Consider the following 106,717-nt stretch of genomic DNA (forward strand, 5'->3'; position numbering starts at 1 on the left):
ACAGCCGCTCGTGCGGCAGCGTCTCCCAGGACGGGAAGTCGACGACGGCGCCTTCGCCGAGGAACGACTTCAGCGAGGCTGTCAGCTCGTCGGCCTCGCGGCCGGTGGCGGTCACCGCGAGCACGGGGCGGCCGGCGCCCTCGTCCGCGGCGAGGGCGCCCGCGACCAGCTGGCGGGTGGCGATCGCGCCCTGGAGCTCGAGCACCGGGGCACCGGCCCGCTCGACGACCCCGCGAAGGGCCGGATCGGGAAGGATGGAGTGAAGGAGTCCGGACAATGGAGCGTTTGTCACCGTCCCAGCCTACGTGGGGGCACCGACAGTCCGCCGCGCGATTACCTGGGCAGGGCGTCGACCACCTTCGGGAGCTGCTCGTCGAACTCGACCGGTTCCTGCGTCGCGATCCGGATCAGCACGTGTTCGGCACCCGCGTCCCCGTATTCGCGAAGCCGCTCCGCGACCTGATCCCGGCTGCCCGCGATCTGCACCTGGATCTTCTCGACGAAGTCCAGCGGAACGCCGTAGTTGCGCTGCGCGTAGTCCTCCAGCCGCTCGCGTGCCCGGACCGGGTCGTCTTCGATGAGCACCGTCGCGAACAGCGCGGGTGTCACGGGGCGTACGGCTGCTTCGCGGATCTTCGCGAGGCCTTCGGCATAGTCCGCGACGTCGGGCGGATACGGCAGCCAGCCGTCGTATGACCGGCCCACTCGCTTCAACGCCCCGGGAGTGAAGGCGGCCAGCCACACCGGCGGGCCACCGGGACGGTGCGGCTCCGGGTACTCCGGAAGGGTGTCGTAGTGCAGCACTTCGCCGTGGAACGGGCCGCTCTTCCCGCTCCAGACGTGCCGCCACAGCGCGACGATGTCGTCGAGCCGGGCGCGGCGGCGCTCCCAGGGGACGCCGGTGAAGGCGAATTCGGGTTCGCTGCGGCCCGCGAACCCCGCGCCGACGCCGAGCGTGATCCGACCCTGACTGAGCAGGTCGAGCGAGAGGATCGCGTTCGCGGAAAGGAGCGGATCCCGCAAGGCCGGGAGCAGCGCGGCGGTGCCGAGGGTGACCCGCTCGGTTCTGGCGGCGAACGCGCCGAGCAACGTCAACGGATCGACGGGCGCCTTCGCGAGGGTGTCGCCGACCCAGACCGAATCGAGGCCGAGGCGTTCGGCTTCGACCGCGACGGCGACCATTTCCGGCGCGGTGCGGCCGGCGTCGAGGATGGACCGATAAGTGGGAACGACGAGACCGAATTTCATGCCGGAAGCATCTCCGCGGCGGGGAATCGGCTCAATTCCCTCGAAGGAATAGCGGCGCCGCGCGTGACTCGGCCAAGATGAAGAACATGGTTTCCGGATTCGGCCCCGCGCTCAAGGGCTGGCGCGAGCGGCGGCGGCTGTCCCAGCTGGAACTGGCGATCCGGGCCGGAACCACCCAACGGCACGTGAGTTTCCTGGAAGGCGGCCGGTCGATCCCCGGCCGCGGCCTGGTGCTGCGGGTCGCCGAATCGCTCGAATTGCCGCTTCGGGAACGCAACGGCCTCCTGCTCGCGGCCGGATTCGCGCCCGGTTTCCCCGAAACGTCCCTGGACGACCCCAGGCTGCGGCCGGTCCTCGACGGCATGCGGCGCCTGCTCGACGGGCACCGGCCGTACCCGGCCATCGTGGTCGACCGCTACGGCGTGCTCGTCGCCCGCAACGACGCGCTCGACCTGCTCTTCGAGGACGTGGCACCGGAGCTGCTGGAGGAACCGGTCAACACCTTGCGGCTCGCGCTGCATCCGAACGGGATGGCGCCGCGGGTGCGGAACCTCGCGGACTGGGCACGGCACATCCTGGAACGGCTCACGCAGGAGATCGCGCACGCCCCCGACGAGCGGCTCACCGCGCTGCTGACCGAACTCGAAAGTTACGTTCCGGAGCCCGGTCCGCCCGGGCCGGACCACCTCGGGTTCGCCGTCCCGATGCGCCTGTCCACTTCGGCGGGTGAACTGCGGCTGATCACGGCCATAACGACGTTCGCGACCGCCGCCGACGTCACGGTGTCGGAACTGAAACTGGAGACGTTCCTTCCCGCCGACGCCGAAACTGCCGAGATCCTGACGCGCTGACCGGCAGTGCCGCGCGGTGCGCGAACGCGGGCGGCAGGTTCGGCCAGACCAGCGGCGTCCGCCCGGTCACCGAGAACCGGTCCCGCAGCGCTGCGGCGAACCGCCGGGCCGGCGGTGTCCAGGCGGCGTGCGCGTAGGCGAACGTCGTGAACCGCCCGTTCGGGGTCAAGATCTCCACCACCCGGTCGAGGATCCGCTCCTGACGTTCGGCGGGCATGACCGTCCACGGCAGACCGGAGACCACGACGTCGGCCGTTTCGCGGACATATTCGTCCAGGTTCTCGGCGGAACCTTCGACGATCTCGACGTCCGGATGCCGCGCCCGCAATTCCCTGGCGAGCCGGGGATTGATCTCGACCGCGACAAGCCGCGCGCCCGGCGGCAATCGGCGGACGACGGCGTCGGTGAACACGCCTGTGCCCGGTCCCAGCTCGACGACGAGCCCGGCGGTCTCCAGTCCGAGTCCGGTCGTCATGACCTCGGCGAGTCGCGGCGAACTGGCCGCGATGGCTCCGGTCAACATCGGATGGCGAAGGAATTCCCTGGTGATCGACATGATCCCGACGTTAGGAACGGATTCCGTGGCCCCGCGTCGGCCGCGGCGGCCGGTTCCGTCCTCCCGTGGGAGGACCCCGGGAGTACTCCAGGACGACGCGCTCTCGTACCCGCCAGCGCTACGTTCGGATCGTGCCCAGGCTGTTCGACCGGCTCCGCGCCCATCCGTGGATGACCGACCTGCCCCTGTACGCGTGGTTCGTGATCCTCGCTCCGACAGGGTCCTCAGCGGTCCCCAAAGCGATCTTGCTCGTGCCGTACCTCTTCCTCGTCCCGCTGCTGTGGCGGCGGCGTCATCCCGAGATCGCCGCGGTGCTGATCGTCGCCGGGGTGATCACGCAGAACCTCGTGGAGATCTGGGCCTACGACCGAGGTCGCGGTGAACTGGCGATGGCCATCGCGCTCTACACGCTGGTCCGCGCGGGAAACCGCCGGTTCGCCGCGCTGATCGCCGTCGCCGTCCTCGCCCTCGACATCACGTGGGGTCTCACCTGGGGGGCGACCACCGAGCAGGGGCCACAGGTGGCGATCTTCGCGACGATCCCGCTGCATGTCGCCGCCTGGGCGCTCGGCGAGTTCTTCCGCGCGAGGCAACGGCTTTCGGACGAGGAAGCGGTGAAAGCCGAACTCGCGGCATCCGAACAGGAAGCCCGCGCGCGAGCCGCCGTCGCCGAGGAGCGCACCCGCATCGCCCGGGAACTGCACGATGTCCTCGCGCACAACGTGAGCGTCATCGTGATCAACGCCGAGGGCGCGAAACTCATGCGGCACAAGGATCCTGACTCCGTCGACCGCACGCTCGACACGATCGGCAAGGCGGGTCGCGACGCCCTCGCCGAACTACGCCGCCTCCTGGAAGTGCTCCACGCCGGCGAAGCGGCACGAAGCCCGCAACCCACCGTCGCGGAGCTTCGCGACCTGGTGGCGCAAGTGAGCGCGAACGGTCGCGATGTCGGCCTCCAGGTGACCGGCGACGCCGACGGGCTGCCGCCCAGTGCCGCGCTCCAGGCGTACCGGATCGTCCAGGAAGCCCTCACGAACATGATCAAACACGCGCCCGGCGACGCGAGCGGAACCGTCGAGATCGATTTCGGCCGGGACAGCCACCGCCGCGACGTCCGGATAGAGGTGACGAACACCGGCGGCTCCGGCCCGCTCGCGCCGCGACTGCCTTCGTCGGGCCGGGGACTCGCGGGAATGGCCCAGCGCGTCGAGATGTTCCACGGCACACTCGAAACCGGGCCCACTCGCGACGGCGGCTACCGGGTCGCGGCGAACCTGGTGGTGGAGGCGGGATGACGGCGACGCCGGTGAAGGTGCTGATCTGCGACGACCAGGAACTGGTCCGTGTCGGGATGGGCATGATCGTCGCGAGCCAGGAAGATCTGATCGTCGCGGGCGAAGCCGCCAACGGCGCCGAAGCCGTCGAGACCGCCCTGAGGCTGCGGCCGGATCTGGTCCTGATGGATGTCCGGATGCCGGTCCTCGACGGTGTCGTGGCGACAGAGCGGATCTGCGCGTCCTTGCCGGAAACGCGCGTTCTCATGATCACCACCTTCGACCTCGACGAGTACGCCTACGCCGCGTTGCGCGCGGGTGCCAGCGGGTTCCTGGTCAAGGACGCCCCCGCCGACGAAATCCTCGTCGCGATCCGAGGCGTCCTTCGCGGCGATTCGATGGTCTCCCCCTCGGTCACGAAACGCCTGCTCGACCGCTATCTGGCCGCTGACCGGGACGTCGTCGACAGCACCCGGCTGGAGAAGTTGACCGAACGCGAACGGGACGTCCTCACGCTCATCGCGCGCGGTCTGGGAAACGGCGAAATCGCCGCGAAGCTCTACATCGGGGAAACGACGGTGAAGACCCATGTCAGCCGGATCCTCGCGAAACTGTCACTACGCGACCGCGTCCACGCCGTCGTGTTCGCCTACGAAAGCGGTTTGGTTCGCGCGGGCGGTTGAGCGCGATGGCATGCTGATGCCATGCGCACTACCGCCGTCGTCGCGATCGCATCCCTGTCTTTGCTGGTCACAGCCTGTTCCGGGGCATCGAGCGAAACGGTGCAGAGCGCCCCGCCGGTCACCTCGAAACCCGCCGTGACGAAGCTGAAGGTCGAGCAGGTGACGGCCGGGCTCGAACACGGCTGGGACATCGGCTTCCTGCCGGACGGGAAGATCCTCGTCACCCAGCGCCCCGGGAAGCTGGCCCTGGTCGACGGCGGCACGAAGCGCGACGTCACCGCCGACTTCTCCGACGTCCTCGTACGCGGCGAAGGCGGCCTGATGGGGATGGTGATCAGCAAGGACTTCGCGACGTCACGCGAGTTCATCACCTGCCAGACCCACAAAGAGGGTGACAACGCCGTCGACATCCGGCTGGTCACCTGGCGGCTGTCCGACGACGGCGCGAGCGCCACGAAGGTCAAGGACCTGCTGACCGGGCTGCCGGTGAACCCCAGCGGCAGGCATTCGGGCTGCCGTCCCGCGTTCGGCGCGGACGGCGCGCTGCTCGTCGGCACCGGCGACACCGCCCGGCCTCAGCACCCACAAGACCGCACGAGCCTCGGCGGCAAGGTGCTCCGTATCGACGCGAAGACCGGGAACCCCTTGCCGGACAACCCGTTCATCACGTCCGCGAACCCGGACGAACAGCGCGTGTTCACCTACGGGCACCGCAACGTCCAGGGCGTCACGGTCCGGCCGGGCACCGGGCAGGTGTTCACCGCCGAGCACGGGCCGACCATCGACGACGAAGTCAACATGGAACGCGCCGGCGCGAACTACGGCTGGGACCCGTCGAAGGGCGGCACCGAGACGAGTTACGACGAAGACGTCCCGATGACCGACACGAAGCGCTTCCCGGACGCGGTCAGTCCTTTATGGACGACCGGCGAGATCACCGAAGCGATCTGCGGCGCCGAGTTTCTCACCGGATCGCAGTGGGGAACGCTCGAAGGATCGCTCGCGGTGACAGCTTTGAAGGGGCAGAAACTCCTGCTGTTCCGCCTCGACGAAACCGGCAAGGTCACCGAAGTGACGCTGCCGCCGGAGTTCGACGACAAGTTCGGCAGGCTGCGCGCCGTCCGGAGCGGACCGGACGGCGCCCTCTACATCACGACTTCGGAAGGCAAGGACGACAAACTGCTGCGCGTCACCCCGGGCGCCTAACGGCCGAGGTACGCGCCGCCGTTGACGTGGACGACCTGGCCGGTGACGTGCCGCGCGGCCGGACTCGCCAGGAAAGCCACCACTTCGGCGACATCGGCGGGCTCGCCGGCGCGTTTGGTCAGCGTGTTCCCGATGAGCCACTCCCGACGCTCGTCGGACAGCTTGCCGTTGAAGAACTCGGTGTCCCCGACCAGTCCGGGCGCGACGATGTTCGCGGTGATCCCCCGCGGCCCGAATTCCCTTGCCACGTCGACGTTCCACGCTTCCAGCGCGGCCTTGGCTGCGCCATAGGAACCGGCACCGGTGTGCGCGGCGATGGACCCGACGGTGACGATCCGCGCGCCGTCGGCGAACCTTTCCCGCAAGGCGCGGGTGACCAGGACGGCACTGAACACGTTCGCGTCCAGATTGGCCTGCCAGTTCGCGGCGAACGCCTTCAGGTCTTCGGCGGGCCCGTTCCGGAAATCGGTGTTCCCGCCCGCGTTGTTGACCAGGACGTCGACGCGCTCCGGCAGTTCGGCCAGCGCCCGCTCCACCGCGGCCGGATCGGCCGCGTCGAACGGGACCGGATTCGCGCCGAGCAACGTGGCCGCCTCGGTGAGGACCCGTTCGCGGCGGCCGGTGATCGTCACCCGATCGCCTCGCGCGGCGAACGCCGCCGCGACCGCGTACCCGATTCCCGTTCCGCCGCCGGTGATCACGACTTCCCTGTGCTGCACCATCGGGTCAGCTTAGGCACACTAGGCTCCCGCCATGACGAAGATCGACCCGGCGACGACAGCACTCGTCCTGATCGACCTGCAGACGCGGATCGTCGCGCTGGAGACCACGCCGATCGAAGGCACCGAAGTCGTCGCGAACGCGGCCCTGTTGCGAGACGCCTTCAGCGCGGCCGGCTCGCCGATCGTCCACGTGCGGGCGCACCGGCCGGACGTCGAGGAGCAGCCGCCCGGCAGCGAACTGGTCGCCGAACTGACACCCCGCGAAGGCGAACACCTGATCACCAAGCACACCATGGGCGCGTTCTACGGCACCGGACTCGACGAACTCCTGCGCGGGCTCGGCGTGAAGACGCTGGTGCTCGGCGGGATCGCCACGGAATACGGCGTCGAGTCGACGCTGCGGGCCGCGATCGACCACGGCTACGACACCCTCGCCGTTTCGGACGCGATGGCCGGCATCGCCGCGATCTCCCACGAATCGGCGATCACGAAGGTCTTCCCGCGGCTGGGTGAAGTGCACACGACCGCCGAAACCGCCGCGGCGCTGGGCTGAACCATGATCGACAAGATCGCCTGGCTCCACCTGGTGGACGGCCGGATCCTGAGCACCCGCTCGCGCGGCAAGTCCGTGTTCTACCTGCCCGGCGGCAAACGCGAACCCGGCGAAAGCGACACCGAGACGCTGGTCCGGGAGATCCGCGAGGAACTGACCGTGGAGATCGCCCCGGCGAGCATCACGCCCGCCGAGGTCTTCGAAGCGCAGGCCGACGGGCACGCTTCGGGGCTCGTGGTCCGCATGACCTGCTACACCGCCGAGTTCAGCGGAGCACTCGCGGCCAGCAGCGAAATCGAAGAAGTCGCCTGGCTCGGCTACGAGGACAGGGACCGGGTCTCCGCGGTGGACAAGATCATCTTCGACCACCTGCGGGAGACCGGCCTCCTGCGCTGACGCCTACTTCTTGAGATCGTCCAGGCACAGCACCCGCGACTGCGGAAGCGTGCCACCCGACCTCTGCCACTGGATCTTCTCGTCGGTCGACGGCACCTGGGTGCACACCGTGCTGCCGTCCACGAGGAACGTCGAACTCTTTTCGATGGCGAGGACCTTGTACCGCGCTGTCGCGCAGTCCTCCTTCGTGAGCTTCTTCGCGTCGACTACGCCGTCGGGAAGGCAATCGCCGACGACCGGCGCCCGCTCGCCCGGATTCTTCAGGTCTTCCAGGCACAGCAGGGTGCCGTCACTGGCTCCCTTCCGCCCCTGGAAGAAGTACGCGTCGGTCGTCGGGTAGTCGTCGCATTCGGATCCACCCGAGAGCTTGAGTCCGATTTCCGACTTTTTCTCCTGTTTTCCGACGACCTTGAAGTTCGCGTCGGGCGTTCCGCATTCGGTGCTCTTGACGCTGTCCGCGTTGTCGACGTTGCCCTTGAGGCAGGCGCCGACCTCGGTGCTCGACGCCGTGAACGGATTCGCGACGAAGAACGCGATCACGGCGATGACGACGAAGATGCCCAGGCGGATGACGGGCTTCAGCCACGTTTTCTTCTTCTGCGGCAACATCTGTTCCACAGCGGGCGCGGGATAGTTTTCCACGGTGCTTCCCCCAGCTTGATGATCTCTTTGGGGGCCTAGCGCTCATCGGCCGGAAAACGTTACTGCCGCGCGACGCAGATCTCAGTACAGCCGCAGCTTGGGCTTGTGCTCCAAATTGGACAGACCGTTCCAGGCGAGGTTCACCAGATGCGCGGCGACCTCGTCCCGCTTCGGTTTGCGGGCGTCGAGCCACCATTGCCCGGTCAGCGCGACCATCCCGACGAGCGCCTGCGCGTACAGCGCGGCCAGCTTCTCGTCGTAGCCCCGCGCGGCGAACTGCTGCGCGAGGATGTGCTCGACCTGGCTGGCGATATCGTTCAGCACCGTGGAGAACGTGCCCGTCGAACTCGCGACCGGCGAATCCCGCACCAGGATGCGGAAGCCGTCATGCGAGTCCTCGACGTAGGAGAGCAGCGCGATCGCCGCCTGCTCCAGCATCACCCTCGGGTGTCCACCGTGGAGGGTGGAGACCATCCTGTCGAGCAGGAGCTGCGTCTCGCGGTCCACGACGACGGCGTAGATGCCTTCCTTGCCGCCGAAGTGTTCGTACACGACCGGTTTGGAGACGTTCGCGCGGTGCGCGATCTCCTCGATGGAGGTGCCCTCGAAACCCTTCTCCGCGAAAAGGGCTCTGGCGACGTTGAGCAGTTGCTGCCTGCGCTCGCTCCCCGTCATCCGCACCCGGGCCACCGGAGCGACCGGACGCGCCCCGGTGACCGCTTCACGTTTGGTTCGCCGTCTCCCCGCCATTGCAGAAGACTAACGTGACCTCGCTATTTGCTTTCGGTGGCGATGCGCGCGAGGCGCTGCGGGGTCGGCCAGCGCACGTCGTAGGCCCAGCCGAACTTCTCGAAGATCCAAATGAGCCGCGCGGAAATGTCGATCTGGCCGCGCTGCACACCGTGCCGCGCCGAGGTCGGGTCGGCGTGGTGCAGGTTGTGCCACGACTCGCCGAAGGAGAAGATCGCCAGCGGCCAGAAGTTGGCCGACTTGTCGCGGGCGGCGAACGGGCGCTCACCGATCATGTGGCAGACCGAGTTGACCGACCAGGTCACGTGGTGCAGCACGCAGACACGCACCAGCCCGGCCCAGAAGAACGCGGTCACCGCGCCCCAGAACGACCAGGTGATCAGCCCGCCCAGGATCGCGGGCAGCACCAGGGTGAGCAGGCTCCACAGCCAGAACAGGTCGTCGACCTTCTTGATGGCGCGGTCCTTCATCAGGTCCGGCGCGAACCGCTCGGCGTTGCTCTGGTCGCGCTCGAACAGCCAGCCCATGTGCGCGTGCCAGAAACCCTTGGCGATGGCGAGCGGCGTGGTCCCGAACAGCCACGGCGAATGCGGGTCGCCATCGCGGTCGGAGAAGGCGTGGTGGCGCCGGTGATCGGCGACCCAGGTGATCACCGGGCCCTGGACGGCCATGCTGCCGGCGATCGCCATCACGACGCGCAGCCACGGCTTGGCCTTGAACGAGCCGTGCGTGAAGTAACGGTGGTACGAGACGGTGATACCGAGTCCGCTGATCGCGTAGAAGACCACGAAGATGCCGACGTCGACCCAGGTCAGTCCCCAGCCCCAGGCGAACGGGACGGCCGCGAGCAGCGCGGCGAGCGGGAAGATGACCCCGAGGTAGACCGACAGCTGCACGGCGCTCGATCGCTGTCCGTCGGTTACCGGCTTGGGGCCCTTCGCGGGCTTCTGAGAACGGTCGAGGGTAGCCGTCATGCAGTCACTTCTTTTCTACGCGCAACCCTTGAGGGTTTCCCTAAGGGTGACCTTACCTACGATGCCGTAAGTTACGGTACAGGAGGTTTCGTCCCCTGTGGAGTGCCCGCGACCGTGAGGCAACCCCCGGGCGCACGTGGACGTCTCCGGCATGGCTATTCTGACCAGGATCGATCCGCCGTAGTGTAATCGGCAGCACTTCAGATTTTGGTTCTGACAGTTCAGGTTCGAATCCTGGCGGCGGAGCAGACGAACAGATGACCAGCGGCGTTTTCAACGGTGGGGGTGTGTGCGGCTGACCGAGGACGCGACGACCAGTGGCAGGCGGCCGGCGCTTGCGGAGATGTCCGACGCCTGGCTCCACGGTCGCGCGCGCGAACTCGGTGCGGCCATCCAGCGCGTCACCTTCGCCGAGCAGCTGGACATCGTCACCAGTCTCGACGAACTCCTCGACGAGACGCAGCGCCGCGGCGAACCGCTGCTGGTCGCCCAGCTGCTGCGGTACTCCGCGATGGCGAGGCTGGTCACCCGCGGTCTCGCCGCCGAAGCCGAACCCAGGCTCGACGAGATGCTCGCGCACACCAGGCGGCACGGTCTCGCGCTGATGCGGGCCGACGCGCACGCCATGCGCGGCCGTCGCCTGGTGATCGCCAAACAGGAGGACGCCGCCCTCACCGAGATCGCCAGGGCACTGGCCATCCTCGACGACTCCGCGGTCCCCGACCGCCAGGTCGGCAGGCGCAACTGGGACAGGATGCTGTCCACGACCCTGGTCGACTGCTGGCTGGTGCTGAACCAGCTGGGGGTCTACGAGGCGGCCGAGGAGGCCATCGCCCGCGCCGCGCAGGCGATCCGCGACAGCGCGAGCCCACACGAGATCGCGCTCCAGCTGATCAACCGGGTCAAGATGCTGCTGGGCTGGGGCCTGCGGCTCGAACGGATCGAACGGTACGACGAGGGAGCGGACAAGTTCCGCACCGCGGCGTCGATGGCGCAGGCCGCCGAAGGCCCGTTCACCGAGTCGCTGTTCCCGCGCAAGGCCAACCTGCCCGCGATCGACCAGGTCGGCGTGCTCGCCGCGGCGGCCGCGCTGGCGTCGCCCGATTCGTCGCATATCGAGCGGCTGAACTCGCTGCTGCATCCGGAGCTGGTGTTCCCGCACGAACGCGAGATCATCGCCATCGCGCTGGCCCGCTGCCTGGACAACGAAGGCCGCCGTGAGGACGCGCTGCAGGTGCTCAAAGAGGTCCGCGAGGACAACGAGGAAGGTTCACTGCCGTCGATGCGGTTGAACCTCGCCCGTGAGCTGGCCAGGCTCGACACCACCCCGGACTACGCGTCCGGGGCGAGCCAGTCGCTGATCGACTACGCGACCATCCTGGAAACGGAGATGTGGTCGCTGCGGGAATCGCAGATCGCCACGCTCAACGCGCGCCGGGAGCACGAACGCCTGTCCGCCGAGCACGGCGCGATCACCCAGCAGGCCCTGCAGGACCCGCTCACCGGGTTGCCGAACCGGCGCGCGCTCGACGAAAAGCTGCGTTCGCTGGCGTCGTCCGCGGACGCCCAGCCGCTCGCGGTCGCGCTGGTCGACCTCGACGGTTTCAAGGATGTCAACGACAAGCAGTCGCACGCCGAGGGCGACAACGTTCTCCGTGTCATCGCGAGCACGCTGCGCGACGCCCTGCGCGGCGACGACGTCGTCGCCCGATACGGCGGAGACGAGTTCATCGTGCTTCTACCTGGGGCTCCGGCCTCGGCGGCGAAGCAGGCGCTGGGTCGTTCTGTGAATGCCGTCGCATCTCTGCCACACCACCTTTCGCACGGCGTCACCCTCTCCGTCGGCCTTGTCTCGCTCCGCCCGCAGGAGCGGGCCGAACAGGTCTTGGCACGCGCCGATGCGGCCATGTACCAGGCGAAACGTGGTGGCGGGAACCAGGTCTCGTCGGTGAACTCGATGGCCATCGATCCGGTGACCGGATGGCCCGGTGAGGATGCTCCGACCGACCCCGCGTGGGACGCCGAGCAGCCCACGTAGGATCAATGCCCGACAACCACCGTTGGTGAAATGTTGGGAGTGCCGTGACCGGCCCGCTGAGCACGTTGATCCTCGCCGCGGGTGAGGGCACCCGTATGCGCTCGTCCATCCCGAAGGTGCTGCACCCGATCGCCGGCCGTCCGCTGGTCGAGCACGCGGTGCGGGCCGCCGCGGGACTGAGCCCGGAACATCTGGTCGTGGTCATCGGCCACGGTCGCGACTCGGTCGGCGCGAGGCTGGCGAAGGTCGGCGAGGCGCTCGGCCGCGAGGTCGTCACGGCTGTCCAGGAGGAGCAGAAGGGCACCGGGCACGCCGTCTCGTGCGCCCTCTCGGCGCTGCCCGCCGGGCTGACCGGCACCGTCGTCGTCAGCTACGGCGACGTCCCGCTGCTCGACACCGAAACGCTCGCTTCCCTGGCCGCCGAGCACACCTCGACCGGCAACGCGGTCACCGTGCTGACGGCGGTCGTCGAGAACCCGGCAGGCTACGGCCGGATCATCCGGGACGAAAACGGCGTCGTCACCTCGATCGTCGAGCAGAAGGACGCCACCCCCGAACAGCACGAAATCGCCGAAATCAACTCCGGCGTCTACGCCTTCGACGCTTCCGTTCTGGTCGACGGGCTTTCGAAGCTTTCGACCGACAACGCGCAGGGCGAGCTCTACCTCACCGACGTCCTCGGCATCGCGCGCGGCGACGGCAAGGGCGTCGGCGCGCTGGTCATCGACGACCCGTGGGTGACCGAAGGCGTCAACGACCGCGTTCAGCTCTCCGTCCTCGGCGCCGAACTGAACCGCCGGATCGTCCGCGGCTGGCAGCGGGCGGGCGTCACCGTCGTCGACCCGGCGAGCACCTGGATCGACGCGGGCGTGACCTTGTCGCGCGACGTCGTCATCGAACCCGGCGTGCAGCTGAAGGGTTCGACCTCGGTCGGGGAAGGCTCGCAGATCGGCCCCGACAGCACCCTGGAGAACGTCTCCGTCGGCGCGGGCGCGTCGGTGGTGCGGACGCACGGCTCGGATTCGGAACTGGGCGACGGCGTGAAGGTCGGCCCGTTCACCTACCTGCGTCCCGGCTCCAAGCTGGGGACAAAGGGCAAACTCGGCGCTTTCGTCGAGACGAAGAACGCGGACATCGGCGCCGGGACGAAGGTTCCGCACCTGACCTACGTCGGCGACGCGACCATCGGTGAAAACAGCAACATCGGGTGTTCCAGCGTTTTCGTCAATTACGACGGCGTGAACAAGCACCACACCACGATCGGCTCCCATGTGCGGCTCGGCGCGGACAACACGTTCGTCGCCCCGGTGACCATCGGCGACGGCGCCTACAGTGGGGCAGGCACCGTGATCAGGCAAGACGTGCCCCCGGGCGCGCTCGCCGTGTCCACCGGGCCGCAGCGCAACATCGAAGACTGGGTGACCCGGCGCAGGCCGGGCACACCCGCGGCGGAAGCAGCTTCCGCCGCGAAGCAGGACACCACCGCCGTGTCCGATTCAGCTAAGGGAAACGACGGGGAGTCGCCAGCATGAGCTCGAAGTCCGGAACACCGAAGAAGAACCTGATGCTCTTTTCCGGGCGCGCCCACCCGGAACTCGCCGAAGAGGTGGCCAAGCACCTCAACGTGTCGGTCGTCCCGCAGACCGCGCACAACTTCGCCAACGGGGAGATCTTCGTCCGGTTCAACGAATCGGTGCGCGGGACCGACGCGTTCGTGATCCAGAGCCACCCGGCGCCCATCAACGAGTGGGTGATGGAGCAGCTGATCATGGTGGACGCCCTCAAGCGCGCGAGCGCCAAGCGGATCACCGTGATCATGCCGTTCTACCCGTACGCGCGGCAGGACAAGAAGCACAAGGGCCGCGAGCCGATCTCCGCGCGCCTGATCGCGGACCTGTTCAAGACCGCCGGCGCCGACCGGATCATGACGGTCGACCTGCACACCGCGCAGATCCAGGGCTTCTTCGACGGCCCCGTCGACCACCTGCTCGCGCAGAACGTGCTGGCCGCGCACATCAACAAGACCTACCAGGACGAGAACATCACCGTCGTCTCGCCGGACTCGGGCCGCGTGCGGCTGGCCGAGAAGTGGGCGGCGCAGCTGGGTGACCGGCCGATCGCCTTCATCCACAAGACCCGCGACCCCGACAAGCCGAACCAGGCCGTCGCCAACCGCGTCGTCGGCAAGGTCCGCGGTCAGCTGTGCGTGCTGATCGACGACATGATCGACACCGGCGGCACGATCGTGAAGGCCACCGAGGCCCTGCTCGACGAAGGCGCGTCCGACGTCGTCATCGCCTCGACCCACGGCATCCTGTCCGACCCCGCCACCGAGCGGCTGTCGAACTGCAAGGCGCGCGAGGTGATCGTCACCAACACGCTGCCGATCCCCGAGGAGAAGCGGTTCCCGGGCCTGACCGTGCTGTCCATCGCGCCGCTGCTGGCGCAGGCCATCCAGCAGGTCTTCGAGGACGGGTCGGTCACGTCCCTCTTCGACGGCAACGCCTGATCTCAGCGGAGCAGGGGACCTTTGCTCTCACTCTCTTCCGGAGAGTGAGAGCAAAGGTCCCCTGCTCCGTTTTCGGCTCCTCGCGAAACGGCGCGCGCCGGGCAGCCGGGGTGGCTAGGTTTCCGTTCATGGGGAAATTCAAGTTCGGCGTGAACCTGTGGGGCGCCGAGAACCGCGAAGACTGGGTCGCGAAGTGCCTCCGCGTCGAGGCCCTCGGCTACGACGTCATCTCCGTGCCCGATCACCTCGGCCCGGGCCGGAACGCACCCTTCCCGGCACTGACCATGGCCGCCGCGGTGACCCAGCGGCCGCGCGTAGGCACTCTCGTCTCCAACGTGCCCTTCTACAACTTCGCGCTCTTCGCACGCGAAGTCGCCACGACGGTGAAGATGACGGGCGGCCGACTGGACCTCGGTCTCGGCTCCGGTCACATGAAATCGGAATTCGACGATGCCGGCCTGCCGTGGACCCCGGCCAAAGAACGCATCGAGTACCTCACCAAGAGCCTTGACCATCTGCCCGAACACTTCGAGCGCGAAGGGATCACACCTCCGCCGTTGCTCCTCGCGGGCAACAGCGACGGCGTGCTCTCCCTCGCCGCCCGCCAAGCCGATATCGCCGGTTTCGCGGGCCTCCGCCAAGCACCGGGGAAGCCGCCGGGCACTTTCCAGCTCGACGACGCCGAGCGCCTGGACGAACGGATCGCCTTCTTCCGTTCACACACGAACGGCCGGGATCCCGAACTGAACATGCTCGTCCAGCGGGTCGTCGTCACGGACGACCGGCGCGCGGCCGCCGGGTCCTGGTATGAAGAGGACCCGGACGGCCTCGATGTGGACAAGCTGCTCGAAACGCCGCAGTTGCTTTTCGGAACGGTCGACGAGATCGTCCGGCAACTCCGGGAACGCCGCGAGCGGTACGGCTTCTCCTACATCACGGTGTTCGAACCGATGCTGGAAACATTCGCGCCGGTCGTGAAGGAACTGTCCGGTCAGTAAGCGACGCAGAAACGCTGACGGCGGCGCTCCGGCTTGTCGATCTCGTCGACGAACGCGATCGCGTAGTCGGCGCCGCTGACCTTCGACCGGCCGTTCTCGTCGGTCAAAAGCACGTCGCCGCCGAGCCGGAAGTCGCCGGTCCGCTCACCCTCGGCCCACGCGCCGAACTCGGCGGCCGGGCTGAGGTAGAACCAGTCGACGTCCTCGGGAAGCTTCCGGAACGCTTCCAGCACTTCGGCGTGCGCTCCCGCTTCGCCCTTGTACTCGTCCGGGAACTCGGGGGTGTCGATCAGCCGCGGCCCGTCCTCTGCCACACGCAGGCTGCCGGCGCCGCCGACCACGCCGATCCGCGCGCCGTTGTCCTTCGCGACCTGAGCGATCGAGGGCACCGCGTCGAGCAGACCGCTCTGCCCGTGAACCGCGATCACCAGGACGTCGGCGCCCTTGGCGGCCTCGGCGAGGAAGGCCTCGTCGTAGAGCGACCCCGCCTTGGTCCCCTCGCCTTCGGCGTTCCTCGACACCGCCAGGACCTCGTGGCCGCGACCGCGCGCTTCCGAGGCGATCTTCCCGCCCGCGTACCCGGTTCCTCCGAACACAACCAACTTCGCCATCACGTTTCTCCCTTTTCATCGGCGACTACGCCGATGCTATGAAGGGGAGATCGACTACTTCAACGTATGTAACGCACCCGTGGGTGAGCGTGCAGGTCAGCCACCCAGCGTGGCGAACTCGGACTTGAGCTTTTCGCGGACGCCGTTGACGTCGACCGGAACCCGGACTTCGCCGCGGGCCGCCGGCTTTGCCTGAACCTGGTAGCTGGCGTTCCGATTCGGCAGCCTGAACTTGACCTCGCAGGACATGCTCGTCGTGGTGTCCGGCGCCGCGTTGGCGTCCGCCGTGCAGGTCTGTGCGCCGAGCGACTGGGCGGTGAACTCGACGGTCAGCGTCAGGTGCACGGGTATCCCGTTCACCCCGCCGATGACGGTGTTGGCCACGTCGATGGTCGCCCGGCAGCTCCCGACGAAGTCCGTGCAGTCCAGTTTGTCGTTGACCACACTGACACTGACCTGGGTGAGCGCGTCGAACGGCTGTCCGACCCCGCCGATCGCGCCGTCCAGATCGGTCTGGAGTTTCTTGAGTTCGTCCCCGGCGAGCGGCTCGACCCGCATCTCGGCACCGAGGGTCTTGCCGCCTGCCGCGTCGACGAGGGAAGGCGCGAAACTGACGACACGATGCGGTGCCGCGGTGGTCACCCTCAGCGTCCCGAGCCCGCTCCCGACGTCGTAGACCTCGGTCCCGTCGGGCAACTTCGACTTGACCGGATCGGTCAGCGGGTTCATCGCGGACACAGCGGTCCGGAGCGTCGACGCGGCCTTGCGCGGGTTGAGCACCTCGACGACGTTCACCGGCAGGTCCGAGCTGTCGGTCCGGACCCAGTTGGTGCCGTACAGCTCGCTGTTGCCGAGCCCGTGCGCCTTCCAGTACTCCGGCGTCGCCGCGAGATACAGCTGCTTGTCGGCTGAGATGACCTGAATGGTCTGGCCGTCGACGGGAAGGGCGCCATGAGCGCTTCCGTTGCGGGTGATCCGGAACTGCACTTCGGCGGGTTTGCCCGAGGCATCCTTGATTGTCGACTTGTAGACAACCGCAGATGCCTGCTCAAGCGCCTTCAACGCGCTTTCGACAGCGCCACGCTGCTCAGTGCGCCGATCCACTCGCTGCTGCTCGGCCGGCGAGATCCCCGCCGCCCCGCCGATTGCGACGTCACATCCGGCCACGAGGCAGCACAAGGCGGCGATCGCGCCGATCCTCATCCGTCGTGCCGGCATTCCGCCCCCTGAGTCTCGTGTGCGAGGAGATCTCACCTTAGAAAAGGGGTCGCGCACCACCGCATCCGAGGGTTCCCGAAGCAGCTGTCACCGACTTGTCACCTGAACGAGCCACCCGGCGGGACCCCTTCGCGAGCGGTTGGTCTACACTTTCCCGGTCTCGGCGAGGCGGGTTCCGTGAGCACCTGGTGCCCGACGTGATCGACGCGGCGGCTTGAGTGGCCACACGCGGTCGAGCACGCCTGTGGAATTCGCCGCCGAACACCAGAACGCCCCGAACCATCCCCACCTCAGCATGCTTTCGCTGAACATGTTGGTGAATTGAAGGAGTGCTACACCGTGTCCGAGGTAAGCCTGTCCGTCGAGCCCCGCACCGAATTCGGCAAGGGTGCCGCGCGTCGCACGCGTCGCGCCGGCAAGATCCCCGCGGTGCTGTACGGGCACGGCTCGGACCCGCGCCACTACGCCCTCCCTGCCCTTGAGTTCGCCCGCGTCGTGCGTGAGAACGGCAGCAACGCCGTCATCACCCTCGAGCTCGAGGGCAAAAGCGAGCTGGCGCTGACGAAGACCATCGTCGTCCACCCGCTGAAGAACTACATCGAGCACGTCGACCTGCTGGTCGTCATTCGCGGCGAGAAGGTCACCGTCGACATCCCGGTCGTCGTCACCGGCACCGCGGGCCCGGGCACCCTGGTCACCACCGACCTCGACTCCCTCACCATCGAGGTCGAGGCGCTGCACATCCCCGAGCAGGTCGAGGTCTCGGTCGAGGGCATCGCCGCCGGCACCCAGATCCTCGCTTCGCAGGTCACCCTGCCGCAGGGCGCCACCCTGGTCACCGACCCCGATGCGCTGGTCGTCGCCGTCAACGAGGCGCCGTCCGAGGCTTCGCTCGAGGGCGAAGAGGGCGGTGCCGAGGCGGAGGCGACTCCCGCCGAGGCCGCCGAATAAAGTCACTCGTGTGACTGAAGCAGTACTTCCCGGGGCCGGCGAGCAGATCCTGCTCGCCGGCCTCGGCAATCCCGGCCCTCAGTACGCGGGCAACAGGCACAACGTCGGCTTCATGGTGCTCGACGAGCTCGCCGGCCGCGTCGGCGGCAAGTTCAAAGCCCACAAGAGCGGCGCCGAAGTCCTCGAAGGCAGGCTCGCGGGCCAGCGGGTGGTCCTGGCCAAACCACGCTCGTACATGAACCTCTCGGGCGGCCCTGTCGTGGGCGCTGCCCGGTTCTACAAGATCCCCCCGGCCGGCGTCGTGGTCGTCCACGACGAGCTGGACGTCGATTTCGGCGCGCTCAAGATGAAACTGGGCGGCGGCGACAACGGCCACAACGGCCTCCGTTCGATCACCAAATCCCTGGGAACGAAGGACTACTATCGCGTCCGTTTCGGCGTCGGCCGCCCTCCGGGACGGCAGGATCCGGCGGATTTCGTGCTGAAAGACTTCTCCACGGTCGAACGCAAAGAGCTCGCTTTCGAGATCGATCGTTGCGCCGACGCCGTTGAAGCGCTTATCAGCACGGGCCTCGTCGCGGCCCAGAACACCTTCCACGCTGGGTGAACCCGCTCACATGGCAGTGCGTTACAACTCGTCACTCGAAGGCGTTTCACCACGCCCCTGATCGAGTCGTGGAATAGCGCGAGCTCTTCCGGGGAACTCTCAAACCCGTTAGGACGGAATGCGGAGATCGCATTCCCCACCGAAACCGGAGAGAGTTTCATGTCGTTTACGGCCGAAGAGATCACCGGCGCCACTTTCCCGAACGCCCCGATCGGGCGGCGCGGATATGCCAAACACGAGGTCGACGCGTTCCTGGAGCGGATCGCGGACACGATCTCGGACCGGGACGACCTGACGGCCGCCGAGGTCCACCACGTCATGTTCTCGCGCCCGTTGATCGGGAAGCGCGGCTACGACGAACGCGAAGTCGACGATTTCCTCGACAAGATCGAGGAGCAACTCGCCCACCGGACCGGCCAGCAGGTGCTTCACGTGCCCGGCGCACGTGAAGAGGACGAGGCGACCGCCGAACGCGCCGTTCCGGACCGTGGCCCCGTCGAGTTCCTGCGGGAGCGCTAGTGCCCGTCACCGCGTTCGAGGCGAGAACCCGGCAGTTCGACCGTGCACCGATCGGCGCACGGGGCTATCACGAACCCGCGGTCGACGCCTTCCTCGAACGGGTCGCGGCGACGCTCGACGGCGACGACGACCTGTCGGTTTCGGACGTCCACGACGTGGCGTTCGCCAAAGCGCCGCTCTCGAAAAGAGGCTACGACCCGGCGGCGGTCGACGCGTTCCTCCGAGACGTCGAGGGAACGTTGGCCGGACTCTCCCAGTCCGCCGACTACTACATCGCGCCGGCCTTGGAGCACACCCATAGCCGTAAGCCACTCTGGCGACGCCGCTGACGCACGGGGAGGTGCCGCGGAAAGGGGCCGAGCCCGCGAAATTCGCGGGCTCGGCCCCTTTCGTGTCAGCTGGTCGCCGCGTTCTTGGCGATCTTGTCCGCGAACTGGATGGCGGTCGCGGCCCGTTTCACCTTGCCCGAGGGCGTCTTGGGCAGGCTTCCCGCCGGAAGCACCACAACCGCGAAGGGCCGCATGTCGACCGCGCCACGCACCTTGGCCGCGACCTCCTTCGCCAGCGACTTCTCCGTTTCCGGGTCTCCGGCGAGTTTCGATTCGACGACGACCGCGAACCGCTCCCGGCGGCTGCCGGCATCGATCCGGACGGCAACAGCGTTCCCCGCCCGGACGCCCTCGACCGAGGTCGCCGCGCGTTCGATATCGGTCGGGTACAGGTTCCGGCCACCCATGATGATGACGTCCTTGCGTCGGCCGCAGATCACGATCATGCCGTCGATCAGGTAGCCGAGGTCGCCGGTGAGCAGCCAGCCGTTCTCGTCCTGCGTCGCGAGCGGACCTTCCATGGTCAGGTACCCGGGCGTCACCGCCTCGCCGCGCAGGCGGATCTCCCCGACCTGGCGTTCTCCGAGCACAGTGCCCTGGTCGTCGACGATCTCGGCCTCGAGCCCGTCGAGCGGAGGCCCGAGCACCGCGAAGGACCGGACTTCGTCGGTCCCGCGCCGCAGGTCGTCTTCAGGAACCGGGACCGCACGGTTGTCCGCCTCGAGTGCGTCGGCTTCGACGACGTCCAGCGTCAGTCCGGTGAACAACGGCGCGAACGAAACCGCGAGGGTCGCCTCCGCCATGCCGTAGGCCGGGAAAACGCATTCGGCGGGCATCTTGAACCGTGCCCCCGCCTCGACGAACGTCTGCACGGCCGTTTCGTCGATCGGCTCGGCGCCGTTCAACGCGATCCGCAGCTTCGAGAGGTCGTACGCGTTGTCGTCGTCGACGCGGGCCATCCGCCTGCCCACGATCGCGTAGGCGAAGTTCGGCGCGGCCGTGGTCGTGCCGTTGTACTTGCTGATCAGCTGCGGCCAGATCAAGGGTCCCGAGAGGAACTCTAGCGGCGTGATCTTGACGAGTTCGACGCCGAACGTCATCGGGACCGTCAGGAAGCCGACCATCCCCATGTCGTGGAAGGTGGGCAGCCACGACACCATCACGTCGACGTCGAAATCGAACTCGGCACGTTCGACCATCGCCTTGACGTTCGAATACAGGTTCCCGTAGGTGATCTGAACGGCCTTCGGATCGGCCGTCGACCCACTGGTCAGCTGCAGGAGCGCGGTGTCGGATTCGGCCGTCGGCACGGGCTCGGCCAGCGGTTCGGCCTCCAGCAGCTCGGTGATCACCTGGAAGGCGATTCCGTGCTCGGCGAGTACCGGCGCCAGCTGGTCGAACGGCTCACCGAGCAGGACCAGGCCGGACCCGATCATCCGCAGTACGCGAACGGTGTCCTCGGCCCATTCGGCGAGGTCGGTGCGCTGGGTGGGCTGGTGCAGCATCGTCACACTGCCACCGGCGAGCCAGACCGCCTGAACCGTCGGCGCGATCAGCGACGGCGCCGCGGCCAGGACCGCCACTGCCTTGCCGGGCTCAAGCCCGGCCTTGACCAGTCCTCCGGCCACCCGCTTGGCCTGCTCGTGAATCTCGGCCCAGGTACGCCGAACCGGCTCCTTGGGCTCCCCGGTGACCATTCCCCGCTGCTGACCTCGCCCCGCCGCGGTGGCGACGAGCGTGTCCACGAACCGACTCATGCGCGTCACAGTACTGTCCGCGCTGGAAGACCCGCTCACCGTCAGGTGAACTCACTCGATCGCTTCGGAGGTCTCGAGCCACTGGGCCTCGACCTCCTCCTTCTCCGTTTCGACGGCCTTCAGTTCGGTGTTGAGCTCGATGAGCTTCGTCGGATCGGTCGCCGCCCCGAGCAGTGCAGCGTGCAGCTTCCCTTCCTTCGCGTGCAGCTGGTCGAGCTTGCGCTCCAGGCGGGACAGCTCCTTCTGCGCCGCCCGCTGTTCCGCGGCGTTCTTCTTGGGCGCGGAGGCCTGCCCGTTGCCTGACTTCCGGTCACCGCTCGCCTTCTCGAGGCTTTTGACGCGCCGGTCCAAGTACTCGTCGATGCCGCCCGGCAGATGGGTCACCTGCCCGTCGCCGAACAGGGCGACGATCGTGTCGCAGACTCGCTCCACCAGATACCTGTCGTGCGAGACGACGACGAGGCTGCCCGGCCACGAATCGAGCAGATCTTCCAGCTGCTGCAAAGTGTCGATATCGAGGTCGTTCGTCGGTTCGTCGAGCAGCAGCACGTTGGGCTCGGCCATCAGGAGCCGGCACATCTGAAGACGGCGCCGTTCACCACCGGAAAGGTCTTCGACCGGCGTCCACTGCCTCGACGCGGGGAACCCCAGCTTTTCGGCCAGCTGCGAAGCGGAGAGCTCCTGCTTGCCGAACACGACCCGTCCTGAGATCTCTTCGATCGCCTGCAGTACACGCAGATCGCCCGGCAGATCGTCGAGCTCCTGCCGCAGGTGCGCGAGGCTGACCGTCTTGCCCTGGATGCGTCGCCCCGTCTCGGGCTCCTTGTCACCACCGAGCAGCTTGAGCAGCGTCGTCTTGCCCGACCCGTTGACGCCGACCAGGCCGATCCGATCGCCTGGCCCGATCCGCCACGTGACGTGATCGAGCAGAGTGCGGTCGCCGACGGTCAAAGTGGCGTCCTCGACCTCCAGCACGGTCTTTCCCAGCCGCCGACGGGCGAACGCCTGCAGTTCGACCGAATCACGCGGCTCCGGCACGTCGGAGATCAAAGCCTCCGCCGCCTCGACTCGGTAGCGCGGTTTCGAGGTCCTGGCCTGCGGGCCGCGACGCAGCCACGCGAGCTCTTTACGTGCCAGGTTCTGCCGCTTCTCTTCGGCCGTCGCCGCCAGCCTCGCCCGTTCGGCCCGCGCGAAGATCCAGTCCGCGTAGCCGCCTTCGTACTGCTCGACACGACCGTTGGTGACCTCCCAGGTCACACTCGCGACAGTGTCGAGGAACCACCGGTCGTGGGTGACGACCACGACCGCGATCTTGCGGTTGAGCAGATGATCCGCGAGCCAGCGCACACCTTCGACGTCAAGGTGGTTGGTCGGCTCGTCGAGGACCACGAGGTCCAGTTCTCCGGTGAGAGCGGCCGCCAGCGCCACCCGGCGGCGTTCGCCACCGGACAGGTTCGCCGTCGCCTTTTCCACTCCGAGAGCGGTGATCCCCAGACCATCCATAATGGACCTGACCCGCGCGTCAGCGGCCCACTCGTGCTCCGCCCCGTAGCGCTCCAGCACGACATCTCCGACAGTGCTGCCGTCAGGGAGTTCGGTCCGCTGCGTGACCACGGCCATCCGCAGACCGCGAACTTGACTCACACGTCCCGTATCCGGCTCACTGATCCCCGCGAGGACCTCCAGCAGCGTCGTCTTCCCGCCCCCGTTGAGACCGACCACGCCGATGCGCTGTCCCTCCGCCACACCGAGCGAAACACCGTCGAGCAGCGGGCGCACCCCGAAGGACTTGCTCACCGACTCCAGGTTGACCAAGTTGGCCATGCCTCAGCCGATCCTTTCCAAAAAGCTTGCACCACAACGAATTAGTCGATGTCCATTTCGGACACCCTCACGCGTGCACCCGGGGCGGCGCCGGCCGTGGCGCGTCGTCCCCGCCGACCAGCCGGGCCCCGGGAACCGGCCCGTGCGCGACGCGCACCGTGCGACAGACCCCCGCACCGGACAACTCCGCGGCGACCTCGACGGCGGATTGGGCATCCGCGCACAGGAAAGCGCAGGTCGGCCCGGACCCGGACACGGTGCCGGCGAGCGCGCCCGCGTTGACTCCCGCCCGCAATGTGCGGCGCAACCCCGGTCGCAATGAGACAGCGGCCGCCTGCAGGTCATTGCCGAGAAGCAGCGCCAGCTGCCGCGGATCACCGGACGCCAGCGCCTCTACCACCGGAGTGTGCGAACCGATCCGCGGCGGGCTGCCTTCTTCACGCAACCTGTCCAGTTCGCCGAAAACCCGCGGGGTCGAAAGACCACGCTGGTCGAAAGCCAGCACCCAATGGAACGTATGCCTCGACAAGACCGGCACCAGCTGCTCACCCCTGCCGGTGCCCAACGCTGTTCCACCGTAGAGAGCGAAGGGAACATCGCTGCCGAGCTTCGCGGCGATACCCGCCAGTTCGTCTCGGGAAATGTCGAGTTTCCAGAGCGATGCCAGGCCCACCAGGGTCGCGGCCGCGTCGGCGCTGCCACCGGCCATCCCGCCCGCCACTGGGATTCCTTTGCGAAGCACCACCCTGATCTTGGACTCGCCGTCCGCTTTGCCGATGTGGGCCGCCAGCGCCTGTGCCGCCTTCCAAGCGAGGTTGTTGGCCCCTGTCGGTACTGACCCTTCGCCTTCGCCATAGACCTCGACGCCGGGGTCCTCGGTGATCGCGACGGTCACCTCGTCGGTCAGCGAAAGCGCCTGGAACACGGTCACCAGCTCGTGGTAGCCGTCCGGGCGTACGTCACCGACCGCCAGGTGCAGGTTGACCTTGGCGGGAACCCTGACGGTTACTGGGGGCGGTACGACGGCGAGCACGACTCAAGCCTACGTGGCCGCTCCACTTGTGCCGCCACCAGGAGAAAAGAGAACAAAGACGAGTCAGACACGAACGGGCCGCCTCGGACGGATTTCGTCCGAGGCGGCCCGTTCGTGGAGGAATCAGGCAGCGACGCCCTGCGGTCCGCGGACCGGGTGGGTCACGTGGCCGCCACGTTCGGCGATCCAGGCGAGTGCGGCGTCCGCGCGCTCACCCCGCACACCGAGGCGGAACCGGCCGACCGGCGTGTCGCCGATCCGGGTCAGGCCGCCCCCGATGGTGGCGAGTTCGACGTCGAAGCGACCGGCGGCTTCCGGCAGCAGCGCGCCGACCGACGCGAAGCCGACAAGCACGACGTCCACCGCGCGGTCGTACTTCGAAGCCTGTGCCCGACCGGTCTCGATGGAGGGCAGCAGCGCCTGCGCGGTCCGGCTGTTCGGGTCAGAGACCAGGTCGAGCACGGATCCGCGTTCGATGATCGCTCCGGCCTCCAGCACCGCGACGTCGTCGCAGACACGGCGAACGACACCGGCGTCGGGAGTGGTGAGGAGCACGGTGACGCCGAGCTCGGCGCGCGCACGGTCGAGCACGGTCAGGACCGCGCCGGACTCCTCGGGCTCCACACCGGCGGTCGGGTCGTCGGCCAAGAGCACGGACGGCCCGGCGGCCAGGGCCTTGGCGATGGCCACCCGGCGCAGCTGTCCCTCGGACAGGTCGCCCGGCCGCTGCCCCGCCCGCGGGGTGAGCCCGACCAGGTCGAGCAGGTTGCCGACCCGGTTACGGCGCTGCGGCCCATCGAGGCCGAGCTGCTCGAGTGGCGACGCGATGTTGCCGGCGATGGTGCGTTCAGCGAGCAACTCCGGTTTGGTGCTCACGACACCGACCTGACGGCGGATTTCGCGCAGCCGGCGGCCGTCGAGGGTCCCAGTGTTGAGTCCGTCGAGGCGGACGACGCCTCGGTCGGGACGCTCCTGAAGCCCGATGCAACGAGCGAGGGTCGACTTGCCGGAGCCAGCCGGACCGACGACTCCGAACAGCGAGCCGGCTTGGATGTCCACGCTCACATCGCGCAGGGCGACGACGGGATTTCCGTTGAGGGGAAAGGACTTGGACAAGTTTTCGACAGTGATCACGAAAGGCTCCATGCAAATGGGGCGCCGCTTCTTTCGAGCGCGCCAACCGTCACCGAGTAACCGTCCGGAAACGGACGGGTTTCAGAGGTAAGGGAAAAGACTCAGGCAGTAACGGTGGAGCGTCGACACGCACTTACCGTGCGGCGACCTTCATCAACGACACGTCGCCTGGTCAGCAGGAGCGGGTGGGTGACCCTGTTCATTAGGCACAGCCTCCATCGGTCCTGGCGGTAGCACCTGCCCTGTGGAGGGTGGTTGCTGCGACTTCGGCGAGCCAGGTCTCTCAGTCGCTCGGGATGGCTTACTGAGTAAAACCGATCCCACTGGATGAAAGCAAGCACGTAGGCGCAGATCACACGTCTGGTCGCGTCCACAATACAGGAACTGCTGTCCATATTTTGAGACAGCAACAGATACCTTTGTGCTACGACAAGGCCGCTGCCTGCTAAGACAGGAGTGGATCATGCAGATCGAGAAGAGGATTTACGCACTCGTGCTGACATCGGCCGACTCGCGTTCACGCGGTGCCGGTCACACCTGCAACAGGTGGTCAGCCCGCCGCCGCGGCGATCCGGGCGAACTGATGAACATCCAACTGCTCTCCGCGGGTCTTGGGGTCGATACCCGCCTTCTCGAGCAACTCCCCCGCGCGTTCGGCGGAGCCCGCCCATGACGCCAACGCCGCACGCAGAGTCTTCCGCCGCTGAGAGAAGGCGGCATCGACCACCGCGAACAAACGCGCACGCTCCACGGACGACACCACGTCGCCCCGTTCGAAAGCGACCAGTGCAGAGTCCACGTTCGGAACAGGCCAGAACACGGCGCGAGGCACCGCGGCGACCTTGCGCGCCTTTCCGTACCACGCGAGCTTGACGCTGGGCACGCCATAAGTCCGGCTCCCCGGACCGGCCGCCATCCGGTCCGCGACCTCGGTCTGGACCATCACGAGACCGCTGGTGAGCGACGGCAGCCCGGCGAGCAGGTGGAGCACGACGGGGACGGCGACGTTGTACGGCAGATTCGCGACGAGCGCCGTCGGCCGCGCGGGCAAGTCCTCCGCCGTGATCCGCAGAGCGTCCGCCCTGACGACCGTCAGTCTTTCGGCCCCGCCCCGCTCGGCCACGGTATTCGGCAGCCGCCCGGCCAGCACGGGATCGATTTCGACCGCGACGACCTCGGCGCCGGTCGCGAGCAGGCCGAGGGTCAACGAGCCGAGGCCCGGCCCGACCTCCAGCACGACGTCACCTTCACCAACCCCCGAAAGGTCCACGATGCGGCGCACCGTGTTCGGGTCGTGCACGAAGTTCTGGCCGAGCTTCTTGGTCGGACGCACGTCCAGCTCGGCCGCCAGCGCCCTGATCTCCGCAGGACCGAGCAGTTCAGTCACCTGACGATCGTAACCAGCCCCCGGTAGGCCACGATTGGCCGGTGGACGACGTCGTACTCGATGGCGAGAAAGTCCGGCTGCGCGACTGGCGACCGTCCGACCTCCGGCCGCTCCGCGACCTGCTCGATCCCGCGCGGCCTTGGCACAAAACGAACGGGCCCTACTTCGGCACCCCGACCGCGGCGGCCGCCGAATCCACGGCACACGAACTCACTGCCACCATGGCCAATCGGCCCGATCCCCGCACCAGCCTCACCGTGTGCGACCTGAGTGACGGCAGGCTTATCGGCCGGGTCAGCTGGTACTGGGAAAGCAGGCAGACCGACTGGCGAAGGATGGGATTGGTCATCTATGACGAGCGCTACTGGGGCGGCGGGTTCGGCACCGAAGCCTTGCGCTTGTGGACGTCCTACTTGTTCGCCCGCACCGACACCCTCCGCCTGGACTTCGCCACGTTCTCGGGGAACCCGGGAATGATCGCCGTCGGGCGGCGGCTGGGATTCGTCGAAGAAGGCCGGTTCCGGCGCGCTCGACGCTGGCCCGGCGGCGTGCACGACGCCGTCGTCTACGGGGTGCTCCGCGAGGAGTGGGAGCAGACGGACCACCCGGGCAAGCAGCCGGCTTGATCCCACGCCCGTCATCCCTGTGGCGTCTCCGATTCGACACGCCTCCCACTCAAGAGTGATCGGAGCAGTTCACGCTGCCGGAGCGTAACGATCATTCGTCCGATCGATACCGTGCACTTGTTCGAGTCTGGCCTGACAATTGAGGGATGACCAGCACAAAGATTCCCAAGACCTTCCCGCCAAACCTGCCGGAAGGTGATGCCGATCTGCTTCTCGACGAGTTGCAGACGCGGCTACGCGAAGCGCGGCGACTCGCCGCCGAAGTCGGCCAGATCCTGGCCGAGATCGAGTCACGCGGTGTCCGGGACCTCTACGGATACGACTCGATCGCCGTCTTCTACGAGCATGTCGCCCGGGTCACCCGAGCGGAGGCACAGCAGGTGGCCGGTAGAGCACTGGCGCTCAACTCGAGACGGGCGCGCGACGGCACATCGACTCAACCCGTCGCGCCTTTGACCGGAGTCGCAGCCACGACCGGCGCGCTGGCCCAGGCCGGCATCGACCGGATCGTCACTGTCATGCGGAAGCTGCCCGAACATGTCACAGCGAGCGCGCGACTCGAGGCCGAGAAGGACTTGGTCGCTCTCGCCAGCGTTGCGAGACCGCGCGACGTCACGGTGAAAGCAACAAAACTCCTCGCGGGCCTCGACCCGGACGGGAGCGACACTGAGGATCCCACTCCGAAACGGGAGCGAAGCGAGTTCTGGTTGCGCCAGAAACGAACCGGCCGATGGGATATGCGCGGCAACCTCGATCCAGAGACAGGCGCACGCCTGAACGCGCTTCTAGTGCCGCTGACGTATCCGGCCCCGAACGGGGAAGCCGACGGCCGCACCCCCGCAGAGAGACGCGGTGACGCTCTCACCGAGATCGTCGATCTCGCAGAGAGTGGGCCGGATATCCCGCTGCCTCGGCAGGCCCCGGAAGAGGGCACCGAGCAGCCTCAGTCCGCGGCTCCGGCCAAGAAACCCGCACGCCGCCCCCAGAACACCCAGGCGCGGCCTCAGAGCCATTCAAGCCCGCACCACAGCGACGTTGACGTCCGAGAGGGCGCCGTAGCCGACCGATCCCAGAACGTAGCCCGCATACGGCCTACGCGCTGGTGGGCAAGGCTGTCGAGACCGAGGGCCGAGGACGCTACGCGGCCACAGAGGCCCTTAACGGCCTGAAGGCCACCTTGCGGGCGGGAACCCACACGATGACCTTCAGGAAAGGAGGACTTAGCCGACGTCAGGCCTTCTTGCCACAGTGCGGCCAAGCGCTGTAGCCGCCGCGGGCGTCGCGAACCTTCTCGGCGACGGCGATCTGCTGGGCTTTGCTGGCCTGGTGCGGGTACGCGGCGTACTGGTCGCCACCGTAGGCGTCCCAGGTGCTCTTGTTGAACTGCAGGCCACCGTAGTAGCCGTTGCCGGTGTTGGCGGCCCAGTTACCGGTCGCCTCGCACTGCGCGATGCGGTCCCAGGCGCCGGCGTCACCGATGACCGGATCAGCGGGCTTCTTAGTTCCGACCTTGACGATCTTGGGCTTGGCCTCGGTGATGACCTCTTCCGAGACCTTCTCGCGGCCGACCTCTTTGCCGTTGCGCTTGGTGACCTTGTAGGTCACGGTCTTCTGGCCCGGGGTGCCCGGGTCCTCGACCTTGGTCTTGCCCTTTTCGAGCTCCGGGTCGTCGACCTTCTGCTCGGGCGGCGCGATTTCCTCGTTCTGCTTGACCATGGTGACGCCGGTCCGGCTGATGTGGACCTCGGCGCCGTCGACCAGCTTGACGTCGAGGCCACCGACGGCCTCGTCGTCCGGGCCGAGGGTCATCCGGAGCTCACCGAGGAATTCCTTGGTGGTGACCGAGTTGGTCTGAACCTTGTGCGGCTCGTTCGCGCCGTCGAAGACGGTGACGTTCTTGAGGGTCTTGACCTCGACGGTCGTGCCCTCGAGCGGGAGCTCGCCGTTCTGCGGGAGCGAGGTCCAGGTGCCGGACTTCGCGAGGTCGGAACGGCCGAGCTGGTTCAGGGCCTCGCTGAGGTTGGTCGCTCGGACCCAGGACTCCTGCTGCGGCGCGCCGTCGACGATCAGGTTCAGCTTGCGGCCGCGCTCGAGCTTGATGACGCCGCCGTCGCCTACCTCGGCCTGAGGCGAGGGCGAGAGCGAGTCGTGCGCGCCGACCGAGAGGCCGGCGTCTTCGAGGACCTCGCCGACCGTGTCGCCGAAGCTGTGGACGGTCTGCTGCTTGCCGTCGATGTCGAGCGTGACGCTCTTGTTCATCGCCATCGCGGCCGCGCCGCCACCGCCGAGGGTGAGCAGCACCGCCATGACGGTTCCCTTGAGGAAACGCTTCTTCCAGACGCGGGTCGCACTCCCGATGACCTCGTCCTTGGTCGCGACCTTTTTCGGCGCGCCCGCGGTGCGGTCCTCGGCGACCTCGTCCGGAATGACGATCGGCGGGAGCATGGTGGTCTCGGCGCTGATGAGGCGGATCAGCTCGTCGACGTCGACGTCGATCTCGGCCATCAGGGCATCGGCATCAGGGCCGAGCGCGGCCAGGACGTCCTGGTGCGTGATGCGCGGGTCGTCGGAGTAGTCCAGCTCGCCGTACTGAGTGTCGCGGTCGAGCACGGCAACCGAACCGGCGGAAGCGAAGGTGTTCGTCTCTGCGCCGAGGCGCGAGCCATCCTGCCTACTGCTACCAGTCACTGGGTCGTTCCCTTTCCCAAGACGTCGAGGAGCTCGACAGCCGCTCCACAACGTCCTTCGTCTCGATGCGCACTTCGGCACACCTCTAGAAGTCCGACACCCGCAGTCAGCGCCATCGTCACGGTTCCAGGCCGTACCGCTCCCGGTTCCGCTTCCCCGACGTGCACTGACGTGACTGTGGGCGTAACAGCCGGAAACCGCATGAGCGGATACCGACCGGCACGATCACGGGACAGTAACGAACCTCGCCGGGTTGCGCAAACACCCCCCGGAGTGTCGTGACGTTGGTCACTCATCTGAGTGGACCATTGATGATCACTAATGTCGCAATCCGTTCAACTGGATGTGACTGTCGGCAAACGGAAGACCCGCTCGGCGGTCACTCGCACCGCTTCGGCCACCTCGTGCACCGCCTCGCCCCTGAGCGAGGCGAGGTGGCGGACGGTGTAGGCGGCGCAGTAGGGCTCGTTCGGCCGCCCACGGAACGGATGGGGGGTCAGGAACGGAGCGTCCGTTTCGACGAGGTACTGGTCCGCCGGAACAATCCGTGCCGCCTCGTGGAGCCCGCGGGCGTTGCGGAAACTGACCGTTCCGGCGAACGAAAGCACGTATCCCGCGTCGACGCAACGGCGAGCGACATGCTCGTCTCCCGAGAAACAGTGGAAGACGACCTGCTCAGGCGCCCCCTCCTCCTCGAGAATCCGGAGGACGTCGTCGTGAGCGTCTCGATCATGGATCATCAGCGGCTTGCCGATCCGCTTGGCGAGATCGATGTGCCACCGGAAGGCGTCTTGCTGGGCATCGTGAGGCGAGTAGTCCCAGTAGTAGTCGAGCCCGGTCTCGCCGACCGCGACCACTCTGGACTCTTTCGCGAGACTCTCCACTTCGGATTTCTCGTCCTCGCCGAAATCCTTGGTGCGCGTGGGATGGATCGCGACGGCGGCCCAAACCCTGCGGTCCCAAGTGGACGCTTGCGCGGCCCAGCGGGCGGCCGCGAGATCGTCCGCGACGGTGATCACCCGCGAAACACCGGCGCGTTCGGCGCGGTCGACCATGGCCGTCACATCGGCCGCGGTGACCGCGCCGCACGCGTCGAGATGGGTGTGCGCGTCCACCACCGAAACCGGCAACCGGTCCGGGATCGGTGGCAACTCCTTCTTTTGCTCGCCCATCAGCTGATCATTTCGAGATCGGCGCCCATTCGGGGCCCGTCTCGCCGAGCTCCGGGTCCAGCTTGGCGAACAACGGGGTCGGCTTCTCCAGCGGCTTGCCGACCTCGATCGGCACGGACTTCCAGCTCGCCTGCTCGGCCTTGTAGTCGCCGGTGATGATGGGGTTGATCCGGCCGGGGATGTCGAGGTCCTCGACTTCCTGCAGTTCGGGCTGGGCCGCCCAGATACCGGTGCCGCCGAGTGCCTCGTGCACCTTCTGAGCCGAGTGAGGCAGGAAGGGGGTCAGCAAGGTGTTGGCGTCCGAGACGACCTGCAGGGCGGTGTGCAGAACACTGTCGCGGCGAGCGGGGTCGTCCTTCAGCTTCCAGGGCTCCTGGTCCGAGAGGTACCGGTTCGCGGCGGTGACGACGCGCATGGCCTCGCTCGCGGCCGCCTTGAACCGCGACCGCTGGAGGTGGGCGCCGGCGGTGTCGAACGCCTTGCGGGAGAGCTCCTTGAGCTCCTCGTCGGCGGCCATGGGAGCGTCAGGACGCGGAATGGCGCCGACGTTCTTGTGGGCCATGGAGATGGACCGGTTGACGAGATTGCCCCACTCGTTGGCCAGCTCGAAGTTGGTCCGGCGGACGAATTCGTCCCAGGTGAAGTCGGTGTCCTGGGTTTCGGGCCCCGCGACCGAGATGAAGTAGCGCAGGGCGTCCGGACCGAACTCGCGCAGGAAGTCGTGGACGTAGATGACCGTGCCGCGCGAGGTCGAGAACTTCGAGCCGCTCATCGTGAGGAACTCGCTGGAAACGATCTCGTCGGGCAGGTGCAGCTTGCCGTACTTGCCGGGCACGCCGCCTCGATCGCCCTCGCCGTTGTGGCCGAACAGCAGAGCGGGCCAGATCTGGGCGTGGAAGGTGATGTTGTCCTTGCCCATGAAGTAGTAGGAGCGGGCGTCCGGGTTGCTCCACCACTCCTGCCAGGCGTCCGGGTTCCCGGACCGGCGCGCCCATTCGACGCTCGCCGAGAAGTAGCCGATGACCGCGTCGAACCAGACGTAGAAGCGCTTCATCGGCTGGTCGCGCCAGCCGTCGAGCGGGATCTTCACGCCCCAGTCGAGATCGCGGGTGATCGGCCGCGGGCGCATGTCGTCGATCAGGTTCTTGGTGAAGTTGAGGACGTTCGGGCGCCAGTCGTTCTTGCTGGACAGCCATTTGCCCAACGTCTCGACGAACGCGGACAGGTCGAGGAAGTAGTGCTCGGTCTCGACGAACTTCGGCGTTTCACCGTTGATCCGGGACTTCGGGTTGATCAGCTCAGCGGCGTCGAGCTGATTGCCGCAGTTGTCGCACTGGTCACCGCGCGCACCGTCGTAGCCACAGATCGGGCAGGTGCCCTCGATGTAGCGGTCGGGCAGGGTGCGGCCGGTCGAAGGGCTGATCGCGCCCCGCGTGGTCTTGGGAACGACATAACCGTTGCGGTGCAGCGCGAGGAAGATCTGCTGTGTGACCTCGGCGTGGTTACCCGTGGTGGTACGGGTGAACAGGTCGTAGGTGAGGCCGAGTCCCTGCAGGTCCTGGCCGATCTGACGGGTGTACTTGTCGGCCGTTTGCTGGGAGGTGAGGCCTTCATTGTCGGCCTGGACGGTGATCGGGGTGCCGTGTTCGTCGGTTCCGGACACCATGAGCACCCGGTTGCCGGCCATTCGCTGGTAGCGGGAGAAGACGTCGGACGGGACGCCGAATCCGGACACGTGGCCGATGTGGCGGGGGCCGTTGGCGTAGGGCCAGGCCACCGCAGTCAACACTGGGGTGCTCATGCTTGTTTAGCCTACGGACGTCGTCTAAGGCATTGTTGCCCGGGAGAGGATCGGAGGCCTCGGTGTCCGCCACGCGTCTGCTGGTGCTGGGTGTCGTGCGCATGTACGGGAAGGCACACGGCTACCAGGTCCGGCGCGAGCTTCTCTCGTGGGCCGCCGACAAGTGGGGCAACGTCCAGCCGGGTTCGATCTATCACGCACTGAAGAAGATGACGGCCGAAGGTCTCCTGGAGCAGGTCGAGGACGTCGAAGCGGGCGGCGGGCCTGACCGGACCGCGTACAGGCTGACCGAAGACGGCGAGACCGAGTTCGTCGTCCAGCTCGGCAGGGCGTTGTCGAGCGACGACGCGACCGGGTACTCGCTGTCGGCGGCGGTCACGTTCATGCCGGCCCTGCCCCGCCCGCAGGTGCTGGCCCTGTTGAAACAGCAGCTGGCGAATATGGAAGCGCACGCCCAGTCGACCCATTACGCCCGTGAGCACGCCGTCGACCTGGGGAAGCCGCCGCACGTGAGCGAGCTGTACCGCCTGTGGAGCGCGCACGCGGAGGCGAATGTGACCTGGATGAGGGATCTGATCGGCCGTCTTGAAGCCGGCGAGTACGTGATGGCGGGCGAAGGCGACGACGCGGTGTTCGGCGCACCGCCCAAGTAATCAAATTTGACTACGGAACGACTCCTAGGGCACAGTGCGTCCAGCCAACTAGTCAAGTTTGAATAGTTGGGCACTGGAAAGGAGTAGACATGATCAAGGCACGCGGCCTTGAGCGGCGCTTCCGCCGCAAGGGCCGCAATGGGGGCGAGGTCCACGCCGTCAAGGGCGTCGATCTCGATGTGTCGGCCGGGGAACTGGTCGGCTTCCTCGGACCGAACGGCGCGGGGAAGACCACGACCCTGCGCATGCTGACGACGCTTCTCAAGCCCACCGCCGGCGAAGCGACGGTCGGCGGCTGCGACCTGCTCGCCGACCCACTGGGGGTGCGCCGGCGAATCGGCTACGTCGCCCAAGGTGGTGGCACCGCGCCGGCGAGCAAGGTCGTCGAGGAGATCGAGTTCCAGGGACGGCTGTACCGGATGAGCAAGGCGGACGCGCTCGCCCGCGGGGCCGTCCTCGCCGAGCAGCTGGACCTGGCCGGACTCGACCAGCGGACGACCGCGACCCTGTCGGGCGGGCAGCGCCGCCGGCTCGACATCGCGCTCGGGCTGATCCACTCGCCCGGTCTCGTCTTCCTCGACGAGCCGTCGACGGGACTTGACCCGCAAAGCCGCGCGAACCTGTGGGACCACATCCGCAGGCTGCGTGACGAGCAGGGCGTCACAGTCTTCCTGACCACGCACTACCTCGACGAGGCCGACGCGCTCTCCGACCGGCTGATCGTCATCGACGACGGGAAGATCGTCGCCGAAGGCACGCCGGACTCGCTGAAGGCGAGGGTTTCCGGCGACAGTGTCGTCATCGGGGTGTCACCGGAATCGGCGGCGGAGACCGCGGAGGTCGCGGGCCGCCTCGAAGGAGCGCACGAGATGACCGTCACCGACGGCACGGTGCGTTTCCGGGTACCACGCGGGGACACCGCGATGCCTGAATTGCTGCGGGCACTGGACGCGCGTGGCATCACGATGACGTCCATGCAGGTGCACCGGCCGACGCTCGACGACGTCTTCCTGACCCTGACGGGCCGAAGCCTGCGCGATGCCGAAGAAGGCGCGCCTGTCGAAGAAGCTCCGGAGAAGGAGGCCACGCATGTTGCATGACACTTGGTTGATCTTCCGCCGGGACATGCTCGCGGCGTTGCGCAACCCGACCTGGCTCGCTATCGGCATCATGCAGCCACTGCTGTACTTGTTCTTCTTCGGACCGCTTCTGGTGAAGGCGCTCAACGCGCAAGGCCTGTCCGATGTGGACGGCTGGATGATCTTCACTCCGGCGATCATCGCGCAGCTCGCGTTGTTCGGCAGCTCCTTCGTCGGCTTCGGCCTCCTCGCGGAATTCCGCTCGGGCGTGGTCGAACGGATGCGGGTCACGCCGGTGAGCAGGGTTGCGTTGCTGCTGGGGAAGGTGCTCGCCAACGCACTGCAGACCGTCGTCCAGGCGTTGCTCATCATCGCGCTGGCGTATCTGGTCTTCGACCTGAACGCGCCGTTCGGCGGCGTCGTACTCAGCCTGGTGATCGTCTTCCTTTTGTCGATCACGCTGGCGTCGTGCTCGTACGCGCTGGCGCTGACCCTCAAGAGCGAAGACGCCTTCCCCGCTTTGCTCAACGCGGTTCTCATGCCGTTGCTGCTGCTGTCCGGAATCCTGATCCCGATCACCGCGGGCTCGGCGCCGGATTGGCTGTACACGCTTTCCCGCATCAATCCGTTCCGGCACGTGGTGGATGTCGAGCGGAACAGTTTCCGCGGTGACTTCTCGATGGACGCGCTGTTCACCGGGAGCGTCGTGGTGCTAGTCATGGCGGTCCTGGCCATCTGGTGGGGCTCACGGACCTTCCAGCGCGAAAACGCCTGAGACACGCTGAACCGAAAGGTCACCTTGCGACCGCTCCGCGGACGTAAGGTGACCTTTCGGACGTACTGGGGCGATATTCGAGGACAGGTGGCTTTGATCGATCCGGAAGGTGAGCACGGCGTCACCCTGTCCCACCGCGAGACGGTGACGGACTGGGCGGCGGTGCGCGGCGCCGATATCCGGTTCGCCTCGGTCACCGTGAGCGAGAACACCAACTGGCGGGACGCCGCCGCGGAACGCCATCTGGCCGGTGCGCAGAACGCCGGTATCCACACCGGCGCACGGCACTACGCGCGCCCCGGCGCCGTCCACGACCAGGCCGACCATTTCGTGCGGACGGCGAGCGCCCTCGGCGCCTTCGCGCCCGGTTCACTCGCGCCGGCGCTCGAAGTGGAGGCGCCCAGCGTCGATGACCGGTTCATCAAGGCGTGGATCAAACATGTCAGGCACGCGGCGCGCGTCGAACGCGTTCTGGTCTACGCGGGTCTCGACTGCTGGACGGACCGGCTGCACCCGGACAAGTGGGCGGACAGCGAAGTGGTGCTGTGGCTGGTCAAGCACAACGAAATCCCGGGAAGGCCGGGGTGGTTCCACTCGCGGCTGGGCTTGCACCAACACGGTTTCGGTACCGGGCTGCCCGGCGTGAACGGTCCGATCGCCCAGGACACCGTGGTGTATCCCTTCAAGCTCGGGGACGTGCTTTTGTAGTACTCGCTCCGTGACGACGGGTGTGCACGATGTCACCGTGTGGTCGCGGATCTCACTTTCCGCCGGAACGGGTTGCCTTTACTGCCATCCGAGCAGAGACAATGTCGCGTGCGGTTGATGTGCCGGAGGCTGCGGACGGACGTCGGGCCCGAGCGGGCGCTGGCGACTCTTGGGCTACGCGCTAAGACACTCGGACTCGCGCCACCGGCAGCGCTTTGCGGGGACTGGTTCTCTTCACGCGCGGTCATCGCACTGAACGCTTCCCTGACTCCTGTCCTGGATGTCTCCGAAGCGTTCGCGATTCCCACGCGGATGCCCCGGATCCGTGACGCGGTGCCCGGCGCTGTCGGGGGTGGCTGGTTCGGTTATCTGAGTTACGACCTGACAGATCCCTCGGGCCGATCCGGTGCTCTCCCTCCGGCGGTCTGGGGCTGGGTCGACCGGGTGCTGCGGCTGGACGCGGACGGTTCGTGGTGGTTCGAAGCACTGGTGCCCGACGGCGATCCGGATCCGGTCGACGAAATATCCGCGGTGGAATCCGCGCTCGCCGAGTTCCCCGAAGCGACGACATGGAGTTCCGGCCCGCTCTCGCGGCCGCTTCCGTCGGAGCACCACGACGCGGTCAAGGCGTGCGTGCACGCGATCGAAGCCGGCGAGCTGTTCCAAGCGAACATCTGCGCTCGCTTCAGGGGAGAGTTCGGCGGCGATCCGATCGCGTTGTTCGCCGAAGGTGCGCGTCGCCTGGGAGCCCGCCGGGCTGCGTTCCTCACCGGCGACTGGGGTTCGGTCGTATCGTTCTCCCCCGAGCTTTTCCTTGCCAGGCACAGGAGGCATGTCCGGTCGACGCCGATCAAGGGCACTTTGCCGCGACGGAACGCCGCCGACGATCATCTCGCCCAGCGGCTGCGGGCATCCACCAAGGACGTCGCCGAGAACGTGATGATCACCGATCTCGTCCGCAACGACCTCGGCCGGGTCTGCGCCACCGGCAGCGTGCGCGTCCCCGAACTGCTCGAGGTCCGGCCCGCTCCCGGAGTCTGGCACCTTGAGTCCACTGTGGAGGGATCGCTCGCCGACGGGATCGACGACGCGGCACTGCTCGCGGCCACGTTCCCGCCGGGTTCGGTGACGGGCGCGCCGAAGATCCGGGCGCTCGACCTGATCGCCGAATTGGAGCCAATGGCGCGCGGCGTCTACACGGGCGCGATCGGACTCGCTTCGCCGATCGCCGGGCTGGAGCTGAACGTCGCGATCAGGACCTTCGAAATCCACGAAGGCGCGATCGCTCTGGGGGTCGGCGGCGGGATCACCGCTGACTCCGACAGCGAAGCGGAATGGCAGGAATGCCTGCACAAGTCCGCTCCGCTGGAGCGCCTGCTCGGCTGAGCTACTTGGTGGGATCCAGCAGGAGTTTGCCCGCCGTGCCGCGCGAGCGGAGGGCCTCGTGGGCGGCGCGCGCGTCGGAAAGCGCGTACTCGCCGCCGGCGACGGCGCGGACCTTACCGGCGAGCGCCAGTTCGAAAAGCTCCTCGAGCGTGCGGCCGAAGACGTTTCCGGGGAGTTTGAAGGCGTGCGGCAGCCACATCCCGGCCACGGTGGTGCTGTGCCCGAGAAGGTTGCGGGCCTCGATCGGCTTCGGCGACTGGCGGCTGGCCATGCCGTAGAACGCGAGGCGGCCGAACGGTGCGAGCGCCGCGACGCTCTGGTCGGTGACGGTGCCGCCGGTCATGTCGAGCACGATGTCGACGCGCTTGCCGCCGTTCGCCTCGCGAAGCGCGTCGGTCATGTTCTCGGCGCGCGAGTCGATGGCGACGTCGGCGCCGAGTTCGAGAGCGAGGGCCCGCTTCTCGTCGCTGCTGGCGGTCGCGATGACCCTGCCCGCACCCCAAGCTTTGGCGAGCTGGACGGCGATGGAGCCGACACCGCCCGCCGCCGCGTGCACGACGACGGATTCGCCGGGTTCGAGATGGGCGCTCTTGCGCAGCAGGAGCGAGGCGGTGGCGCCCTGGACGATGAAGGAGAGCGCGGTCAGGTCATCGACGCCGTCGGGCACGGCGAAGCTGGTGACCTCGTCCGCCACCGCGCGCTCGGCGTAACCGCCGCCGCCGTTGAGCAGCGAGACGACACGCTTGCCGTCGGCGGTGCGGCCGACGACCTCGCCGCCGGGCACGAGCGGGAGCTTGCTCGGCGCGAGGTAGGAGTTTTCGGCCTGATGCGTATCGGCGTAGTTGATGCCGATCCGGTCGACCTCCACCAGCAGCTGACCCGGTCCGGGGACGGGATCGGGCAGGTCGACGAGGTTGAGCACCTCGGGTCCGCCGAATTCGGTCACCTGTACTGCACGCATCCGCATCCTCCTCATCGAGATGAGACATTCTTGCATATGTCTCATCCATGAGACGCTGCGTGATATGTTTCACTCATCGGAACCGCACTCGAACGCCAGCTGACCTCGCCGCGCCCGGACGCCCTGCGCGCGTTCACGATCGCGCGCGCCTGGTTCCTGGAGGGGCGCCGGGTGGACATGGGCGAACTCGCGGGCGAACTGGGGATCAGCCGCGCCACCCTGCACCGCTGGGTCGGCGGCCGGGATCAGCTGCTCGGCGAGATCCTGTGGTCGATGACCGTGGAGGTCTTCGAAGCGCGGGCGTCCGGCAAGCTCGGTCGCGGCGCAGAGGGGATCGCGGAACTCGTCGGTACCTTCGTCCGGACCGTGAACGACTCGAAACCGTTCCGGGAGTTCCTGCGCAACGAGCCCGAGCGGGCCCTGCGGATTCTGACGACGAAGGCCAGCGTGGTGCAGAGTCGCGCGATCGCGAAGATGCGCGAGTTCCTGGAAGAAGAGGTCGCGGCCGGAAGGCTCGCCCCGCCCTTGCCCGTCGAGGACCTGGCCTACTTGCTGGTGCGGATCGGCGAGTCCTTCATCTACACCGACGTCATCACCGGCGCCGAGCCCGACGCCGCGAAGGCGCACGGGGCCGCGACGGCCTTGCTGTCCTAAGTCCTTATTTACGGGACGCGAGAACGGCGTCGTAGAGCTCCTTCTTGGACACTCCTGTGGCCTCGGCGACCTCGGCGGCGGCGGATTTGAGGCGTTCGCCCGCCGCGACCCGCGACGAAACTTCCGAAACCAGATCCGCGACGCTCACCGAGCGCGGCGGCGCAGCCGCCAGAACGACCGTGATCTCACCCTTGACCCCGTCGGCGGCCCAGGCGGCCAACTCCGGCAAAGTGCCGCGTTTGACCTCTTCGTAAGTTTTGGTCAGTTCGCGGCAGACGGCGGCGCGACGATCGGAGCCCAGGACGTCGGCGGCGTCGGCGAGCGTGCTCGCGAGGCGGTGCGGAGACTCGAAGAACACGGCCGTACGGGGCTCGTTCTTCAGCGAACCGAGCCACTTCGCGCGTTCACCGGGCTTGCGCGGGGCGAATCCTTCGAAACAGAAACGGTCGCACGGCAGGCCGGACAGCGCGAGCGCCGTGGTCACCGCGGACGGGCCGGGGAGGCAGGTCACCGGCACCTCCGCCTCGACGCAGGCCGCCACCAGGCGGAATCCGGGGTCCGAAACGCTCGGCATCCCCGCGTCGGTCACGAGGACCACGGTTTCGCCCGATCGGAGCGATTCGAGCAGTTTCGGCAGGCGGGCGGTCTCGACGTCCTCATAGAAGCTGACCACGCGTCCGACCGGCGAAACGTCGAGGGCGGCGGTGAGGGAACGCAGGCGTCGGGTGTCTTCGGCGGCGATCACGTCGGCGGTCGCGAGGGCTTCGGACAGGCGCGGCGAAGCGTCACGGACGTCTCCGAGCGGGGTGGCTGCCAGCACGAGGCGTCCTTCGGTCATTCCCGAAGGTTAACCGGTTCGCATATCCGGACACCGAGTTCACTCTTTCGCCCGTAGGATCATGCCCCGTGACCGCACTGCTGACCCGGGACAACGAGAGCGTGCGGCCGGATCCGGTCGACGCGCTCCGGCCACCGAGCGACCGGGAAGCCGGCCTCCTCGGCCGCGGCATGCCTGCCGACCGCCTGCGCGGCTGGGTCGTCACGCTGGTGCTGACGCTCATCGGCGGAATCGTCCGGATCCAGAACCTGGCGACGCCCACGGACAAGGGCACGCCCGTCTTCGACGAGAAGCACTACGTCCCGCAGGCGTGGCAGATGCTGCGCAACGGCGGTTACGAAGACAACTACGGCTACGAACTGATCGTGCACCCGCCCTTGGCGAAGCATCTCATCGCGATCGGCGAGTGGCTGTTCGGCTACAACGCCTGGGGCTGGCGGATCATGCCCGCGCTGGCGGGCACGCTGATCGTGTTCCTCACCATCCGGATCGCCCGGCGGCTCACCCGCTCGACACTGCTCGGCGCGGTCGCCGGGATCCTGGTGATCAGCGACGGCGTCCTGCACCTGCAGTCACGTATGGGCATGCTCGACATCTTCATCGCGTTGTTCGTGCTCGCCGCGTTCGCCTGCGTGCTGTGCGACCGTGACCAGGTCCGGCAACGGCTCGCCGTCGCCGTCCGCGAAGGCTGGATCGACGAGTCCCGTTTCGGCCCGAAGCTGGGTTTCCGGTGGTGGCGGTTCGCGGGCGGCCTGATGATCGGGCTGACCTTCGGCGTCAAGTGGTCGGCGCTCTACTACATCGCCACGTTCGGCCTGCTCACCGTCTTCTTCGACGTGGCCGCGCGCCGCGCCGCCGGAGTGCAGCGGCCGTGGGTCGGCACGCTGCGCCGCGACGTGCTGCCCGCGCTGTGGGCGATCGTCGTCATCCCGATCCTGGTGTATCTCGCCTGCTACTGGGCCTGGTTCGCGAGCGAGACCGCGACCGACCGCAATCTGGTCGCGATCAAGGACATCGATCCCGGCTTCTGGTCCTGGATGCCGCCCGCGTTGCGATCGCTGGGCAACTACTCGATGAACGTCCTCGACTTCCACGCGCACCTGGTGACGCCCAAGGACAAACCGCATCCGTGGGAGTCGAAGCCCTGGACCTGGCCGATGGGACTGCGGCCGATGCTCTACGCCTACGCCGGCGGCACCGAGGCGACCGGCTGCGGCGAGTCGACCTGCGTGCGGGCGACGATGCTGATCGGCACACCGGCGATGTGGTGGCTGGCCCTGCCGATGCTCGGCTGGAGCGCGTGGCGGTCGTTCTTCCGCGCGGACTGGCGCTACGCCGCCGTGCTCGTCGGCTACCTCGCCGGGTTCCTGCCCTGGTTCACCAACCTCGACCGCCAGATGTACTACTTCTACGCGACTCCGCTGGCGCCGTTCCTGGTTCTCGGATTGACGCTGGTCCTCGGCCAGATCCTCGGCAGCGCGAAACGCGGATTCGAACGGCGGGGCACCGGTCTGCTCGTCGTCGCGCTCTACGTGGGCCTGGTCGTGGCCAACTTCGCCTGGCTGTGGCCGATCCTCAACGGCAACGCGATCACCAACGAGCACTGGAACGCCGAGCTGTGGCTTCCGTCCTGGAAGTGACCACGCCCCGGCGTTGATTTCCCGATTCAAGTGTGACACTTGGTCGACAGTTGTTACTCTCCCCTGGTCAGTAGCAGTCGACAGGGGGCACCATGACGATCCGACCGCTCGGAGTGGCCTGTGCGGCCGCGGCGTTGTTCTTGATCGCGGGTTGCGAAGAGCAGACGCCGGGAACCGCGTCGCCGCAGACTTCGGCCGTTCCGAGTACCTCGGAAGCACCGGCCGCCAGCTCGACACAACCACCCAGCGCTTCGCGGCCTTCGGCTACCGCAGCGACCGTTTCCGAGGCGACCAAGCCCGCCACCGGCGGCGCGGTGGCACACACCCCCGACGGGGCAGCGAGCGTAATGGAGGAGTATCACCACGCCCTGGGCAACAAGGACCTCGACACCATTTGCCGGATCACGGCGCCGGCGTTCGACGGCGGGTTGAAGGAGTGCCGGACCCTCACCCCGATGCAGTTCGGGATGCTCTCGGACGATGACTTCAAGAAGCTGAAGCTCACCCGCGTCGACCGGGCGAAGCTGCAGAGCAAGGGACCGGACAAGGTCGTCGTCCCGCCGGGCGCGATCGCGCCGCAGATAGCGATGATGGCGGCCGACCCCAAGACGTTCACCATGGCGTGGCGCGGCGGGACCTGGGTCGTCGTCGACTGAGCGAGAGCAAGGGACCTTTGCTCACGTTCGTTAGCGCACTAACTAACGTGAGCAAAGGTCCCTTGCTCTCTTTTCGCAGGTCAGCGCGGGTGACGCTGGGGCTGCGGCTGCTGGTGAGGCTGCGGTTGCTGCTGCGGAGGGCGGCGCGGCACGATCTGGGTGACCGGGCCGTCCGGCGACTTGCCGGCCCGCGCGAGCCAGCCTTCGACGTCGCGCCGCACGGCGGCGAGCGTCGGGCGGCGGCGGGGCTCCTGGTCGAGCGACGCGATGAGGATCCGGGCGTGCGCGCTGCGGTTCGGCAGCTTCGAGACCGGTTCGGCGCGGGCGGCGGCCATCAGCGCGGCCATCGGGGTCTCCCGGGTGCCGCGCGGAGGCTGGCCTGACAGCGCGTAGCTGACCGTCGCGGCGAGCTGCCAGGCGTCCGACGCCGGGCTCGCCGCGGAGCCCATCGCCTGCTCGGGAGCGACGAAGTCCGGCGTGCCGATCATCATCCCGGTCGCGGTCATCTTCGAGTCGCCCTGGCTCCGGGCGATACCGAAGTCGATGAGGTGGGCGAGCCCGTTGCGGTCGAGGATGATGTTCGACGGCTTGAGGTCGCGGTGCAGCACACCCTTCTCGTGCGCCGCGGCGAGCGCGCCCGCCATGGTCGACCAGAGCCGTCCGGCGGCGATGTCGTCGAGCGGGCCCTGCGAGTCGACGATCTCGGACAGCGAGCGTCCTTCGAGGTATTCCATGACCAGCGCGAGCCCGTCGGGCTCCTCGACGAGGTCGTAGACGCGGACGCAGTTGGGGTGGTTCACCACGGCCAGCGCCCTGGCCTCGCGCTGCATCCGCTCTTCGGTGTCGCGGTCCGGCGCGTGCGCGATCTTCAGCGCGACAGTGCGGTTGAGCTGTGTGTCGACCGCTTCCCACACGGTGCCGAAGCCGCCATGGCCGAGCCGCCGGACGCGCTTGTAGCGACCACCGCCGGAGTTGCGGGAGCCCGGGGGCGCCGGGACCGGACCCGGCACCGCGGCCAGCGCGGGAGGTTCGGGCGCCTGCGCCAGAGCGGTCGCCGGGTACTGCTTCTGCGGCGGGGGCGGCAGCTGCTGCTGGGGCTTCGGGGCGGGCGGCTCCGGGCGGTACGGCTCGACCTTCTGCCGGGGCTGCGGGTCCGGCCGGTTGATCACCGACCACGGCGGCGGGCCGACCAGCGCGACCGGGATCAGGCCCAGCACGCTGAACGGCAGGAAGCCGAGCCAGAAGTGCACGGCGGTGTTCGCACCCATGCCGACGCTCGCCAGCACCATCAGCACGAACGGGATCCAGAAGAACCGCGAAGGCCACTTCGGCCCGCGACGGAACGCTGTGCGCGCCTGCAGCATGACGAACAGCAGCGACAGCGCGGGCAGGCCGACCAGCAGGATCAGGTAGAAGATGTAGCTCAGCTGCATCCCGCTCGGATAGAACAGGACCTCGTACACGTTCTGGCCGCGTCCGAGGTACTCGCTCTGCGTGCCGATCAGCGGGCTGTAGTCGGTGTTGAAGGTCGACAGGTCACTGCTGGAGAAGCCGGATTGCCCGCCGGACTTCGACGCCGCTTCCTGAAAGGTCTGCGAAACGCCGGTGGCCAGCAGCCACGGCAGCAGGAAGGCGGCGACGACGCCGATCCCGCCGAAGACGGACAGGGTCACCACGTCGTAGCGGTTGCCGGTGCCTTTGCGGATGATCGCGACGACCATCGCTCCCAGCGCGGGCAGCAGCGCGACCAGCGCTCCCGCGGTGCTCGTCGCCCACACCCAGTCCCCGGGCCAGATCCCCGGTCCGAACAGGCTGTGCGCGAACGACAGCAGCGCGCTCGCTAGTCCCATGGACCCTGCTCCCCTAGCTTGTCGAGGCCGTTTCCGGCGGTTTTTTCCTGGTTCAGCTTAGGACGCTCCACGCCATCACAGGGTTGCCGGGTTGTCAGGGGCGTCTCCCCGCCGTTACCACCAGGCATTAGCGCGGCCGGAAGTCCATGATGGGCCCGGTACCCGAGCGCGAAGGAGCATTCGATGCACGCCGAGTCGTACCAGCGGAGCCTCGAAGACCCGGAGGGTTTCTGGCTCGAAGCCGCGCAGGCGATCGACTGGACCCGTTCGCCGACGCAGGCCCTCGACACGTCGAAAGCCCCCTTCCACCGCTGGTTCCCGGACGGGGAGCTGAACACGGCGTTCAACGCGCTCGACAGGCACGTGCGGGACGGCCGCGGTGGGCAGACCGCGCTGATCTGGGATTCCCCGGTCACCGATTCGGTACGCAGGTTCACCTACGCGGAACTGCTGGACGACGTCGCGCGCTTCGCCGGCGCGCTCGCCTCTCTCGGTGTCGGGAAGGGCGACCGCGTCATCGTCTACATGCCGATGGTTCCCGAGGCCGCGATCACGATGCTCGCGTGCGCCCGGCTGGGCGCGGTGCACTCGGTGGTGTTCGGCGGGTTCGCGCCCAAGGAACTCGCGGCGCGGATCGAGGACGCGAAACCCAAGGTCATCGTGGCCGCGTCGTGCGGGATCGAACCGACGCGGGTCGTCGAGTACAAGCCGATCATCGACGAGGCGCTCGCGGGCACCGTCCACCAGCCGGACAAGGTCGTGGTGCTGCAGCGTGAACGCGCTCGCGCCGAATTGGGCGAGCGCGACGCCGACTGGGCAGAACTGGTCGCGAAGGCCTCCCCCTCAGATCCGGTCCCGGTCGCCGCCACCGACCCGCTGTACATCCTGTACACCTCCGGCACCACGGGGAAGCCGAAGGGCGTCGTGCGTGACACCGGCGGGCACGCGGTCGCGCTGGCCTGGTCGATGGGCGCGATCTACGACATCCAGCCCGGTGACGTGTGGTGGACTGCGTCCGACGTCGGCTGGGTCGTCGGCCATTCCTACATCGTCTACGCTCCGCTCCTCATCGGAGCCACCAGTGTCATGTACGAGGGGAAGCCTGTCGGGACGCCTGACGCGGGCGCGTTCTGGCGCGTCATCGCCGACCACGGAGTCAAGGCGTTGTTCACCGCCCCGACGGCGTTGCGGGCGATCAAGAAGGTCGACCCCGACGCGAACGAAATCGAAAAATACCAGCTCAGCGAGTTTCGGACGCTGTTCATGGCGGGGGAACGACTCGATCCGGAGACGTATCACTGGGCGCACGACAAGCTCGGCGTCCCGGTGATCGACCACTGGTGGCAGACCGAGACCGGCTGGCCGATCGCGGCGAATCCGCGCGGGCTGGAGCCGATGCCGGTCAAACCCGGTTCCGCGACGAAGCCGGTGCCGGGCTGGGACGTGCGGATCCTGGATCAGGCGGGCGACCCGCTTCCCGCCGGACGGGAAGGCGCCATCGCGATCAAGCTGCCGCTTCCGCCGGGATCGTTGCCGACGTTGTGGCAGGACGACGAGCGGTATCGTGAGGCGTACCTTTCGCGGTACGAAGGCCACTACCTGACGGGTGACTCCGGATACGTCGACGAAGACGGCTATCTGTTCGTCATGGGCCGCACCGACGACGTCATCAACGTCGCGGGCCACCGGCTTTCGACCGGTTCGATGGAGGCGGTGCTGGCGTCCCACCCCGCCGTCGCCGAATGTGCGGTGATCGGGGTCCGAGACCAGCTCAAGGGGCAGCTTCCGCGCGGTTTCGTGGTGCTGAAGTCGGGTGTCGACACCGACGCCGAAACACTCAAGGCTGAGTTGGTCGCGCTGGTCCGGCGCGACATCGGGCCGGTCGCGGCGTTCCGTGACGTGTCCATTGTGGACGCACTGCCGAAGACGCGGTCGGGGAAGATCCTGCGCAAGACCATGCGCGGTATCGCCGACGGCAGGGACGAGCAGGTGCCCTCGACGATCGAGGACGCGAGCGTTCTCGATGCGTTGAAAGCGGTTCTGCGCGGCGAGTGAACCAATGACCGGTACGTATTCCTAGTCCGATCGGGTGTTGTCGTGTTTGCCCTATTGGTCTATACCTCTATGAGCAGAGAGTCTCCAGTTCCCCGACCGGAGGTGCTCCATGAGTAAACGCCTGTCCACGACCGTGCTCGGCGTGGCCGTCCTGAGTCTCGTGACGCTCGGTCTGCCCGCGACGGCGAGCGCGGACCCAGCGGCGGCCGGTCACCCGAAGGCCGAGCGGTCCGTCACCGACGTCATCCCCGCGCCTGTCGACGCCAAACCCGATCCCCGCGCGAATTTCCGGCTCAGCCCCTCGACCGTCATCCGTGCCGACCGCGACGGCAGACAAGTCGCCGAATACCTGGCCGGGCTCCTCCGGCCGGCCACCGGCTACCGGCTGCCCGTCGTCACCGGCCACCGCGGCGGCGGCCCCGCCATCTCACTCGAAACCGGCCACGCGAGCGACCGCGTCGGCACCGAGGGCTACCAGCTCAAGGTGGCGTCCTCCGGCGTGAGTTTGCGGGCGAACACCGACAAGGGCCTGTTCTCCGGCGTGCAGACGCTGCGCCAGCTGTTCCCGTCGGACATCGAGGCCGCCACCGTCCAGAAGCGTTCGTGGGTGGTCTCGGGCGGCACGGTGCTCGACTACCCGCGCTTCGGCTACCGCAGCGCGATGCTCGACGTCGCCCGGCACTTCTTCACGCCGGCCCAGGTCAAGCTCTACATCGACCAGATCGCGCAGTACAAGATCAACACGCTCCACCTGCACCTGAGCGACGACCAGGGCTGGCGGATCGAGATCAAGAGCTGGCCGAAGCTGGCGACCGTGGGCGGGCTGACCGCCGTCGGCGGCGGCCCCGGCGGGTACTACACGCAAGATCAGTACACGGACCTCGTGCGCTACGCGGCTTCGCGGCACATCACGGTCGTTCCCGAGATCGACATGCCAGGACACACCAACGCGGCCCAGCACTCCTACGCCGAACTGAACTGCGACGGCAAGCCGATTCCGGCGCGCACGGACATCGAGGTCGGCTACAGCTCGCTGTGCATCAACAAGGACATCACCTACACGTTCGTCGACGACGTCCTGCGCGAACTTTCGGCGATCACCCCCGGGAAGTACCTCAACATCGGGGGCGACGAGGCGCACGCGACCACTCCGGAGGATTACCAGACCTTCGCCAAGAAGGTGCAGCCGATCGTCGCGAAGTACGGCAAGCAGATCACCGGCTGGCACGACATCGCCAAGACGAATCCGCCGCTTTCGGCCGTCCCGCAGTTCTGGGGCACGACCGGCACCGACGCGAACGTCGCCGCGGCCGCGGCCCGGGGCAACAAGATCCTGATGTCGCCCGCGAACAAGGCCTACATGGACATGAAGTACCACGCGCAGACGCCGCTCGGGCTCAGCTGGGCAGGATTCATCGAGGTCAAGACCGGTTACGACTGGGATCCGGCGACGTACCTGCAGGGCGTGACCGAGAACAACGTCATCGGCGTCGAAGCGCCGTTGTGGTCGGAAACGCTCGTGACGAGTGAACACATCGAGTTCATGGCGTTCCCGAGGCTGCCGGGTTACGCCGAGATCGGCTGGTCGCCGAAGGATTCCCGGACCTGGGACGCCTACCGGCTCCGGCTGGCGAAGCAGAGCCCGCGCTGGGTTCAGCAGGGAATCGACTTCTACCGGTCCACTCAGGTCGACTGGAAGTAGCGGAAGTCAGCTCGCCGCGGCGTCGAGGCGGGCGGTGATGGCGGCACGGGCCAGCACGTAGGGCTCCGTGCCGCCGAACATCACCGAATCGGCGTTCGCGGCCCGGCCGAGGGCGTGCAGTTCGAAGGCCAGCCGATTCACCTCGACGGACTCGCGAAGCTGCCCGGCCTTGCGCGCTTCGACGACGGTGGACCGGATGAACTGGGCGAAAGCGCGGCTCACGTTCGCGACCGCGTCGTGGACCCGGCCGGTCCGCGCGTCGAACTCGGCACCGGTGTTGAAGAAGAAGCAGCCGCCGGGGAACACCCGGCGTTCCGAGTAGTCCAGCCAGTTCGCGCACAGCGCGCGCAGCCGCGCGATCCCCTGCTCGACCTCCAGGGTCGGCGCGACGACGTTCTCCGCGAAGATCGCGCTCGCCGTTTCGACCGCCGCGAGCTGCAGTTCCTCCTTGGAACCGAACAACGCGAACACACCCGATTTGCTCAGTTCCAGCTCGGCGGCGAGCCTGCCGAGGGACAACCCGTCGAGCCCTTCGACGGACGCGATGTCGACGGCGCGCCGCAGCACGATCCGCCTCGTCGCGTCCCCGCGGGCCACCCGGCCGTCACCCGGCATTCCGTTCCTCTCGCCGCCGTTTTGCCGATTCCAGGCCGTCACGGTACTGCCGGGAAAGCGACGACGTCGCCAGCACCCGGTCCAGCAGCGCCCAGTACGCGGTCCGGCGATCGTCGTCCAGCTGGGCGACGTTGGTGAACGACGCGACGTACACCTCGGCGATCGTCGGATTCGCCGGATCGCGTTCTTCGAGCGTCATGCGTCCCGAGGTCGGGACCGCACCCGTCCGGAGCACCCGCAGGTACCAGCCGCTGCGGCCGGAATCGATCATCGCCGGGATGACGTCCTTGCGCCCGGTCTTCATCGCGAGCTTGAAACACGGCGTCCGCGGCTGTGAGACCTGGACCAGCGCGTCTCCCCAGGCCCAGACGTCGCCAATGCGAACCTCGTGCTCGTCGGCCCCCAGCACGGACGCGTTCTCCCCGAAATCGCCCGCGACCACCGGGAAACCCCGCTCCGACCAGTCCGGGTAGTGCGCGGCCGGATAGACGTAGACCGCCTTGTCCGCGCCGCCGTGGACGGTGCGGTCCGCCTGGTCGTCCCCGGCCAGATTGATTTCGCCAAGTTCCAAAAAGGGCGCCCCGACCCGCGATTTCGAGATCGCGCTGTACACCGGGACATCGCGTTTCGTCCCCAGCACGGACGGCCGCCCGACGAAGACCTCGTTCACTTCGAGTGTGCTCACACTCTAGAAAATAGCACGACCGTTCGTATATCTTGCCGCCATGGATCTCCTCGCCCTGACGACCCGGGCTCATCACGCGACCGGGACCACGATCACCGGAATCGGTACGGACGACTGGGACCGCTCGACCCCCTGCGCCGAGTGGACCGTCCGCGACATCGTGAAACACCTGATCGACAACAACGAGCACCGTGCGGCGGAGGCGTCCGGCCGCCCCAGGAAGACCCGGCCGACGACGGACGGCGACCTCACCGGGTCCTACGCGGAAAGTTCCGCCGAGTTCCTAGCAGCCTTCGACGCCCAGGCCCTGGAGAAGACCTTCGACTTCGGAAACTTCGGCCCGCTCCCCGGGAAGAACGCCTTGGCCGTGCTCTTCGTCGACAACCTCGTCCACGGCTGGGACCTCGACGCCGCGCTCGGCCGCGAACACCTCTGGGACGACGAACTCGCGACGGCCGCGTTGGGCGTGGCGAGCCGCTATCCCGACGTCACGCCGGTGCGCGGGCCCGGCGGCGCCTTCGACCAGGCTGTCGAGGCACCGCCGGGTGCCGGGCCGGGTGACCGGCTCATCGCGTTGCTGGGCCGTTCAGCTCCGCCGACTCCTCGTCGCTGAACAACCGGGAGCGGGTCAGGAAGCGGACTCCTTCGGGCGCCTCCAAGGAGAATCCGCTTCCCCTGCCCGGAACGACGTCGATGGTCAGATGTGTGTGCTTCCAGTACTCGAACTGCGGTCCGGACATCCACACCGGGACGTCCTCGATCCCCTCGACGACCAGGTCGCCGAGCCGGACGTCGGACATCCCGGTGCGGAATTCGCCCGCCGGATAACACATCGGCGCGCTCCCGTCGCAGCATCCGCCGGACTGGTGGAACATCACCGGTCCGTGGACTGACACCAGCCGCCGCAGCAGATCCGCGGCGGCCGGTGTCAAGCCGACCCGCTCGGCCATCAGAAGAACCCGAGCGCACTGTCCGAATAGGACACCAGCATGTTCTTGGTCTGCTGGTAGTGGTCCAGCATCATCTTGTGGTTCTCGCGCCCGATCCCGGACGCCTTGTAACCGCCGAAGGCCGCGTGCGCCGGGTACGCGTGGTAGTTGTTGACCCACACCCGGCCCGCCTGGATGTCGCGGCCGGCGCGGTAGGCGGTGTTGCCGTCGCGTGACCAGACACCGGCGCCGAGGCCGTACAGCGTGTCGTTGGCGATCTTCAGCGCGTCGGCGTAGTCGTCGAACTTCGCCACCGAGACCACCGGGCCGAAGATCTCCTCCTGGAAGATCCGCATCTTGTTGTCGCCTTCGAAGACCGTCGGCTGCACGTAGTACCCGCCGGACAGTTCGCCGCCGAGGTCGCTGCGCTCGCCGCCGGTGAGGACCTTCGCGCCTTCCTTCACCCCGATGTCGATGTAGGAAAGGATCTTCTCCAGCTGGTCGTTGGAGGCCTGCGCGCCGATCTGCGTCTCGGTGTCGAGCGGGTGGCCCTGCTTGATCTTCTTGACGCGTTCGACGGCGTCGCCGAGGAACCGGTCGTAGATGCCGGACTGGATCAGCGCCCGCGACGGGCAGGTGCAGACCTCGCCCTGGTTCAACGCGAAGAGCGCGAAGCCCTCCTGCGCCTTGTCGTAGAACGCGTCGTTGGCCGCGGCGACGTCGTCGAAGAAGATGTTCGGGCTCTTGCCGCCGAGTTCGACGGTGACCGGGATGATGTTCTCGCTGGCGTACTGCAGGATCAGCCGTCCGGTGGTGGTCTCGCCGGTGAACGCGACCTTCCGCACGCGGTTGCTCGACGCGAGCGGCTTGCCCGCCTCGACTCCGAAGCCGTTGACGATGTTCAGCACGCCCGGCGGGATCAGGTCGCCGATGAGCGACATCAGCAGGTGGATCGACGCCGGGGTCTGCTCGGCGGGTTTGAGCACGATCGCGTTGCCGGCGGCGAGCGCGGGCGCGAGCTTCCAGACCGCCATGAGCAGCGGGAAGTTCCACGGGATGATCTGGCCGACGACGCCGAGCGGCTCGTGGAAGTGGTACGCCACGGTGTTGTCGTCGATCTGGGAGATGCCGCCCTCCTGGGCGCGCAGGGCGCCGGCGAAGTAGCGGAAGTGGTCGATCGCGAGGGGGATGTCGGCGGCGAGGGTCTCGCGGACCGGTTTGCCGTTCTCCCACGACTCGGCGACGGCGATCGCCTCGAGGTTCTGTTCCATCCGGTCGGCGATCCGGAGCAGCACGTTCGACCGCTCGTCCACCGACGTCCGGCCCCAGGCCGCGGCCGCGCCTTCGGCCGCGTCGAGCGCGCGGTCGATGTCTGCGGCGGTGCCGCGAGCGACCTCGGTGAACACCTGGCCGGTCACCGGGGTCGGGTTCTCGAAGTACTGACCGCTCGCGGGCGGTACGTACTCGCCGCCGATGTAGTGGTCGTAGCGGGACTCGTAGCTGACGACGCTGCCTTCGGTGTTCGGTGCCGCGTACTTGGCCATCTTTCCTGCCTCATCGCTAGGGGTGGCGGTTGGCGGCGAAGGTAGGCCGGGTGAGGTTGCACGCACGTTGCAACGAAGTGAGCCCGGTCACCTATTCTCGGAAACGTGGCGGAGCTGCCCGGAGATGAAGCGTCGCCGCGTGACCCTCAGGCGTACGCGCGGCTGCTGAAGGACGTCCACGACGCCGTCCTTTCCGGTGTGCCCGCGCCGCGTTCCCCCAGGTCGATCGTGTCGGCGTCGTGGGATCGCTCGCTGGCCGCGCACGTCGACCCGGACAAGGGCATCGCCCCGCTGGTCTACGACTCCGGCGAAGTGAGCGGGCTGCGGGACGAGCATCCGCTGGCACCGGTGCTGCCGATCCTGCGGCAGACGCTGGTGAGCATCGCCGACGACGCCGAGCACATGATGATCGTGACCGACGCGGCCGGGCACATCCTGTGGCGCGAAGGCGCGGCAGGCGTACTGCGGCGCGCGGACGGCGTGATGCTCGCGGAGGGCACGCGCTGGAGCGAAGACGTCATCGGGACGAACGCGATGGGCACCACGCTCGCCACCGGGGAGCCGGTGCAGATCTACTCCGCCGAGCACCTGGTGCGGACCTATCACGGCTGGACCTGCGCGGCGGCGCCCGTGCGCGACCCGGAGACCGGCGCGCTGCTCGGGTCGATCGACGTCAGCGGTCCGCTGCGGACGGTCCATCCCGCGATGCTCGCGCTGGTCACGGCGGCCGCGCAGCTCGCCGAAGGCCAGTTACGGGCCCGGCTCGCGCTGCGCGACGAGCGGCTGCGGGTCGCCAACATGACCCATTTGGAGGCGTTGCGCGGCATGCCGGGCGCCTTGCTTTCGGCGAAGGGGCGCGTGCTGGCGGCCGAGTCCTGCGACGATCTCCCCACCACCGTGGACATCCGGCCCGGTGGCGGCGCGGTCACCCTGCCCGACGGGCGGCTCGGCACGGTGGAGCCGTTGAGCGAGGGCTATCTGCTGCGCCTGCGGAACCGGGGCCCGTCGAGGCGCCCCCGGCTCGCGCTGGAGTTCCTCACCGACGGCCCGCCATCGACCACAGTGGACGGTCGCGAGGTGCCGTTCACCTTGCGGCACGCGGAGATCCTCACGCTGCTCGCCTTGAATCCCGGCGGCCTCTCCGCGGAAAGGCTGGCACTACTGCTTTATGGCGAGAGCGGGAACCCGGTGACGGTGCGCGCCGAGATCCACCGGCTGCGGACGCAGCTCGGCCCGGAGATCGTGCAGACCCGGCCGTACCGGCTCTCCGCCGAGGTGGACGCCGATTTCCTGCGGGTCCGCGCGGCACTCAAACGAGGCGACGTCAGCGCCTCCGCGAACGCGTTCCGGGGGCCGCTACTGGCCGAATCGGAGTCGCCCGCCGTCCGCGAGGAGCGCGAGTCGGTCACCGCGTCGGTCCGGCGGGTCGCGCTCGGCAGCGGGGACGCGGCGGCGCTGTGGGCGTACTGGGAGACCTCCTGCGGGGCCGACGACCTGGAGATCGTCGACGCGCTGTGCCGAGTGCTCCCGGACGGCGATCCGCGGCGCGCCGTCGCCTTCACCCACCGTGCTCGGGTCCTGTCCGGCCGAGTTTGACGGCTGCCGTGGCGGCTTGCTCGATCTGTTCGCGCCGGGATTCCCAGAAGGTCGCGTCGCGCTGCTGGGCGGCGTAATCGGCGGCCGTCCCCGTCGAGCCGTCCACTTGTTCACGCAGGATGTCGGCGTGTCCGGCGTGACGGCTGGTCTCGGTGAGCATGTGGACCAGGACGTTGAACAGCATCACCCGAGGTCGCGGCCACCAGGGCACGTGACCAGGCGAATCGATGGCCAGGGCCGTGATCGTCGCGTCGGAGTGCCCCCAGACGCGTCGATAGCGGCCGGTGATCTCCTCACGCGTCTCGTGCTCGGTGGCCCACAGGTCGGCGCCGCGTTGCCCGAGGTCGTCCCATCGGGGCAGGGATTCGGGGAACGGCCTGCCGAAAACCTCGCCGAAGTACCGGGATTCCCACAGCGACAGGTGCTTCACCAAACCGAGAAGGTTGGTCCCGGTCCGGGTCAGGGGACGGCGGATGTCGTACTCATCCAGCCCGTCGAGCTTCCAGAGCAGCACCTCGCGGATCTCTCGCAGATCGCTGTGCAAGCACTCTTTCGCGACATCGTCGATCATGACGCGAGCCTGCTGTCCTGTCCGCTTCTGCTCTTCGGATGGGCAGGCCGCTTGCCTGCGACACGAAAAGTAGGTTCGAACATCGGGTCCGCCGAGTTGTTCGGGCAACCTTTCGGATTCGGCGGCCGACCAGGCCGCCGAAGGTCGCGGTCCGCCACTGACCCGCGTGGTGCCGCTGCCCCTTCCAGCTGGGGAGTATCGCTGCTGAACTGCGTCTCGACGAACTCGGTGATGTTGAACTCCGCCCCAACGAACCCTGGTTTACTGGCTGGCGCGACCTGTTTCCGTCGCTGGTCGGGCGATCCAGTCTTGCATCGCACAGGGCCGGGTCTTCCCAGCGGCTACGCCGTTCGCACGAGTCGGTGGCGCCAACAGTTTCTCGGCGAGTTCCTCGCCCCGTTCAAGTCACCGGATGGCCGCAGCTCGTCGTACGACCTTGTGGGCCCGCGAACCCCAAGGTCGTTAGGTTATTCTGCGGACGACCGGGTTCTCGCTAAGCCCTGGAACTTCTTCAACCAGGCGCGCATGCGCCGAGTGAAGGAACTCCGAGACCTTCTCCAGTAATTCTTCTCGCATTAGTGAGGAATCTCCAGAATTCTTCGACGAGCTCACCGATATTCGGTCGTCAACCTGACGAAGTCTGATCACCTCCTCGCTTTCCGTGAAGCCAAATGCCGCATCCTCCCCACGAGAAATCCGATCGGCCGCTCCGCGGAGTGACAGCGCCAGGTCCACGAGCGTCACGAACCTGCTCTTCGAGATGATCTCAACGTCGTCCACGACCATCTCGACGTTGACCCCGAAGTACTTGTAGCGAAGGTCTACCTCCGAGATGTCTGCGGGATCGCGTTGCCTAGCGCCGTCCCAGGTCGTACGCCAGGGAGAACTAGGCTCCGGAAGGTCGAAGGAAAGATGGATCATTTCACTCCTTGCAAGAACAGGGCTATACCGACGACATTCGGATCGAAGTCGAGCAGCATCAACCGGTCGCGCTCCAGCCAGGACTCGTAGCCGACCAGGTCGCCGTTGGTGGCGGTCCACCACTGGCCGATGTGGTTGCGCTGGTCCTTGTAGGAAGGGAACCCGCGTGCCGGCTGGCACGCCTCGAACGGCACGGACCACGCCTCGGTGAGCGGGAGGCGCCGCTGGCCGTCTTCGTCGACGTAGCCGACCTCGAACTGCTCGGCGAGCGCAGGCGGGGCACCGCCGGGCAAAAGATCAAGCTTCGGCACCGCGTCATTGTCCCGCCCTGCCTCGGCCGGTCGTCAGCGACCCGAACGGTAGACCCGAACACCCGAAGTCAGACCCGAAAACTTCCCCGGAACCCGAAGGGTTCCTCCGGACGGGACACCTGCCACGAGCCGCCGAGTAGACAGCGTCTACATCAGTTTGATAGACAGTGTCTACAAGGTGAACTCGCGGTTACGGAGATCTGGATGGGCTACCAACGTTTCGTCGCGCTCGGCGACAGCTGCGCCGAAGGGCTGGCCGATCCGCATCCGTCGGGTGGCTTCTACCGAGGCTGGGCCGACTTCGTCGCGGCACGTCTCGCTGAGGAAGAGCCCGGTTTCCGCTACGCCAACCTCGCGGTCCGCGGGCGCAGGCTCGACCAGATCCACACCGAGCAGACCCCGGCGGCGAGCGGGCTGCGGCCGGATCTGATCGCGCTGTTCGGCGGTGGCAACGACGTGATGAGCCGCGGCTGGGACGCGCGCACGGTCGCCCGACGCGTCGACACGGCCATCCGCGCCTGCACGGAGATCGCGCCCGTCGTCGTCACCTTCACCCTCAGCGACATCTCCCACCGCATGCCGATGGGCCACCGCATGCGCCCGCGTCTCGTCGCGCTGAACGACGCCGTCCGCGAGGCGTCCGTCAGCTACGGCGCGACCCTCGTCGACCTCTGGCCGGACGACGCCGCGCACGATTCCCGCTACTTCGGCCCGGATCGGCTGCACCTGTCCGAGCAAGGCCACCGGCGCCTGGCCGGGCACGTACTCGGCAAACTCGGCGTCACTCACGACCCGGCCTGGCTCGCCCCGCTCCCCGGTTCGGCGGAACGCCCAGGCCTGCGCGCGGACCTGCGCTGGCTGGGGAGGGAAGTCCTTCCTGTCGCGGTCAGCCGGTTCCGCAACCGGCTCAGCGGCCGTCAGCCGGGAGACGGCTTCCTGCCGAAACGCCCCGACCTTCTGCCCGTCCTTGAGGAGACCCGCTCGTGGGCGCCCGAACCCGCCTGATCGACACCGCGGCGAACCTGCTGACCGAAGAAGGCGTCGGCGCGGTGACACTGCGCGGAATCGCCAAGGCCGCCGGCGTCTCGCACGGCGCGCCGCTGCGGCATTTCTCCGGCCGCGCGGCCCTGCTCTCGGCGGTCGCCACCCGCGGCTACACCGAACTGCTCGATCGCGGCACCGGCCTGCCGGACGGGACACCGCGCGAACGGCTCATCGCCGCCTGCCACGGCTACCTCGATTTCGCGCTGGCCAATCCGGCGATGTTCGAGCTGATGTTCCGCCGCGACCTGATCGACCCGGACGACGCCGAACTCACGCGGGTGAGCAGCGCGGTGTTCGACTTCTTCGCCGCACTGGTCGCCGAAGTACAGGACGACGACTGGCATCCCGCGACCGATCCGCGGCTGCTCGCGTCCTCGCTGTGGGCGTCCCTGCACGGTCTCGCCCAGCTGTGGCTTTGGGGTGGGCTGGCGGGCGCGAGCTTCGCGCCTTCACCGGAAAGGGCGCTGGCCGTCACGCTCGACGCCTATCTGGGCTGAGGCTCGGCGAAGAGGCGGCCTACTCGGGATATCCCCTCCCGAAGGCCCTCTTACCCGGAGGAGGTCATCCTCTTCGCCGAGTTGGGGAATGGAATATCCATCCTGCTTCGACGTTATCCGGATGGATCACCGAGCGGAATCCCCGCGAGTCGGAAGCCGGGGTAAACCTTGGCGGTATGCCGACGAGCGAATACCGCGCTGGTTGCAGGAATTGGGCGGCTCGACACTCCGGCGGTAACTTGCGGAAGTGCCGCCCCTCGTTCAGCCCTTTCAACTCCTCCGCGCACGGCCACTGCTCACCGACTGCCTGATCACCGCGGCCGCTGCCACTCTCCTCGGGCTGGGGGCGGCACCTCGCGGCGGCTCGTTCGGCGACCCGGTCGAGGCCGGGGTCGTCGCCCTCGCGGTGTCCATCGCGCTCCCACTGATCATGCGCCGCCGTCATCCGATCGCGGTCCTGCTCGCCTCGGTTTCGCTCATGACCGTCTACACCGCCTTGGGCTACCGGGCCACTTTGGGCGAACCTTCCGCCTTTATCGCCGCGTACACGGTGTGGGCGCGGTACCCGCCCGCGAAGGCGGTGGCGCCGACCATCGCGTGGGTCACCCTTTTCGAACTGGGGCTCGTGCTCGGGGAGGTGCCGTCCTTCGTGGTCGACACGACGCGCCTGGTCGCGCAATGTGCGGGCACGATCATCGTCGGACGGCTCGCCTACCTGCGCGCGGACCGGATGGTGGAACGCGCCGTCCGCGCGGAACGGGAGATCCGGCTCGAAGCGGAACAGGCCGTCGTCGAGGAGCGCATCCGCATCGCCCACGAGTTGCACGACGTCGTGTCCCACCACATCTCGGTGATCGCGGTGCAGGCGAACCTCGCACGTTACGTCTTCGAATCCGCCCCGGGCACCGCGCGCACCGCGCTGGACACCATCACCGGGACCACCACGGAAGCGCTCGACGAACTGCGGCGCCTGCTCGGGGTGCTGCGCCCGCCGCGGCACGAACCCCACGAGTACCGTCCGCAGCCCGGCCTCGCCGACCTTCCCGCGCTGGTCACCCGTGTGCGTGAAGCCGGCCTCGCGGTGACGTCGCGGACTCTCGGTGAGCCGCGACGACTTCCTCCGGGACAGCAACTGTGCACCTACCGAATCGCTCAGGAAGCGCTTACGAACGTACTGAAACACGCGGATAAGGCGCGTGCGGAACTCGTCCTCGAATACGGCGAGGAGGCGCTCGTGCTCAGCGTCCGCAATTCCGCTTCCGAGGAGACACCACCACCCAATCCGGCCGGACAAGGCCTCATCGGAATGCGGGAACGGGCGAGAATGTACGGTGGTTCGATCGAAATGGGACCGGCCGGATCCGGTGGTTTCGCGATCGAACTGACCCTTCCCTATCTTCCGCAGGAGCGAGCCCGGTGACGAGTGTGCTGGTGGTCGACGACCAGGATCTCGTCCGGGCGGGTTTCGTCGCCCTGCTCGACGCCGTTCCCGGCGTGCGGGTCGCGGGCGAGGCGCGAAACGGGCTCGAAGCCGTCGAGAAGGCCCTTGAACTGCGTCCCGACGTGATCCTGATGGACATCCGGCTGCCCGAACTCGACGGGGTCAAGGCGACCGAACGGATCCTCGCGCACGCCGGGCCGGACAAGCCGAACGTGCTCATGCTGACGGTGTTCGACCTCGACGAGTACGTCTACACCGCGTTGCGCGCGGGCGCGGCGGGCTTCCTGCTCAAGGACAGCCCGCCGGAGACCCTGATCGCCGGGATCCACGCCGTCGCGCGCGGCGACATGCTGTTCGGCCCGACCATCACCCGTCGCCTGGTCGAGGCCTTCACCCAGGCCCCGCCGGAAAAGCCGACGGCCCCGCCCGCCCTGACCGGGCTGACCGAACGCGAACTCGAGGTGCTGCGGTTCGTCGGCACCGGCGTGCCGAACTCCGACATCGCGCGAAGCCTGCTGGTCAGCGAAGCCACGGTGAAGACGCATCTGAACCGGTTGATGACGAAACTCAGGATTTCGAGCCGGGCCCAGGCCGTGGTGGTCGCCTACGAAACGGGCCTTGTGCGGCCACGAGATCCGTGAATCACGCTTTCGAAGTCCTTGCCCAGTACGGATTTCGCTGCGTGCCAGCCGCCCATCCCGTGCACCCCGGGCCCCGGTGCCGTCGCGGCCGAGCACAGGAAGACACCGCCGAGCGGGGTGCGATGCGGATTCCAGCGCGCGACGGGCCGTCCGAGCACCTGGCGCAGATTCACCGCGCCGGCGGCGACGTCACCGCCGGGATAGTTCGCGTTGTAGGACTCCAGTTCCGGAGCGGTGAGGCAGCGGCTCGCGAGGATCGTGTCGGAGAAACCGGGTGCGAACCGTTCGATCCGCCGCCGGACGATCTCGGTGACGTCCCGCGGATCCCCGTGCGGCACATGGCAGTACGCCCACACCGGCCGCTTGCCCGGCAGCCCGCGGGACGGGTCGATCGCCATCGGATCGGAGACGAGCACGAAACGGTCTTCCGGATCTTCGCCGCGCACGATGGCGTTTTCGGCGGCGTACACCTCGTCCCGCGTACCTCCGAGATGGACCGTGCCCGCCTTGCCGACCTCCGGGACCGCCCACGGAATCGGTTCGGAAACCAGGAAATCGACCTTCGCCGCGCCAGGACCGTAGCGGTAGGACTCCAGCGCCTTCCGGTATCGCGGCGGCATCAGGTCGCGGGCGATACCGAGGAAACCACGCGGGGCGATGTCGAGGATCACCGTCCGCGACTTCGCCAGTTGCCGCAGGTCCGTGATCCGGCTGCCGGTGTGGATCCGCCCGCCGTGCGCGCGGACGTCGGCGGCGAGCGCCTCGGTGATGGCCTGGCTTCCGCCGCGGGCGATCGGCCAGCCGGTCGAATGCGCGAGGTGGCCGAGCAGAAGGGTCGCGCCCGCGGCGGCGAGCGAAGGCTGACGGCTCATCACGTGCGCGGAGACGCCGGAGAGCAGCGCGGGCGCTTCCGGGCCAGCGAACAGGCGGCGCTCCAGCCCGGAAGCGAGCATCGCCACCCGGGCGGGGAGGAGAGCGGCGACCCGGGGGTCGCGCGGCGGGTGACGGAGGTCGCCGAGCAGGAGATCGGCCAGCTCACGGCTGTGCCCGGCCAGCGGTCCCATCAGCCGTCGCCACCGGGAGCCGTCCGTACCAAGGGCATCACAGGTCCGGTCGAGATCTTCATAGGCGAGTCCCGCGCGGTTACGGTCGATCGGGTGCGCGTACGCGATCTCCGGCCGCAGGAGGTCGACTCCGTGCCCGGCGAGGCCGAACCAGCGGAAGAAGGGGGACGCCGCGGCCATCGGATGCCCGGTGGCGCAGATGTCGTGCCGGACTTCGCCGTCGAACAGCGAAGCCGTGCGCGTCCCGCCGCCGATCTCGTCCGCCGCCTCGTGCACCTCGACCGACAGCCCCGCCCTGACCAGCAGGACAGCCGCCGCGAGCCCGTTCGGGCCGGAACCGACCACCGACACGTCCGTCGCCATACCGCCCCCTTGCCGGGATCCGAACATCCCGCCCGAATATTGTCGGACCTCTCTCCTAGATTGACCCGCTCCAACCCAATCAGGAAGGAGGGCCATGCCCGACCATGACACGCTGCTCGCGCGAGTCCGGAAACTCCTCGCGAAGGCGGAGGACCCGGCGGTCACCGAGGCCGAGGCCGAGTCGTACAACACCAAGGCCGCCGAGCTGATCGCCCGGTACGGCATCGATCAGGCCCTGCTGGCCGCCTCCGGGGCGACCGCCGACGAGATCACCCAGATCATGATCCCGCTCGACAACCCGTACAGCCGGGACAAGGCGGGACTGCTCACGAACATCGCGCATCCGCTGCGCTGCCGGGCCCTGCTGCACCGGCTCGGCCAGTCGGTCACCGCGGTGACGGTGTTCGGCTTCCGCTCCGATCTGGAGCGGGCGGAACTGCTGTACACGAGCCTGCTGCTGCAGGCGACCACCCAGCTCACCAGGGTCCGCCCGGAGAACCGGGTGTTCGCGGGCGAATCGCTGGCCGCCTACCGGCGCACCTGGCTGCACGGGTTCTCCGGCGCGGTCTACGAAAGGCTCCGCAACAGCGAAGACACCGCGGCCCGCACCCACACCGCCACCGCGGGCCACCGTTCAGCCGAACTGGTGATCCAGGACCGGACGGCGATGGTCAAACAGGCGTACGATGAGCAATACGGTGATCTTCGTTCGGCGCCGCCCAGGCGGCTGTCCGGCAGTGGTTACCTCGACGGGCACTCCGCCGGCGAGCGCGCCAACCTCAACACCACCGGTATCACCGGACGGCGCCGCGCGCTGCCCGTGCGCTAGGCGTTCACACCAGCTGAAAAGCACCTCGTGAGAATTGCGTGTCCTCGGGTCTACTGAGGACATGATCGTGATCGAAGACCTGGCCACCCGGCCTGAGCTGCGCGAGCCCGCGCTCGGCCTCGGCGGCGTCGGCGGCGAATTCCTCCAGCACGGCCTGGCGGGCCTGCTGGCGAAGTCGTCCCACCTGGCCGCCCGCTGGCCGGAATACTTCCTCGTCCTGCTGGAAGACGATGTCCCGGTGGCGAGAGCGGCCGCCGTACCCGTCGGATTCCCGACGGCCGAACGTCCGGAACTGCCGGACCACGGCTGGGACGCCGCCTTGATCTGGGCCGCAGAAGACCTGATGAGCGCCCGTGAGACGAATACGCTGATCGCCCTCGAAGTGATGGTCGCGCCAGGCCGTCGTGGTGGCGGCCTGGCCACAAAAGCGTTGGAAGCCTTGAAGAAGCGCGCCTCGGAAACAGGTATGCGCAAACTCGTCGTGCCGGTCCGCCCGGCCGGGAAGGAGAACGAACCCGGACTGTCCTTTGAGGACTACGTCGCCCGCCGTCGCCCGGACGGCCTGCCCGAGGATCCGTGGCTGCGCACGCACGAACGGCTCGGCGCGCGATTCGTGAAAGTGGCACCGTTCGCGATGACTGTCACGGGCACCTTCGCCCAGTGGAAGGCGTGGACCGGCGTCGAACTCCAGGACGGCCTGACGGCCGTTCCGGGTGGGATAGCGCCGGTGCTCGCCTCCTCGGCACTGGACGTCGGTGTCTACGTGGAGCCGAACGCCTGGCTGGAGCACCTGGTAGACCAAACCAGCACCTGCTAGATTTCTTTGGCATGTGCAGGAGCGCGGGATGACCGCCACCGGACCGTCCGGCGACGAGCTGCTGCGACTGCTGGGGGCGCTGGCGAATCCGCATCGGCTGCGGATCGTCGCGGCGCTCCGCGCGGAGCGCGCGTACGTGAGCCAGTTGGCGCGAGAGCTCGGCATCAGCCGGGCACTGTTGCAGCTCCACCTGCGCAAACTGGAGGCGGCCGGTCTCGTGTCGGCCACCCTGGAGCTGTCGGAGGACGGGAAAGCGATGAAGTTCTACGAGGTGAAACCGTTCCTGGTCGAGCTGAGCCCGGACACCATCGCCGCCGCGGCGCCGACGCTGAGTACACCGACACCGGGCACGTCCACACCGGGCGATGAGGGGGAACGACCGTGAAGTGGCATCAATGGCAGGAGGTCGCCGGGCTGATCGGCATCTTCGTGTTCCTCACTGTGGTGATCACGGTGGTCGTGTGGCAGTTCGGCGCGACCATCCGGGCCAGGGGCGCGCTCGCGCGCGAACAGGAATACCGCAGGCTCGCCGAAAAAGCCGTCCAGGCGCAGGAAGAGACCGAACGCAAACTCACCGAACTCGACGGACGCCTCGCGGATCTCCAGAAGAGCGTGGGCACGGTCGAGCGGATCCTCAAGGAGGTCGACTGACCGGCCGGTGAAAAGACCCTGGACCGCCGAGCGGCAACTCGACGGCCCAGGAAAGAAGAAGCAAAAACCTCGCCCGAGGCATCTCACTCCTTCACACAAAGGACTGTAGTTCATGCTGCCCGAAAAGATCGCCGCGTGGTCCGTGCGGCACCGCGCGCTCACCCTCGCCGGCTGGGTCGCCCTCGTGGTCCTCGCCCTGCTCTCGGGTGCTCTGCTGGACGGCGAAAGCCGCCGGAGCACCGATCCCGGCGAATCCGGTCGCGCACAGACAGCCTTGAACGCCCAGAACACCTTCGACCCTTTACGCGAGAACGTCCTCGTCGAGGCGAAGGACCCCGGCTCACCACCGTTCGCCGCGAACGAAGAACTCCGGCGGGCGACCGAAGACCTGGCCACCACGCTCACCCGATCCGGTTCCGTCACCGACCTCCGTTCACCGCTCGCCCCCGGCGGTGCCGAGCGGATCTCGGCCGACGGCGCCTCCGGTCTCGTCGGCTTCTCGATCGCGGGCGGGGAGAAGGACATCCGCCCGAACTTCGAAACCGCGGCCGCGCAGGTCGACGCGGTCGCCGCGCGGCATCCGTCCGTCCGGCTGGGCCTGTCCGGGGATCTCAGCCTGTCGACCGTGGTCGACAAGAGCATCCGCGAGGACGTCAAGCGGTCGGAACTCCTTTCCCTGCCGATGACTCTGGTGATCCTGCTGATCGTCTTCGGGGCGCTGGTCGCTGCGTCGGTGCCGTTGCTACTGGCCGGAACGACCGTCGCGGCGACGTTCGGCTTCCTCTCGGTCGTCGACGACTTCACCCCGATCAACAGCGCGACGACGGTGATCACGCTGCTCATCGGGATGGCGGTGGGCGTCGACTATTCGCTGTTCTTCCTCAGGCGGCAACGGGAAGAACGCGCGCGAGGCCACTCGATCGACGACGCGATCCGCATCGCGGCGCGGACGTCGGGGCACGTCGTGGTCGTCTCCGGGGTCACGGTCGTCCTGTGCGTGAGCGGCCTGGTGTTCACCGGACTCGACAACTTCACCGGCCTCGCGATCAGCACGGCGTTCGTGGTCGGCCTGGCCGTGCTCGGCGCTGTCACCGTGCTGCCCGCGCTGCTGTCCCTGCTGGGTGACAAGGTCGATCGCGGCCGGATTCCCTGGCTGGGCAAGCGGCGCACCACCGCGGAGAACTCGCGGTTCTGGTCCTCGACCGCCCGCGCGGTCACCCGGCGGCCGTCGCTCTGGGGCGGGCTCGCGGCCGCGCTGCTGATCCTGCTCACCTTGCCCGCCCTCGGCATGCACCTGCAGGATCCGACACCGGCGGAGAGCCTGCCGCGATCGACGACGACGATCGACTCCGCCGTCCGTACCCAGGAAGCGTTCCCCGGGGTGGTCTACCCCGCGACGGTGGTGCTGACAGCCGAGAACGGCGGCCCGGTCGACAGCCCGGCGCTGCGGTCGGCGATCACCGATCTCGAACGGCGGGTCGGGGAAACCTCCGGTGTGCTGAACAAACCCATCGCGGTCGCGAACGTAGAGAAGGCGGTGGTCGTCCGGGTCCCGCTGTCCGGCGCGGGCCGGGACGCGGAAGCCGACGCCGCGCTGGCGAAACTGCGCACCGAGGTCCTGCCCGCGACGGTCGGCGAGGTGAGCGGCGTCGAGTTCGCGGTGTCGGGCCGGACGGCGAACGCCCGCGACTTCGCCGACCGCGTCATCGACCGGATGCCGCTGGTACTCGGTTTCGTCCTGCTGGCGGCGTTCGTGTTGCTGCTGCTGGCTTTCCGGTCCGTGGCGGTGTCACTCGTGTCGATCCTGCTCAACCTGCTGTCGATCGGCGCGGCCTACGGCGTGCTCACCTGGATCTTCCAAGACGGCCATTTCGCTTCCCTGCTGGGATTCACCCCGTACGGCGGAGTGGTCGGCTGGCTGCCGATGTTCATGTTCGTGCTGTTGCTCGGCCTGAGCATGGACTACCACATCTTCATCCTCAGCCGGATCCGTGAACGCCGGGACGAGGGAGCCGTCGCCGCGATCGTTCGCGGCACCGGCACCAGCGCGGGGGTGGTCAGTAGTGCGGCGGTGATCATGGTCGGCGTGTTCAGCGTCTTCATCACGCTGAGCGCGATCGAGTACAAGATGATGGGCGTCGGGATGGCGATCGCCATCCTGATCGACGCCACCCTGGTCCGCGGGGTGCTGCTGCCCGCGTTCCTGGCATTGCTGGGAGAACGCGCGTGGCGGTCCGGCCGTAAATCCGTGGCCCCCGTCCGTGTACCGGAACTATCGTCGCCGAATGCCTGACGCGCTCTTCGCCCACGCCCGGCTCGCACCGATCTACGACGCCTTCGACGGCGCTCGCGACGATCTGGACCACTACCTCGCCCTCATCGGCGAACTCGGTGCGAGGAGAGTGCTCGACGTCGGCTGCGGTACCGGCTGCCTGGCGGTTCTCCTGGCCAAACGAGGGATCGAGGTCGTGGGGGTCGATCCCGCCGAGGCGTCATTGGAGATCGCGAAGAGCAAGGACCCAGAAGGGAAGATCACCTGGATCCACGGTGACGCGAAAACGGTGGGCGAGGCAGGCGCCGATCTCGCGGTGATGACCGGCAACGTGGCCCAGGTCTTCCTGACCGACGACGAATGGAGCCGAACACTCGAAGGTGTCCGCACCGCACTGGTGCCGGGCGGTCACCTGGTGTTCGAGATCCGGCGACCCGGCCGCCGCGTGTGGGAGGACTGGGCCGCCGACACCGCACACGACGTCATCGACGTGCCCGGCGTCGGCGAGGTCGAGCAATGGCGCGAGGTCACCGAGGTGAACCTTCCCTTCGTCTCGTTCCGGTACAGCTACCGGTTCCCCGACGGGAAGGTCGTCACCTCGGACTCGACACTGTGGTTCCGTGAACGCGAAGACCTGGAATCCTTGTTGGCGAAGCACGGTTTCCGCGTCCTGGACGTCCGGGAGGCCCCCGACCGTCCAGGACGCGAGTACGTGTTCATCGCCCAGCGCGACTAGAGGATCTCGCCGTCCGGAACGGTCTTCGGCCCGGTGATTTTCACGTCGCCCCGGACGACGACGTTCTTCCCGAAGGTGACGTCGCCGTCCACTTCGAGGCTCGTGCACTCCTTGAGCGAAGGCGCGGAAGGGATGCGCTCGTCGAAGTCCGGGAGAAGCTTGTAGAACTCCTTGCTCAGCGAAACGACCGGCGGGGTGGTGGTGAACTCCGGGATCATCTCCCCGCCGTCGTCGAGCACGTACGCGTCGGAGCGGACGACGAGCAGGTCGTCGGTGGTCTTGACCGGCGCGAACCGGGTCCGCGGGATCTCGATGGCCCGGGCGCCCTCGACCGAACCGATCGCCGCGCCCATCGCCGTTTCGAGCTGGATCACCGGCGTGCTGGCCGAATCAGCCGGATCGACGGTCTTCCGGTTCACGATCAGCGGCAACAGCGGCGCGGCCGGGTCGTCGTCCTGAAGGGCTTTCAGCCGTTCGAGGTCGAACCAGATGTTGTTGGTGTTGAAGTAGCGCCACTTGGTGACGTCGCCGAACGAGTCGTCGCCGTCGGGCACCTGCGCGGATTCACGCAGGACGATCCGGCCCGCGCGCCGCGCGAGGTGCCCGCCCTTGCGGTCGGCCGCGGTGCCGAGCACGGTCTCCATCGCGAACGGGATGTTCTCGCCTCCGAGCCACGCGGCGATCCGCGCGTCCGGCAGCGCGCCGAGGTTGTCGGCGTTGGACACGAAACACCAGCGGATACCTTCCGCCAGCAGCGTTTCGAGCATCCCGCTCACCGCGAGCGCGACGTAGACGTCGCCGTGCCCCGGCGGGCACCATTCGAGTTCCGGGTTCGCGGGCCATTCCGCGGGCCGCCCGTCGGCGGTGATCTTCGGTTCGCGCCCCTGCAGGAAGTCTGCCGGGATGACGTCGTCGGCGAGAGCGGGGTACTTCTTCAGCAACTCCAGCGAAGGTTCGCGGGTGCCCGCCGAATTCATCAGGATCAGCGGAAGGCGCGCGTTGTACTTCTCGCGGGTGGAGAGCACCTGCATCGCGATGACGTCGAGGAACGTCTTCCCCGGTTTGATTTCCAGCAGCGATTTCGGCCCGGTGAGCCCCATGCTCGTGCCGAGGCCGCCGTTGAGCTTGAGCACTGCGGTGCGGTCCAAGGCCTGACGCGCTTCGGCGGCGTCCGGCTCGGGCAGATCCACGAGCCTGCTGATGTCTTCGAGAGGTTCGAGTTCGTTTCCCGGCAATTCACCGGCGCCGGGTTCGGACAGCTGCTCGAGACGCCTTCGCAGGGCCGCCAGCTCCATGGCGTGAGCCCCCGCGGAACGCATTTTCGACAGCGTTCCGGCGAAACGATCGGACAGGTGCGCGTCAGAGCTCATTGTGCCCTTTCTGAACCACTGCGTCGGGGCGTCAGTGTATTACCGGCCGCGGGGCCGCCCCCTGGTCCGGGGTCAGCACCCCGGTCATCCGGACGTCGTGCGGTTCCGCGGGCAGGGCGCGCACGAGTTCGGCGTCCCGGACGACGGCGATCAGCGCGGCGCCGGACGCGGCGAAGGAAAGCGACCGGTCGTAGTACCCGGCGCCCCTGCCGAGCCGGACACCTTCGTCGTCGACGGCGAGCGCGGGGATCAGCACCAGATCGGCCGTCCCCAGCGTGTCGGGACCGAGCCGGCGGCCGGTCGGTTCGAGCAGCCCCAGCAGCCGGCCCGGTCCGAGGCTCGACGGACCTTCGTAGGCCGCCCACTCCAACGGCCCCGGCTCGCCGGGGACGATCGGCAGCAGCACACGTTTTCCCTGGTCGACAAGTTGATCAAGGAGCGACACGGCGCCCGGTTCGGTCCCGAACGGGACATACGCGCATACGACCTCGCCCGGCAGCCGAGCGGCCGCGACGGCCAGGGCCGCCGCCTCCCGAGCCCGTGTCTCCGACACCAGCGAACGCCGTTCGACGGTTATCCGGGAACGCCACTCCGCTTTGCTCAGGTGTTCATTGCCGGGCTTGACCACGTGGTCAGGTTAGGCTTCACGCCTATGACAGGCGCAGCGACCACCCCGGCGGCACGGACCACGAGGAGCTTGCCCGATCGGGCGATTTCCACGGCTTCGGACCGCATCACTCCTGGTAACGGTGGTGAACTTCAGTTCACCGACGGGCCTTCATCGCGTGCCTGGTCGAACGAACGGATCGAGATCCCCCAGTCATGACGGAGCCCATCGCCGAAGCGGCAGAGACCGAAGACGCGGGACAGTTCCGTTCCGTCGAGGATCAGATCGCGCTGACCCTGGACGCCGCGGTACGCCCGCGCCCGGTCCGGGTCGCCATCTCCGAGGCCCAAGGCCTCCTGTGCGCCGAAGAGGTCGTCGCCGAACACGCGCTGCCCGGTTTCGACCAGGCCGCCGTCGACGGCTACGCGGTACGAAGTGTCGACGTCCGCACCGCGGGCCAGGAGCCGGTGCAGTTGCCGGTGGTCGGCGAGATCGCCGCCGGTTCACGCCAGCCGCGGCGGCTGCAGCCGGGCCAGGCCGTACGGGTCGACACCGGCGCGCCGCTGCCCACGCTCGCCGACGCCGTCGTCCCGACCGCCTACACCGACGGCCACCAGGCCAAGGTCACCGTGCACAAGTCGGTGCCGTCCGCGGGCTACGTGCGCCGGACCGGCGAGGACGTGCAGATCGGCGACGTCGCCGTACGCAAGGGCGACACCATCGGCTCCGCCCAGGTCGGTCTGCTCGCCGCGGTCGGCCGGGCGAAGGTGCTGGTGTACCCGCGGCCCCGCGTTTCGATCGTGTCCGTCGGCGACGAACTGGTCGACATCGACCGCACCCCGTCGGTCGGGCAGGTCTACGACGTCAACTCCTATGCCCTGTCCGCGGCCGCGCGGGACGCGGGCGCGGAGGTGAGCCGCGTCGGCATCGTCCCCGGCGATCCGAAACGGCTACGGGAGATCGTCGAAGGCCGCCTGCTGATGTCGGAGATCGTCGTCGTCGCGGGCGGCGCCGGCGGAAGCTCGGGCGACGAGGTGCACGCGGCGCTGTCGGACCTCGGCAACATCGACATGACCCGCGTCGCCATGCACCCCGGTTCGGTGCAGGGCTTCGGCAGGCTCGGCCCCGATTCGGTGCCGACGTTCCTGATCCCCGGCAACCCGATGAGCGCGCTGGTCGTGTTCGAGGTCCTGGTCCGCCCGCTGATCCGCGCCGCGCGCGGCACCCGCAACCCGCACCGCCGGATCGTCGGCGCGCGGCTGCTCTCCCCGATCACCTCGACCAAGGGACGCAAAGGCTTCCTGCGCGGGCAACTGCTGCGCGACGAGGGCAACGGCGAGTACCTGGTGCAGCCGCTCGGCACCTCCGGCGCGCATCTGCTCGCGTCGCTGGCCGAGGCGAACTGCCTGATCAACATCGACGAAGACCTCACCGAGGTCGCCGCGGGCGAGCAGGTCAAGGTGACCTTCCTGGCCCAGCGGGCGTAATGGGCGCACCGATTTCCGGCGTCGCGTATCCGATCGAGAGCAGGCATCCGGGCTGGCCCGCGAAACTGGGGCCGCTCCGGGTGCCCGCCGGGATCCTCGCCGTCCGGCCGGTCCGGCTGCGGGACGCCGGCGAGTGGAGCCGCGTCCGGCTGCGGGACCGCGAGCACCTCGAGATGTGGGAACCGACCGGTATCGGGCCCTGGCCGGACCGCAACGCGTTCTGGTCCTGGCCGTCGCAGTGGCTCGCGCTGCGCGGCCTCGCCCGGCGTGGGCAGTGCCTCCCGTTCACCATCACGGTGGATGGACGCTTCGCCGGACAGATCACTGTGGGTAACGTCATCCGGGCGTCGCTCCGGTCCGCCTGGATCGGCTACTGGGTGTCGTCGGACATCGTCCGCGGCGGCGTCGCGACCGGCGCCGTCGCCCTCGTCACCGACCACGTCTTCGACTTCGGCGGCTTACACCGGCTCGAAGCGACCGTCCGCCCCGAAAACACCCCCAGCCTGCGGGTTCTCGGCAAAGCGGGCTACCGGCAAGAGGGCCTTTTCGAGCGCTACCTCGATGTCGCGGGCGGCTGGCGGGACCATTTCTGCTACGCCGTCACCAAGGAAGAGACCGGTGACGGACTGGTCTCCCGGCTCGTCGCGAAGGGTCTCGCGGAGCGCGTTTGACCCCATCACGGACCCGTTCCCGTGACCGCGTTACCACAACCTGTGAGATTCACCTAATTTGGTGATGCATTTTCCGTGATCGAAACCGGCGAGTCTGCGCGGCGTGTGTGACTGTTGTGGCTAGCGTGACTACAGCAGTGGATCGGGGGAGGTGACGGGAGATGCCCAGTTCGGTGATCATCGTCGCGCTCGCAGCGGCATGGCTCGTCGTTCTCGTGCCCATGGTCGCCCGCAAGCGCCAGCAGGTCGCACGGACGACGGACTCGGCCATGGCGGCGCGAGTCGTGCGGAGCGGGAGCACACGCCAAGAGGGACCGGAGGAGTTCGCCATGGCGGAGAACACGGAACCGTCGGTAGAAGACGACCTGGCCGAACTCGAGGCGGAACTCGACGCCGACCTCGAAGACGAGGAGCCGGAAGCCGAACCGCTTCCCCAGCCCTCGCGCGGGTCCCACACCGAAAGAGAACGCCAAGGCGCAGGCTACCGGCCCGGCCGGGGCGGTTTCGACCCCGAGGCCGCGGACATCGCCGCGCGCGCCAAGTACGCGTTCCGGCAGCGGATCGTCATCTCGCTCCTGGTACTGGTGGTCACCACGGCCGCCGTCGCCGGCTTCCTGACCCCGACGGTCTGGTGGGCCAACGGTGTCGTCGACGCCGTCCTCATCGGCTACCTCGCGTACCTGCGCCGCCAGGTCCGCATCGAGAACGAGATCCGGCAGCGCCGCCTCGCCCGTTTCAACAACACCCGCGCCCCGCGCCGCCCGTCGACCGCCGACGCCGACGACGACTCCCCCGAATCCCACGAGGACATCGAGGTAGTCGCCGCCGAACGCCCGGAAGTCGTGGAGCGCAAACCGTCCCCGATGTCCCGCATCCGGCGCCAAGCCGTCGTCGTCGACCTCGACGACGAGGATCCGGCCTTCCACGAGCTCGACGAGCCCGGGACCAGGCCCTTCCGCCGGGCCGCCGGAGAGTGACCCCCGATTTTTGGAGCTCCATGAGCCACTGATAGGCTCATGGAGCTCCAAAACAAGGGGCCAAGCTTCACCAGGGGCTGTAGCGCAGTTGGTAGCGCGTCTCGTTCGCATCGAGAAGGTCAGGGGTTCGATTCCCCTCAGCTCCACAGACAAGGCTCGCACTCACGAAGAGTGCGAGCTTTTTTGTGCTTTCGGGCAAGGCCCCCGATTTCCCACAACCCTGCCGGAACCGCTGCGTCTGTCCGAGGGCGAGGGCTCACCGAAGAGTCGAGGGAGATCAGAGACATGCCTTATGCGATGGAGAAGTCACGTCGCCAGGGAATTCTGGCGGCAGTACTGGTGGTCGCGCTGGCGGGAGTCGGGTTCGTCGGTGTCACCGCTTCCGCGGCGGCGGCCGGGAAGCGGCCGGTGTACGCGATCGCGCACCGCGTGGACACGCTGGACGGGATCGACGCGGCGATCAAGCACGGGGCCAACGGGATCGAGGTGGACCTGTGCGGCTGGGCCAGGCCGGATCAGTGGCGGGTTCATCACGATTGCCCGGACAAGGGCGGCAGCCCGGAAGGTCCCGGTCTGGACAGCTGGATCGACCGTGCCATCGACCGGTCCGGCAAGGATCACAAGCTGAGCCTGATCTGGCTGGACATCAAGGATCCTGATTATTGCGGGGAAAAAGAGAACCGCGTGTGCAGTGTCGCCGGGTTGCACGACAAAGCCCAGCGTCTCGTCAGGGCCGGAATCCAGGTCATGTACGGCTTCTACGGCTATCACGCCGCGGAGAAGGGCGGACGTGGATGGCAGAGCCTGCAAGGGACGCTCGGCCCGCTCGAAGGCATCACCGTGACCGGGTCGCTCGGCTCCGTCAAGGACACCTACGCCAAGTACGGCAAGGGAATTCCCGAGCGGAAGCGGGCTCTGGACTACGGCGACTCGGACATCCGGAAGGGCTTCGGGACCTGCGCCGAAGTGAGCCGGACGACCTGCACGGAGCTGAAGTACGCCGCGATCTCGCGTGACAGGAACAAGCTCGCCGCGACATTCTCCTGGACCACTGACCACACCGACAGGCCGTACGTTGAAAAGCTGCTCGACGTCGGCAAGGTGGACGGCATCATCGTCGGTTGGGCCAAGGACCAGGTGACCGAGTACAACGACGGCAAGGAATGTGCCAAATCCGTCGCCCTCGTCCGTGACTGGGTGAGCAAACACGGCGCCACCCATCGGATGGCGAACGGGAGCGACCGGCTGTTCAGCTAGGCCGGGCGGCGATCGCGGCCGCCACCAAGGCGGCCGCGAAAAGCGCATACGAGGCGAGCAGGCCGGTGCCGGAGGAGCTCAGAGCGCCACCGACGGCCCGGCCGAGCAGCTGTCCGACGCATTCCGCGGTGATGACGGCGGTCGCCAGTTCCGCGGCGGTGAAACCGTTCGAGGTGGTGGCTCTGATGTACAGGCCCGGATAAGCGAGTCCGACGCCGATTCCGGCGATGGTCCAGGCGGCGAGGGCCAAGGGGAACGAGCCACCGAAAGCGACGGCGGCGGTGCCGAGGGCGGTAAGACTCAAGCCCACGACGGGAAAGCGCGCCGAAGTGAATCGAGCCGCGACGAGGCTGGTCACCGCCCAACCCAGCGGGGCGGCGCTCAGGACGATCGCGGCTTGGCCGAGGCTCACCTCGTACCCGGTCGTCAAGAGCACGGTGATCAGGCTGTCCGCGCCGAAATAGCCGATCGCGAACAGCACCATCGCGCCGAGCGCGGCGGGTGTTCCCGGACGGAGGCGCGCGGTTCCGGCCGGCAGGATCGCGATCATGCCGAAGACGGTGATCGCCGCCCCGGCGAGCGCGAGGGGCCATAGACCGTTGCTGAACACGACACACGCCGCTCCCAGCGGCACCGTCAAAGTCCGCAGCAGCGGGCGCGGTGCCTCAAGGGAACCCGAGCCGCGGGCGGCGCGCACGACCAGTAACCGTCCTAAAAGGACGAACGGCACCGGCAGCAGCAGGGTCCACCGCCAGCCGACGAGATGTTCCAGGCCGAGGGTCACGACTGGGCCGACCAGCGCGGGAACGATCCACATCGCCGAGGACACGGCGACGACGCGGATCCGGAGCCTGTCGTCGAGGTGCCGGATCGCCGAGCTGATCCCGAAAACCGCCAGGAGACCACTCGCGAGCCCAGCGGCGAACTGGCCGAGGGCGAACATCCACGCCGTCCGCGCCATCGCGGCCAGGAACAGCCCGCCGAGGTAGGCGATCATCCCGGCGGCCAGAGTGCCGCGTGGGCCCAGGCGGGCGAGAACCCGGCTCGCCAGGGGAAGCGCGACGAACAGGCCCAGTGACGAGCCCGCGATCAGGAGACTGAGGCTGCTCCTCGCGTCGAGATCTGCGGCGACGACGGGCAGCAGGGTGGAGGCGACGAAGCCGGTCACGGCGGCCGCGAACTCGAGCGTGACGATGCCGACCGCCAGCCGGACTCCGGTCACGTGTAGAGGTCTCGGTCGTACAGGTTGAGCTGCACCCAGACGCCGTCGGGATCCTGGACGCGCATCGAGTGTCCGAAGCCCTCGTCCATCGGCGGTCCCGGTTCGAATCCGGCCGCCCGCAGGCGTTCCGCGACGTTCTCCAGCGGTTCTTCGACCTCGAAGGCCAGCTCGCAGCGGCCCGCGTCCTCGCCGGACGACTGGTGGATGGCCAGCGTCCCGCCCTCGGCGGGCAGTTCGACCCAGCCGCCGGGGCGCGAGACCGAACCGACGCGCAGGCCGAGCGCCTCGTAGAACCGCGTCATCGCCGCGACATCGGAGCTGTAGCGGATCGGCATGACCTTCATCGTTCGCGTTCCTCACTGGTCCGCAGGTAATCCTCCAGCACCCGTTCGACGAACGACGAGAGCGACTCGTCGGCGTCGACGGACGCGTGCTTCACCCGCTTGATGAGGTCGGGCGGCAGATAGACGTTGAATTGCCGTTTCTCGACCTGAGCCATGCTCGCATGCTAGCAAATGAGCACCAGGTCGCACGAGTGATCATTTTCGAGCCCCGGGGAAGACTTAGGTCGCAGGACCGGAGCCGGTCGACCAATCTGCCTCATGTCCGACGTCGTCCATACTCCGATGCGGTAGCGCCACTCCCCACTCGATTGCTGCATGATGCAATATGCCGCTACAGTGGGTCACTTATCCGCGCAAGTGGTGATAAGTTGTGCGCGAAGAGTAGTCACTCAGGCTTGCCGAAGAGGCGTTGGCCACAGGCCAGCCGAGGGGGAAGGGCAGTCGTTGGGCACCCGGTACCACGACAAACCGGAACTGAATGAGGTCATAAAGGAGCTAGTCGAGGAGCATGACTGGACCGTCCGCCCCGGCGGCCACGGCTTCGTGCTGATGTGCCCGTGCGGGTACGACTCGATCTCGGTACCGCACACCCCGCCGAACGTCGGCAATGCCGCTCGTCGCCTACGTCGACGTGCCGACTTGTGCCCCGATCGACATGCCAACACGCCCCGCCCATTACCCAAGGGCCGTTCGAGCTAAGCCTGTTTCACTACCGAAACAGGCGTGGTACGTTGGTTGTAGCGCTGACCAAGGAGGGTGCAATGGGTCAGTATGAGCTGATCTTCACTATCGATCGTCTCGAAGAGGAGCATGCCTTCGAGATTTCCAACACGATCGACGTCATGTACAGCGAGCACGGCAGAACGAGTTTGCTGACCGTCACCAGCGAAGGCGACACAGCCTTGGCGGCCGCCACGGACGTCGTCACGCAACTTGAGACTCAGTTCGGCGTCGTCATACACCGTGCCTATGAAGACCTGGTCACAAAAGCTGACATCGCCGAGCGGGTCGGCGCCACGGTGCAAGCCGTCGGCCAGTGGGCTCGCGGTGTTCGCCAGAAAGAACTGCGATTTCCCGAACCGTTCAACCTGGTCGGCGGCGGCGTCTGGCTGTGGGCAGATGTCAACGAATGGCTTCGAGAAGCGGGCAAGGCGTACGACGATGATGTCCTGCACCCGAATCGCGATGATCTTGAGCTGATCAACGCGTGGTTACGAACTCGGACGTCCAGCCAACCGTCTCGACGCATCAATCTGATACGCCCTGACTCGGCTATAAGTGAGCAGAACGGAGTTCAGTTCACTGCCTCAGCTCAATCCGCGCGTGGAGTTCACGCTTCGGCCGTCCGCGCTCCCGACGTTGTCTGGACCCGCGCCGAATATGAAATGGCAGGATAGTCGGGATGAAGTCGGTCACCACAGGCCGCGACTTGCTCAACCTGCTTGATCTTGTCAATGTGCAGTTCTATGAGGTCAGCGCCAAGCTCAGGTCGGGGTTTCCGGCCGGTGTCACCGCAGCGGTAAGCGGCGGCGACACCGGCTCCGCCCAGGACTTGGTCACAGACGAAGAGCCAGCGGCCGGACAGAGCGATCCGCAGTTCTGGACGTTTTTCATCCATGTTGACAACACGAGCGTCAATCTTCGTGGCCGCTTGACGATCAATGCTCCAGATGCCGAGTACGCCGTCGATGCTGCTGTTTTCTATACAGCCACAGAGGAAGTGACCATCGATCGCGAGGCGCTGGAGGAATTCCTCAATCGAGCAGCCATGATCGCGCTCTACCCCTTTGTCCGCGAAGCTCTACATGAGGCAGGACGTAAGATCGGGGCAAGTCCACCACTGCTCGGGATCTATGACCCTCAAGAAATCCAGATCCGGCTCAACGAGCCAGTTTCTGCACAGTCAGACTAGTTGGATTCTCATGTTGCAGACGTATTGACGCTCGTCAATGGTTTGTGGTCGATCAGCACAAGCGGGACCGCGATCAGCGCCAGGGCCGCGCCGATCCACGGGATGGCGGTCAGCGAAGCGCCCAGGTTCAGCGCCCCGGCGGCGAAGGCCGGAGTGAGGCTGATGCCCAGCTGGAAGGCCGAGACCGTGGTCGCGCCGGCGAGGGTCGGGGCGGAGGCGGCGAGGGTGAACACCCGCCCGTAGAGCGCCGGGTTGAGCACGAAGGCCGCGACACCCAGCAGGAACACCAGCGGCACGACGGCCCACACAGTGTCCGCGAAGAGGGCGAGTAGCGCGGAGAACAGCGCGATGCCGAGGGCGCCGCCGAGCAGCGCGTGGTGCGGGCGCCGATCGGAGATCCGGCCGCCGATGGACAGACCGGCGAAGGCGCCGATCCCGAACAGCGCGAGGACGGCGGGGATCCAGACCGCAGGAATTACGTCCGCCAGCATCGCCGACAGGTAGTTGAAGGACACCATGTACGCGGCGGTGCTCAGGATCGTGATCGCGTAGACGCCCCACAGGCGCCAAGAACGCATCGCGCGCAACTCGCCCGTGAGGCTCGGGGCGGCGGACGTGGTGGCGGGCAGGCCGACGGCGCAGGCGAACACGCCAAGGACGGTGAGCGCCACGACGCCCCAGAAGCCGCCGGTCCAGTCCGTGAAACCGCTGAGCAGCATGCCCGCCGGTCCCCCGGCCACCATGGCGACGCTGAGCCCGGCGACGACGACGCCGGAGGCGCGGGCGTTGCGGTCGGGGGTCACCAGGCTGATCGCGGTCACGGAGGCGACGGCGAAGAAGCCGGCGTAGGCGAGACCGGCGACGAACCTGGTGACCATCAGGATCCAGTAGTCGCCGGCGAGCAGGCCTGTCGCGATGGCGGCGGCGAAGACGGCTTGCGTGGCCATCAGTGCCGTTCGTCGAGGCCACTTCAGGCTGAGCACGGCGAAGGGCGGGCCGCCCAGGACGACGCCGAGGGCGAACGCGGTGATGAGCGCGCCCGCGGACGACAGGGGGACGCCGAGGCCGTCGGCGGCCGAGGGCAGGACCCCGGCCATCAGGAACTCGGCGCTCCCCATCGCGAACAGACTGAAGGCTAGGAGATAGACCCCGGCGGGGAGCCGTTTGGTTTCGATCATGGCGCCAGCGTCGGCGGGTTCTGGCTGTTTCGGCAAAGAACTTTGCCGGTATCGGGACGAGCTGCTGTGCTGACGACATGGAGAGCCAACCCACCGTCACCGCGGCGATCGAGCTGATCGCGCCCAGGCTGCGCCGCGCCCGGGAGAAGAAGGGCACGACGCTGGTGGAGCTCAGCCGCGCCACCGGCATCTCCACCAGCACCCTGTCCCGGCTCGAATCCGGGCAGCGCAAGCCGAGCCTCGAACTGGTGCTGCCGGTCGTCGCCGCGCTGGGCGTGCGCGTCGACGAGATCGTCTCGTCACCGAGAGTGCTCGAACCGCCCGAGGACGGCCGGGTTCTCATCCCGCTCACCCGGCACGAGGACGGACCGCGCGCCTACAAAATGACGATTCCGGCGGGCGACGACGAACCCCGCCCGCGCACGCACACCGGCCGCGAATGGCTTTACGTGCTGCGGGGCAGGCTCCGGCTCGTGCTCGGCGACCAGGACGTCGTCCTCGGCCCCGGTGAGGCGGCCGAGTTCGACTGCCGGACGCCGCATTGGTTCGGCGCCACCGGCCGCGGGCGGGTCGAGGTGCTCAGCCTCTTCGGCAAACGGGGCGAACGGGTCCACGTCCGCGCCCGCACCCGGTGACGTCAGACGCGCTGCTGGATACGGATCAGGTTCCCGGCCGGGTCGCGGACGGCGCCGTCACGCAGGCCGTACGGCTGGTCGGTCGGCTCTTGGATGATCTCGGCGTTCGCCTCCTGCAGCTGCTTGAAGAGGCCGTCGAGGTCGTCGGAGGAGAACAGGATGCTCGCATAGGTGCCCTTGGCCATCATCTCGCCGATGACACGGCGTTCGTCCTCGGTGATGCCGGGATCGACGGCCGGCGGGTGCAGCACGATCGAAACGGGCTGCCCCGGCGGGCCGACGGTGATCCAGCGCATCCCCTCGTAACCGACGTCGTTGCGCACCTCGAAGCCGAGGGTGTCGCGGTAGAACGCCAGAGCGGCTTCGGGGTCGTTCTGCGGGAGGAAGCTCCCGTGAATGGCGATGTCCATGCCGATTACGCTAGGTGAGACCGCTTCGCGGCGCTTCTCGATTCCTGATCGCCTCGGGTCACTCGATGGACGTCATGATCGTCATGGTCAGGGACTCCAGCGTGCCCTGGACACCGTCGGACGACGTCCGCACGGCCTCCAGGAACCGTTCGAGCTGCTCGGGGCTGAACCCGGCCAGCGGGGCGAGCGACGGGTCGACGTTCACAGCGCACCTCGGTCTTCGACGGATTTGATCTGCGGTTTGGCGGCAGGCTCCAGGTGGTCCCGCATCGCCGCGAGGAGCAGCAGGGCGTCCTCGCGTTTCGTGTCGGGGGCCCCGGCGGCGAAGAACGCGGCGATCCTGGCGTGCTCGTCCGCCGGGAGCTCCCGGCGCAGCAGCATGAGCACGGTCCGGTTGACGCGTTGCGGGAAGTACAGCTCCTTGGCGATTTCGAGGAACCGCTCCCCCGTCTCCGGAGCGAAGGCGCCTTGCTCGATGCCGGCGGCGATGGCGAACCGCATGTTCACCATCGGCTCCGACAGCGCCGAGAGGTTCTCCTCGTCGTAGGTGACGGCGACCTCGTCGTCGGCGTCGATCCGCCCGGAGAAGTACTCCTCGTAGATCTTGCCGACGCCGACCATGCCGAACGGCGAGCATTCCGCCGCCCGCAGCGCGCCCATGCTCGACGAACCGAACATCGTGACGCCGCGGTCCATCGCCTCCAGGACCTCCTTCGGCGAGATGCACAGGCTCTGCAGGAAGCGGCCGTCCACGATGCCGATGGCCTCGGGTGGTTCCGGCCGGGCCAGCAGTTCGGCGAGGTCGCCTCGTTTGACCGGCGGCAGGAACTCGACGTCGAGTTCGGCCGAGGCCGACTCCAGATCGATGCTCGGGCCGATGAAAACCACTGCGCGCATGACGATCTCCTAAGCGGGCTTGGAAAGTTCGGCGGCCCGGATGCGATCCGAGAGTTCCAGCAGCGTGTTGTTCCAGACGGCCGCGCCGCGCGGGCCGATCTTGCAGTGGTCGACGGCCCACGATTCGAGCCGCGGCACGATCACCCGCACGACGTTGACCGGGATCCCCGGCGGCGACAGGTCGACGACGAGCGCGCGGTCGATGCCCGCGGCGCGGATCCGGTCGAGGATCAGCTTGATGTCGGTCATCACGTCGTCGGTGGTCCACGACGGGATCTCGTCGAAAGCGATCTGTTTGCGCATCGGCTGCCAGGCCCACGCGCCCTTGTCGATCGTCGCCGACCGCTGGACGTGGTTCTGGTACTTGGACACGTTCTCGGTCGGGAGCCGGATGTCCTCGCGCATCGCCTGGATGTCGACGGCGCGGCCCTGCGCGCATTCGGTGATGGCGCGGATGAGCGCGACGCTCGCGTCGGGATGCGTGCCGAACCCGCCGTGGCCCTGCGACGTCGTCGGGCCGAGGTCCTCGGAGGTGGCGGCGAGGAAGCTCGGGATCTCCAGATCCGAAGTGATATGCACGATCCGCATCTTCAGCCCGGCGTCGTGGAACTTGTCCACAAGGGACTTCGCCAGTGGCGGCAGTGTCTCCAGGTCCACGTGCGGATGCAGTTCCCGGAGATACGACGTGACGTGCTCGGGCTGCGGCTCGACGAAGATGCCCTTCTCCAGCACCTGCGCGAGCTGGCTGCTCACGAGTTCGGCGTTGGTCATCGAGTCGCGCTCGATCAGTTCGGTGAGCGCATGGCAGATGGACTCTTCGAGACTGTTTCCGGACGCCAGGCCGTTGGTGGAAAGCACCTTGTAGCAAGGAGGTTCGTGGAACTTCAGCCCATAGACGGCGGACGCCTGCGGGATGAGGATCGATTCCTCGTTCATCAGGTCGTACGCCTCGACCCACGAGATCGGCAGATCGTCGCGGTAGTGCGCGGAAAGCTCCGCGTTGTTCTCGCGCGGGTCCAGCACGGTGCGGCCTTCGGCGACCAGTTCCTCGTAGGACGCGATGACCTGCGGCCGCACCGGCAGCGCGGCCGAGAACCGCTCGATGGCCTCCATCGCCGCGGACGTCCTGGCGTCGGTGTTCGTCAGGCCTTTGCCGTTGTAGACCGAGATGATGTCGTTGGAGCGTGGCGCGATGGCGTTGTAGACCGGGATGCCGACCCGGTCGAGCCAAGTGATCTCCGCGACCCGGGTCACCCCGGCGCGCCGCAGGTGCGGCTCGATCCGCGCGTAGGTCTGTTCGGCGGTGAACTCCCGGTGCACCCCGCCGCCCCCGACCTTCGGAACGCTCTTCCTGAGTTTCATCGCACTCCCTCGTATCCGGCGTTCGCTGGGACCGCTTCGGCGAGCAGTCGTTCCCATGCCTCGGTTTCGCGCTCCGGATCGGCCGAAGCGCGGCGGGCGGCGCATTGCCGCCGTAACTGCGTGTAGAGCCCGTCGCGGTCGTTTTCGACGTCGTCGAGCAAGACGGCGAGCGCTTCCGTTTCACCGACGGGGAAATAGCCCGCGTAGTCCTCACCGAGCAGCCCGACCGAACCCGGGATGCGGGTGGAGACGATCGGCACCCCCGCGGCGAGCGCTTCGGTGACCACGTTCGCGCCGCCCTCGTGCAGTGAGGTGAGCACGAGCAGACGGCTGCGGGCGAGGACGGCGAGCGCTTCGGGCCGCGGCAGCGGACCGAGCCAGGTGTAGCGCGGGTTCTCCGCACGCAGTCTGTCGCCGATGTCGTCCTCGCGTACGCCGCCGACATGGGTCACGGTGATCCGCGACGACGACGGCAGCAGCCGTACCGCCTCGCTCAGCCGCAGCGGATCCTTGACCGGCCGGGCATGCGCGAGGAACGCGATCTCGAACCGGTCCCCGGCGGGCGCCTCGCCCGAGATCGGCGGCATCGACTGGGTGATCACCCTGGTGCGGCTCCGCAAGGCGGGCGGGACCTGCAAAACTCCTTGGGATTGCAGGACGACGATCCGCGCGGCGCGTTCAAGCAGGGTCAGGTCGACGCCCGCGGTGACGAGGTCCGGGTAAAGATCCGTGCCGGTCAGCGCGATCACGACGGGTGCGTTCGGGCACTCCGCGGTGAAGGCGCGGATCGCGGCTTCGCTTTTGCGGGCGTGCAAGGCGATCAGCAGGTCGTGGTGCCCGCCGTCGTAGTCCTGCACGACGCGGACCTCGTGGCCGAGATCTCGGAGCAGACGCGCCCAACGGCGCGCGGTGACGCCGTTGCCGTAGTCACTGGCTTCGGGCACGGGGCCCGCCACGAGGATCCTCATCGGACGCGGTCCGTGTCGTAGGCGAGCCATTTCCCGAAGGCGCGGACGGCGTCGTCGGCCGGGATCGTGGCCGTCCAGCCGAGTTCCGCCGCGGCCAGGCCGAGTTTCATCACGGGTGTCTCCGTCGGTGAGGTGACGTACTCAGTCGGCACCGAACGGACCGACGCGCAGACGACCTTCGCCAGTTCGTTCCCGGTGAGCGTGGCCGTCGCGATGTCGTACACCGGCGCGACCGGGCCTCCGGTCAGCACCGCGTCGATGGCGCTCGCCATGTCACGCACGTCGGTGAACTGGTGGACGCGGTCAGGATCGACAGGCAGCGCCCGGCGGGTCCAGGCGAGTTCGATCCACTGTGCCACCAGGGAATCGGCCGGGGTGTGCGGGCCGATCGGCGTCGCGAACCGCAGGACGTGCTCACGGGGCCCGGTGTCGACGATCGCGCAGAAGACGTCGCCGGGATCCGTCGGATCACCGAGGTGCACCAGCCGTGTCTCGTCGGAAGCCCTTGCGCTGTCGACGATCTCGTGGCCGAGTTCGGCCAGCAGGCTCGCGAGATGTTCGGTGAGGGTGCCGCCGGGGCCGGTGATCGCGACCTGGATCCCACTTCCGCGACGCGGCCGGCGAGGGCGGGAAGCTCGGTCGCGTCCGGCGGCGAAGGCGTGCACTGCCACATCGTGATGCGACGGCGTGATCGCCTCGATTTCGGAAGCGAGGAGCTGATCACAGAGACCACCGGGGCCGATGGTCGCGAGCGCCTGGTCCAGCGCCGCACTGCTGTGCTCCACAGTGGACAGACCCATGGTGTACGCGGTCAGCCAGGTCTGCCACGCGGCTTCGGACCGATCCGAGGCCCGCTCGAATTCCGCCCGGCACTCCTGCGGCGAAATCCCCGATCGCCGCAGGAGCCGTTCCGTTCCGAGATACTCCCAGTACCCGTCGCCGCGCACCGCGCATTCGGAAGTCAGGTGTTTGTGGAAAGGGATCACTTCATGCTCGGCGAGGGCACCGCCCACCGACGCGGGAGCGACGTCGGAAAAACACGCGGAACGCCGCAGACCGTGCGCTTCGTTCCCGGCGACACTGGGCAGTCCGGAATGCTCGACGGTGTTCGGAACGGCGATGCGGATCGGCACTTCCAGCGCTTTGAGATAACGGAACATCAGCACGTCACACGGCCAGCCGTCGCCGTTGCGGACCGCGTATCCGGCGTAACCGCGAGCGATTTCGGCGGGCAGCATCAGCGCGAGACAGGGCGCGTATTCGTTGACAGCGGTCGCCCAGTCCGCACCCGCGGCCGCGGCCATCCGCACGGCCGCGCCGTTGCGGGAGTTCCAGTTGGCATAGAAGGTGATCGCGTCGCCCGGTAGCCGCTCCGCCGCTTTCCGCGCGTGCTCGAAGAAGCCGTCGGCGAGCTGGACGTCGTCCTGCAGGACGAGGAAATGCGTGGCGTCGGCGGGAACACCGCTCCAGGCCCGTTTCGTGGTGCGCGCGGCCGTCGGCGGACCGTCCGGTTCGGGATCCAGCACCACTTTCGTCGCGCCGGCGGGATCGAGCCGGGCAAGCGCTTCCGCCTCTTCCCGGCGCCGGGGGTGCGCCATGACGGCGCCGCACACCCGAATCTCGGTCATCGCAACCCCCAGCGTGGTTTTCTCGCGGACCGGGAAAGTGTGGCAGCGCGCGGGCACCGGCCTCTTCTCCCATGCTGCGAATGGGACGCCTTCGATGAACTTCTCCCCGATTGCCACTCTGATTCTCATGCGGTTCCGATGAGGAATTCACGGGTAGCCTCGGTAGCGAGTCACCGATACGGACAGAATGGGCGGGCGATGACGGATATCCTCTTCGTGTGCGTGCACAACGCGAGCCGATCACAAATGGCCGCCGCGTTGCTGAAACACCACGGTTTCGGCCGGGTGACCGTGCGGTCCGCGGGGTGCGATCCGGCGGAGAAGATCAACCCGCTGGTGGCGGGAGCGCTGTCGGAATGGGACGTCGACATCTCGGGCGAGGTGCCGAGCCAGGTCACCTACGAGGACGTGGACGCCGCCGACATCGTGATCACCATGGGCTGCAAGACCTATCCGGTCGCCGACGGGACACGGTACGTCGAGTGGATCGTCCCCAACCCGGAACACGAGGGGATCACCGGGATCCGGCCACTGCGCGACGACATGGACCGCCGGGTCCGCGAGCTCCTCGCGTCCCTTGTGGACATTCCAGCGCACGTATAGCGCGTGAAGGCCCCCTTCCCTCGACTGGTCATTTGAAACCGTGGCCGAGGTAAGGGGGCCTTCACGCGGAAAGGGGTCAGGCCTTGACGCCCTGGACGATGAGCCGCTTGGCGCGCTTGTCGTAGGGCGCGCCGTCGAAACCGCCGTAGGCCTCGATGTCGGTGAAGCCGGCGTCCTCGAACAGACGGCGCAGTTCGGCCGCGCTGTAGATGAACGACTGGATGTGCGCCGAACGTGCGACGTCGCCATCGACCAGTGTCCAGTCGGTACGCAGCTTGGTCCAGTCCTCGAGGACACTGTGCCGCATGTACGCGATGCCCTCGGGCTGCGGGAAAGCGTGCGTACGGCCGATGTTCTTGGCGACGATCTCCTTGCCGTACACCTCCAGCAGGAGCTTGCCGCCCGGCGCCAGGCTCGTGTGCGCGTTGCGCAGCACCTGGAAGTTCTTTTCGGCTTCGTCGAAGTAGCCGAACGACGTGTACATGTTCAGCACGACGTCGAAACCGCCGGGGCGCACGAATTCGAGCATGTCGCCCTGGACGAGTTCCGCCGGGACACCGGCGTCGGCGGCGGCCTGCTTGGCGCGGTCCAGAACGGGAGCGTTGAGGTCGACACCGGTCACCTGGTAACCCTTGCGGGCGAGCGGAACGACGAACCGGCCCGGCCCGCAGCACAGGTCGAGCACCCGGGATCCCGACGGGAAGGCCAGCAAAGGCGACTCCCGCACGAGTTCGTCGGCCTCGACGGTCAGGTACTGCGGCCACATCAACTCGGAGAAACCCGACCACAGGCCATCGTCGGAGTACCAGGTCATTTTCGTCCTCCCTAGGGCACCATCAGGCAGTGCCCCGATTCTCGGCCGCACCGTCCGCGGGACATCTCCTCGACTGCGGGTGAGGCGAGGGAGAGCACGACGGAAGAAGATATCTCGCTCGTGATCGGCGACCATGAACTCTTCACATCGCGGTCGTGGCCTGATCACTGTTCGTGGTGATGCGCCGTCGCCAGAATGGAAGGTAAACAGAACCAGAAGGGTTCGATCATGACAAAGGACCGCGACGGGGATCCCGCGATCGAAGCGTCCGGGTTGACCAAGATCTACGGCGACAAACGCGCACTCGACGGGCTCGACCTCACAGTTCCCGCTGGGACAGTGTACGGCGTTCTCGGCCCCAACGGGGCGGGAAAGACCACGTCCGTGAAGGTGCTGGCGACGCTGCTGCGTCCCGACGGAGGACAGGCCAAGGTCTTCGGTCACGACGTCGTGCGCGAGGCGGACGCCGTCCGTGCACGAGTGAGCCTCACGGGTCAGTACGCCTCGGTGGACGACGACCTGACAGGCACCGAAAACCTGATCCTGCTGTGCCGTCTGCTCGGCCACGGCAAGGCCGCCTCGAAGGCGCGCACCGAGCAGCTCCTCAACGCCTTCGGGCTGACAGAGGCGGCCGGGCGTCAGGTGAAGAACTACTCCGGCGGTATGCGGCGGCGGCTCGACATCGCCGCCAGCATCGTGAACACCCCGGATCTGCTCTTCCTCGACGAGCCGACCACCGGCCTCGACCCGCGCAGCCGCAACCAGGTGTGGGACATCGTGCGCGCTGTGGTCAAACGCGGCACCACGGTGCTGCTGACCACCCAGTACCTCGACGAGGCCGACCAGCTCGCCAGCCGCATCGCTGTCGTCGACCACGGCAAGGTCATCGCCGAGGGCACGCCCGGCCAGCTGAAGGCGTCGATCGGCGTCGGTGCGATCCACCTGCGCCTGCGGCACTCCAACCAGCGGACGGACGCGCAGAACGTGCTCGCCCGTTTCCTGGAGCAGCCCACGCTTTCGGAGCACGACGAGGTCTTGGTCAGCGCCCGTATCCCGGGTGTTGAAGGCGACGCCGGCATGGCCGAGTGGGCTTCCAAGGCACTGCACGAACTTTCGCTGCGGGACATCGTCGTCGACGAGTTCTCGCTCGGGCAGCCGAGCCTCGACGAGGTGTTCCTCGCGCTCACCGACCGGCCCGCGACGCCGGAGAACGCCGCCAAGGAGGGGGCGAACCGATGACTTCCACCATCAAGCCGACCGAAACGACCGAGGCGGCCGAGGAGACCCGGCCCGCCGACGTCCACGCGCTCGACGCGGTACTCGCGTCGGTCGACCGGCCCAAGCGCCCCAGCGCGCTCTCCGCCTCGCTGACCTTCGGCTGGCGGGCCGCGCTGAAGATCAAGCACCTGCCCGAGCAGCTGTTCGACGTCACGGGCTTCCCGATCATCATGACCGTGATGTTCACGTACCTCTTCGGCGGCGCCATCGGCGGTTCGACCGAGGCGTACCTGGACTACCTGCTCCCTGGCATCCTCGCGATCACCGTCGTGATGATCACGATGTACACCGGGGTCGCGGTGAACAGCGACATCGCCAAGGGTGTCTTCGACCGGTTCCGGACGCTGCCGATCTGGCGCCCCGCCACGATCGTCGGCTACCTGCTCGGCGATTTCCTGCGCTACCTCATCGGCTGCGTCGTCATCATCGGCGTCGGTCTCATCATGGGCTACAACCTGGGCAGCATCGCCGGTACGGTCGGCGCCGTGGCCCTGCTGCTGGTGTTCTCGTTCTCGCTCTCCTGGATCTGGACCTTCCTCGGCCTGTCCATGCGGTCGGAGAAGACCGTGATGAGCGTGAGCATGGTGGCGTTGTTCCCGTTGACCTTCCTGTCCAACGTGTTCGTGCAGCCGTCGACGATGCCCGGCTGGCTCGAAGCCGCGGTCAGCTGGAACCCCATCACCCATCTGGTCACCGCGATGCGAGGCCTGATGAGCGGCAACCCGAACGTCGGCGAGATCATCTGGGTGCTCGTCGCCAGTGTCGTGCTGATCGCCGGATTCGGCTCCGCCACGATGGCAGCCTACAAGCGGAAGTAAGAAGGAGAAAAGAATGAAGTACATGGTCCTCCTCTACTCGCACCCCGAGCCGTGGGGACACCCCGTGGAGGAATTCACCCCGGAGTTCTCCGGTCTCCCCGAGGGCGAGCGCAAGAAGCACTTCGAGGCATTCGAGGCGTTACTCGGCCGTTTGCACGAAAACGGTGAGCTGGTCGGCGGGGAAGCACTCGGCGACCCGGCCAAGGCGAGCCTTTACGAGGTCGGTTCGGACGGCTCGAAGAAGAAGAGCGACGGCCCGTATTCGTCGACGAAGGACCACCTCGCCGGCTTCTTCCTGATCGAGGCCAAGGACCAGGCCCGCGCCGACGAGATCGCCGAGGAGTTCGCCGCTCCCGGACAGAGCGTCGAACTGCGGCCGATCTGGACCGGCGGCGAATAGCCCCACACGAAAGGGCCGGACCGGGGAATCCCCGATCCGGCCCTTTCGTCGTACTGCTAGGAGATCCGCTTGGTCAGGTGCACGGTGACCTTGTCGCCGATCTCCTTCTCGATGACCTTCCGGAACGGCTTGCGCAGCGGCATCATGTGCACGCCGCCGCCGATCGGGAGCATGCTCGCCTCGTAGTCGTGACCGTCGACGGTTCCGCTGACCTTGACGGCCTTGCCGGTGCCGAAGAACTCGGCCGAGTCCGGCATGTTCACGCACGGCCAGCCGCTGTTTCCGTCGGGAATGACTTCGGCCGTGAAAGTCACGTCGATTGCATGCGGTGCAGTCTTCTCAGCCATACTCTCAGATCTTCCTCGTCGTAGTTCATGCGGTCAATGCGCTTCCGCGCCCGGGTGGAGAATCAAGTCCGCGGCCTTCTCGGCGATGGCGATGACCGGGGCGTTGGTATTGCCCCGCACGATCGTCGGCATGACGGAAGCGTCCACGACACGGAGTGATTCTATTCCACGAACCCGCAATTGCGCATCCACGACCCGGCCCATTCCACAGGTCCCCACCGGATGGTGGCCGGTGAGCACGTTCCGTCGCGTGAAAGCGGCCAGATCCGCGTCCGTGCCGGAGGTGGGAGCGGCGATGGCGTCGAGCGTGTACGGCTTGAGCGCGACCTGCCGGGAGAGTTCCAGGCTGATCCGCACTCCCTCGATCGCCATCGCGAGGTCGGCCGGGTCGGCGAGGTAGTTCTGGACGATCTTCGGCTTGGCCGTCGGTTCCGAACTGAACAGTGTCACGTTCCCGCGCGTACGCGGCTTCGCCACCGAGGCACCGAACGAAAGCGCGTGCCGGGAAGGCGGCGAGAGGAAGCCGTCGGAGATCATCAACGGCATGCAGATGAACTGCAGGTCGGGGGCGTCGCCGGTGGTCGTCACGAAACCGCCGGTCTCCGGGCCGCCCGAGGTGAGGAAGCCTCTCGCGTCGCGTTCGTACGCCTGAGTGTGTTCGGGGTCGCCGGCGGCGAGGAGACTCACCGGCTTGTCGTGACCGAAGCTCAGCCAGACGTGCGGGTGGTCCTGGAGTTGCTGCCCGACGTCGGGCAGGTCGAGGACGACGTCGATACCGAACGCGCGGAGGTGGTCGGCGGGACCGATCCCGGAGTGCATCAGGATCTTCGGCGAGTTGTAGGTGCCGGCGCTGATGACGACCTCGCGTTCGGCGCGGATCTCGACGATCTCGTCGAGCCGGTTGCCGACGATCCCGACCGCGCGGCCGTTCTCGACGAGCACCCGGTGCACCTCGAGGTCGGTCTCGACGGTGAGATTCGGCCTGTCCAGCACGGGACGCAGGAACTCCGACGCGGTGCTGGCCCGGCGGCCGTTTCGCTGCGTGACCTGGAACGCGCCGAACCCTTCCTGCGTGACACCGTTGAAGTCGGCGTTGTGGTGGTAGCCCGCTTCGAGCGCGGCCGCAGTGAACGCCTCGGAACTGGGGTTCCCCGTCCGCCCGTCGCTGACCCGCAGCGGCCCGCCGACGCCGTGGAACTCGTCCTCACCGCGTTCGTTGTCCTCCGAGCGGCGGAAGTACGGGAGTACCCCGGCGAAATCCCAGCCCGGCTGACCCCACTCGTCGAAGTCGGCGCGGTTGCCGCGGACGTAGGCACCGCCGTTCACCGAACTCCCGCCACCGACCACACGCGCCTGCGGCAGGTACACCCGCCGCCCTTCGCAGTGCGGCTCCTGGTGGGTGTCGAAGTCCCAGTCGTACCGGGTCTTGAAGAATTTCCCACCGGCGACGGGGATCTCGAAGTTCGGATGATCGTCGGACGGCCCGGCTTCGATCAGAACGACAGAGACGGAAGGGTCCGCGCTCAACCGGTTAGCGAGGACGCAACCGGACGCACCGGCCCCAACCACCACAAAATCGACCATAACGGGAATTTAGCAAGATCGACGGGCGCCCGGTTTCTCCTCGGTTGCGGCAAGAATTCCTGAATCCTGCGGCAATCAGCGAGAAGACCGCTTTGCCCGTCTCCCCTAGCGTGGTTCGTGTCTGCTGCCGGAATCCGCGGAGGGAACGCCGAAATGACCATCGCCAGTGAGGCGCAAGGGAGCGCGGAGTATGCGGCCGCGCTTCAGGCCCTGGACCGCAAGCACCTCATCCACCCGCACCAGAACCCGACGCGGACCGAACGCAACATCTTCGTCCGCGGCAAGGGATCCGTGGTCTGGGACGCCGCCGGCGTCCCGTTCATCGACGGGATGGCCGGCGGCAACTGGGTGGTCGCCGTCGGTCACGGGCGTACCGAACTCGCCGAGGTCGCGGCGGCGCAGGCGGAGAAGCTGGAGTACTTCTCGCTGTGGCGCGAATATTCGAACGAACCGGCTATCCGGCTCGGCGCCCGTCTCGCGGAACTCGCCCCGGCGGGGATGACCAAGATCCACTTCACCAGCGGCGGTTCGGACGGCACGGAAGCGGCGCTCAAGATCGCGCGGCGGTACCACTTCGAACGCGGCGACACCGAGCGGACCTGGATCATCGGACGGCAGTTCGGCTACCACGGAACGACTCTCGCCGGCGGCTCGGTCAGCGGCATGGACGACATGCACTTCGGCGCCGGGCCGACCATGCCGCACGTCACCAAGGTCAGCCCGCCCATGGTGTCGCATCCGGAGATGTTCGGCGGTCAGGACCCGACTGATTTCCTGCTGCAGGAACTGGAAACCGAGATCCTGCGCGTCGGGCCGGAGAAGATCGCCGCGATGATCGGCGAGCCGGTGATGGGCGGCGGCGGTGTCATCGTGCCGCCGGAGGACTACTGGCCGCGGATCCGCACGCTGCTGAGCAAGTACGGCATCCTGCTGATCGCCGACGAGGTCATCACCGGGTTCGGCCGCACGGGCGACTGGTTCGCCTCGGCGCACTACAGCCCGGACATCATCGTCACCGCCAAGGGGATCTCCAGCGGCTACGCGCCGCTCGGCGCCGTCCTCATGCGCGACGAGATCGGCGAGGTCATGGTCGGCAACCCCGAGAAGTTCTTCTTCCACGGGCTGACCTATTCGGGACATCCGGTCGCGTGCGCGCTGGCACTGACCAATCTCGACATCATCGAGCGGGAGAACATCCTCGGCCAGGCCAAGAAGATCGAGAGCTGGTTCACCGAGGGCCTCGAAGGCATCCGGAACCTTCCGATCGTGCACGACGTCCGCGTGCACGGCGCGATGGTCGGCATCGAACTGACCGCGGACCCGAACACCGGCGAGCCGATGCCGTTCGACCGCATGGTCGCCATCATCGACGACCTGCGCGTCAAGCACCGCGTCCTGGCCCGCGACTACGGGCCCACCCTCGTCGTCGGCCCACCGCTCGTACTTGAGCAGGAGCAGGCCGCGGAGATCTCCACCGCCATCACCGACGTGCTAAGGACCAAGTCATGACATCGTTCAAAGTGGACGTTCCGCAGGAAGCCATCGACGACCTGCGCAGACGGCTCGACGACACCCGCTGGCCCGCCGCGACTCCCGACCTCGGCTGGACGCGCGGTGTTCCGCAGTCCTACCTGAAGGAGCTCGTCGAGTACTGGCGCACCGAGTACGACTGGCGCGCGACGGAAGCAAAGATCAACCAGTTCCCCCAGGTGGTCACGAACATCGACGGGGCGAACATCCACTACCTGCACGTGCGGTCGCCTGAGCCGGACGCGACGCCGATGGTGATGACCACCGGCTGGCCGAGTTCGATCATCGAGTACCTGGACCTCATCGGGCCGCTGACCGACCCGCGCTCCCACGGCGGCGACCCGAAGGACGCCTACCACCTCGTCATCCCGACGTTGCCGGGCTTCGGTTTTTCCACGCCGCTGACCCAGCACGGCTGGCTGGTGCCCAAGATGTCGGAGATCTGGGGCAAGCTCATGGCCGAGATCGGCTATGACAAATACATCGTGCAGGGCGCGGACTGGGGCTCGTTCATCTCCATCATCCTCGCCGCGATGAAGCCGGAGAACGTGCTCGCCGCGCACGTGAACTTCCTCGTGACCCAGCCCGCCGACGCGAGTGATCTCGAAGGCCTGAGCCAGGAAGAGCTCGAACTGCTCGACCCGTACATGCTCCCCGCACCGGGGTACATGGTCGAGCACGCGACCCGGCCGCAGACGCTGAGCTACAGTCTGGCGGACTCACCGGTCGGGCAACTCGCTTGGTACATCGAGAAGTTCCACGCTTGGTCGGGCGCCGTCGACTCGCCCGAAGAGGTCTTCAACCGCGACGACCTGCTCGCCACCGTGACGCTGTACTGGCTCACCGGCTCGGCCGGCAACGCGGCGCACTTCTATTGCGACAACGCGGCCTTCACCCGGACGTCGGCGACGCCGCACCCCGAACTGGCCGTCGCGCACCCGCGGTTCGAGGAGTACAAGACGTTCGTCGCTCCCCTGCCGCCGATCTCGACGCCGATCGGGGTGGCCGCCTACAAGTACGACATCATGGAGCCGATCCGCACCTACGCGGAGCGGGCGTTCTCCGACATCGTGCAGTGGCGGCGGCTCGACCGGGGCGGGCATTTCCCCGGCCTCGAAGCGCCGGACCTCTTCCTCGACGACCTCCGGAAGTTCAAGCAGGCCTTGCGCGCGAGGGGCACCAGTGACTGACGCCAACATCGAGAACCTCGACTACGGCAACCGCGACCTCCCGATCGAGAAGGTGACGTCCGCCGACGGCACCACCATCGCCTACGAGAAGTCGGGTACCGGGCCGCCGGTGATCATCATCGGCGGCGGCCTGAACGAGAAGGCGATGCACGCCGAACTCGCCGAAGGCCTGTCCGAGAGCTTCACGGTGTACAACTACGACCGCCGTGCCCGGGGCGACAGCGACGACAAACGCGTCGGACCGTACACAGTGGACCGTGAGATCGAGGACCTGGCCGCGGTGATCGAGGCCGCGGGCGGCACCGCACACGTCTTCGCGAACTGCACCGGCTCGATGATCGCCGTCCCGGCGGCAGCGCGCGGCGTCCCGATGCTCAAGCTGGCCATGTACGAACCTCCGTACAGCGGCCCGAAAGTGCCGCCCGGCTACACCGAGCAGCTCATGGAACTGCTGGAGCAAGACAAGATCAAGGAGGCCGTCTCACTGTTCCTGAAGTGGGACGCGCTCTTCACCGAGGACGAGATCGAGTTCTTCTCGACGCATCCGATCTGGCCGGCGTTCGAGGCGATGGCGCATTCCATGCCGTACGACTCGATCCTGTCCGACGACGCGGACCGCGTCCCGGTCGAGGAGCTGGGCGCCATCACGGTGCCGAGTCTCGTACTCGGTGGGAACAAGAGTCCACAGTGGATGAAGGACATGTGCCAGGCCGTCGCCGACGGGATCCCGCGCGGTGAGTACGTCACGATGGACACCGCCGGGCACCTGATGGACGACACGCTGGGTGCCGAGCTGCTGACGAAGTTCTTCCGGTGAGATAGGCGTGACTCGCGTGAGCGGCGGGTCAAGTTGGTCGTGAGTGATGAGTGTCGTTCTAACGACACTTATCACTCACGACCCACCGGACCGAGACGTCACCGCCCCCACCACTCCGAACGCACGAAAGCCGCTTCGCAACCCTCAAGGTCGCGAAGCGGCTTTCGTATGCGGGAAAGTCAGTCCCGCGGGGTGTTCTGGTAGGCGGCCAGCTTCCACTCGCCGTCCTGCAGGACGGCGGTCCACGAAGCACGCACCTTGGCGTTCTCGGCGACCGCGGTGTCGCCGGCCTGGATGACGCCGCCTTCGGTGTAGAGCACGACGACGCCGGGCGCGATCTGGCGGGCGTCGAACGGGGTGCCGGTGACCTGGGAGCCCTGGTAGGCGGTGGCGAACGCGCCGGCCATGAACTTCGCGATGTTGTCGCGGCCCTTGACGTGGACGCCGGGCAGGATCATCGTGCCGTCCTCGACGAACACGTCGGCGAAGGCCTCCGCGTCGTGGCGGGCCCAGGCGGCGACGATCTGGCCGGGCAGGGCGGCGACGCCGGTGGCGGTGTCGGCGGTAGCGGTCATCGGTCTCTCTCCTCGTTTCGGTTTCCGTTTTCGGCACTGGAGAAGCCATAGGAGCCGATGAGCGTGGCCCCACTGGGTACCGGTCCTTCCGGGGCACGCTCGCGGATGCCCCGTTGGAACTCGTGGAACGCGGTCGACGCGGCGAGGGGGTTCCCGTCGCCCTCGACGACACCGACGTGGACGAAACTCACCCCGTCGTCGAGTTTGAAAGACGCGTAGCTCAGCCCATCCGGCCGCTCCCGCGCCAATTCCGCGAAGACGGCCTCCACCAGTTTCTCGTTCTCACCGGCGGATTCCGTGGTCGTCTGATAACGGACGACGAACGCCGAACCCATTCGTGCTCCTTCCTCGTGGCGCGGAGGTCCACAACGGAAACTACGCGTTCACAGGGCACCGGAACACCGCCGCGGAACAAGCTCGCAACCCCGGAGAAGCGCTACGCAAAGCGGGAGAAGTGCGCGGCCACCGACGGGCCTAGCGTTTTTCGTATTCGTCCACGCACCTGACCACCGAAAGGCACACGCCAATGGGAACGAAGATCGGCGACCACGCCGTCGTGCTCGGGGGCAGCATCGCCGGGATGCTCGCCGCCCGCGTGCTTTCCGACGCCTACAGCCAGGTGACCGTCATCGAACGCGACGACCTCACCGCGGCCGGGACGGATCTGCGCCCGGCGATCTCGTGGGCGATCCATATCCACGCCCTGCTCGAACGCGGGCGGATCATCATCGAGGACCTGTTCCCCGGGTTCGTCGACGACATGATCGCGGCCGGTGTCCCGGTCGGCGACTACGGGTCGACCTGCCACTACTACTTCAACGGCGAAATGTTCGCCGTCACCGACACCGGCATGGCCTGTGTGGCCGCGAACCGGCCGGTGATCGAGCACTTCCTGCGGTCCCGCACGCTGCCTCGCCCCGGCGTCGTCCTGCGTGAGCGCACCGACATCGTCGGACTGGTCGCGAGCGAGGGCAACGAGCGCATCACCGGTGTCCGCGTGCAGAGCCGTGACGGCGGTGGCGAGGAGGTCATCAGCGCGGACCTGATCGTCGACGCTTCCGGCCGCGGCTCGCGGTCCCCGCGCTGGCTCGAGGAGCTCGGCTACGAGAAGGCGCCGGAGGAGAAGGTCCAGATGGACCTGACCTACACGACGATGGACTTCGTCGGCCCGCTGCCGGTCGACCCGCTCGGCGAGGACATCGCGCTGGTCCCGACGGCGACCCCGGGTTTCCCGCGCGGCGGCATCTTCGCGCGGCTGGCCGACCGCTACGCCCTCACCCTCACCGGCATCGCGGGCGACCGGGCGCCGACCGACCACGACGGCTTCCTGGCCTACGCCAAGACGTTGCCGGTCAAGGAGGTCTACAACGCCATCGAGAACGCGGAGCAGCGCGCGCCCGCCGGTTCGTTCCGGTTCCCGGCGAGCGTCCGCCGTCACTACGAGAAGCTGACCCGCTTCCCCGCCGGCTACCTGATCCTCGGTGACGCCGCGTGCATCTTCAACCCCGTCTACGCCCAGGGCATGACCGTCGCCGCAATGGGCGCGAACGTCCTGCGCAAGCACCTGGAGAAGGGTGTCGAGCCGACGTTCCGCGGCTACTTCCGCGACCTGGCCAAGGAGACGGACTCGCCGTGGATGATGTCCGCCTCCGCCGACCTCGGCTACGAGACCGTGCGCGGCAAGCGCACCGTCGCGACCAAGATCGGCAACGCCTACATGACGAAGGTGATGGCGGCCGCCGCGCACGACCCGGTGGTGGCGCGCGGGTTCATGCGCACCATCTCTCTGATCGACCCGCCGCAGGCTCTGATGAAGCCGTCGATGATGCGCCGGGTGCTGTTCTCCGGCGGTGGCAAGAAGAACGCCACCGTGACCACTCTGCCCACCGCCAAGACGGACACCGGCGAGGCCGAGCGTCCCGCGGCCTGATCCGCTCCCTTCGCTACAAGCACAAGGAGTTCCGGTGAGTCATCTCCAGGCGGCTGGCAACGCCGTCCGATTCCGCTGGGCCGCGCTGGTCCTGTTGTGCGCGGCCAACTTCGCGGTCCTGCTGGATTCGCAGAGTGTCATCCTGGCGCTGCCGTCGCTGGCACCCGATCTCGGGATGGCGCCCGCCGACGCGCAATGGGTGCTGAGCGCGAAGCTCATCACCTTCGGCGGGCTGCTCATCCTCGGCGGCCGGGCGGCCGACCACTTCGGCAGGCGCCGGGTGTTCGTGCTCGGCACGGCGCTGTTCCTCGTCGGGTCCGTCCTTTGTGGTCTGGCGTGGAGCCCGGCGGTGATCATCGCGGCGCGGGCGCTCAGCGGGATCGCGGCGGCGCTGATGGTGCCGACGGCGTTGTCGATCCTCATGAACACCTTCCCCGAGGGCAAGAGCCGTAACACGGCGCTCGCGGGCTGGTCCGGCATCGGCGGGATCGGCGCCACGGCGGGCCTGCTCGTCGGCGGGCTGCTCACCCAGACCCTGGGCTGGCAGTGGGTGTTCTACGTCAACGTGCCGATCGCGGTGCTGGTCATGCTGCTCGCGCCGGTGCTCCTGCAGGAGAGCCGCGACTCCGGCGAACGCCGCAGCCAGGACGTCGCGGGGGCCGTAATCAGCACACTCGCACTCGTCGCGATCATCCTCGCCGTAGTGCAGGCGCCGGTGTGGGGCTGGACGAGCGCGCCGACGCTGATCCTGTTCGCCGTCGCCGCCGGGCTGCTCGCCCTGTTCGTGGCGGTGGAGAAGCGTTCGTCGGCGCCGCTGGTGCCGCTGGCGTTGATCAAGCGCCCGGCGCTCGCGGGCGGCAACCTCGTCACCGTCGCGATGGGGATGGCGGCCTTCGGGCTTTCGGTCACCATCTCGATGTACGGCCAGGTCGTCCTCGGCTACAGCCCGCTGGAGTTCGGCGTGCTGCAGTCGGTCATGCCGACCCTGGCTTTCGTGGGCGCGTACGTCGGCCAGTCCGTGGTCACCAGGCTGGGTGTCCGGCCGGTCGTCGCGGCCTGTCTCGTGCTGCTCGGCGCCGGCTGCCTGCTGCTTTCCCAGGTGCCGGTGAACGGCAGCTACGGGGCCGACATCCTGTGGGGCTTGGTCGTCTTCGGGCCCGGTCTCGGCGCGGGCATGGCGGCCGCTTCGGTGGCCGCGCTGTCCAAGGTCCCGCAGGCCGACAGCGGGGCGGCGTCGGGGATCAATGTCGCCTCGTTCCAGATCGGCGGCGCGCTCGGCGTCGCCGTGGTCACCTCGGTGTCGACGTCGTTCACCGCCGCGCCGGGCGGGCCCGCGGAGTTCACCGCCGGGCTTCAGGCCTCGTTCGTGGCTTGCGTGATCTTCGCCGTCATCGGGCTCGTCGTGACGATGACCCTGTTGAAGGGCGACAGGAAGCGGCATCTGCGCAGTGTCGACGGCCAGGACGGCGGCGACCGGGACGACCTCCCGCTCGCGGGCTGACCGGGAACCACGAAGAAGGCCCCCTCTCCAACTGGGAGAGGGGGCCTTCTCGGGTGTTCAGTGGCCTCGGTGCAGGGCCTCGATGTACTCGCGGTGACTGGGCAGACCGGCGGAGTAGATCTCGCGCTCCTTGTCGATCTGCTCGAACATCTCCCACGCGGCGGCGTCGTTCATCAGGCCGACCGACGGCGGGGCCTTCTTGAAGTCGAAGTCCATTCCGGACAGGATCGCCCAGAGGCTGCGGGTCTCGAACAGCCGCAACTGGCTGCCGTCCGGGATGATGACGCTCTCCGCGTACTCGGTGAGCTTCTCCTCCAGGCTCGCCGGGATCGGGGCCTCGCGGACGGCGTTCCAGAACTCGGTGTCGTCGCGGTCGGTGAGCTTGTAGTGCATGACGATGAAGTCGCGCAGATCCTCGAACGCGCTCACCATCAGCTCGTTGTACCGGGTCTTGCGGCGCTCGTCGAAGTCCGAATCCGGGAAGTGCAGCACCAGCAACGCGAGCTGGTACTCGATGAGCGCGATCGTGGTGGACTCCAGCGGCTCGACGAAGCAGCTCGAAAGCCCGACGGCGATGCAGTTGTTCACCCACGAGCGGCGGTTGTGCCCGACACGCATCTTGATGTGGTTGCCCGCGGTGTCGTAGTCGCGGCCGCCGAGGTGTTCCCGCAGTTTCGCTTCGGCTTTCTCCGGCGTGGTGAACGCGCTGGAGTAGACGAAACCGGTGCCGTCGCGGTCCGCGAGGGGGATCTCCCAGATCCAGCCGTCCGGCTTCGCGGTGGCGGAGGTGTACGGCCGCAGCCCGCCCTCCTGGTGCTCCGCCGGGAGCGCGACGGCGGCGTCGCACAGCAGGACGTCGTTGGCGCTGACGAACGGTTCCTTCAGCGTCTGGTTGATCAGCAGGCCCCGGAATCCCGTGCAGTCCAGGAAAAGGTCGCCTTCGATCTCGCCGGCGGTGTCCGTGACGACCTTCTCGATCACGCCGCGCGGGTCGACGATCACCGACGTCACGTCCGCCGAAACGAAGTTGACGCCGCGGCCGGTCGCCAGGTCACGGAGGTACTTGGCGATCAGCGCGGCGTCGAAGTGGTAGGCATAGCGGTAGCCGGGGTCCGGCGCGTCGGTACCGGGCAACGGTTTCGGGGCCTTGTTCAGCTCGCAAAGCCGCTGCAGCGCCATTCCCGCGTCGCCGAAGGTCTCGCGCACACGCGTGTCCCCGGCCAGCCTTTGCTTCAGCCAGAAGTGCGCGAGCGAGACACCGCGGCCGAATCGCTTGTGGAACGGCTTCTCGTAGTTCCGCACCGCGGGTTCGGGGACATCGAAGAACGGGTGGTAGTACGTGTGACTGTCACGGCCCTCGTGCGGTTTGCGCCAGTCGTTGAACCGGACGGCGGATTTGAAGACCGCGTTGGTCTTCGGCATCCAGTCCTCTTCCTCCATCCCGAGGAAGGCGAAGGTGGTCCGCAGCGTCGGGACCGTGGCCTCACCCACCCCGATCCGCGGGATCCGCGGTGATTCGACGAGGGTGATGTCGACCTTTCTGCCGAAGGCGCGATTCAGGTACGCGGCGGACAGCCAGCCCGCTGTCCCGCCGCCGACGATCACGATCTTCTTGATTGGACGTGCCACGGAAATGCTCCTTTGCGGTCCAGAAACCCCCATCAAGCTGCGCAAACGAGCGTAGGTTCCGATCGCACGATCGGGCAGGGTCCGGTTCACTCCTTCCCGGTGAGTTACACCGTCTCGATCATGAGTTTCACCTCAAGCGGACATAAGGACACGGATCGCCGCGTGGCGACCCGTGTCCATACGCTTTCCGTCGCTACTGGAAAGAAAGGGCGACACCGGCGGGTCCGTTACCCGCGGCGTCCGCCAGACCGATCACGCAGGTGACCGCCGCGCAATCGACGGTGCCGTACGAAGTGCCGTCGAAAAGAATTCCTTCGAAGCTCTTCTTCACGGTCAGCGGAGTGGAAAGGGTTCCGTCGCCCGCGGCGGTCACGTCGACCCGGCCCGAGGCGTTACAGGCGAGCACGCCGGGCGACACTTCCGCACATTCGCCGACGGTGTAGGCCGTCCCCGCCGTCAGCCCCGACGCGCCCACCTGGACCACGGCATTGTCGGCCAACCCGGACGACGGCGTCACCGTCGCCGAGGGGGCGTCGGCCGACGCGGGCGCCTGGAAGGCGACAAGCATGCCGAGAGCGGCGGCGGTACCGGCGACGGTTTTCGCGAAAACGCTTTTGCGCATGACTGTTTACTCCTTCATCGGGGTGAGGGTGGAATGAATGGCGGGGGATATTTTCGTATTGTTCCCCGGCGCTTCCGGTAATGAATTTACGGATCTTCGAGGTTGCTTGTCAACGAATTCTGTTCGCAACCTGGGAGAAGCGGAGCGATCTTGAAGGCGGATACCCTTTGCGCACTATGTCGGGTTCGCCCCACCCGGGCGGCCCGATCGCGAAGCATGCGGGCAAGCAGGGAGATGGCATGGAGGTGAGCGCGACCTAGCGTGGGAAGCGGGTTTCGACAGGCGGGAGATTCGTGATGGCGAACCAGGAAACCGCGGCCAGTCTCGACAACATCGGGTTCGGGACACGCGGTCTCGTACTCGAACACGTGACCTCGGCGGACGGGACAAGGATCGCCTTCGAGAAGTCCGGGGAAGGCCCACCGGTGATCATCCTCGGCGGCGGGCTCAACGAGAAGGCGATGTTCGCCGATCTCGCCGAGCTGCTCTCGGAGGATTTCACCGTCTACAACTACGACCGCCGCGGCCGCGGGAACAGCGAGGACAACGGCGGCCTTTCGGGCTACACGGTCGATCGCGAGGTCGAAGACCTGGCGGCGGTCCTGGCGGCGGCGGGCCCCGAGGCGGCGATCTTCGCCAACTGCACCGGCGGCCTGATCGCCATGCAGGCGGCGGCGAAGGGCGTCCCGATGGGCAAGATGGCGCTGTACGAACCCACTTACGGCGGCCATCAGCTCCCCGAGTCCTATATGGACGATCTGGAGCGGATGGTGGCCGCCGATCACCGCACCGACGCCGTCGCGCTGTTCCTGAAGGAGAACGTCCGGTTCAGCTCGGAAACCATCGAGGGGTTCAAATCCCTTCCCATCTGGCCGTCGTTCGAGGCCATGGCCCCGACGACGCTGTACGACTCCATCCTCGACGCGAACCACGAGTCCGTCCCGTTCGACCAACTGCCCGGGATCGGGGTGCCGACCCTGGTCATCGGCGGCCGGGAAAGCCCTTCCTGGCTGATCGACAACTGCCACGCCCTCGCCGACGGGCTCCCCAACGGCCAGTACGTGTGCATGAACGAGGGGCATCTGTTCAACCAGAAGGCGGGCGCCCCGCTGCTCACGGTGTTCTTCCGGTCCCAGTAAGCACAACCCTTTTCGAGCGTTGAGGAGAAGATCCGATGGAAAGCCGCTGCCCTTACACCTTGGACATCGCGGGTACGGACATTCACGCGGAGAGCGAGGCTCTCCGCGCGCGGGGTCCGATCACCCAGGTCGAACTGCCCGGCGGGGTGATCGGGTGGTCCGTGACCGGCTACCAGGCGGCCCGTCAGGTCTTGGGCGACAACCGGTTCGCGAAGGACCCGCAGAAGTGGACCAAGTACACCGAGGGTGAGATCCCCGCGAACTGGCCGCTGATCGGCTGGCTCCTGATGGACAACATGACCACGAACGACGGCGAAGACCACATGCGCCTGCGCAAGCTGGTTTCCCGCGGTTTCACGCCGAAGCAGGTCGAGCTGACCCGCCCGCTGATCCAGAAGATCGTCGACGACCTCCTCGACGGCCTCTCCGGCGCGGGCGCCGACGAGGTCATCGACCTCAAGGGCCGCTTCGCCACCCCGCTGCCCGCCCGCGTCATCTGCGACATGTTCGGCGTGCCGGAGTCTGCCCGCGCGTCGGCCCTGCGCGGCGCCGGCGTCAACGTCACCACGACCACCACCGGTGACGAGGCCGAGGCCAACGTCGAGCTGTGGCACCAGGAACTGACCGACCTCGCCGAGTTCAAACGCGAGAACCCGGGCGACGACCTGACCAGTCTCCTGCTCGCCGCGCGCGAAGAGGACGGCAGCAGGCTCACCGACGAGGAGATGGTCGGCACCCTGCACCTCATGCTGGGCGCCGGTTCCGAGACGCTGATGAACGCGCTCAGCGCCGCCGTCGTCGCGCTGCTCAGCCAGCCCGAGCAGAAGGAACTGCTGGACAGCGGCCAGGTTTCCTGGGACGACGTCATCGAAGAGGCGCTGCGGGTCAACGCCCCTGTCGCGCAGCTGCCGCTGCGGTACGCGACCGAAGACGTCGAGGTCGCCGGGGTCACCATCCGCAAGGGCGACCCGGTGCTGATGGGCTTCACCGCCATCGGCCGCGACCCGGAGAACCACGGCGAGACCGCCGGGCAGTTCGACGCCACCCGCGCCGACAAGACCCACCTGTCGTTCGGGCACGGCGCGCACTTCTGCCTCGGCGCGCCGCTGGCGCGGCTGGAGCTGAGGATCGCGCTGCCGGCGCTGTTCGCCCGCTACCCGGACCTGCAGCTCGCCGTCGGCGTCGACGAACTCGAGGGCCAGGGAACGTTCATCATGAACGGCCACAAGGAGGTCCCGGTGCGACTGGGCGAGCCCTCGCTGGTGCGGTCATGACCGGCGGGTCCGTCCACGACGCGCCACTGGCCGTCGTCACCGGCGCGTCTTCGGGCATCGGCGCGGAGTTCACGCGGGTGCTGCGGGACCGCGGCTACCGCGTCCTCGCCGTCGCCCGCCGCGCCGACAGGCTCGAAGAGCTGGCGAAGGGCTCCAACGGCTTCATCGTCCCCTTCGTCCGTGACGTCACCTCCAAGGGCGCGGCCGAAGCGATCCTCGGCCGGGCCGAAGAACTCGGCGGCGCCGATCTCGTCGTCTGCAACGCCGGCCGGGGATCGAGAGGCCGGGTCCACGAATCGGATCCGGCCGACGCCCTCGGGATGATCCAGCTCAACGTGACGGCGAACGTCGATCTCGTCACGCAGGCCGTGCCGAAGATGGTCGCGCGCGGCTCGGGCGGCATCATCGTCGTCGCGTCGAACCTGGGCTTCTTCGCCACCCCGAACATGGCCGTCTACGGCGCCACGAAGGCCTTCCTGCTGTCTTTCACCGAGTCGCTTTCGGCGGAGCTGGCGGGGACCGGTGTGCGGGCCATGGCGCTGTGCCCCGGGGCGACCTCGACCGAGTTCGGCGACGTCGCCGGGCTCGGCGACACGGTCGAGAAGACGCCTGGTTTCACGACGGCCGAAGAGGTCGTCAGGGGCGGATTGAAGGCCTGGGACAACGGGCGCACGATCACCGTGCCCGGAACCGTCGCACGCCTGCTCACGGCGTTCTTGGCCTACTCCCCGCGGGCGCTTTCCCGCCGGATCATGGGCAAGATCTTCACCGCGGGCTGACCACTATCGGGTGAATGTCCGAAATCGCCGGGCGCGAGCGATGAGTTCGCGCCCGGCTCGGAGTCTCACCTTGTGACGCCGCCACCCGACGGGCGGAAGATCGAGGAAGGACGACCGAGATGACCAGCACGAACGAGATCACCATCCCCGGCGGCCGGCTGCACTACGAGGTCCGCGGCGACGGACCAGTGCTGCTGGCCATGGGCTCCCCGATGGCAGCGGACGCCTTCGCCCCGCTGGCCGACGCGCTGGCGAGCCGGTTCACCGTGGTGACCCACGACCCCCGGGGCATCTCCCGGAGCCCCCTGGACGACCCGGACGAGGATTCGAGCCCGGAGAAGCGCGCCGAAGACGTCATCGCGATCCTGGACCACCTCGGCGCCGAAACGGCCGACGTCTTCGGCTCCAGCGGCGGCGCGATGACCACCCTCGCGCTGGCCGCCCGCCACCCCGGCCGGATCCGGACGGTCGTCGCGCACGAGCCGCCCGCGCTGACCCTGCTGCCCGACGCGGCCGAGCAGCACGCCGAGGTCGACGGCATCGTGAAGGCGTTCGAGACCGACGGCCTCGAAGCGGCCTGGACGAAGTTCCTCGGCACCTCGGGCTTCGAGGAGGACGAGGCGGGCCCGCCGCCGAGCGACTCCCCCGAGCAGGACCAGGAGGACGGGCGCCGGTTCTTCGTCCACGAGCTCCGCACGACCACGCGCTACGCCCCTGAACTCGACGCGCTGCGCGACGGGCCGTTCCGGGTCGTGGTCGGGCTCGGCGCAGACTCCGGCGGCCTGCTCACCAAGCGGACCTGCGCCGCGCTCGCCGAAGAACTCGGCGTCGAGGTGGTCGAGTTCCCCGGCGATCACGGCGGCTTCATCTGGGACCCGGAAGGTTTCGCCAAGCTGCTGGGCGACATCCTGCTCTGACCCCCGGAGGGGCCGCCCTCAGAACTCGACGAGGGCGGCCTTCTCGGCGGCGGCGAGCAGTTCACGCGAGATCCGGTCCGCCTGGTCGGCGGTGAGGATCAGCGGCGGCGCGAGCACGACGTTCTTGACCGTGCGCCGGACCAGGACCCCGTTGTCGCGCATGATCTTTCGCACGTGTGCGGCGCGACGGGACCTGTCCATCTCGACGGCGATCATCAGGCCGCGGCCGCGGATGTCGGTCACGCAGTCCAGCTCCCGCAACGGTTCCAGCGCGGTGAGCAGCTGCTCGCCCCGGGCCCGGACGTTCGCGAGGAGGCCTTCGGACTCGATGTGGTCGATCACCGCGAGCCCGGCCGCGCACGCGGTGGCGTGCCCGGAATGCGTGTGCCCGTGCACGAACCCGGCCATCTTCTTGTTGCTGTCGAAGACTTCGAAGACGTGCTGGGTGGTGGTGACCGCGCCGAGTGAGATGTAGCCGGCCGCCAACCCCTTGCTGGTGGCCAGGATGTCCGGCTGGACGCCGGCGTGCTCGAAGCCGAACATCCGCCCGGTGCGGCCGAAACCGGTCGTCACCTCGTCGAGGACCAGCAGGATCCCGTGCTCGTCGCACAGCTCCCGCACACCGCGCAGGTAGTCCTCCGGCATGACGTACGCGCCGCGCGACTGGACCGGTTCGACGAGGACGGCCGCCGTGCGCGTCCCGTGGTCGGCGAGGAAACCCTTCAGCGCGCCGATGCCTTCTTCAGGCCCCGGGACGGTGATGAACCCGCCCGGCGTCAGGTCGTCGGAGATCGGCGACGGCGCCCCGGCTGTCGCGGCGCCGGCCATCGTGGCGCCGTGGTAACCGTTGCGCAGCGAGACGATCAGCCCGCGGTCGGGTGTGCCGAGCACGGCCTGGTAGAAGCGCGCGATGCGGATCGCGGCTTCCATCGCCTCGGAACCGCTGTTGCAGAAGAAGGTCCGGGTCAGTGCCGGGCCGGCGAGTTCGCCGATCCGTTGCGCCAGGCGGATCGCCGGGATGTTGGCACCCTCGCCCATGTCGTAGGTCATCAGCTTCGCGACCTGCGTGGCGATGGCGTCCACGACCGGCCGGCAGGCGTAACCCAGCGTCGCGTTGAAGCCGGACGACTTCGCGTCCAGATACGTGCGGCCGTCGGCGTCGGTGACCTCGCAGCCCTTGCCGGACACCGCGACGAGCGTGTCGGGGCTGACCCGGCTCGGCGACCACGGATGCCACAGGTACTCGGCGTCGATGGCGAGCAGCTCGGCCTGTCCCTCGGTTTCGCTCATTTCCGCTTTGCCTCTCAGTTCGCGAGCCGGGCGCGGACCGGGATGGAATGCCAGGCCCGCAAGGTGTTGTTGAGGCGGCGTTCCCCCGGTGCCGCCAGTTCCAGCGTCTCCACGCGCTCCGCGAGCGCGGTGATGAGGCATTCGGCTTCGAGCCGGGCAAGGTTCTGCCCGACGCACTGGTGCAGCCCGAACCCGAAACCGACGTGCCCGGACGGGTCCCGGGAGAGGTCGAACTTCTCCGGGTCGGCCCAGCGCCGGGGGTCGCGGTTGGCGGCGCCCAGGAACATCAGCACCTTCGCGCCGTCGGGGACCACGTGGTCGCCGACCGGGATGTCGCCCACGGCGGTGCGGAAGAACGTCTGCACCGGGGACGCCCAGCGCACGGCCTCGTCGAACGCGATCCGCGCCAGCGACGGCTCGGCGCGCAGCCGGGCCCACTGCTCGGGATGCGTGACCAGCGCGTGCATGACGGCGGCGAGCGCGTGCACGGTGGTGTTGAACCCGGCGGCGAACAGCGACCGCACGACACCCGGCGCCTGCTCGTGGGTGATCTCGCCGCGGTCGGCGGCCGCCCAGATCTGCCCGCCGAGACCGTCCTCGGTGAGTTTGTCCCGCTGGCAGTGTTCCATGACCCACGTCGTCAGGAACTTCGCGTGGGGCGCGCCCGCGGCGACGAGTTCGTTGCGCGGGCCGAAGGCGTTGAGCAGGAAGTCGCTGAAGGGCAACAGGTTCTCGCGGCCTTCCTCGGGCAGCCCGAGCGCGTCACCGACGGCGCGCGGCGGGAACTTCTCCGCGATCGCCGTCACGGCGTCGAACTCGACCGTGCTGCCCGGGGTGCCGTCGAGGACCTTGCCGACCATCTTGTGCGCCTTGGCCATCCATTCGGCGCGGAGCCTGCGCTGCGCACGGGGACCCAGGAGATTCGCGAGCACCCTGCGCGGCGCGTCGTGGTGCGGCGGGTCGGCCTCGACGACGATGCTCAGCTGCCGCCACGGTTTCTCGGTCCGGAAGTTGGAGAGCCCGACCCCGGCGCCGGACTGGAACCCTTGCCAGTTGCGCAAAGCCGCGTACACCGCGTCGTACCGGGCGACGGCGTAGATGCCGTGCGCGCTCAGGTAGGAGAGCGGCCCGGCGTCGAGCAGGGCTCGCTCGAGCGGGTACGGATCCGTCAGCACCTCGGTGCCGAACGGGTCGATGTCGATGACGGGCAACGACGTCATGATCACGGCCTCCGGGGCTTACAGATCCAGTACGAGCCGGTCGGTGCACGAACGTGAGACGCAGGGGAACATGCAGTCCCCCGCCGCGCGGTCCTCGGCGGTGAGCAGGGCGTCACGGTGGTCGACGACGCCGTCGAGGACCGTGGTCTCGCAGGTGCCGCAGACACCCTCCATACAGGACGAAAGCAGGTCGACGCCGACCGTGCGCATCGCGTCGATCACGGTCATGTCCTGGGTGACGGTGACCGTCGCACCACGTCGCGCCAGCACGATGTCGAACGGCTCGTCGCGCACCGGCGCGCCCTGCTCCGGCGCCGAGAAGCGCTCGGTCCACAAGGTGGGCGCGGGCCAAGGGGCGCAAGCGTTCTCGACCGCGTCGAGCAGCCCTGCCGGACCGCAGCAGTAGACACGGAGGCCGTCACGGACTTCGCCAAGCCAGGACTGAAGATCTGGGCGGCCCTGTACGTCCTCGGGAATGATGTGGACCTTTTCGCCGTACGCCGCGAGTTCTTCTTTAAAGGCCATTGAGTTCCGTGTGCGGCCGCCGTAGACGAGGTTCCAGTCCGCGTTCGTGAGCTCCGCCTGGTGGATCATGGGAAGCAGCGGGGTGATCCCGATCCCGCCCGCGATGAAGAGGTAGTTCTTCGAGGGCACCAAAGGGAAGTTGTTGCGGGGGCGGCTCACTCCGACGGTGTCACCGGTCTTGAGCTTGTCGTGGACGTACGCGGAACCACCCCGGCCGTCGGTCTCGCGCAGGACGCCGACGCGGTATTCGTAGGCGTTCCACCGATCTCCGCACAGGGAATACTGGCGGGTCAGCCCGCCGGGCAGCACGAGGTCGATATGCGAGCCGGGCGTCCAGTCGGGCAGGCGCGCCCCGTCCTCGGCCTTGAGGACCAGTGAGACGACACCGTCCGCGACGACGTCCTTGGCCGCGACGCGCAACGTCGTCTGCACCTGCGCCTGCATCGTGACCCCGCCCTCCGCTGAAGTTCGTGCTCTCCACGGTTCCACGGCGGGCGGGCGTGTACGTCTCCCTGAATGCTCGGGTGCTTGAGCAATCGGGAATATTGTTCCGCGGGGGCGCCGGGCGGACCATCGGATTCTACGTCGATCCATGGAGGACGCATGTCGCATATCACGGTGGATCCCACCAAGCCCGGAATCATCGGCCTGTTCGCTTTCCGCCCTGAGACCGCGAAACCGCTCGGCGAACTGGTCGAAACCCTGCTGCGCGGCCCGAGCTCGTTGACCACCGGCGAGCGTGAGCTGATCGGCGCCGTCGTGTCCAAGGAGAACGACTGCTACTTCTGCGCCGAAGCACACGGCGCCTTCTCCGCCGCGCAGATCGAAGGCGGTGCCGCCACCGTCGACTCGGCCAAGCAGGACATCGACGCCGCGCCGATCTCGGACAAGCTGCGCGCGCTGCTGAAGGTCGCGCTGGCCACCCGCGAGAGCGGCCACTCGGTCACTTCCGCCCTGGTCGACAACGCCAAGGCCGCCGGCGCTTCGGAAGCCGACATCCACGACACCGTGCTGATCGCTTCGCTGTTCTCGCTGTTCAACCGGTACGTCGACGGGCTCGCGACCGACGCGCCTGAGCAGGCCGAGTGGTACGCCGGTGCCGCGCAGGCGCTGGTGGCCGGTGGGTACGCCGCGATCTCGGGTGCCGCTCAGGCTCAGGCCGCCTGACGTTCTGGTTCGGTTCCAGCCAAGGCGTCTTCGGTACGGTCCGTGAAGGCCTCCTTCCCTCGGCTCAGCCGGGGGAAGGGGGCCTTCATACCTTCCCCAAGTATGTGAAGGCCTCCTTCATTGCGCCTAGCGCAATGAAGGAGGCCTTCACATACTTCAGGTGGTCAGAGCGGCGGTGACGCGTCGGTCCGGGTGGTCGTGAGTGGCGTTTCGGGGTATTGAGGGGTAAGGCAAACGGGTGGGGGGGCCGCGGGGCGCGGGTGTTACAAAGGGGGGTGGGTGGGTGGGTTAAAGTTAGC

At 67.7% G+C, this 106,717-nt stretch carries 110 protein-coding genes, 2 tRNA genes and 1 riboswitch (1 of these 113 cut by a window edge); of the genes, 61 read left to right on the forward strand and 51 right to left on the reverse strand.

Translation table 11 applies throughout. The annotated features are described in order from the left end of the window. Both mfd and ACZ6YV_RS09285 read right to left on the reverse strand, forming a co-directional pair. Positions 1 to 277, reverse strand: the 5' end (the start) of a protein-coding gene (mfd, locus tag ACZ6YV_RS09280; protein ID WP_465509302.1) for a transcription-repair coupling factor. The gene continues 3,278 nt to the left of window position 1, outside the view; 277 of the gene's 3,555 nt are visible here — the first part of the coding sequence; its start codon is at positions 275 to 277; the stop codon falls past the left edge of the window. 56 nt (positions 278 to 333) lie between these two features. Then, on the reverse strand, positions 334 to 1,248 hold the full coding sequence (locus tag ACZ6YV_RS09285; RefSeq protein WP_465509135.1) for an LLM class flavin-dependent oxidoreductase: 915 nt from the start codon (positions 1,246 to 1,248) through the stop codon (positions 334 to 336). Positions 1,249 to 1,334: 86 nt separating this feature from the next. Here ACZ6YV_RS09285 and ACZ6YV_RS09290 point away from each other — a divergent pair, with 86 nt between their 5' ends. Then, the gene (locus tag ACZ6YV_RS09290; RefSeq protein WP_465509136.1) at positions 1,335 to 2,099 is read left to right on the forward strand and encodes an MmyB family transcriptional regulator; all 765 of its coding nucleotides are present in this window, start codon (positions 1,335 to 1,337) and stop codon (positions 2,097 to 2,099) included. Here ACZ6YV_RS09290 and ACZ6YV_RS09295 read toward each other — a convergent pair. Beyond that, positions 2,026 to 2,655 carry a class I SAM-dependent methyltransferase gene (locus tag ACZ6YV_RS09295; RefSeq protein ID WP_465509137.1) on the reverse strand — a complete coding sequence of 210 codons (630 nt, stop codon included), beginning with the start codon at positions 2,653 to 2,655 and terminating at the stop codon, positions 2,026 to 2,028. The two genes, ACZ6YV_RS09290 and ACZ6YV_RS09295, sit on opposite strands and share 74 nt — an antisense overlap. 131 nt (positions 2,656 to 2,786) lie before the next feature. Between ACZ6YV_RS09295 and ACZ6YV_RS09300 the strand changes: the two genes are divergently transcribed. The 3 genes from ACZ6YV_RS09300 to ACZ6YV_RS09310 are packed head-to-tail and all read left to right on the forward strand — an operon-like array spanning position 2,787 to position 5,821. Continuing rightward, positions 2,787 to 3,953: a sensor histidine kinase gene (locus ACZ6YV_RS09300; RefSeq protein WP_465509138.1), complete on the forward strand. Its 1,167-nt coding sequence runs from the start codon at positions 2,787 to 2,789 to the stop codon at positions 3,951 to 3,953. Next, the gene (locus tag ACZ6YV_RS09305; protein WP_465509139.1) at positions 3,950 to 4,615 is read left to right on the forward strand and encodes a response regulator; all 666 of its coding nucleotides are present in this window, start codon (positions 3,950 to 3,952) and stop codon (positions 4,613 to 4,615) included. The genes ACZ6YV_RS09300 and ACZ6YV_RS09305 overlap by 4 nt, the downstream gene beginning before the upstream one ends. Before the next feature lie 21 nt (positions 4,616 to 4,636). Next, on the forward strand, positions 4,637 to 5,821 hold the full coding sequence (locus ACZ6YV_RS09310) for a PQQ-dependent sugar dehydrogenase (protein ID WP_465509140.1): 1,185 nt from the start codon (positions 4,637 to 4,639) through the stop codon (positions 5,819 to 5,821). On the opposite strand, the gene ACZ6YV_RS09315 is transcribed toward ACZ6YV_RS09310, so the two are convergent. After that, entirely contained in the window at positions 5,818 to 6,543 is a 726-nt protein-coding gene (locus ACZ6YV_RS09315) for an SDR family NAD(P)-dependent oxidoreductase (RefSeq protein WP_465509141.1), read from the reverse strand. The two genes, ACZ6YV_RS09310 and ACZ6YV_RS09315, sit on opposite strands and share 4 nt — an antisense overlap. Before the next feature lie 31 nt (positions 6,544 to 6,574). On the opposite strand from ACZ6YV_RS09315, the gene ACZ6YV_RS09320 reads away from it, so the two are divergent. Continuing rightward, positions 6,575 to 7,096 carry an isochorismatase family protein gene (locus ACZ6YV_RS09320; protein WP_465509142.1) on the forward strand — a complete coding sequence of 174 codons (522 nt, stop codon included), beginning with the start codon at positions 6,575 to 6,577 and terminating at the stop codon, positions 7,094 to 7,096. Between the two features lie 3 nt (positions 7,097 to 7,099). Then, complete coding sequence (locus tag ACZ6YV_RS09325) at positions 7,100 to 7,492, forward strand: NUDIX hydrolase (RefSeq protein ID WP_465509143.1); 393 nt, start codon at positions 7,100 to 7,102, stop codon at positions 7,490 to 7,492. Positions 7,493 to 7,495: 3 nt separating this feature from the next. Here ACZ6YV_RS09325 and ACZ6YV_RS09330 read toward each other — a convergent pair whose 3' ends face one another. The 3 genes from ACZ6YV_RS09330 to ACZ6YV_RS09340 form a co-directional block, all read right to left on the reverse strand. After that, the gene (locus ACZ6YV_RS09330) at positions 7,496 to 8,134 is read right to left on the reverse strand and encodes an LppU/SCO3897 family protein (RefSeq protein ID WP_465509144.1); all 639 of its coding nucleotides are present in this window, start codon (positions 8,132 to 8,134) and stop codon (positions 7,496 to 7,498) included. 81 nt (positions 8,135 to 8,215) lie between these two features. Beyond that, entirely contained in the window at positions 8,216 to 8,809 is a 594-nt protein-coding gene (locus tag ACZ6YV_RS09335; protein WP_007028786.1) for a TetR/AcrR family transcriptional regulator, read from the reverse strand. 98 nt (positions 8,810 to 8,907) lie between these two features. Further along, complete coding sequence (locus ACZ6YV_RS09340) at positions 8,908 to 9,858, reverse strand: acyl-CoA desaturase (RefSeq protein ID WP_378239998.1); 951 nt, start codon at positions 9,856 to 9,858, stop codon at positions 8,908 to 8,910. A 174-nt stretch (positions 9,859 to 10,032) separates the two neighbouring features. Here ACZ6YV_RS09340 and ACZ6YV_RS09345 point away from each other — a divergent pair. The 5 genes from ACZ6YV_RS09345 (at position 10,033) to ACZ6YV_RS09365 (ending at position 15,403) form a co-directional block, all read left to right on the forward strand. Then, a tRNA-Gln gene (locus ACZ6YV_RS09345) sits at positions 10,033 to 10,104 on the forward strand. A 43-nt stretch (positions 10,105 to 10,147) separates the two neighbouring features. Continuing rightward, positions 10,148 to 11,896 (forward strand): GGDEF domain-containing protein, encoded by a 1,749-nt coding sequence (locus tag ACZ6YV_RS09350; RefSeq protein WP_378239999.1) that lies wholly within the window; start codon positions 10,148 to 10,150, stop codon positions 11,894 to 11,896. Between the two features lie 44 nt (positions 11,897 to 11,940). Continuing rightward, positions 11,941 to 13,428 (forward strand): bifunctional UDP-N-acetylglucosamine diphosphorylase/glucosamine-1-phosphate N-acetyltransferase GlmU, encoded by a 1,488-nt coding sequence (gene glmU / locus ACZ6YV_RS09355; RefSeq protein ID WP_465509145.1) that lies wholly within the window; start codon positions 11,941 to 11,943, stop codon positions 13,426 to 13,428. After that, complete coding sequence (locus tag ACZ6YV_RS09360; RefSeq protein ID WP_005155717.1) at positions 13,425 to 14,405, forward strand: ribose-phosphate diphosphokinase; 981 nt, start codon at positions 13,425 to 13,427, stop codon at positions 14,403 to 14,405. Before glmU ends, ACZ6YV_RS09360 begins: the two co-directional genes overlap by 4 nt. 128 nt (positions 14,406 to 14,533) lie before the next feature. Next, a complete protein-coding gene (locus tag ACZ6YV_RS09365) occupies positions 14,534 to 15,403 on the forward strand; it encodes a TIGR03621 family F420-dependent LLM class oxidoreductase (protein WP_465509146.1) in 870 nt (289 codons plus the stop codon). Here the strand turns inward: ACZ6YV_RS09365 and ACZ6YV_RS09370 are convergent. Then, a complete protein-coding gene (locus ACZ6YV_RS09370) occupies positions 15,397 to 16,014 on the reverse strand; it encodes an NAD(P)-dependent oxidoreductase (protein WP_378240002.1) in 618 nt (205 codons plus the stop codon). The genes ACZ6YV_RS09365 and ACZ6YV_RS09370 overlap by 7 nt on opposite strands. A 96-nt stretch (positions 16,015 to 16,110) precedes the next feature. Then, positions 16,111 to 17,232 carry a hypothetical protein gene (locus ACZ6YV_RS09375; protein WP_465509147.1) on the reverse strand — a complete coding sequence of 374 codons (1,122 nt, stop codon included), beginning with the start codon at positions 17,230 to 17,232 and terminating at the stop codon, positions 16,111 to 16,113. A 339-nt stretch (positions 17,233 to 17,571) separates the two neighbouring features. On the opposite strand from ACZ6YV_RS09375, the gene ACZ6YV_RS09380 reads away from it, so the two are divergent. The 4 genes from ACZ6YV_RS09380 (at position 17,572) to ACZ6YV_RS09395 (ending at position 19,638) form a co-directional block, all read left to right on the forward strand. Continuing rightward, positions 17,572 to 18,183: a 50S ribosomal protein L25/general stress protein Ctc gene (locus ACZ6YV_RS09380; protein ID WP_465509148.1), complete on the forward strand. Its 612-nt coding sequence runs from the start codon at positions 17,572 to 17,574 to the stop codon at positions 18,181 to 18,183. A 10-nt stretch (positions 18,184 to 18,193) separates the two neighbouring features. Beyond that, positions 18,194 to 18,790: an aminoacyl-tRNA hydrolase gene (gene pth / locus ACZ6YV_RS09385; RefSeq protein ID WP_378240005.1), complete on the forward strand. Its 597-nt coding sequence runs from the start codon at positions 18,194 to 18,196 to the stop codon at positions 18,788 to 18,790. 159 nt (positions 18,791 to 18,949) lie between these two features. Continuing rightward, the gene (locus ACZ6YV_RS09390; RefSeq protein WP_378240006.1) at positions 18,950 to 19,309 is read left to right on the forward strand and encodes a DivIVA domain-containing protein; all 360 of its coding nucleotides are present in this window, start codon (positions 18,950 to 18,952) and stop codon (positions 19,307 to 19,309) included. After that, positions 19,309 to 19,638, forward strand: coding sequence for a DivIVA domain-containing protein (locus ACZ6YV_RS09395; RefSeq protein WP_465509149.1), 330 nt, complete (start codon positions 19,309 to 19,311; stop codon positions 19,636 to 19,638). Before ACZ6YV_RS09390 ends, ACZ6YV_RS09395 begins: the two co-directional genes overlap by 1 nt. A 65-nt stretch (positions 19,639 to 19,703) precedes the next feature. On the opposite strand, the gene ACZ6YV_RS09400 is transcribed toward ACZ6YV_RS09395, so the two are convergent. The 5 genes from ACZ6YV_RS09400 to rsmA all read right to left on the reverse strand — a co-directional run bounded on the left by ACZ6YV_RS09400 (position 19,704) and on the right by rsmA (position 26,773). Next, a complete protein-coding gene (locus ACZ6YV_RS09400; RefSeq protein WP_465509150.1) occupies positions 19,704 to 21,395 on the reverse strand; it encodes a fatty acyl-AMP ligase in 1,692 nt (563 codons plus the stop codon). A gap of 51 nt (positions 21,396 to 21,446) precedes the next feature. Continuing rightward, complete coding sequence (locus ACZ6YV_RS09405) at positions 21,447 to 23,219, reverse strand: ABC-F family ATP-binding cassette domain-containing protein (RefSeq protein WP_465509151.1); 1,773 nt, start codon at positions 23,217 to 23,219, stop codon at positions 21,447 to 21,449. A gap of 67 nt (positions 23,220 to 23,286) precedes the next feature. Beyond that, positions 23,287 to 24,252, reverse strand: coding sequence for a 4-(cytidine 5'-diphospho)-2-C-methyl-D-erythritol kinase (locus tag ACZ6YV_RS09410; RefSeq protein WP_465509152.1), 966 nt, complete (start codon positions 24,250 to 24,252; stop codon positions 23,287 to 23,289). A 123-nt stretch (positions 24,253 to 24,375) separates the two neighbouring features. Further along, positions 24,376 to 25,386, reverse strand: a complete 1,011-nt coding sequence (locus ACZ6YV_RS09415; RefSeq protein ID WP_465509153.1) for a methionine ABC transporter ATP-binding protein — start codon at positions 25,384 to 25,386, stop codon at positions 24,376 to 24,378. Between the two features lie 212 nt (positions 25,387 to 25,598). Then, a riboswitch (SAM riboswitch) is annotated at positions 25,599 to 25,689 on the reverse strand. A 247-nt stretch (positions 25,690 to 25,936) separates the two neighbouring features. Further along, positions 25,937 to 26,773 carry a 16S rRNA (adenine(1518)-N(6)/adenine(1519)-N(6))-dimethyltransferase RsmA gene (gene rsmA, locus ACZ6YV_RS09420; protein WP_465509154.1) on the reverse strand — a complete coding sequence of 279 codons (837 nt, stop codon included), beginning with the start codon at positions 26,771 to 26,773 and terminating at the stop codon, positions 25,937 to 25,939. A 41-nt stretch (positions 26,774 to 26,814) separates the two neighbouring features. On the opposite strand from rsmA, the gene ACZ6YV_RS09425 reads away from it, so the two are divergent. Further along, positions 26,815 to 27,399, forward strand: a complete 585-nt coding sequence (locus ACZ6YV_RS09425) for a GNAT family N-acetyltransferase (RefSeq protein WP_465509155.1) — start codon at positions 26,815 to 26,817, stop codon at positions 27,397 to 27,399. A 146-nt stretch (positions 27,400 to 27,545) separates the two neighbouring features. Next, positions 27,546 to 28,568 carry a DUF222 domain-containing protein gene (locus ACZ6YV_RS09430; RefSeq protein ID WP_465509156.1) on the forward strand — a complete coding sequence of 341 codons (1,023 nt, stop codon included), beginning with the start codon at positions 27,546 to 27,548 and terminating at the stop codon, positions 28,566 to 28,568. A gap of 61 nt (positions 28,569 to 28,629) precedes the next feature. Here the strand turns inward: ACZ6YV_RS09430 and ACZ6YV_RS09435 are convergent, their stop codons facing one another. The 3 genes from ACZ6YV_RS09435 to metG all read right to left on the reverse strand — a co-directional run bounded on the left by ACZ6YV_RS09435 (position 28,630) and on the right by metG (position 33,060). Next, positions 28,630 to 30,009, reverse strand: coding sequence for a transglycosylase family protein (locus tag ACZ6YV_RS09435; RefSeq protein WP_465509303.1), 1,380 nt, complete (start codon positions 30,007 to 30,009; stop codon positions 28,630 to 28,632). A gap of 413 nt (positions 30,010 to 30,422) precedes the next feature. Next, complete coding sequence (locus ACZ6YV_RS09440; RefSeq protein ID WP_465509157.1) at positions 30,423 to 31,259, reverse strand: TatD family hydrolase; 837 nt, start codon at positions 31,257 to 31,259, stop codon at positions 30,423 to 30,425. A gap of 7 nt (positions 31,260 to 31,266) precedes the next feature. Beyond that, positions 31,267 to 33,060, reverse strand: a complete 1,794-nt coding sequence (gene metG, locus ACZ6YV_RS09445) for a methionine--tRNA ligase (protein WP_465509158.1) — start codon at positions 33,058 to 33,060, stop codon at positions 31,267 to 31,269. 62 nt (positions 33,061 to 33,122) lie between these two features. Here metG and ACZ6YV_RS09450 point away from each other — a divergent pair, with 62 nt between their 5' ends. The 5 genes from ACZ6YV_RS09450 to ACZ6YV_RS09470 all read left to right on the forward strand — a co-directional run bounded on the left by ACZ6YV_RS09450 (position 33,123) and on the right by ACZ6YV_RS09470 (position 37,661). Continuing rightward, entirely contained in the window at positions 33,123 to 33,713 is a 591-nt protein-coding gene (locus tag ACZ6YV_RS09450; RefSeq protein ID WP_465509159.1) for a PadR family transcriptional regulator, read from the forward strand. Between the two features lie 89 nt (positions 33,714 to 33,802). Next, a complete protein-coding gene (locus tag ACZ6YV_RS09455; RefSeq protein ID WP_465509160.1) occupies positions 33,803 to 34,813 on the forward strand; it encodes an ATP-binding cassette domain-containing protein in 1,011 nt (336 codons plus the stop codon). Next, entirely contained in the window at positions 34,803 to 35,567 is a 765-nt protein-coding gene (locus ACZ6YV_RS09460) for an ABC transporter permease (RefSeq protein ID WP_465509161.1), read from the forward strand. Before ACZ6YV_RS09455 ends, ACZ6YV_RS09460 begins: the two co-directional genes overlap by 11 nt. Before the next feature lie 93 nt (positions 35,568 to 35,660). After that, complete coding sequence (locus tag ACZ6YV_RS09465; protein WP_465509304.1) at positions 35,661 to 36,275, forward strand: glycoside hydrolase family 25 protein; 615 nt, start codon at positions 35,661 to 35,663, stop codon at positions 36,273 to 36,275. Between the two features lie 108 nt (positions 36,276 to 36,383). Beyond that, entirely contained in the window at positions 36,384 to 37,661 is a 1,278-nt protein-coding gene (locus ACZ6YV_RS09470) for an aminodeoxychorismate synthase component I (RefSeq protein WP_465509162.1), read from the forward strand. A gap of 1 nt (position 37,662) precedes the next feature. Here ACZ6YV_RS09470 and ACZ6YV_RS09475 read toward each other — a convergent pair whose 3' ends face one another. Beyond that, positions 37,663 to 38,622: a quinone oxidoreductase family protein gene (locus ACZ6YV_RS09475; protein WP_465509163.1), complete on the reverse strand. Its 960-nt coding sequence runs from the start codon at positions 38,620 to 38,622 to the stop codon at positions 37,663 to 37,665. 177 nt (positions 38,623 to 38,799) lie between these two features. Between ACZ6YV_RS09475 and ACZ6YV_RS09480 the strand changes: the two genes are divergently transcribed. Beyond that, positions 38,800 to 39,276 carry a QsdR family transcriptional regulator gene (locus ACZ6YV_RS09480; protein ID WP_465509305.1) on the forward strand — a complete coding sequence of 159 codons (477 nt, stop codon included), beginning with the start codon at positions 38,800 to 38,802 and terminating at the stop codon, positions 39,274 to 39,276. Between the two features lie 4 nt (positions 39,277 to 39,280). Here the strand turns inward: ACZ6YV_RS09480 and rsmI are convergent, their stop codons facing one another. Continuing rightward, entirely contained in the window at positions 39,281 to 40,114 is an 834-nt protein-coding gene (gene rsmI / locus ACZ6YV_RS09485) for a 16S rRNA (cytidine(1402)-2'-O)-methyltransferase (RefSeq protein WP_465509164.1), read from the reverse strand. Between the two features lie 68 nt (positions 40,115 to 40,182). On the opposite strand from rsmI, the gene ACZ6YV_RS09490 reads away from it, so the two are divergent. Further along, entirely contained in the window at positions 40,183 to 41,754 is a 1,572-nt protein-coding gene (locus ACZ6YV_RS09490; RefSeq protein WP_465509165.1) for a dolichyl-phosphate-mannose--protein mannosyltransferase, read from the forward strand. Between the two features lie 67 nt (positions 41,755 to 41,821). On the opposite strand, the gene ACZ6YV_RS09495 is transcribed toward ACZ6YV_RS09490, so the two are convergent. After that, positions 41,822 to 42,058: a hypothetical protein gene (locus ACZ6YV_RS09495; RefSeq protein ID WP_465509166.1), complete on the reverse strand. Its 237-nt coding sequence runs from the start codon at positions 42,056 to 42,058 to the stop codon at positions 41,822 to 41,824. A 43-nt stretch (positions 42,059 to 42,101) separates the two neighbouring features. On the opposite strand from ACZ6YV_RS09495, the gene ACZ6YV_RS09500 reads away from it, so the two are divergent. Continuing rightward, positions 42,102 to 42,410: a hypothetical protein gene (locus tag ACZ6YV_RS09500; protein WP_465509167.1), complete on the forward strand. Its 309-nt coding sequence runs from the start codon at positions 42,102 to 42,104 to the stop codon at positions 42,408 to 42,410. A gap of 80 nt (positions 42,411 to 42,490) precedes the next feature. Here the strand turns inward: ACZ6YV_RS09500 and ACZ6YV_RS09505 are convergent, their stop codons facing one another. Beyond that, entirely contained in the window at positions 42,491 to 44,260 is a 1,770-nt protein-coding gene (locus ACZ6YV_RS09505) for a serine/threonine-protein kinase (RefSeq protein WP_465509168.1), read from the reverse strand. 183 nt (positions 44,261 to 44,443) lie between these two features. On the opposite strand from ACZ6YV_RS09505, the gene ACZ6YV_RS09510 reads away from it, so the two are divergent. Next, positions 44,444 to 46,315, forward strand: coding sequence for a propionyl-CoA synthetase (locus ACZ6YV_RS09510; protein WP_465509169.1), 1,872 nt, complete (start codon positions 44,444 to 44,446; stop codon positions 46,313 to 46,315). A gap of 109 nt (positions 46,316 to 46,424) precedes the next feature. Further along, on the forward strand, positions 46,425 to 48,017 hold the full coding sequence (locus ACZ6YV_RS09515; RefSeq protein ID WP_465509170.1) for a beta-N-acetylhexosaminidase: 1,593 nt from the start codon (positions 46,425 to 46,427) through the stop codon (positions 48,015 to 48,017). Between the two features lie 6 nt (positions 48,018 to 48,023). Here the strand turns inward: ACZ6YV_RS09515 and ACZ6YV_RS09520 are convergent, their stop codons facing one another. Both ACZ6YV_RS09520 and ACZ6YV_RS09525 read right to left on the reverse strand, forming a co-directional pair. After that, a complete protein-coding gene (locus ACZ6YV_RS09520) occupies positions 48,024 to 48,632 on the reverse strand; it encodes a TetR/AcrR family transcriptional regulator (RefSeq protein ID WP_465509171.1) in 609 nt (202 codons plus the stop codon). Then, positions 48,622 to 49,317 carry an MOSC domain-containing protein gene (locus tag ACZ6YV_RS09525; RefSeq protein WP_465509172.1) on the reverse strand — a complete coding sequence of 232 codons (696 nt, stop codon included), beginning with the start codon at positions 49,315 to 49,317 and terminating at the stop codon, positions 48,622 to 48,624. Before ACZ6YV_RS09525 ends, ACZ6YV_RS09520 begins: the two co-directional genes overlap by 11 nt. Positions 49,318 to 49,357: 40 nt before the next feature. On the opposite strand from ACZ6YV_RS09525, the gene ACZ6YV_RS09530 reads away from it, so the two are divergent. Then, positions 49,358 to 49,930, forward strand: a complete 573-nt coding sequence (locus ACZ6YV_RS09530; protein ID WP_465509173.1) for a TIGR03086 family metal-binding protein — start codon at positions 49,358 to 49,360, stop codon at positions 49,928 to 49,930. Here the strand turns inward: ACZ6YV_RS09530 and ACZ6YV_RS09535 are convergent. Continuing rightward, on the reverse strand, positions 49,884 to 50,267 hold the full coding sequence (locus ACZ6YV_RS09535) for a DUF779 domain-containing protein (RefSeq protein WP_465509174.1): 384 nt from the start codon (positions 50,265 to 50,267) through the stop codon (positions 49,884 to 49,886). The two genes, ACZ6YV_RS09530 and ACZ6YV_RS09535, sit on opposite strands and share 47 nt — an antisense overlap. Next, the gene (exaC, locus tag ACZ6YV_RS09540; protein WP_378240037.1) at positions 50,267 to 51,790 is read right to left on the reverse strand and encodes an acetaldehyde dehydrogenase ExaC; all 1,524 of its coding nucleotides are present in this window, start codon (positions 51,788 to 51,790) and stop codon (positions 50,267 to 50,269) included. The genes ACZ6YV_RS09535 and exaC overlap by 1 nt, the downstream gene beginning before the upstream one ends. Positions 51,791 to 51,895: 105 nt before the next feature. Between exaC and ACZ6YV_RS09545 the strand changes: the two genes are divergently transcribed. Continuing rightward, the gene (locus ACZ6YV_RS09545) at positions 51,896 to 53,386 is read left to right on the forward strand and encodes a GAF domain-containing protein (protein ID WP_465509175.1); all 1,491 of its coding nucleotides are present in this window, start codon (positions 51,896 to 51,898) and stop codon (positions 53,384 to 53,386) included. On the opposite strand, the gene ACZ6YV_RS09550 is transcribed toward ACZ6YV_RS09545, so the two are convergent. The 3 genes from ACZ6YV_RS09550 to ACZ6YV_RS09560 form a co-directional block, all read right to left on the reverse strand. Beyond that, the gene (locus tag ACZ6YV_RS09550; protein ID WP_465509176.1) at positions 53,349 to 53,957 is read right to left on the reverse strand and encodes a DinB family protein; all 609 of its coding nucleotides are present in this window, start codon (positions 53,955 to 53,957) and stop codon (positions 53,349 to 53,351) included. The genes ACZ6YV_RS09545 and ACZ6YV_RS09550 overlap by 38 nt on opposite strands. A gap of 462 nt (positions 53,958 to 54,419) precedes the next feature. Then, positions 54,420 to 54,878 (reverse strand): hypothetical protein, encoded by a 459-nt coding sequence (locus tag ACZ6YV_RS09555; RefSeq protein WP_465509177.1) that lies wholly within the window; start codon positions 54,876 to 54,878, stop codon positions 54,420 to 54,422. Continuing rightward, complete coding sequence (locus ACZ6YV_RS09560; protein WP_465509178.1) at positions 54,875 to 55,189, reverse strand: hypothetical protein; 315 nt, start codon at positions 55,187 to 55,189, stop codon at positions 54,875 to 54,877. The genes ACZ6YV_RS09555 and ACZ6YV_RS09560 overlap by 4 nt, the downstream gene beginning before the upstream one ends. Before the next feature lie 204 nt (positions 55,190 to 55,393). Between ACZ6YV_RS09560 and ACZ6YV_RS09565 the strand changes: the two genes are divergently transcribed. From ACZ6YV_RS09565 to ACZ6YV_RS09580, 4 genes are all read left to right on the forward strand, one after another. Next, positions 55,394 to 56,194 carry an SGNH/GDSL hydrolase family protein gene (locus ACZ6YV_RS09565; RefSeq protein WP_465509179.1) on the forward strand — a complete coding sequence of 267 codons (801 nt, stop codon included), beginning with the start codon at positions 55,394 to 55,396 and terminating at the stop codon, positions 56,192 to 56,194. Next, complete coding sequence (locus tag ACZ6YV_RS09570; RefSeq protein ID WP_465509180.1) at positions 56,173 to 56,730, forward strand: TetR/AcrR family transcriptional regulator; 558 nt, start codon at positions 56,173 to 56,175, stop codon at positions 56,728 to 56,730. Before ACZ6YV_RS09565 ends, ACZ6YV_RS09570 begins: the two co-directional genes overlap by 22 nt. A 247-nt stretch (positions 56,731 to 56,977) precedes the next feature. Beyond that, positions 56,978 to 58,150, forward strand: a complete 1,173-nt coding sequence (locus tag ACZ6YV_RS09575) for a sensor histidine kinase (protein ID WP_465509181.1) — start codon at positions 56,978 to 56,980, stop codon at positions 58,148 to 58,150. Beyond that, the gene (locus ACZ6YV_RS09580; RefSeq protein ID WP_465509182.1) at positions 58,147 to 58,812 is read left to right on the forward strand and encodes a response regulator; all 666 of its coding nucleotides are present in this window, start codon (positions 58,147 to 58,149) and stop codon (positions 58,810 to 58,812) included. The genes ACZ6YV_RS09575 and ACZ6YV_RS09580 overlap by 4 nt, the downstream gene beginning before the upstream one ends. Here the strand turns inward: ACZ6YV_RS09580 and ACZ6YV_RS09585 are convergent. After that, positions 58,776 to 60,239: a phytoene desaturase family protein gene (locus ACZ6YV_RS09585; protein ID WP_465509183.1), complete on the reverse strand. Its 1,464-nt coding sequence runs from the start codon at positions 60,237 to 60,239 to the stop codon at positions 58,776 to 58,778. The two genes, ACZ6YV_RS09580 and ACZ6YV_RS09585, sit on opposite strands and share 37 nt — an antisense overlap. Before the next feature lie 94 nt (positions 60,240 to 60,333). Here ACZ6YV_RS09585 and ACZ6YV_RS09590 point away from each other — a divergent pair, with 94 nt between their 5' ends. The 6 genes from ACZ6YV_RS09590 to ACZ6YV_RS09615 all read left to right on the forward strand — a co-directional run bounded on the left by ACZ6YV_RS09590 (position 60,334) and on the right by ACZ6YV_RS09615 (position 65,544). Beyond that, positions 60,334 to 61,068, forward strand: coding sequence for a DUF2786 domain-containing protein (locus ACZ6YV_RS09590; RefSeq protein ID WP_465509184.1), 735 nt, complete (start codon positions 60,334 to 60,336; stop codon positions 61,066 to 61,068). A 61-nt stretch (positions 61,069 to 61,129) separates the two neighbouring features. After that, positions 61,130 to 61,885 carry a GNAT family N-acetyltransferase gene (locus ACZ6YV_RS09595; protein ID WP_465509185.1) on the forward strand — a complete coding sequence of 252 codons (756 nt, stop codon included), beginning with the start codon at positions 61,130 to 61,132 and terminating at the stop codon, positions 61,883 to 61,885. A 28-nt stretch (positions 61,886 to 61,913) separates the two neighbouring features. Beyond that, entirely contained in the window at positions 61,914 to 62,270 is a 357-nt protein-coding gene (locus tag ACZ6YV_RS09600) for an ArsR/SmtB family transcription factor (protein WP_465509186.1), read from the forward strand. Next, positions 62,267 to 62,536, forward strand: coding sequence for a hypothetical protein (locus ACZ6YV_RS09605; RefSeq protein ID WP_125791739.1), 270 nt, complete (start codon positions 62,267 to 62,269; stop codon positions 62,534 to 62,536). The genes ACZ6YV_RS09600 and ACZ6YV_RS09605 overlap by 4 nt, the downstream gene beginning before the upstream one ends. A gap of 112 nt (positions 62,537 to 62,648) precedes the next feature. Next, complete coding sequence (locus ACZ6YV_RS09610; protein ID WP_465509187.1) at positions 62,649 to 64,829, forward strand: MMPL family transporter; 2,181 nt, start codon at positions 62,649 to 62,651, stop codon at positions 64,827 to 64,829. Then, entirely contained in the window at positions 64,822 to 65,544 is a 723-nt protein-coding gene (locus ACZ6YV_RS09615; RefSeq protein WP_465509188.1) for a class I SAM-dependent methyltransferase, read from the forward strand. The genes ACZ6YV_RS09610 and ACZ6YV_RS09615 overlap by 8 nt, the downstream gene beginning before the upstream one ends. On the opposite strand, the gene ACZ6YV_RS09620 is transcribed toward ACZ6YV_RS09615, so the two are convergent. Both ACZ6YV_RS09620 and ACZ6YV_RS09625 read right to left on the reverse strand, forming a co-directional pair. Further along, positions 65,541 to 66,863 carry a UTP--glucose-1-phosphate uridylyltransferase gene (locus ACZ6YV_RS09620; RefSeq protein ID WP_465509189.1) on the reverse strand — a complete coding sequence of 441 codons (1,323 nt, stop codon included), beginning with the start codon at positions 66,861 to 66,863 and terminating at the stop codon, positions 65,541 to 65,543. The genes ACZ6YV_RS09615 and ACZ6YV_RS09620 overlap by 4 nt on opposite strands. An 82-nt stretch (positions 66,864 to 66,945) precedes the next feature. Next, the gene (locus ACZ6YV_RS09625; RefSeq protein WP_465509306.1) at positions 66,946 to 67,518 is read right to left on the reverse strand and encodes a 5-formyltetrahydrofolate cyclo-ligase; all 573 of its coding nucleotides are present in this window, start codon (positions 67,516 to 67,518) and stop codon (positions 66,946 to 66,948) included. 218 nt (positions 67,519 to 67,736) lie between these two features. Here ACZ6YV_RS09625 and glp point away from each other — a divergent pair, with 218 nt between their 5' ends. From glp to ACZ6YV_RS09650, 5 genes are all read left to right on the forward strand, one after another. Continuing rightward, entirely contained in the window at positions 67,737 to 69,008 is a 1,272-nt protein-coding gene (gene glp, locus ACZ6YV_RS09630) for a molybdotransferase-like divisome protein Glp (RefSeq protein WP_465509190.1), read from the forward strand. Beyond that, the gene (locus tag ACZ6YV_RS09635) at positions 69,008 to 69,679 is read left to right on the forward strand and encodes a GNAT family N-acetyltransferase (RefSeq protein WP_465509191.1); all 672 of its coding nucleotides are present in this window, start codon (positions 69,008 to 69,010) and stop codon (positions 69,677 to 69,679) included. The genes glp and ACZ6YV_RS09635 overlap by 1 nt, the downstream gene beginning before the upstream one ends. 161 nt (positions 69,680 to 69,840) lie before the next feature. Next, positions 69,841 to 70,656 carry a divisome protein SepX/GlpR gene (gene sepX / locus ACZ6YV_RS09640; protein ID WP_465509192.1) on the forward strand — a complete coding sequence of 272 codons (816 nt, stop codon included), beginning with the start codon at positions 69,841 to 69,843 and terminating at the stop codon, positions 70,654 to 70,656. 73 nt (positions 70,657 to 70,729) lie between these two features. Next, positions 70,730 to 70,802 (forward strand) — tRNA-Ala (locus ACZ6YV_RS09645). 139 nt (positions 70,803 to 70,941) lie between these two features. Next, positions 70,942 to 71,913, forward strand: coding sequence for a PI-PLC domain-containing protein (locus ACZ6YV_RS09650; RefSeq protein ID WP_465509193.1), 972 nt, complete (start codon positions 70,942 to 70,944; stop codon positions 71,911 to 71,913). On the opposite strand, the gene ACZ6YV_RS09655 is transcribed toward ACZ6YV_RS09650, so the two are convergent. Genes ACZ6YV_RS09655 through ACZ6YV_RS09665 form a run of 3 tightly spaced genes read right to left on the reverse strand, consistent with a single transcriptional unit; the run spans position 71,906 to position 73,634 of the window. Further along, on the reverse strand, positions 71,906 to 73,135 hold the full coding sequence (locus tag ACZ6YV_RS09655; protein WP_465509194.1) for an MFS transporter: 1,230 nt from the start codon (positions 73,133 to 73,135) through the stop codon (positions 71,906 to 71,908). The genes ACZ6YV_RS09650 and ACZ6YV_RS09655 overlap by 8 nt on opposite strands. Next, a complete protein-coding gene (locus tag ACZ6YV_RS09660) occupies positions 73,132 to 73,479 on the reverse strand; it encodes a VOC family protein (RefSeq protein ID WP_465509195.1) in 348 nt (115 codons plus the stop codon). Before ACZ6YV_RS09660 ends, ACZ6YV_RS09655 begins: the two co-directional genes overlap by 4 nt. Beyond that, a complete protein-coding gene (locus tag ACZ6YV_RS09665) occupies positions 73,476 to 73,634 on the reverse strand; it encodes a hypothetical protein (RefSeq protein ID WP_005163639.1) in 159 nt (52 codons plus the stop codon). Before ACZ6YV_RS09665 ends, ACZ6YV_RS09660 begins: the two co-directional genes overlap by 4 nt. Before the next feature lie 606 nt (positions 73,635 to 74,240). Here ACZ6YV_RS09665 and ACZ6YV_RS09670 point away from each other — a divergent pair. Together ACZ6YV_RS09670 and ACZ6YV_RS09675 are read left to right on the forward strand one after the other, a co-directional pair. Beyond that, positions 74,241 to 74,876 (forward strand): hypothetical protein, encoded by a 636-nt coding sequence (locus ACZ6YV_RS09670; protein ID WP_465509196.1) that lies wholly within the window; start codon positions 74,241 to 74,243, stop codon positions 74,874 to 74,876. A gap of 5 nt (positions 74,877 to 74,881) precedes the next feature. Then, positions 74,882 to 75,391 (forward strand): hypothetical protein, encoded by a 510-nt coding sequence (locus ACZ6YV_RS09675; protein WP_465509197.1) that lies wholly within the window; start codon positions 74,882 to 74,884, stop codon positions 75,389 to 75,391. 8 nt (positions 75,392 to 75,399) lie between these two features. On the opposite strand, the gene ACZ6YV_RS09680 is transcribed toward ACZ6YV_RS09675, so the two are convergent. Further along, positions 75,400 to 76,569: an MFS transporter gene (locus ACZ6YV_RS09680; RefSeq protein WP_465509198.1), complete on the reverse strand. Its 1,170-nt coding sequence runs from the start codon at positions 76,567 to 76,569 to the stop codon at positions 75,400 to 75,402. Between the two features lie 77 nt (positions 76,570 to 76,646). Between ACZ6YV_RS09680 and ACZ6YV_RS09685 the strand changes: the two genes are divergently transcribed. Next, positions 76,647 to 77,204 (forward strand): helix-turn-helix domain-containing protein, encoded by a 558-nt coding sequence (locus ACZ6YV_RS09685; RefSeq protein ID WP_465509199.1) that lies wholly within the window; start codon positions 76,647 to 76,649, stop codon positions 77,202 to 77,204. Between the two features lie 2 nt (positions 77,205 to 77,206). Here ACZ6YV_RS09685 and ACZ6YV_RS09690 read toward each other — a convergent pair whose 3' ends face one another. The 6 genes from ACZ6YV_RS09690 to ACZ6YV_RS09715 are packed head-to-tail and all read right to left on the reverse strand — an operon-like array spanning position 77,207 to position 82,469. Further along, positions 77,207 to 77,614, reverse strand: coding sequence for a VOC family protein (locus ACZ6YV_RS09690; protein ID WP_465509200.1), 408 nt, complete (start codon positions 77,612 to 77,614; stop codon positions 77,207 to 77,209). Between the two features lie 58 nt (positions 77,615 to 77,672). Further along, positions 77,673 to 77,819 carry a hypothetical protein gene (locus tag ACZ6YV_RS09695; protein ID WP_191255514.1) on the reverse strand — a complete coding sequence of 49 codons (147 nt, stop codon included), beginning with the start codon at positions 77,817 to 77,819 and terminating at the stop codon, positions 77,673 to 77,675. After that, complete coding sequence (locus tag ACZ6YV_RS09700; protein WP_465509201.1) at positions 77,816 to 78,511, reverse strand: TfuA-like protein; 696 nt, start codon at positions 78,509 to 78,511, stop codon at positions 77,816 to 77,818. Before ACZ6YV_RS09700 ends, ACZ6YV_RS09695 begins: the two co-directional genes overlap by 4 nt. A 9-nt stretch (positions 78,512 to 78,520) precedes the next feature. Then, positions 78,521 to 79,873 carry a YcaO-like family protein gene (locus tag ACZ6YV_RS09705; protein ID WP_465509202.1) on the reverse strand — a complete coding sequence of 451 codons (1,353 nt, stop codon included), beginning with the start codon at positions 79,871 to 79,873 and terminating at the stop codon, positions 78,521 to 78,523. Beyond that, positions 79,870 to 80,841, reverse strand: coding sequence for a selenoneine biosynthesis selenosugar synthase SenB (gene senB, locus ACZ6YV_RS09710; protein WP_465509203.1), 972 nt, complete (start codon positions 80,839 to 80,841; stop codon positions 79,870 to 79,872). Before senB ends, ACZ6YV_RS09705 begins: the two co-directional genes overlap by 4 nt. Beyond that, positions 80,838 to 82,469, reverse strand: coding sequence for an NAD-dependent epimerase/dehydratase family protein (locus ACZ6YV_RS09715; RefSeq protein ID WP_465509204.1), 1,632 nt, complete (start codon positions 82,467 to 82,469; stop codon positions 80,838 to 80,840). Before ACZ6YV_RS09715 ends, senB begins: the two co-directional genes overlap by 4 nt. A gap of 198 nt (positions 82,470 to 82,667) precedes the next feature. Between ACZ6YV_RS09715 and ACZ6YV_RS09720 the strand changes: the two genes are divergently transcribed. Beyond that, on the forward strand, positions 82,668 to 83,072 hold the full coding sequence (locus ACZ6YV_RS09720) for an arsenate-mycothiol transferase ArsC (protein WP_465509205.1): 405 nt from the start codon (positions 82,668 to 82,670) through the stop codon (positions 83,070 to 83,072). Between the two features lie 76 nt (positions 83,073 to 83,148). Here ACZ6YV_RS09720 and ACZ6YV_RS09725 read toward each other — a convergent pair whose 3' ends face one another. Next, positions 83,149 to 83,886, reverse strand: a complete 738-nt coding sequence (locus ACZ6YV_RS09725; protein ID WP_378240069.1) for a methyltransferase domain-containing protein — start codon at positions 83,884 to 83,886, stop codon at positions 83,149 to 83,151. 228 nt (positions 83,887 to 84,114) lie between these two features. Between ACZ6YV_RS09725 and ACZ6YV_RS09730 the strand changes: the two genes are divergently transcribed. Genes ACZ6YV_RS09730 through ACZ6YV_RS09740 form a run of 3 tightly spaced genes read left to right on the forward strand, consistent with a single transcriptional unit; the run spans position 84,115 to position 86,382 of the window. Then, positions 84,115 to 85,125, forward strand: coding sequence for an ATP-binding cassette domain-containing protein (locus tag ACZ6YV_RS09730; protein WP_378240070.1), 1,011 nt, complete (start codon positions 84,115 to 84,117; stop codon positions 85,123 to 85,125). Further along, a complete protein-coding gene (locus ACZ6YV_RS09735; protein WP_465509206.1) occupies positions 85,122 to 85,982 on the forward strand; it encodes an ABC transporter permease in 861 nt (286 codons plus the stop codon). The genes ACZ6YV_RS09730 and ACZ6YV_RS09735 overlap by 4 nt, the downstream gene beginning before the upstream one ends. Before the next feature lie 13 nt (positions 85,983 to 85,995). After that, positions 85,996 to 86,382, forward strand: a complete 387-nt coding sequence (locus tag ACZ6YV_RS09740; RefSeq protein ID WP_465509207.1) for a YciI family protein — start codon at positions 85,996 to 85,998, stop codon at positions 86,380 to 86,382. Positions 86,383 to 86,438: 56 nt separating this feature from the next. On the opposite strand, the gene ACZ6YV_RS09745 is transcribed toward ACZ6YV_RS09740, so the two are convergent. Further along, positions 86,439 to 86,696, reverse strand: coding sequence for a DUF1905 domain-containing protein (locus ACZ6YV_RS09745; RefSeq protein ID WP_465509208.1), 258 nt, complete (start codon positions 86,694 to 86,696; stop codon positions 86,439 to 86,441). Between the two features lie 66 nt (positions 86,697 to 86,762). Continuing rightward, complete coding sequence (locus ACZ6YV_RS09750; RefSeq protein ID WP_465509209.1) at positions 86,763 to 88,313, reverse strand: GMC family oxidoreductase; 1,551 nt, start codon at positions 88,311 to 88,313, stop codon at positions 86,763 to 86,765. Between the two features lie 153 nt (positions 88,314 to 88,466). On the opposite strand from ACZ6YV_RS09750, the gene ACZ6YV_RS09755 reads away from it, so the two are divergent. Genes ACZ6YV_RS09755 through ACZ6YV_RS09765 form a run of 3 tightly spaced genes read left to right on the forward strand, consistent with a single transcriptional unit; the run spans position 88,467 to position 91,850 of the window. Continuing rightward, a complete protein-coding gene (locus ACZ6YV_RS09755) occupies positions 88,467 to 89,822 on the forward strand; it encodes an aminotransferase family protein (protein WP_465509210.1) in 1,356 nt (451 codons plus the stop codon). Beyond that, complete coding sequence (locus tag ACZ6YV_RS09760) at positions 89,819 to 91,033, forward strand: epoxide hydrolase family protein (protein WP_465509211.1); 1,215 nt, start codon at positions 89,819 to 89,821, stop codon at positions 91,031 to 91,033. The genes ACZ6YV_RS09755 and ACZ6YV_RS09760 overlap by 4 nt, the downstream gene beginning before the upstream one ends. Further along, entirely contained in the window at positions 91,026 to 91,850 is an 825-nt protein-coding gene (locus ACZ6YV_RS09765) for an alpha/beta fold hydrolase (protein WP_465509212.1), read from the forward strand. The genes ACZ6YV_RS09760 and ACZ6YV_RS09765 overlap by 8 nt, the downstream gene beginning before the upstream one ends. Before the next feature lie 179 nt (positions 91,851 to 92,029). Here ACZ6YV_RS09765 and ACZ6YV_RS09770 read toward each other — a convergent pair whose 3' ends face one another. Further along, positions 92,030 to 92,425 (reverse strand): SgcJ/EcaC family oxidoreductase, encoded by a 396-nt coding sequence (locus ACZ6YV_RS09770; protein ID WP_465509213.1) that lies wholly within the window; start codon positions 92,423 to 92,425, stop codon positions 92,030 to 92,032. Next, positions 92,422 to 92,760, reverse strand: coding sequence for a hypothetical protein (locus ACZ6YV_RS09775; protein ID WP_378240081.1), 339 nt, complete (start codon positions 92,758 to 92,760; stop codon positions 92,422 to 92,424). The genes ACZ6YV_RS09770 and ACZ6YV_RS09775 overlap by 4 nt, the downstream gene beginning before the upstream one ends. A 191-nt stretch (positions 92,761 to 92,951) precedes the next feature. Here ACZ6YV_RS09775 and ACZ6YV_RS09780 point away from each other — a divergent pair, with 191 nt between their 5' ends. Then, positions 92,952 to 94,355, forward strand: a complete 1,404-nt coding sequence (locus ACZ6YV_RS09780) for an FAD-dependent oxidoreductase (RefSeq protein WP_465509214.1) — start codon at positions 92,952 to 92,954, stop codon at positions 94,353 to 94,355. Between the two features lie 34 nt (positions 94,356 to 94,389). After that, positions 94,390 to 95,856, forward strand: coding sequence for an MFS transporter (locus tag ACZ6YV_RS09785; protein ID WP_465509215.1), 1,467 nt, complete (start codon positions 94,390 to 94,392; stop codon positions 95,854 to 95,856). A gap of 57 nt (positions 95,857 to 95,913) precedes the next feature. Here ACZ6YV_RS09785 and ACZ6YV_RS09790 read toward each other — a convergent pair whose 3' ends face one another. Beyond that, on the reverse strand, positions 95,914 to 97,485 hold the full coding sequence (locus ACZ6YV_RS09790; RefSeq protein WP_465509216.1) for a tryptophan halogenase family protein: 1,572 nt from the start codon (positions 97,483 to 97,485) through the stop codon (positions 95,914 to 95,916). Positions 97,486 to 97,678: 193 nt separating this feature from the next. After that, entirely contained in the window at positions 97,679 to 98,107 is a 429-nt protein-coding gene (locus ACZ6YV_RS09795; RefSeq protein WP_465509217.1) for an enediyne antibiotic chromoprotein, read from the reverse strand. 296 nt (positions 98,108 to 98,403) lie between these two features. Here ACZ6YV_RS09795 and ACZ6YV_RS09800 point away from each other — a divergent pair, with 296 nt between their 5' ends. The 4 genes from ACZ6YV_RS09800 (at position 98,404) to ACZ6YV_RS09815 (ending at position 102,216) form a co-directional block, all read left to right on the forward strand. Next, positions 98,404 to 99,246, forward strand: a complete 843-nt coding sequence (locus ACZ6YV_RS09800; RefSeq protein WP_378240086.1) for an alpha/beta fold hydrolase — start codon at positions 98,404 to 98,406, stop codon at positions 99,244 to 99,246. 35 nt (positions 99,247 to 99,281) lie between these two features. Continuing rightward, entirely contained in the window at positions 99,282 to 100,520 is a 1,239-nt protein-coding gene (locus tag ACZ6YV_RS09805) for a cytochrome P450 family protein (protein WP_465509218.1), read from the forward strand. After that, positions 100,517 to 101,299 carry an SDR family NAD(P)-dependent oxidoreductase gene (locus tag ACZ6YV_RS09810; protein ID WP_465509219.1) on the forward strand — a complete coding sequence of 261 codons (783 nt, stop codon included), beginning with the start codon at positions 100,517 to 100,519 and terminating at the stop codon, positions 101,297 to 101,299. The genes ACZ6YV_RS09805 and ACZ6YV_RS09810 overlap by 4 nt, the downstream gene beginning before the upstream one ends. Positions 101,300 to 101,418: 119 nt before the next feature. Continuing rightward, entirely contained in the window at positions 101,419 to 102,216 is a 798-nt protein-coding gene (locus ACZ6YV_RS09815; RefSeq protein ID WP_465509220.1) for an alpha/beta fold hydrolase, read from the forward strand. An 18-nt stretch (positions 102,217 to 102,234) separates the two neighbouring features. On the opposite strand, the gene ACZ6YV_RS09820 is transcribed toward ACZ6YV_RS09815, so the two are convergent. From ACZ6YV_RS09820 to ACZ6YV_RS09830, 3 genes are read right to left on the reverse strand one after another with little or no spacing between them, the layout of a single operon-like run. Beyond that, positions 102,235 to 103,506, reverse strand: a complete 1,272-nt coding sequence (locus ACZ6YV_RS09820) for an aminotransferase family protein (RefSeq protein ID WP_465509221.1) — start codon at positions 103,504 to 103,506, stop codon at positions 102,235 to 102,237. Between the two features lie 14 nt (positions 103,507 to 103,520). Then, on the reverse strand, positions 103,521 to 104,726 hold the full coding sequence (locus tag ACZ6YV_RS09825; RefSeq protein WP_465509222.1) for a cytochrome P450: 1,206 nt from the start codon (positions 104,724 to 104,726) through the stop codon (positions 103,521 to 103,523). Between the two features lie 18 nt (positions 104,727 to 104,744). Continuing rightward, positions 104,745 to 105,695, reverse strand: coding sequence for a PDR/VanB family oxidoreductase (locus ACZ6YV_RS09830; protein ID WP_465509223.1), 951 nt, complete (start codon positions 105,693 to 105,695; stop codon positions 104,745 to 104,747). Positions 105,696 to 105,854: 159 nt separating this feature from the next. On the opposite strand from ACZ6YV_RS09830, the gene ACZ6YV_RS09835 reads away from it, so the two are divergent. Then, positions 105,855 to 106,418, forward strand: a complete 564-nt coding sequence (locus tag ACZ6YV_RS09835) for a carboxymuconolactone decarboxylase family protein (protein WP_465509224.1) — start codon at positions 105,855 to 105,857, stop codon at positions 106,416 to 106,418. Positions 106,419 to 106,717 lie beyond the last annotated feature (299 nt).

Source organism: Amycolatopsis sp. NPDC102522 (assembly GCF_055584485.1).

Excerpts from the sequence above, each read along its gene's own strand:
- ACZ6YV_RS09735 (WP_465509206.1), top strand. The coding sequence starts at position 85,122 with ATGACTTCCACCATCAAGCCGACCGAAACGACCGAGGCGGCCGAGGAG.
- ACZ6YV_RS09615 (WP_465509188.1), top strand. The coding sequence starts at position 64,822 with ATGCCTGACGCGCTCTTCGCCCACGCCCGGCTCGCACCGATCTACGAC.
- ACZ6YV_RS09305 (WP_465509139.1), top strand. The coding sequence starts at position 3,950 with ATGACGGCGACGCCGGTGAAGGTGCTGATCTGCGACGACCAGGAACTG.
- ACZ6YV_RS09815 (WP_465509220.1), top strand. The coding sequence starts at position 101,419 with ATGACCAGCACGAACGAGATCACCATCCCCGGCGGCCGGCTGCACTAC.
- ACZ6YV_RS09585 (WP_465509183.1), bottom strand. The coding sequence starts at position 60,239 with ATGGCGACGGACGTGTCGGTGGTCGGTTCCGGCCCGAACGGGCTCGCG.
- ACZ6YV_RS09610 (WP_465509187.1), top strand. The coding sequence starts at position 62,649 with ATGCTGCCCGAAAAGATCGCCGCGTGGTCCGTGCGGCACCGCGCGCTC.
- ACZ6YV_RS09455 (WP_465509160.1), top strand. The coding sequence starts at position 33,803 with ATGATCAAGGCACGCGGCCTTGAGCGGCGCTTCCGCCGCAAGGGCCGC.
- metG (WP_465509158.1), bottom strand. The coding sequence starts at position 33,060 with ATGAGCACCCCAGTGTTGACTGCGGTGGCCTGGCCCTACGCCAACGGC.
- ACZ6YV_RS09820 (WP_465509221.1), bottom strand. The coding sequence starts at position 103,506 with ATGAGCGAAACCGAGGGACAGGCCGAGCTGCTCGCCATCGACGCCGAG.
- ACZ6YV_RS09620 (WP_465509189.1), bottom strand. The coding sequence starts at position 66,863 with ATGCGTTCCGCGGGGGCTCACGCCATGGAGCTGGCGGCCCTGCGAAGG.
- ACZ6YV_RS09680 (WP_465509198.1), bottom strand. The coding sequence starts at position 76,569 with ATGATCGAAACCAAACGGCTCCCCGCCGGGGTCTATCTCCTAGCCTTC.
- ACZ6YV_RS09665 (WP_005163639.1), bottom strand. The coding sequence starts at position 73,634 with ATGGCTCAGGTCGAGAAACGGCAATTCAACGTCTATCTGCCGCCCGAC.
- ACZ6YV_RS09500 (WP_465509167.1), top strand. The coding sequence starts at position 42,102 with ATGGAGGAGTATCACCACGCCCTGGGCAACAAGGACCTCGACACCATT.
- ACZ6YV_RS09555 (WP_465509177.1), bottom strand. The coding sequence starts at position 54,878 with ATGATCCATCTTTCCTTCGACCTTCCGGAGCCTAGTTCTCCCTGGCGT.
- ACZ6YV_RS09715 (WP_465509204.1), bottom strand. The coding sequence starts at position 82,469 with ATGACCGAGATTCGGGTGTGCGGCGCCGTCATGGCGCACCCCCGGCGC.
- ACZ6YV_RS09805 (WP_465509218.1), top strand. The coding sequence starts at position 99,282 with ATGGAAAGCCGCTGCCCTTACACCTTGGACATCGCGGGTACGGACATT.
- ACZ6YV_RS09780 (WP_465509214.1), top strand. The coding sequence starts at position 92,952 with ATGGGAACGAAGATCGGCGACCACGCCGTCGTGCTCGGGGGCAGCATC.
- ACZ6YV_RS09340 (WP_378239998.1), bottom strand. The coding sequence starts at position 9,858 with ATGACGGCTACCCTCGACCGTTCTCAGAAGCCCGCGAAGGGCCCCAAG.
- ACZ6YV_RS09475 (WP_465509163.1), bottom strand. The coding sequence starts at position 38,622 with ATGCGTGCAGTACAGGTGACCGAATTCGGCGGACCCGAGGTGCTCAAC.
- senB (WP_465509203.1), bottom strand. The coding sequence starts at position 80,841 with ATGAGGATCCTCGTGGCGGGCCCCGTGCCCGAAGCCAGTGACTACGGC.
- ACZ6YV_RS09635 (WP_465509191.1), top strand. The coding sequence starts at position 69,008 with ATGGGCGCACCGATTTCCGGCGTCGCGTATCCGATCGAGAGCAGGCAT.
- ACZ6YV_RS09335 (WP_007028786.1), bottom strand. The coding sequence starts at position 8,809 with ATGACGGGGAGCGAGCGCAGGCAGCAACTGCTCAACGTCGCCAGAGCC.
- exaC (WP_378240037.1), bottom strand. The coding sequence starts at position 51,790 with ATGGCCAAGTACGCGGCACCGAACACCGAAGGCAGCGTCGTCAGCTAC.
- ACZ6YV_RS09530 (WP_465509173.1), top strand. The coding sequence starts at position 49,358 with ATGGATCTCCTCGCCCTGACGACCCGGGCTCATCACGCGACCGGGACC.
- ACZ6YV_RS09325 (WP_465509143.1), top strand. The coding sequence starts at position 7,100 with ATGATCGACAAGATCGCCTGGCTCCACCTGGTGGACGGCCGGATCCTG.
- ACZ6YV_RS09670 (WP_465509196.1), top strand. The coding sequence starts at position 74,241 with ATGGGTCAGTATGAGCTGATCTTCACTATCGATCGTCTCGAAGAGGAG.
- rsmI (WP_465509164.1), bottom strand. The coding sequence starts at position 40,114 with ATGACCGAAGGACGCCTCGTGCTGGCAGCCACCCCGCTCGGAGACGTC.
- ACZ6YV_RS09750 (WP_465509209.1), bottom strand. The coding sequence starts at position 88,313 with ATGGTCGATTTTGTGGTGGTTGGGGCCGGTGCGTCCGGTTGCGTCCTC.
- ACZ6YV_RS09650 (WP_465509193.1), top strand. The coding sequence starts at position 70,942 with ATGCCTTATGCGATGGAGAAGTCACGTCGCCAGGGAATTCTGGCGGCA.
- ACZ6YV_RS09685 (WP_465509199.1), top strand. The coding sequence starts at position 76,647 with ATGGAGAGCCAACCCACCGTCACCGCGGCGATCGAGCTGATCGCGCCC.
- ACZ6YV_RS09770 (WP_465509213.1), bottom strand. The coding sequence starts at position 92,425 with ATGACCGCTACCGCCGACACCGCCACCGGCGTCGCCGCCCTGCCCGGC.
- ACZ6YV_RS09315 (WP_465509141.1), bottom strand. The coding sequence starts at position 6,543 with ATGGTGCAGCACAGGGAAGTCGTGATCACCGGCGGCGGAACGGGAATC.
- ACZ6YV_RS09760 (WP_465509211.1), top strand. The coding sequence starts at position 89,819 with ATGACATCGTTCAAAGTGGACGTTCCGCAGGAAGCCATCGACGACCTG.
- ACZ6YV_RS09800 (WP_378240086.1), top strand. The coding sequence starts at position 98,404 with ATGGCGAACCAGGAAACCGCGGCCAGTCTCGACAACATCGGGTTCGGG.
- ACZ6YV_RS09810 (WP_465509219.1), top strand. The coding sequence starts at position 100,517 with ATGACCGGCGGGTCCGTCCACGACGCGCCACTGGCCGTCGTCACCGGC.
- ACZ6YV_RS09375 (WP_465509147.1), bottom strand. The coding sequence starts at position 17,232 with ATGCCGGCACGACGGATGAGGATCGGCGCGATCGCCGCCTTGTGCTGC.
- ACZ6YV_RS09705 (WP_465509202.1), bottom strand. The coding sequence starts at position 79,873 with ATGAAACTCAGGAAGAGCGTTCCGAAGGTCGGGGGCGGCGGGGTGCAC.
- ACZ6YV_RS09795 (WP_465509217.1), bottom strand. The coding sequence starts at position 98,107 with ATGCGCAAAAGCGTTTTCGCGAAAACCGTCGCCGGTACCGCCGCCGCT.
- ACZ6YV_RS09295 (WP_465509137.1), bottom strand. The coding sequence starts at position 2,655 with ATGTCGATCACCAGGGAATTCCTTCGCCATCCGATGTTGACCGGAGCC.
- ACZ6YV_RS09835 (WP_465509224.1), top strand. The coding sequence starts at position 105,855 with ATGTCGCATATCACGGTGGATCCCACCAAGCCCGGAATCATCGGCCTG.
- ACZ6YV_RS09520 (WP_465509171.1), bottom strand. The coding sequence starts at position 48,632 with ATGCCGGGTGACGGCCGGGTGGCCCGCGGGGACGCGACGAGGCGGATC.
- ACZ6YV_RS09825 (WP_465509222.1), bottom strand. The coding sequence starts at position 104,726 with ATGACGTCGTTGCCCGTCATCGACATCGACCCGTTCGGCACCGAGGTG.
- ACZ6YV_RS09320 (WP_465509142.1), top strand. The coding sequence starts at position 6,575 with ATGACGAAGATCGACCCGGCGACGACAGCACTCGTCCTGATCGACCTG.
- ACZ6YV_RS09590 (WP_465509184.1), top strand. The coding sequence starts at position 60,334 with ATGCCCGACCATGACACGCTGCTCGCGCGAGTCCGGAAACTCCTCGCG.
- ACZ6YV_RS09775 (WP_378240081.1), bottom strand. The coding sequence starts at position 92,760 with ATGGGTTCGGCGTTCGTCGTCCGTTATCAGACGACCACGGAATCCGCC.
- ACZ6YV_RS09290 (WP_465509136.1), top strand. The coding sequence starts at position 1,335 with ATGGTTTCCGGATTCGGCCCCGCGCTCAAGGGCTGGCGCGAGCGGCGG.
- ACZ6YV_RS09480 (WP_465509305.1), top strand. The coding sequence starts at position 38,800 with ATGGGCGAACTCGCGGGCGAACTGGGGATCAGCCGCGCCACCCTGCAC.
- ACZ6YV_RS09510 (WP_465509169.1), top strand. The coding sequence starts at position 44,444 with ATGCACGCCGAGTCGTACCAGCGGAGCCTCGAAGACCCGGAGGGTTTC.
- ACZ6YV_RS09515 (WP_465509170.1), top strand. The coding sequence starts at position 46,425 with ATGAGTAAACGCCTGTCCACGACCGTGCTCGGCGTGGCCGTCCTGAGT.
- ACZ6YV_RS09310 (WP_465509140.1), top strand. The coding sequence starts at position 4,637 with ATGCGCACTACCGCCGTCGTCGCGATCGCATCCCTGTCTTTGCTGGTC.
- ACZ6YV_RS09430 (WP_465509156.1), top strand. The coding sequence starts at position 27,546 with ATGACCAGCACAAAGATTCCCAAGACCTTCCCGCCAAACCTGCCGGAA.
- ACZ6YV_RS09405 (WP_465509151.1), bottom strand. The coding sequence starts at position 23,219 with ATGGCCAACTTGGTCAACCTGGAGTCGGTGAGCAAGTCCTTCGGGGTG.
- ACZ6YV_RS09505 (WP_465509168.1), bottom strand. The coding sequence starts at position 44,260 with ATGGGACTAGCGAGCGCGCTGCTGTCGTTCGCGCACAGCCTGTTCGGA.
- glp (WP_465509190.1), top strand. The coding sequence starts at position 67,737 with ATGACGGAGCCCATCGCCGAAGCGGCAGAGACCGAAGACGCGGGACAG.
- ACZ6YV_RS09660 (WP_465509195.1), bottom strand. The coding sequence starts at position 73,479 with ATGAAGGTCATGCCGATCCGCTACAGCTCCGATGTCGCGGCGATGACG.
- ACZ6YV_RS09720 (WP_465509205.1), top strand. The coding sequence starts at position 82,668 with ATGACGGATATCCTCTTCGTGTGCGTGCACAACGCGAGCCGATCACAA.
- ACZ6YV_RS09390 (WP_378240006.1), top strand. The coding sequence starts at position 18,950 with ATGTCGTTTACGGCCGAAGAGATCACCGGCGCCACTTTCCCGAACGCC.
- ACZ6YV_RS09550 (WP_465509176.1), bottom strand. The coding sequence starts at position 53,957 with ATGATCGACGATGTCGCGAAAGAGTGCTTGCACAGCGATCTGCGAGAG.
- ACZ6YV_RS09675 (WP_465509197.1), top strand. The coding sequence starts at position 74,882 with ATGAAGTCGGTCACCACAGGCCGCGACTTGCTCAACCTGCTTGATCTT.
- ACZ6YV_RS09535 (WP_465509174.1), bottom strand. The coding sequence starts at position 50,267 with ATGGCCGAGCGGGTCGGCTTGACACCGGCCGCCGCGGATCTGCTGCGG.
- ACZ6YV_RS09725 (WP_378240069.1), bottom strand. The coding sequence starts at position 83,886 with ATGACCTGGTACTCCGACGATGGCCTGTGGTCGGGTTTCTCCGAGTTG.
- ACZ6YV_RS09600 (WP_465509186.1), top strand. The coding sequence starts at position 61,914 with ATGACCGCCACCGGACCGTCCGGCGACGAGCTGCTGCGACTGCTGGGG.
- ACZ6YV_RS09730 (WP_378240070.1), top strand. The coding sequence starts at position 84,115 with ATGACAAAGGACCGCGACGGGGATCCCGCGATCGAAGCGTCCGGGTTG.
- ACZ6YV_RS09440 (WP_465509157.1), bottom strand. The coding sequence starts at position 31,259 with ATGGGCGAGCAAAAGAAGGAGTTGCCACCGATCCCGGACCGGTTGCCG.
- ACZ6YV_RS09700 (WP_465509201.1), bottom strand. The coding sequence starts at position 78,511 with ATGCGCGCAGTGGTTTTCATCGGCCCGAGCATCGATCTGGAGTCGGCC.
- ACZ6YV_RS09460 (WP_465509161.1), top strand. The coding sequence starts at position 34,803 with ATGTTGCATGACACTTGGTTGATCTTCCGCCGGGACATGCTCGCGGCG.
- ACZ6YV_RS09595 (WP_465509185.1), top strand. The coding sequence starts at position 61,130 with ATGATCGTGATCGAAGACCTGGCCACCCGGCCTGAGCTGCGCGAGCCC.
- ACZ6YV_RS09365 (WP_465509146.1), top strand. The coding sequence starts at position 14,534 with ATGGGGAAATTCAAGTTCGGCGTGAACCTGTGGGGCGCCGAGAACCGC.
- ACZ6YV_RS09690 (WP_465509200.1), bottom strand. The coding sequence starts at position 77,614 with ATGGACATCGCCATTCACGGGAGCTTCCTCCCGCAGAACGACCCCGAA.
- ACZ6YV_RS09830 (WP_465509223.1), bottom strand. The coding sequence starts at position 105,695 with ATGCAGGCGCAGGTGCAGACGACGTTGCGCGTCGCGGCCAAGGACGTC.
- ACZ6YV_RS09755 (WP_465509210.1), top strand. The coding sequence starts at position 88,467 with ATGACCATCGCCAGTGAGGCGCAAGGGAGCGCGGAGTATGCGGCCGCG.
- ACZ6YV_RS09565 (WP_465509179.1), top strand. The coding sequence starts at position 55,394 with ATGGGCTACCAACGTTTCGTCGCGCTCGGCGACAGCTGCGCCGAAGGG.
- ACZ6YV_RS09360 (WP_005155717.1), top strand. The coding sequence starts at position 13,425 with ATGAGCTCGAAGTCCGGAACACCGAAGAAGAACCTGATGCTCTTTTCC.
- ACZ6YV_RS09370 (WP_378240002.1), bottom strand. The coding sequence starts at position 16,014 with ATGGCGAAGTTGGTTGTGTTCGGAGGAACCGGGTACGCGGGCGGGAAG.
- ACZ6YV_RS09740 (WP_465509207.1), top strand. The coding sequence starts at position 85,996 with ATGAAGTACATGGTCCTCCTCTACTCGCACCCCGAGCCGTGGGGACAC.
- ACZ6YV_RS09285 (WP_465509135.1), bottom strand. The coding sequence starts at position 1,248 with ATGAAATTCGGTCTCGTCGTTCCCACTTATCGGTCCATCCTCGACGCC.
- ACZ6YV_RS09400 (WP_465509150.1), bottom strand. The coding sequence starts at position 21,395 with ATGAGTCGGTTCGTGGACACGCTCGTCGCCACCGCGGCGGGGCGAGGT.
- sepX (WP_465509192.1), top strand. The coding sequence starts at position 69,841 with ATGCCCAGTTCGGTGATCATCGTCGCGCTCGCAGCGGCATGGCTCGTC.